This window comes from Streptomyces sp. NPDC037126 (assembly GCF_055605965.1).
In genome coordinates, this window is the sequence record NZ_JBVJTD010000004.1 from 281,987 (window position 1) to 391,025 (window position 109,039).

General features: G+C 72.2%; 113 protein-coding genes and 4 pseudogenes (2 of these 117 cut by a window edge). 55 read left to right on the top strand and 62 right to left on the bottom strand.

The window, feature by feature from the left end:
* Positions 1 to 802, bottom strand: partial view of an NAD(P)H-binding protein gene (locus tag ACZ7FF_RS12790; protein WP_470811859.1) — the 5' portion only. 17 nt of this gene lie to the left of the window's left edge; only the first 802 of its 819 coding nucleotides appear in the window; its start codon is at positions 800 to 802; its stop codon lies beyond the left edge, outside the window.
* 82 nt (positions 803 to 884) lie between these two features.
* On the opposite strand from ACZ7FF_RS12790, the gene ACZ7FF_RS12795 reads away from it, so the two are divergent.
* Positions 885 to 1,508 carry a TetR/AcrR family transcriptional regulator gene (locus ACZ7FF_RS12795; RefSeq protein WP_470811861.1) on the top strand — a complete coding sequence of 208 codons (624 nt, stop codon included), beginning with the start codon at positions 885 to 887 and terminating at the stop codon, positions 1,506 to 1,508.
* An 83-nt stretch (positions 1,509 to 1,591) separates the two neighbouring features.
* Here the strand turns inward: ACZ7FF_RS12795 and ACZ7FF_RS12800 are convergent, their stop codons facing one another.
* On the bottom strand, positions 1,592 to 2,473 hold the full coding sequence (locus ACZ7FF_RS12800) for a DMT family transporter (RefSeq protein WP_470811863.1): 882 nt from the start codon (positions 2,471 to 2,473) through the stop codon (positions 1,592 to 1,594).
* Between the two features lie 241 nt (positions 2,474 to 2,714).
* On the opposite strand from ACZ7FF_RS12800, the gene ACZ7FF_RS12805 reads away from it, so the two are divergent.
* A complete protein-coding gene (locus tag ACZ7FF_RS12805) occupies positions 2,715 to 3,134 on the top strand; it encodes a CBS domain-containing protein (protein WP_470811865.1) in 420 nt (139 codons plus the stop codon).
* A gap of 72 nt (positions 3,135 to 3,206) precedes the next feature.
* Here the strand turns inward: ACZ7FF_RS12805 and ACZ7FF_RS12810 are convergent, their stop codons facing one another.
* From ACZ7FF_RS12810 to ACZ7FF_RS12855, 10 genes are all read right to left on the bottom strand, one after another.
* Positions 3,207 to 4,955, bottom strand: coding sequence for a carbohydrate binding domain-containing protein (locus ACZ7FF_RS12810; protein WP_470811866.1), 1,749 nt, complete (start codon positions 4,953 to 4,955; stop codon positions 3,207 to 3,209).
* A gap of 181 nt (positions 4,956 to 5,136) precedes the next feature.
* The gene (locus tag ACZ7FF_RS12815; protein ID WP_470811868.1) at positions 5,137 to 5,775 is read right to left on the bottom strand and encodes a hypothetical protein; all 639 of its coding nucleotides are present in this window, start codon (positions 5,773 to 5,775) and stop codon (positions 5,137 to 5,139) included.
* A 73-nt stretch (positions 5,776 to 5,848) separates the two neighbouring features.
* A complete protein-coding gene (locus ACZ7FF_RS12820; RefSeq protein WP_470811870.1) occupies positions 5,849 to 6,604 on the bottom strand; it encodes a YqjF family protein in 756 nt (251 codons plus the stop codon).
* Positions 6,605 to 6,659: 55 nt separating this feature from the next.
* Entirely contained in the window at positions 6,660 to 6,935 is a 276-nt protein-coding gene (locus ACZ7FF_RS12825) for a DUF4190 domain-containing protein (protein ID WP_470812241.1), read from the bottom strand.
* Positions 6,936 to 6,937: 2 nt separating this feature from the next.
* On the bottom strand, positions 6,938 to 7,102 hold the full coding sequence (locus tag ACZ7FF_RS12830; protein WP_470811871.1) for a hypothetical protein: 165 nt from the start codon (positions 7,100 to 7,102) through the stop codon (positions 6,938 to 6,940).
* Positions 7,103 to 7,247: 145 nt separating this feature from the next.
* The gene (locus ACZ7FF_RS12835) at positions 7,248 to 7,529 is read right to left on the bottom strand and encodes a hypothetical protein (RefSeq protein WP_470811873.1); all 282 of its coding nucleotides are present in this window, start codon (positions 7,527 to 7,529) and stop codon (positions 7,248 to 7,250) included.
* An 83-nt stretch (positions 7,530 to 7,612) separates the two neighbouring features.
* Positions 7,613 to 8,428, bottom strand: coding sequence for an ABC transporter permease (locus tag ACZ7FF_RS12840; RefSeq protein ID WP_470811874.1), 816 nt, complete (start codon positions 8,426 to 8,428; stop codon positions 7,613 to 7,615).
* Between the two features lie 12 nt (positions 8,429 to 8,440).
* Positions 8,441 to 9,334, bottom strand: coding sequence for an ABC transporter permease (locus ACZ7FF_RS12845; protein WP_470811875.1), 894 nt, complete (start codon positions 9,332 to 9,334; stop codon positions 8,441 to 8,443).
* 3 nt (positions 9,335 to 9,337) lie between these two features.
* A complete protein-coding gene (locus tag ACZ7FF_RS12850) occupies positions 9,338 to 10,534 on the bottom strand; it encodes an ABC transporter substrate-binding protein (protein WP_470811877.1) in 1,197 nt (398 codons plus the stop codon).
* A 40-nt stretch (positions 10,535 to 10,574) separates the two neighbouring features.
* Positions 10,575 to 11,606: an ABC transporter ATP-binding protein gene (locus ACZ7FF_RS12855; protein WP_470811878.1), complete on the bottom strand. Its 1,032-nt coding sequence runs from the start codon at positions 11,604 to 11,606 to the stop codon at positions 10,575 to 10,577.
* 110 nt (positions 11,607 to 11,716) lie between these two features.
* Between ACZ7FF_RS12855 and ACZ7FF_RS12860 the strand changes: the two genes are divergently transcribed.
* Together ACZ7FF_RS12860 and ACZ7FF_RS12865 are read left to right on the top strand one after the other, a co-directional pair.
* Complete coding sequence (locus tag ACZ7FF_RS12860) at positions 11,717 to 12,457, top strand: FadR/GntR family transcriptional regulator (protein ID WP_470811879.1); 741 nt, start codon at positions 11,717 to 11,719, stop codon at positions 12,455 to 12,457.
* A 37-nt stretch (positions 12,458 to 12,494) separates the two neighbouring features.
* A complete protein-coding gene (locus tag ACZ7FF_RS12865) occupies positions 12,495 to 13,256 on the top strand; it encodes a cache domain-containing protein (RefSeq protein ID WP_470811881.1) in 762 nt (253 codons plus the stop codon).
* Between the two features lie 13 nt (positions 13,257 to 13,269).
* Here the strand turns inward: ACZ7FF_RS12865 and ACZ7FF_RS12870 are convergent, their stop codons facing one another.
* Both ACZ7FF_RS12870 and ACZ7FF_RS12875 read right to left on the bottom strand, forming a co-directional pair.
* On the bottom strand, positions 13,270 to 13,878 hold the full coding sequence (locus ACZ7FF_RS12870; RefSeq protein ID WP_470811882.1) for a flavin reductase family protein: 609 nt from the start codon (positions 13,876 to 13,878) through the stop codon (positions 13,270 to 13,272).
* A gap of 297 nt (positions 13,879 to 14,175) precedes the next feature.
* A complete protein-coding gene (locus ACZ7FF_RS12875) occupies positions 14,176 to 14,826 on the bottom strand; it encodes an FMN-dependent NADH-azoreductase (protein WP_470811883.1) in 651 nt (216 codons plus the stop codon).
* A 141-nt stretch (positions 14,827 to 14,967) separates the two neighbouring features.
* On the opposite strand from ACZ7FF_RS12875, the gene ACZ7FF_RS12880 reads away from it, so the two are divergent.
* The 3 genes from ACZ7FF_RS12880 to ACZ7FF_RS12890 all read left to right on the top strand — a co-directional run bounded on the left by ACZ7FF_RS12880 (position 14,968) and on the right by ACZ7FF_RS12890 (position 16,725).
* The gene (locus tag ACZ7FF_RS12880) at positions 14,968 to 15,360 is read left to right on the top strand and encodes a winged helix-turn-helix transcriptional regulator (RefSeq protein ID WP_470811885.1); all 393 of its coding nucleotides are present in this window, start codon (positions 14,968 to 14,970) and stop codon (positions 15,358 to 15,360) included.
* A 94-nt stretch (positions 15,361 to 15,454) separates the two neighbouring features.
* Positions 15,455 to 16,552 (top strand): hypothetical protein, encoded by a 1,098-nt coding sequence (locus ACZ7FF_RS12885; RefSeq protein WP_470811891.1) that lies wholly within the window; start codon positions 15,455 to 15,457, stop codon positions 16,550 to 16,552.
* A 2-nt stretch (positions 16,553 to 16,554) separates the two neighbouring features.
* Positions 16,555 to 16,725 (top strand): hypothetical protein, encoded by a 171-nt coding sequence (locus ACZ7FF_RS12890; RefSeq protein WP_470811893.1) that lies wholly within the window; start codon positions 16,555 to 16,557, stop codon positions 16,723 to 16,725.
* Positions 16,726 to 16,731: 6 nt separating this feature from the next.
* Here the strand turns inward: ACZ7FF_RS12890 and ACZ7FF_RS12895 are convergent, their stop codons facing one another.
* Positions 16,732 to 18,210, bottom strand: coding sequence for a glutamate-cysteine ligase family protein (locus ACZ7FF_RS12895; RefSeq protein WP_470811895.1), 1,479 nt, complete (start codon positions 18,208 to 18,210; stop codon positions 16,732 to 16,734).
* Between the two features lie 150 nt (positions 18,211 to 18,360).
* On the opposite strand from ACZ7FF_RS12895, the pseudogene ACZ7FF_RS12900 reads away from it, so the two are divergent.
* A pseudogene (locus ACZ7FF_RS12900) lies at positions 18,361 to 18,504 on the top strand (LacI family DNA-binding transcriptional regulator); the annotation flags it as partial.
* On the opposite strand, the pseudogene ACZ7FF_RS12905 reads toward ACZ7FF_RS12900, so the two are convergent.
* Positions 18,493 to 18,705 (bottom strand): annotated as a pseudogene (locus tag ACZ7FF_RS12905) (sulfite exporter TauE/SafE family protein); the annotation flags it as partial. The pseudogenes ACZ7FF_RS12900 and ACZ7FF_RS12905 sit on opposite strands and share 12 nt — an antisense overlap.
* Positions 18,706 to 18,801: 96 nt before the next feature.
* Positions 18,802 to 19,599 carry an SAM-dependent methyltransferase gene (locus ACZ7FF_RS12910; protein WP_470811897.1) on the bottom strand — a complete coding sequence of 266 codons (798 nt, stop codon included), beginning with the start codon at positions 19,597 to 19,599 and terminating at the stop codon, positions 18,802 to 18,804.
* A gap of 1,179 nt (positions 19,600 to 20,778) precedes the next feature.
* Here ACZ7FF_RS12910 and ACZ7FF_RS12915 point away from each other — a divergent pair.
* Entirely contained in the window at positions 20,779 to 21,639 is an 861-nt protein-coding gene (locus tag ACZ7FF_RS12915) for a GAF and ANTAR domain-containing protein (protein ID WP_470811899.1), read from the top strand.
* A 453-nt stretch (positions 21,640 to 22,092) separates the two neighbouring features.
* Here the strand turns inward: ACZ7FF_RS12915 and ACZ7FF_RS12920 are convergent, their stop codons facing one another.
* Positions 22,093 to 22,761 carry a TetR/AcrR family transcriptional regulator gene (locus ACZ7FF_RS12920; RefSeq protein ID WP_470811900.1) on the bottom strand — a complete coding sequence of 223 codons (669 nt, stop codon included), beginning with the start codon at positions 22,759 to 22,761 and terminating at the stop codon, positions 22,093 to 22,095.
* Positions 22,762 to 22,830: 69 nt separating this feature from the next.
* Here ACZ7FF_RS12920 and ACZ7FF_RS12925 point away from each other — a divergent pair, with 69 nt between their 5' ends.
* From ACZ7FF_RS12925 to ACZ7FF_RS12955, 7 genes are all read left to right on the top strand, one after another.
* The gene (locus ACZ7FF_RS12925) at positions 22,831 to 23,721 is read left to right on the top strand and encodes an SDR family NAD(P)-dependent oxidoreductase (protein WP_470811901.1); all 891 of its coding nucleotides are present in this window, start codon (positions 22,831 to 22,833) and stop codon (positions 23,719 to 23,721) included.
* Between the two features lie 107 nt (positions 23,722 to 23,828).
* The gene (locus ACZ7FF_RS12930) at positions 23,829 to 24,533 is read left to right on the top strand and encodes an SDR family oxidoreductase (RefSeq protein WP_470811903.1); all 705 of its coding nucleotides are present in this window, start codon (positions 23,829 to 23,831) and stop codon (positions 24,531 to 24,533) included.
* 287 nt (positions 24,534 to 24,820) lie between these two features.
* Positions 24,821 to 25,651 carry a tetratricopeptide repeat protein gene (locus tag ACZ7FF_RS12935; protein WP_470811905.1) on the top strand — a complete coding sequence of 277 codons (831 nt, stop codon included), beginning with the start codon at positions 24,821 to 24,823 and terminating at the stop codon, positions 25,649 to 25,651.
* 213 nt (positions 25,652 to 25,864) lie between these two features.
* A complete protein-coding gene (locus ACZ7FF_RS12940; RefSeq protein ID WP_470811906.1) occupies positions 25,865 to 26,068 on the top strand; it encodes a hypothetical protein in 204 nt (67 codons plus the stop codon).
* 22 nt (positions 26,069 to 26,090) lie between these two features.
* Positions 26,091 to 26,765: a helix-turn-helix transcriptional regulator gene (locus ACZ7FF_RS12945; protein WP_470811908.1), complete on the top strand. Its 675-nt coding sequence runs from the start codon at positions 26,091 to 26,093 to the stop codon at positions 26,763 to 26,765.
* A gap of 41 nt (positions 26,766 to 26,806) precedes the next feature.
* The gene (locus ACZ7FF_RS12950) at positions 26,807 to 27,775 is read left to right on the top strand and encodes a threo-3-hydroxy-L-aspartate ammonia-lyase (RefSeq protein ID WP_470811910.1); all 969 of its coding nucleotides are present in this window, start codon (positions 26,807 to 26,809) and stop codon (positions 27,773 to 27,775) included.
* Positions 27,776 to 27,835: 60 nt separating this feature from the next.
* Entirely contained in the window at positions 27,836 to 28,030 is a 195-nt protein-coding gene (locus ACZ7FF_RS12955; protein ID WP_470811911.1) for a hypothetical protein, read from the top strand.
* A gap of 108 nt (positions 28,031 to 28,138) precedes the next feature.
* On the opposite strand, the gene ACZ7FF_RS12960 is transcribed toward ACZ7FF_RS12955, so the two are convergent.
* On the bottom strand, positions 28,139 to 28,924 hold the full coding sequence (locus tag ACZ7FF_RS12960; protein WP_470811912.1) for an SDR family NAD(P)-dependent oxidoreductase: 786 nt from the start codon (positions 28,922 to 28,924) through the stop codon (positions 28,139 to 28,141).
* A 162-nt stretch (positions 28,925 to 29,086) separates the two neighbouring features.
* Between ACZ7FF_RS12960 and ACZ7FF_RS12965 the strand changes: the two genes are divergently transcribed.
* Both ACZ7FF_RS12965 and ACZ7FF_RS12970 read left to right on the top strand, forming a co-directional pair.
* Positions 29,087 to 29,722: a TetR/AcrR family transcriptional regulator gene (locus ACZ7FF_RS12965; protein WP_470811913.1), complete on the top strand. Its 636-nt coding sequence runs from the start codon at positions 29,087 to 29,089 to the stop codon at positions 29,720 to 29,722.
* A 131-nt stretch (positions 29,723 to 29,853) separates the two neighbouring features.
* Positions 29,854 to 31,305, top strand: a complete 1,452-nt coding sequence (locus ACZ7FF_RS12970) for a WGR domain-containing protein (RefSeq protein WP_470811915.1) — start codon at positions 29,854 to 29,856, stop codon at positions 31,303 to 31,305.
* Positions 31,306 to 31,315: 10 nt separating this feature from the next.
* Here ACZ7FF_RS12970 and ACZ7FF_RS12975 read toward each other — a convergent pair whose 3' ends face one another.
* Entirely contained in the window at positions 31,316 to 32,881 is a 1,566-nt protein-coding gene (locus ACZ7FF_RS12975; protein WP_470811917.1) for a glycerol-3-phosphate dehydrogenase/oxidase, read from the bottom strand.
* Positions 32,878 to 33,495, bottom strand: a complete 618-nt coding sequence (locus ACZ7FF_RS12980; protein ID WP_470811919.1) for a TetR/AcrR family transcriptional regulator — start codon at positions 33,493 to 33,495, stop codon at positions 32,878 to 32,880. The genes ACZ7FF_RS12975 and ACZ7FF_RS12980 overlap by 4 nt, the downstream gene beginning before the upstream one ends.
* Before the next feature lie 121 nt (positions 33,496 to 33,616).
* On the opposite strand from ACZ7FF_RS12980, the gene ACZ7FF_RS12985 reads away from it, so the two are divergent.
* The 3 genes from ACZ7FF_RS12985 (at position 33,617) to ACZ7FF_RS12995 (ending at position 36,684) form a co-directional block, all read left to right on the top strand.
* Positions 33,617 to 35,209, top strand: coding sequence for an FAD-binding oxidoreductase (locus tag ACZ7FF_RS12985; RefSeq protein WP_470811920.1), 1,593 nt, complete (start codon positions 33,617 to 33,619; stop codon positions 35,207 to 35,209).
* A gap of 31 nt (positions 35,210 to 35,240) precedes the next feature.
* Positions 35,241 to 36,140, top strand: coding sequence for a diacylglycerol kinase family protein (locus ACZ7FF_RS12990; RefSeq protein WP_470811921.1), 900 nt, complete (start codon positions 35,241 to 35,243; stop codon positions 36,138 to 36,140).
* A gap of 190 nt (positions 36,141 to 36,330) precedes the next feature.
* Positions 36,331 to 36,684: an NUDIX domain-containing protein gene (locus tag ACZ7FF_RS12995; protein WP_470811922.1), complete on the top strand. Its 354-nt coding sequence runs from the start codon at positions 36,331 to 36,333 to the stop codon at positions 36,682 to 36,684.
* 22 nt (positions 36,685 to 36,706) lie between these two features.
* Here ACZ7FF_RS12995 and ACZ7FF_RS13000 read toward each other — a convergent pair whose 3' ends face one another.
* Complete coding sequence (locus tag ACZ7FF_RS13000) at positions 36,707 to 37,078, bottom strand: thioesterase family protein (RefSeq protein ID WP_470811924.1); 372 nt, start codon at positions 37,076 to 37,078, stop codon at positions 36,707 to 36,709.
* 9 nt (positions 37,079 to 37,087) lie between these two features.
* Positions 37,088 to 38,254, bottom strand: coding sequence for an FAD-dependent oxidoreductase (locus ACZ7FF_RS13005; protein WP_470811925.1), 1,167 nt, complete (start codon positions 38,252 to 38,254; stop codon positions 37,088 to 37,090).
* Positions 38,255 to 38,354: 100 nt separating this feature from the next.
* Between ACZ7FF_RS13005 and ACZ7FF_RS13010 the strand changes: the two genes are divergently transcribed.
* From ACZ7FF_RS13010 to ACZ7FF_RS13020, 3 genes are all read left to right on the top strand, one after another.
* On the top strand, positions 38,355 to 39,095 hold the full coding sequence (locus ACZ7FF_RS13010) for a TetR/AcrR family transcriptional regulator (protein WP_470811926.1): 741 nt from the start codon (positions 38,355 to 38,357) through the stop codon (positions 39,093 to 39,095).
* 155 nt (positions 39,096 to 39,250) lie between these two features.
* On the top strand, positions 39,251 to 40,195 hold the full coding sequence (locus ACZ7FF_RS13015; protein ID WP_470811928.1) for a Dyp-type peroxidase: 945 nt from the start codon (positions 39,251 to 39,253) through the stop codon (positions 40,193 to 40,195).
* 47 nt (positions 40,196 to 40,242) lie between these two features.
* Positions 40,243 to 42,726 carry an ATP-dependent Clp protease ATP-binding subunit gene (locus tag ACZ7FF_RS13020; protein WP_470811930.1) on the top strand — a complete coding sequence of 828 codons (2,484 nt, stop codon included), beginning with the start codon at positions 40,243 to 40,245 and terminating at the stop codon, positions 42,724 to 42,726.
* Between the two features lie 2 nt (positions 42,727 to 42,728).
* Here ACZ7FF_RS13020 and ACZ7FF_RS13025 read toward each other — a convergent pair whose 3' ends face one another.
* The 4 genes and pseudogenes from ACZ7FF_RS13025 to ACZ7FF_RS13040 form a co-directional block, all read right to left on the bottom strand.
* On the bottom strand, positions 42,729 to 43,214 hold the full coding sequence (locus ACZ7FF_RS13025; RefSeq protein WP_470811931.1) for a GreA/GreB family elongation factor: 486 nt from the start codon (positions 43,212 to 43,214) through the stop codon (positions 42,729 to 42,731).
* Positions 43,215 to 43,530: 316 nt separating this feature from the next.
* Positions 43,531 to 43,624, bottom strand: a pseudogene (locus ACZ7FF_RS13030).
* A 117-nt stretch (positions 43,625 to 43,741) separates the two neighbouring features.
* Positions 43,742 to 44,341: a YdeI/OmpD-associated family protein gene (locus ACZ7FF_RS13035; protein WP_470811933.1), complete on the bottom strand. Its 600-nt coding sequence runs from the start codon at positions 44,339 to 44,341 to the stop codon at positions 43,742 to 43,744.
* Between the two features lie 67 nt (positions 44,342 to 44,408).
* On the bottom strand, positions 44,409 to 45,302 hold the full coding sequence (locus ACZ7FF_RS13040) for a phosphorothioated DNA-binding restriction endonuclease (protein ID WP_470811934.1): 894 nt from the start codon (positions 45,300 to 45,302) through the stop codon (positions 44,409 to 44,411).
* 119 nt (positions 45,303 to 45,421) lie between these two features.
* Between ACZ7FF_RS13040 and ACZ7FF_RS13045 the strand changes: the two genes are divergently transcribed.
* Positions 45,422 to 45,976 carry a YciI family protein gene (locus tag ACZ7FF_RS13045; protein WP_470811936.1) on the top strand — a complete coding sequence of 185 codons (555 nt, stop codon included), beginning with the start codon at positions 45,422 to 45,424 and terminating at the stop codon, positions 45,974 to 45,976.
* A 111-nt stretch (positions 45,977 to 46,087) separates the two neighbouring features.
* Here the strand turns inward: ACZ7FF_RS13045 and ACZ7FF_RS13050 are convergent, their stop codons facing one another.
* Positions 46,088 to 46,702: a hypothetical protein gene (locus ACZ7FF_RS13050; protein WP_470811938.1), complete on the bottom strand. Its 615-nt coding sequence runs from the start codon at positions 46,700 to 46,702 to the stop codon at positions 46,088 to 46,090.
* A gap of 146 nt (positions 46,703 to 46,848) precedes the next feature.
* Here ACZ7FF_RS13050 and proS point away from each other — a divergent pair, with 146 nt between their 5' ends.
* Positions 46,849 to 48,261 (top strand): proline--tRNA ligase, encoded by a 1,413-nt coding sequence (proS, locus tag ACZ7FF_RS13055; RefSeq protein ID WP_470811939.1) that lies wholly within the window; start codon positions 46,849 to 46,851, stop codon positions 48,259 to 48,261.
* A 44-nt stretch (positions 48,262 to 48,305) separates the two neighbouring features.
* On the opposite strand, the gene ACZ7FF_RS13060 is transcribed toward proS, so the two are convergent.
* Entirely contained in the window at positions 48,306 to 49,649 is a 1,344-nt protein-coding gene (locus tag ACZ7FF_RS13060; protein WP_470811940.1) for a chloride channel protein, read from the bottom strand.
* Positions 49,650 to 49,927: 278 nt separating this feature from the next.
* On the opposite strand from ACZ7FF_RS13060, the gene ACZ7FF_RS13065 reads away from it, so the two are divergent.
* The gene (locus ACZ7FF_RS13065) at positions 49,928 to 50,551 is read left to right on the top strand and encodes a class I SAM-dependent methyltransferase (protein WP_470812242.1); all 624 of its coding nucleotides are present in this window, start codon (positions 49,928 to 49,930) and stop codon (positions 50,549 to 50,551) included.
* Between the two features lie 25 nt (positions 50,552 to 50,576).
* On the opposite strand, the gene ACZ7FF_RS13070 is transcribed toward ACZ7FF_RS13065, so the two are convergent.
* The 11 genes from ACZ7FF_RS13070 to ACZ7FF_RS13120 form a co-directional block, all read right to left on the bottom strand.
* Positions 50,577 to 50,750, bottom strand: a complete 174-nt coding sequence (locus tag ACZ7FF_RS13070; RefSeq protein WP_470811942.1) for a hypothetical protein — start codon at positions 50,748 to 50,750, stop codon at positions 50,577 to 50,579.
* The gene (locus tag ACZ7FF_RS13075) at positions 50,728 to 52,593 is read right to left on the bottom strand and encodes a carbamoyltransferase family protein (RefSeq protein WP_470811943.1); all 1,866 of its coding nucleotides are present in this window, start codon (positions 52,591 to 52,593) and stop codon (positions 50,728 to 50,730) included. The genes ACZ7FF_RS13070 and ACZ7FF_RS13075 overlap by 23 nt, the downstream gene beginning before the upstream one ends.
* A gap of 1 nt (position 52,594) precedes the next feature.
* Positions 52,595 to 52,786, bottom strand: a complete 192-nt coding sequence (locus ACZ7FF_RS13080; RefSeq protein WP_470811944.1) for a hypothetical protein — start codon at positions 52,784 to 52,786, stop codon at positions 52,595 to 52,597.
* A gap of 11 nt (positions 52,787 to 52,797) precedes the next feature.
* Positions 52,798 to 53,715, bottom strand: coding sequence for an Inducer of phenazine A (locus ACZ7FF_RS13085; RefSeq protein WP_470811945.1), 918 nt, complete (start codon positions 53,713 to 53,715; stop codon positions 52,798 to 52,800).
* A gap of 43 nt (positions 53,716 to 53,758) precedes the next feature.
* The gene (locus ACZ7FF_RS13090) at positions 53,759 to 54,694 is read right to left on the bottom strand and encodes an NAD(P)/FAD-dependent oxidoreductase (protein ID WP_470811947.1); all 936 of its coding nucleotides are present in this window, start codon (positions 54,692 to 54,694) and stop codon (positions 53,759 to 53,761) included.
* Positions 54,695 to 54,697: 3 nt separating this feature from the next.
* A complete protein-coding gene (locus ACZ7FF_RS13095; protein ID WP_470811949.1) occupies positions 54,698 to 55,981 on the bottom strand; it encodes an MFS transporter in 1,284 nt (427 codons plus the stop codon).
* Complete coding sequence (locus ACZ7FF_RS13100; RefSeq protein WP_470811951.1) at positions 55,974 to 56,876, bottom strand: phytanoyl-CoA dioxygenase family protein; 903 nt, start codon at positions 56,874 to 56,876, stop codon at positions 55,974 to 55,976. The genes ACZ7FF_RS13095 and ACZ7FF_RS13100 overlap by 8 nt, the downstream gene beginning before the upstream one ends.
* A 34-nt stretch (positions 56,877 to 56,910) precedes the next feature.
* Positions 56,911 to 58,791, bottom strand: a complete 1,881-nt coding sequence (locus ACZ7FF_RS13105) for a carbamoyltransferase C-terminal domain-containing protein (protein WP_470811953.1) — start codon at positions 58,789 to 58,791, stop codon at positions 56,911 to 56,913.
* A gap of 109 nt (positions 58,792 to 58,900) precedes the next feature.
* Positions 58,901 to 60,484: a radical SAM protein gene (locus ACZ7FF_RS13110; RefSeq protein ID WP_470811954.1), complete on the bottom strand. Its 1,584-nt coding sequence runs from the start codon at positions 60,482 to 60,484 to the stop codon at positions 58,901 to 58,903.
* 195 nt (positions 60,485 to 60,679) lie between these two features.
* A complete protein-coding gene (locus tag ACZ7FF_RS13115; RefSeq protein ID WP_470811956.1) occupies positions 60,680 to 60,847 on the bottom strand; it encodes a hypothetical protein in 168 nt (55 codons plus the stop codon).
* Between the two features lie 277 nt (positions 60,848 to 61,124).
* Positions 61,125 to 61,643, bottom strand: a complete 519-nt coding sequence (locus tag ACZ7FF_RS13120; protein WP_470811957.1) for a GNAT family N-acetyltransferase — start codon at positions 61,641 to 61,643, stop codon at positions 61,125 to 61,127.
* Here ACZ7FF_RS13120 and ACZ7FF_RS13125 point away from each other — a divergent pair.
* Together ACZ7FF_RS13125 and ACZ7FF_RS13130 are read left to right on the top strand one after the other, a co-directional pair.
* A complete protein-coding gene (locus tag ACZ7FF_RS13125; RefSeq protein WP_470811959.1) occupies positions 61,642 to 62,247 on the top strand; it encodes a helix-turn-helix domain-containing protein in 606 nt (201 codons plus the stop codon). The genes ACZ7FF_RS13120 and ACZ7FF_RS13125 overlap by 2 nt on opposite strands.
* A complete protein-coding gene (locus tag ACZ7FF_RS13130) occupies positions 62,244 to 62,678 on the top strand; it encodes a hypothetical protein (protein WP_470811960.1) in 435 nt (144 codons plus the stop codon). Before ACZ7FF_RS13125 ends, ACZ7FF_RS13130 begins: the two co-directional genes overlap by 4 nt.
* A 16-nt stretch (positions 62,679 to 62,694) precedes the next feature.
* Here ACZ7FF_RS13130 and ACZ7FF_RS13135 read toward each other — a convergent pair whose 3' ends face one another.
* Both ACZ7FF_RS13135 and ACZ7FF_RS13140 read right to left on the bottom strand, forming a co-directional pair.
* A complete protein-coding gene (locus ACZ7FF_RS13135; protein WP_470811962.1) occupies positions 62,695 to 63,297 on the bottom strand; it encodes a GNAT family N-acetyltransferase in 603 nt (200 codons plus the stop codon).
* A gap of 52 nt (positions 63,298 to 63,349) precedes the next feature.
* A complete protein-coding gene (locus tag ACZ7FF_RS13140; protein WP_470811963.1) occupies positions 63,350 to 64,393 on the bottom strand; it encodes a cytochrome c oxidase assembly protein in 1,044 nt (347 codons plus the stop codon).
* A gap of 342 nt (positions 64,394 to 64,735) precedes the next feature.
* Here ACZ7FF_RS13140 and ACZ7FF_RS13145 point away from each other — a divergent pair, with 342 nt between their 5' ends.
* Complete coding sequence (locus ACZ7FF_RS13145; RefSeq protein ID WP_470811965.1) at positions 64,736 to 65,644, top strand: hypothetical protein; 909 nt, start codon at positions 64,736 to 64,738, stop codon at positions 65,642 to 65,644.
* A gap of 49 nt (positions 65,645 to 65,693) precedes the next feature.
* Here the strand turns inward: ACZ7FF_RS13145 and ACZ7FF_RS13150 are convergent, their stop codons facing one another.
* On the bottom strand, positions 65,694 to 66,257 hold the full coding sequence (locus tag ACZ7FF_RS13150; RefSeq protein WP_470811966.1) for a hypothetical protein: 564 nt from the start codon (positions 66,255 to 66,257) through the stop codon (positions 65,694 to 65,696).
* 292 nt (positions 66,258 to 66,549) lie between these two features.
* On the opposite strand from ACZ7FF_RS13150, the gene ACZ7FF_RS13155 reads away from it, so the two are divergent.
* Positions 66,550 to 67,437 (top strand): polysaccharide deacetylase family protein, encoded by an 888-nt coding sequence (locus ACZ7FF_RS13155; protein ID WP_470811967.1) that lies wholly within the window; start codon positions 66,550 to 66,552, stop codon positions 67,435 to 67,437.
* Here the strand turns inward: ACZ7FF_RS13155 and ACZ7FF_RS13160 are convergent.
* Positions 67,403 to 68,152, bottom strand: coding sequence for a TetR/AcrR family transcriptional regulator (locus ACZ7FF_RS13160; protein ID WP_470811969.1), 750 nt, complete (start codon positions 68,150 to 68,152; stop codon positions 67,403 to 67,405). The genes ACZ7FF_RS13155 and ACZ7FF_RS13160 overlap by 35 nt on opposite strands.
* Before the next feature lie 126 nt (positions 68,153 to 68,278).
* Between ACZ7FF_RS13160 and ACZ7FF_RS13165 the strand changes: the two genes are divergently transcribed.
* Positions 68,279 to 69,502 (top strand): saccharopine dehydrogenase family protein, encoded by a 1,224-nt coding sequence (locus tag ACZ7FF_RS13165; protein WP_470811970.1) that lies wholly within the window; start codon positions 68,279 to 68,281, stop codon positions 69,500 to 69,502.
* On the opposite strand, the gene ACZ7FF_RS13170 is transcribed toward ACZ7FF_RS13165, so the two are convergent.
* Positions 69,459 to 70,751 (bottom strand): hypothetical protein, encoded by a 1,293-nt coding sequence (locus ACZ7FF_RS13170; RefSeq protein ID WP_470811972.1) that lies wholly within the window; start codon positions 70,749 to 70,751, stop codon positions 69,459 to 69,461. The genes ACZ7FF_RS13165 and ACZ7FF_RS13170 overlap by 44 nt on opposite strands.
* Positions 70,752 to 71,749: 998 nt before the next feature.
* Here ACZ7FF_RS13170 and ACZ7FF_RS13175 point away from each other — a divergent pair.
* The 4 genes from ACZ7FF_RS13175 to ACZ7FF_RS13190 all read left to right on the top strand — a co-directional run bounded on the left by ACZ7FF_RS13175 (position 71,750) and on the right by ACZ7FF_RS13190 (position 75,710).
* Complete coding sequence (locus tag ACZ7FF_RS13175) at positions 71,750 to 72,688, top strand: quinone oxidoreductase family protein (RefSeq protein WP_470811973.1); 939 nt, start codon at positions 71,750 to 71,752, stop codon at positions 72,686 to 72,688.
* A gap of 89 nt (positions 72,689 to 72,777) precedes the next feature.
* Entirely contained in the window at positions 72,778 to 73,581 is an 804-nt protein-coding gene (locus tag ACZ7FF_RS13180) for an IclR family transcriptional regulator domain-containing protein (protein ID WP_470811975.1), read from the top strand.
* A 68-nt stretch (positions 73,582 to 73,649) separates the two neighbouring features.
* Positions 73,650 to 74,408, top strand: a complete 759-nt coding sequence (locus ACZ7FF_RS13185; RefSeq protein ID WP_470811976.1) for an IclR family transcriptional regulator — start codon at positions 73,650 to 73,652, stop codon at positions 74,406 to 74,408.
* A gap of 96 nt (positions 74,409 to 74,504) precedes the next feature.
* Complete coding sequence (locus tag ACZ7FF_RS13190) at positions 74,505 to 75,710, top strand: PP2C family protein-serine/threonine phosphatase (protein ID WP_470811978.1); 1,206 nt, start codon at positions 74,505 to 74,507, stop codon at positions 75,708 to 75,710.
* A gap of 40 nt (positions 75,711 to 75,750) precedes the next feature.
* Here the strand turns inward: ACZ7FF_RS13190 and ACZ7FF_RS13195 are convergent, their stop codons facing one another.
* Positions 75,751 to 76,173: an ATP-binding protein gene (locus tag ACZ7FF_RS13195; protein ID WP_470811980.1), complete on the bottom strand. Its 423-nt coding sequence runs from the start codon at positions 76,171 to 76,173 to the stop codon at positions 75,751 to 75,753.
* Positions 76,174 to 76,369: 196 nt separating this feature from the next.
* Here ACZ7FF_RS13195 and ACZ7FF_RS13200 point away from each other — a divergent pair, with 196 nt between their 5' ends.
* Positions 76,370 to 77,137 carry an IclR family transcriptional regulator gene (locus tag ACZ7FF_RS13200; RefSeq protein WP_470811982.1) on the top strand — a complete coding sequence of 256 codons (768 nt, stop codon included), beginning with the start codon at positions 76,370 to 76,372 and terminating at the stop codon, positions 77,135 to 77,137.
* A 60-nt stretch (positions 77,138 to 77,197) separates the two neighbouring features.
* Positions 77,198 to 78,685 (top strand): glycerol kinase GlpK, encoded by a 1,488-nt coding sequence (gene glpK, locus ACZ7FF_RS13205; RefSeq protein WP_470811984.1) that lies wholly within the window; start codon positions 77,198 to 77,200, stop codon positions 78,683 to 78,685.
* Between the two features lie 13 nt (positions 78,686 to 78,698).
* On the opposite strand, the gene ACZ7FF_RS13210 is transcribed toward glpK, so the two are convergent.
* Positions 78,699 to 78,980: a tetratricopeptide repeat protein gene (locus ACZ7FF_RS13210; RefSeq protein ID WP_470811986.1), complete on the bottom strand. Its 282-nt coding sequence runs from the start codon at positions 78,978 to 78,980 to the stop codon at positions 78,699 to 78,701.
* 298 nt (positions 78,981 to 79,278) lie between these two features.
* On the opposite strand from ACZ7FF_RS13210, the gene ACZ7FF_RS13215 reads away from it, so the two are divergent.
* The 3 genes from ACZ7FF_RS13215 (at position 79,279) to infA (ending at position 81,214) form a co-directional block, all read left to right on the top strand.
* Positions 79,279 to 79,896, top strand: a complete 618-nt coding sequence (locus ACZ7FF_RS13215; RefSeq protein WP_470811988.1) for a hypothetical protein — start codon at positions 79,279 to 79,281, stop codon at positions 79,894 to 79,896.
* A 232-nt stretch (positions 79,897 to 80,128) separates the two neighbouring features.
* On the top strand, positions 80,129 to 80,926 hold the full coding sequence (locus ACZ7FF_RS13220) for a GNAT family N-acetyltransferase (protein WP_470811989.1): 798 nt from the start codon (positions 80,129 to 80,131) through the stop codon (positions 80,924 to 80,926).
* 66 nt (positions 80,927 to 80,992) lie between these two features.
* Positions 80,993 to 81,214, top strand: a complete 222-nt coding sequence (gene infA, locus ACZ7FF_RS13225) for a translation initiation factor IF-1 (protein WP_470811991.1) — start codon at positions 80,993 to 80,995, stop codon at positions 81,212 to 81,214.
* 137 nt (positions 81,215 to 81,351) lie between these two features.
* On the opposite strand, the gene ACZ7FF_RS13230 is transcribed toward infA, so the two are convergent.
* Entirely contained in the window at positions 81,352 to 82,620 is a 1,269-nt protein-coding gene (locus ACZ7FF_RS13230) for an MFS transporter (RefSeq protein WP_470811993.1), read from the bottom strand.
* Between the two features lie 133 nt (positions 82,621 to 82,753).
* On the opposite strand from ACZ7FF_RS13230, the gene ACZ7FF_RS13235 reads away from it, so the two are divergent.
* From ACZ7FF_RS13235 to ACZ7FF_RS13270, 8 genes are all read left to right on the top strand, one after another.
* Positions 82,754 to 83,689 carry a LysR family transcriptional regulator gene (locus ACZ7FF_RS13235; protein WP_470811995.1) on the top strand — a complete coding sequence of 312 codons (936 nt, stop codon included), beginning with the start codon at positions 82,754 to 82,756 and terminating at the stop codon, positions 83,687 to 83,689.
* A gap of 221 nt (positions 83,690 to 83,910) precedes the next feature.
* Positions 83,911 to 84,897, top strand: a complete 987-nt coding sequence (locus ACZ7FF_RS13240; protein WP_470811997.1) for a L,D-transpeptidase — start codon at positions 83,911 to 83,913, stop codon at positions 84,895 to 84,897.
* A 437-nt stretch (positions 84,898 to 85,334) separates the two neighbouring features.
* The gene (locus ACZ7FF_RS13245; protein ID WP_470811999.1) at positions 85,335 to 86,375 is read left to right on the top strand and encodes a PP2C family protein-serine/threonine phosphatase; all 1,041 of its coding nucleotides are present in this window, start codon (positions 85,335 to 85,337) and stop codon (positions 86,373 to 86,375) included.
* 70 nt (positions 86,376 to 86,445) lie between these two features.
* Positions 86,446 to 87,357: a phosphotransferase gene (locus ACZ7FF_RS13250; RefSeq protein WP_470812001.1), complete on the top strand. Its 912-nt coding sequence runs from the start codon at positions 86,446 to 86,448 to the stop codon at positions 87,355 to 87,357.
* Between the two features lie 105 nt (positions 87,358 to 87,462).
* On the top strand, positions 87,463 to 87,819 hold the full coding sequence (locus ACZ7FF_RS13255; protein ID WP_470812002.1) for a hypothetical protein: 357 nt from the start codon (positions 87,463 to 87,465) through the stop codon (positions 87,817 to 87,819).
* Positions 87,820 to 87,910: 91 nt separating this feature from the next.
* Positions 87,911 to 88,477, top strand: coding sequence for a hypothetical protein (locus ACZ7FF_RS13260; protein ID WP_470812003.1), 567 nt, complete (start codon positions 87,911 to 87,913; stop codon positions 88,475 to 88,477).
* Positions 88,478 to 88,534: 57 nt separating this feature from the next.
* Positions 88,535 to 88,699 (top strand): hypothetical protein, encoded by a 165-nt coding sequence (locus tag ACZ7FF_RS13265; RefSeq protein WP_470812005.1) that lies wholly within the window; start codon positions 88,535 to 88,537, stop codon positions 88,697 to 88,699.
* Between the two features lie 20 nt (positions 88,700 to 88,719).
* Positions 88,720 to 89,262, top strand: a complete 543-nt coding sequence (locus ACZ7FF_RS13270; protein WP_470812007.1) for a winged helix-turn-helix transcriptional regulator — start codon at positions 88,720 to 88,722, stop codon at positions 89,260 to 89,262.
* A 38-nt stretch (positions 89,263 to 89,300) separates the two neighbouring features.
* Here ACZ7FF_RS13270 and ACZ7FF_RS13275 read toward each other — a convergent pair whose 3' ends face one another.
* The 6 genes from ACZ7FF_RS13275 to ACZ7FF_RS13300 all read right to left on the bottom strand — a co-directional run bounded on the left by ACZ7FF_RS13275 (position 89,301) and on the right by ACZ7FF_RS13300 (position 93,775).
* On the bottom strand, positions 89,301 to 90,359 hold the full coding sequence (locus ACZ7FF_RS13275; RefSeq protein WP_470812008.1) for an LLM class flavin-dependent oxidoreductase: 1,059 nt from the start codon (positions 90,357 to 90,359) through the stop codon (positions 89,301 to 89,303).
* Positions 90,359 to 90,865, bottom strand: coding sequence for an SRPBCC family protein (locus ACZ7FF_RS13280; protein WP_470812009.1), 507 nt, complete (start codon positions 90,863 to 90,865; stop codon positions 90,359 to 90,361). The genes ACZ7FF_RS13275 and ACZ7FF_RS13280 overlap by 1 nt, the downstream gene beginning before the upstream one ends.
* 85 nt (positions 90,866 to 90,950) lie before the next feature.
* A complete protein-coding gene (locus tag ACZ7FF_RS13285; RefSeq protein WP_470812010.1) occupies positions 90,951 to 91,355 on the bottom strand; it encodes a nuclear transport factor 2 family protein in 405 nt (134 codons plus the stop codon).
* A gap of 288 nt (positions 91,356 to 91,643) precedes the next feature.
* Positions 91,644 to 92,618, bottom strand: coding sequence for an alpha/beta hydrolase (locus ACZ7FF_RS13290; protein ID WP_470812012.1), 975 nt, complete (start codon positions 92,616 to 92,618; stop codon positions 91,644 to 91,646).
* 178 nt (positions 92,619 to 92,796) lie between these two features.
* Positions 92,797 to 93,126, bottom strand: coding sequence for a branched-chain amino acid transporter permease (locus tag ACZ7FF_RS13295; RefSeq protein WP_470812014.1), 330 nt, complete (start codon positions 93,124 to 93,126; stop codon positions 92,797 to 92,799).
* On the bottom strand, positions 93,119 to 93,775 hold the full coding sequence (locus ACZ7FF_RS13300) for an AzlC family ABC transporter permease (protein WP_470812243.1): 657 nt from the start codon (positions 93,773 to 93,775) through the stop codon (positions 93,119 to 93,121). The genes ACZ7FF_RS13295 and ACZ7FF_RS13300 overlap by 8 nt, the downstream gene beginning before the upstream one ends.
* Positions 93,776 to 93,942: 167 nt before the next feature.
* Here ACZ7FF_RS13300 and ACZ7FF_RS13305 point away from each other — a divergent pair, with 167 nt between their 5' ends.
* On the top strand, positions 93,943 to 94,401 hold the full coding sequence (locus ACZ7FF_RS13305; RefSeq protein WP_470812016.1) for an Lrp/AsnC family transcriptional regulator: 459 nt from the start codon (positions 93,943 to 93,945) through the stop codon (positions 94,399 to 94,401).
* Between the two features lie 55 nt (positions 94,402 to 94,456).
* On the opposite strand, the gene ACZ7FF_RS13310 is transcribed toward ACZ7FF_RS13305, so the two are convergent.
* From ACZ7FF_RS13310 to ACZ7FF_RS13320, 3 genes are all read right to left on the bottom strand, one after another.
* Positions 94,457 to 94,990, bottom strand: coding sequence for a GNAT family N-acetyltransferase (locus ACZ7FF_RS13310; protein ID WP_470812018.1), 534 nt, complete (start codon positions 94,988 to 94,990; stop codon positions 94,457 to 94,459).
* Positions 94,991 to 95,003: 13 nt separating this feature from the next.
* Entirely contained in the window at positions 95,004 to 95,918 is a 915-nt protein-coding gene (locus ACZ7FF_RS13315) for a GNAT family N-acetyltransferase (RefSeq protein WP_470812020.1), read from the bottom strand.
* Positions 95,919 to 96,026: 108 nt separating this feature from the next.
* Entirely contained in the window at positions 96,027 to 97,247 is a 1,221-nt protein-coding gene (locus tag ACZ7FF_RS13320) for a GNAT family N-acetyltransferase (protein WP_470812022.1), read from the bottom strand.
* Between the two features lie 441 nt (positions 97,248 to 97,688).
* Here ACZ7FF_RS13320 and ACZ7FF_RS13325 point away from each other — a divergent pair, with 441 nt between their 5' ends.
* Positions 97,689 to 98,333: a transglutaminase domain-containing protein gene (locus ACZ7FF_RS13325; protein WP_470812245.1), complete on the top strand. Its 645-nt coding sequence runs from the start codon at positions 97,689 to 97,691 to the stop codon at positions 98,331 to 98,333.
* A gap of 68 nt (positions 98,334 to 98,401) precedes the next feature.
* Here the strand turns inward: ACZ7FF_RS13325 and ACZ7FF_RS13330 are convergent, their stop codons facing one another.
* Entirely contained in the window at positions 98,402 to 99,058 is a 657-nt protein-coding gene (locus ACZ7FF_RS13330; protein WP_470812024.1) for a hypothetical protein, read from the bottom strand.
* A gap of 179 nt (positions 99,059 to 99,237) precedes the next feature.
* Positions 99,238 to 100,020, bottom strand: a complete 783-nt coding sequence (locus tag ACZ7FF_RS13335) for a DUF899 family protein (RefSeq protein WP_470812026.1) — start codon at positions 100,018 to 100,020, stop codon at positions 99,238 to 99,240.
* Between the two features lie 260 nt (positions 100,021 to 100,280).
* Here ACZ7FF_RS13335 and ACZ7FF_RS13340 point away from each other — a divergent pair, with 260 nt between their 5' ends.
* A complete protein-coding gene (locus tag ACZ7FF_RS13340; RefSeq protein WP_470812028.1) occupies positions 100,281 to 100,484 on the top strand; it encodes a hypothetical protein in 204 nt (67 codons plus the stop codon).
* A gap of 8 nt (positions 100,485 to 100,492) precedes the next feature.
* On the opposite strand, the gene ACZ7FF_RS13345 is transcribed toward ACZ7FF_RS13340, so the two are convergent.
* The 3 genes and pseudogenes from ACZ7FF_RS13345 to ACZ7FF_RS13355 form a co-directional block, all read right to left on the bottom strand.
* Positions 100,493 to 103,543, bottom strand: coding sequence for a SpoIIE family protein phosphatase (locus ACZ7FF_RS13345; RefSeq protein ID WP_470812029.1), 3,051 nt, complete (start codon positions 103,541 to 103,543; stop codon positions 100,493 to 100,495).
* A gap of 218 nt (positions 103,544 to 103,761) precedes the next feature.
* On the bottom strand, positions 103,762 to 105,252 hold the full coding sequence (locus tag ACZ7FF_RS13350; RefSeq protein WP_470812031.1) for a sialidase family protein: 1,491 nt from the start codon (positions 105,250 to 105,252) through the stop codon (positions 103,762 to 103,764).
* Positions 105,253 to 105,499: 247 nt separating this feature from the next.
* A pseudogene (locus ACZ7FF_RS13355) lies at positions 105,500 to 106,271 on the bottom strand (LacI family DNA-binding transcriptional regulator).
* Between the two features lie 138 nt (positions 106,272 to 106,409).
* On the opposite strand from ACZ7FF_RS13355, the gene ACZ7FF_RS13360 reads away from it, so the two are divergent.
* The 3 genes in view from ACZ7FF_RS13360 to ACZ7FF_RS13370 are tightly spaced (at most 7 nt apart) and all read left to right on the top strand, a layout consistent with a single transcriptional unit that may run on beyond the window.
* Complete coding sequence (locus ACZ7FF_RS13360) at positions 106,410 to 107,711, top strand: ABC transporter substrate-binding protein (protein WP_470812032.1); 1,302 nt, start codon at positions 106,410 to 106,412, stop codon at positions 107,709 to 107,711.
* A gap of 7 nt (positions 107,712 to 107,718) precedes the next feature.
* Positions 107,719 to 108,672, top strand: a complete 954-nt coding sequence (locus ACZ7FF_RS13365) for a carbohydrate ABC transporter permease (RefSeq protein ID WP_470812033.1) — start codon at positions 107,719 to 107,721, stop codon at positions 108,670 to 108,672.
* Positions 108,669 to 109,039 carry the 5' end (the start) of a carbohydrate ABC transporter permease gene (locus ACZ7FF_RS13370; protein ID WP_470812035.1) on the top strand. Its footprint extends 448 nt past the window's final position, so the window shows 371 of its 819 coding nt (coding positions 1-371); it begins with the start codon at positions 108,669 to 108,671; the stop codon falls past the right edge of the window. The genes ACZ7FF_RS13365 and ACZ7FF_RS13370 overlap by 4 nt, the downstream gene beginning before the upstream one ends.

Consider the following 109,039-nt stretch of genomic DNA (forward strand, 5'->3'; position numbering starts at 1 on the left):
CGTTGCGCTTCGCCCAGGCGGTGAAGGGTGCCGCCGGACGGCCGAGGAGGTGCCGCACGTCGGGGGAGACCGCCTGCTCCTCGGGTGTGGGTTCGCCGAGGATCGCGAGCGTGCCGTCGGCGACGGGCGCGGGCATGAAGCGGAGCATCTGGGCGCGGGCCTCCTCGCGGGACTGCTCCACGAACGCCACCGGCTCGCCCAGGGCCTCGGCCACGGCCGCGGCGCGCTGCCGGGGTGTCGTGGCCGCGGGGCCGGTCAGGGTGTAGGCCGCGCCGTCGTGTCCGTCCGTGCGCAGGACGGTCGCGGCGACGGCCGCGATGTCGGCGGGGTCCACGAACGGCAGGGCCACGTCGGCGAAGGGCGCCGCCGCGGTTCGGTGCAGGCGGACCGGTTCGGCCCAGGCCAGCGCGTTGGACGCCAGGCCGCCGGAGCGCAGGACGGTGAACGGCAGCCCCGACTCCGCCACGGCCGCCTCGAAGCCCGCCGCGTGCGCGTACGTCTTGGGCCGGGTGCCCACGCCCTGCGAGGAGAGCAGCACCACCTTGCCCACCCCGGCGGCGCCGGCCCGCCGCAGGATGCCGGCCGGATCCTCGCCCGCGACCAGCAGGAACAGCGCCTCGGCCCCTTCCAGGGCGACCGTCAGACTCTCCGGCTGCCCGAGATCGGCGGCCACGGCCCGCGCACCCGGAACGTCTCCGTCCCCGATGTGCCGCGCCACGGCCGTGACGGCCTCCCCGTGCCCGAGCAGCTCGGCGACCAGTGCGCGTCCGACGTTTCCCGTGGCGCCCGTGACAACGATCATGACAGTTCCTCCGTGTGAGTTAGTTGACTAACTAAGTCGAGACGTTAGCGCGCTCCCACGGCCGGTGTCTATCCTTAGTCAGGTGACTGACTCAGAAGCTGCCGCGTCGATCGGGACGAAGCGCCCCGGAAGGCCGGGCGCGTCCGGCCGGGGTGACAAGCGCCGACGCCTGGTGCGGGCGGCCGTCCAGGTCTTCCACGAGCAGGGCGTGGAGAAGACCACCCTCGGCGACGTCGCCCACGCGGCCGAGGTACCGCTCGGCAACGTCTACTACTACTTCAAGACCAAGGACCAGCTGGTCGAGGCGGCGGTGGACGCCCACTGTGAGCAACTGGCGGAACTCACGGACCGCTTGGACCGACTCCCGGACCCGGCCGACCGGCTCAAGGCGCTCATCGCCGGCTGGGTCGACCAGCGCGAGACCGCGGCCCGTTTCGGCTGCCCCTTCGGCACCCTCGCCACCGAACTCGACAAGCGCGACGACGGCCTGGACCTGGCCGCGGCGAAGGTCGTGCGGGCCCTGCTCGACTGGGTGGAGTCCCAGTTCGCCCAGCTGGGCCGCGCCGACGCCCCCGCACTCGCCGTCGAACTCGTCGCCGCCTACCAGGGCATGTCCGTCCTCACCAACGCCCTGCGCGACCCGAGCCTGATGGCCGGCCAGGGTGAACGCCTGCGCACCTGGATCGACACGCTCGCCGGTGCGTGACCGGGCTCCCACCAGGGTCGAAGGAGCTTGCGCCCTCACATCCGACCGGGTGAGCCCCGCCGGTCGCCGCGCCCTGAGCGGCCTCAGGTGGTGACGCCCTCCTCCTGGGCCGGAGCCGGTACGACGTGGATGTGCTGGACGGCCCGGCTCAGGACCAGCACGCCCACGACGATCAGCAGCGCCCCGCACGCCTCCGGCACGAGCCACCAGCCCGTGCGGATCCGCTCGTCGAACAGGGTGATGCCCAGGGCGAGACTGACCACCGCGTCACCGATGGTCAGCGCGGGCTGAGCCGCGGCCAGCGGGCCGGCCTGGAGCGAGTTCTCCAGCAGCAGCACGGCGGCGACGCCGGCGAGCGCGAAGCCGTACGTCTGCCACGACTGCAGGAACGCCACGAAGCCGCGATCGGCGAACGTGCCCGTCGCCGACTTGAGCATCGCGGCGGTCAGGGCGTTGCCCGTCGCGGAGGCCACGGCCAGCAGCGCGGCGCGCCGGGCCGGCGGGCGGCCGCGGCCGGCCAGCAGGACGGCGGCGGTCATGGCGCCGACGCCCAGGCACAGGGCCGGGATCCAGCGCGTGAGCGGGGCCTGGTCGAGCGCTCCGTGCGGCGCCGCCGCGACGAGCAGTGCGGCCAGCCCCGCCACACAGCCGCCGACCCCCCACCAGCCGTAGCGGGGCAGCCGCCGGTGCATCAGCGGCGCGGCGACGAGCAGCGCGAACGGCAGCTCCAGGATGAACAGCGGCTGGACCAGCGCGAGCGGGCCGTTGACCAGGGCCAGGCTCTGGAACAGCGCGGCGCAGATCACCCCGGCCATGCCGATCACCCAGAACGGCCGGTGCACCAGCTCCGCGAGCAGCCGGAGGCCACCGCGGCTACTGGCGGACGCGGCCCTGCGCTGGAACGCGGTGCCGACGGCGTTGCTCGCCGCTCCCGCGACGGCGAACACCGCGGCGAGTTCGATCACGACCGTCTCTCCTGCCTGCGGCACGTCTCCCGGAGGGGCCCCGGGCCTTTTCAGCCTACGGAAGGGTGCCGCTCACCGCGGTTCCGGCCGATGGCGGCACGGCTCCTCGCCGCTGCTCACGCCGCTGCGGTCGCGGCGGGTGTGGCTCGTTCCCGTCCTCGTCGGCCGAGGGCGCATCGCGGCGTGCGCGGGGTACCTGAGTGGCGAGGCCGGGCGGGCGAGGGGCGAGGAGGAGGACGGCATGGCGCAGGCGGTGCGCGAGATCATGACCGGCAACCCGGTGGCGGTGGCGCCGGAGACCCCGGTGTGCGAGGTGGCCGCCAGGATGCGGGACGAGGACATCGGCGCGGTGCTGGTCTGTTCCGGTCAGCGGCTGCGCGGGCTGGTCACGGACCGGGACCTGACCGTGCGGATACTCGCCGCGGGCGGGGACGTGACCGCGCGGACGGTGGCGGAGGCGTGCAGCAGCGAGCTGGTCACCGTGGCCCCGGACGACGACGTGGACCGGGCCGTGCAGCTCATGCGCGGCAAGGCGCTGCGCCGGCTGCCGGTCGTGGACGACGGGCGGGTGGTCGGGATCGTCGCCCTGGGCGATGTCGTCGTGGAGCGGGACCCCGAGTCGACGCTGGGGCACATCAGCGCGGCCGGGCCCACCCGGTGAACACGGGGTCGCGGACGTACCGCGGCCGGACCCGCCCGGTGAGCACCTGGCGGATCCGGCCCCGGGGGCGGGTCAGGAGAGGGCGAGGTCGTCCGCGTAGACGGCGCCCTGCCCGTACCAGCCGTGGACGTACACGGTGACCGTGCCGGAGGCCCCGGTGGTGAACGGCACCGTCAGCTTCGACCAGGACGAGGACGAGGCCCAGGTGCTGGCCGTCGCGCCGCCGCTGACCCCGAGGTAGGCGTAGGGGCCCTGCACCCAGCCGCTCAGCGTGTACGCCGTGTCGGGCTTCAGGGTGAGGGTCTGCGCGCACTGGCCGGTCTGCGTGGCGGACGGCGCGGTCTTCAGGGCGTGGCTGCCGCCGTGCACGGGAGAGGAGACCACCGCGGCACCGCTGTCACAGGTCCACGGCGCGAGCGAGCCGGTCTCGAAGTCGCCGTTGCCCAGCGCCGCCGTGCCACCGGATCCGTTCACGGTCAGGGTGAGCGTGGAGCTGTGCCGGGTCGAGCCGGCCGTCCCGGTGACGGTCAGGGAGTAGGTGCCCGGGGTCGCGGAGGCGCCGGCCTTCACGGTGAGCGTCGAGCTGCCCCCGGCGGTGACCGAGGCCGGGCTGAGGGTGGCCGTCACGCCGCTGGGCGCGCCGCTCACCGCCAGGTCGACGGACTGCGCGCTGCCCGAGGTCACCGACGTCTTCACGGTGGACGTCGCCGACCCGCCGGGGTCGACGGAGGCGGTGGCGGGGGAGAGGGAGACGGAGAAGTCGTTGGCGGGCGGTGTCGTCGTACCACCTGTGAAGGGCTCGAAGGTGTGGGAGAAGTACCAGGTGTCCTGGGCTATCCCGGAGCAGGTGTCGGAGGCGCCGGAGCCCGGGCAGCTGCCGTTGTCGCGCTGGAGGGCCCAGAAGGAGAGGGTGCTGATGCCCTTGGACACCGCCCAGTTGTAGACCGTGGTGGCGTCGGCGGTGGTGAAGGTCTCGGCCGGTCCGTAGTCGTCCACGCCCGGCATCTCGGTGACGCCGACCATGTTCCACAGCTGGGTGTCGGACAGGTTCGGGTACAGCGACGCCAGCTGGTCGTGCAGGCCGCTCGCCGCGGTCTCGGTGTCGGTGGCCATGTGGTGCGTCGCGCCGTCGTAGTAGTCGAACGTCATCAGGTTGACGACGTCCACCTTGGCGCCCGCGGTCCTGGCGCTGCGCAGGACGGCGAGACCGTTGTCGGCGAGGCCGGTCGTCGTGGTCGGCAGGGTGTACGAGAACTGCACGGAGCGCCCGTTGGCGGCGGCCCAGTCCTGGACCTTCTTGATGGCCTGGTTGCGGCGGTCGATGCCGGCCTGGTTCGTGAGGGAGTTGTCCTCGACGTCCATGTCGAGCCGCGAGACGTCGTAGGTGGTGATGATCTTCTCGTAGGCGGCGGCGATGGCGTTCACGTCGGTGCAGCTGTCGGCGATCTCGGTGCCGCCGTTGTCGGCGGCGTATCCGCCGAGGGAGGGGATGGCGTCGCCGCCGCGCGACCGCATGGTGGTGAAGTCGGCGCCGAACACGGAGGAGTTCACGGGTGTGCCGGTGTCGCCGTTCCAGTACGGCGTGCAGGAGCCCTTCTTCTCGGTCTGCAGGAACGCCATGGTCAGGTACTTGGATCCGGAGGACTGGGCGAGCGCGGCGGGGCTGTCGCCGTTGTAGGCCTCGAAGTAGGGCGCGAAGACGTGCGCGGGCAGCGGAGTCGCCGCCTGCGCGGTCCCCCCGAACCCCAGGGCGAGCCCTGCGGACGCGGCCAGCGTGGCCACGGCGGTGAGCAGGGCGCGTACGGATCTCGGACGTGTCATCGGGTACTCCCGGATAGCGAACGACGGTCGATCGAGCGGGGGTGTCGCACGGTGGGCCCGGCCGGGGCTATTGGTCTAGGCCATGATTGGTCTGGACCAAACGCCGGTCAAGGTGTGGGAGTAGCCTTTTGCGTGTTCATGGGGGTCAACCGCCGCACGCGGCGGATCGCCTGAGGGTGCGTCAGCGGACGCCCGTGGCGACCGTGGTCGTCACGCGGACGAGGCAGGGCGTGCGGGGAGTCGAGCCGAAGCCGAACCGCACGGGGGGCTCGACCGCGGTCGGGGCGCCCAGGTCCCGGCCCTCGTGGACGGCGGTCGCCGCGGTGATCGGCCGCAGATCGTGCGCGCCGTACCACTCGTACCGGCCGCCGCCGGCCGTTCCCCGGGTGCGCACGCCCAGCAGCAGGCGGGCGACCGGATCCGTCATCGCCGTCCAGAGGGCGCTGGTGGCCAGTGCCCGGGGTACCGCCCGCAGCAGGAGTCCGGTGAGGGTGGGCCCACCGACGGTGAACCGCAGGTCGAGCAGGGGATCCGCGGCCACCGACCACTGGTCGCCGGTGGTCCGTACCCGCACGGGGACGACCCGCACCTCGTCGAAGGTGTAGGTGCCGGCGACGAAATCCGCCACCTGGCGGGTCGGGGCCAGCAGCAGGCGGTGGCCGTCGGCCCGTTCCAGCATCACGTCGCTGAACGGCCCGAAGGGCGAGCGGGGCCAGTGGCCGAGCACCAGCCGCGTCCCGGACGTGGTCCCGACCCCGGCGATCCACCCGTCGAAACGGAGCCGGGCGGACCGGGTGGGGCCCCTCGCGGCCCGGCTCATCCGCACCCGCCGACCGGTCGCCGCGGCGAGCCGCCGTGCCGCAGGGCCGGGGGCCGGCATCCGGGCACCGGGCTCATGCCCGTGTCTCGCCGGGCACCCTCGCGCCCTCGCCCGCGGGGCGGACGCGGGACGAGCGTACCGGGCGGGAGACGCCCAGGCGCACTCTGTGGACCCCGTCGGAGAAGTGGGCGAGGGGCTCCGTGGTGGGCGGGGGCAGCCCCGCGGCCCGGGTGAGGGACTCCTGGGCGACCTCGACGCCCGCCTCACGGAGCGGCCAGGGCGCGTGCTCGACGGGCGTCTCCCACAGGGCGCCGCAACTCCGGGTGAAGGCCCGCCACCGCGAGGTCAGCCACACGTCCCGGCGGGTCGGCGTGACCGCCGGGCCCGGACGCACGGCCAGACGGTAGCCGGGCCCGCGGCCCCACCGGGCGCCGGTGTAGGTCAGGACACCCCGGCGGCGCGACGAGCCGAGGCGTCCGTAGTGGTAGGGGAACCCCACCGTGCGGGCCGCCAGCATCACGGGGCAGCCCACCTCGATGGACAGGAACCACAGGCCGTCCCTGCCGTCACGGCCCCGCACGTACGTCCGCAGATTGGTCTCCAGGAAGACGGGCAGGGCGGCGGGGAGCCCCGGTGGGCGCACACCGGCCATGACGAACGCCGTGAGGCTCACCCACGCCGACCCCTCGTACGTGTCCACGACCAGGCCCTCCGGCAGCAGGCGCTGCACCTGGCCGGGGGAGTAGGCCCAGTGCACGAACGCCTGGGTCACCCAGTCGGCCCGCAGCGCCGGAACGTACACACGCTGCTCCGGTCCATACGACACCACGCGCACCGACTCCCCCGGCCGCCACCCCCGAAACCCCGGGTCCGGTCCGGGCGGCTCACCTGTTCCAGACGGACCAGGACGCCGTCCCCTGCGCGGCCGCGAGGACGGCGAGGACGACGAGGTCCGCGATTCCCAGCCCGAGACCCAGCAGCGCGCGGGTCCTGCGGGGTGTGTCCCGGCGCAGGGCCAGCACGGCCAGCACGATGGCGATGGGCCCGAGGACGAGGTTGAGGACGAGCAGCCCGACGAGCCCGAGCACGAAGGAGGCCACGGCCATGCCCTCGGTGTCCCGTCGGCCCGTCCGGGGTGAGGGGGGAGCGGTCAGCCGCATCGTCATGCCCTCCCCGTCCGGTGCCGGCGCCGCCGCTCGCGTCCCGCGAAGACGAGCAGCCAGACGGCGATGAGCGAGCCGAGCACCAGGGTGACGGGCCACGGCAGGTAGGCGGCCGTTCCGACGACGATGCCCAGCAGGAGCAGGGCGACGACCAGGAAGAGCACGCCTACCTCCCCGGGGCGGTGACGGAGGCGGACGGCTGCGGACTGCTGAGCGGCTCGGACGGCCGCATGGTTAACGTGTTCATGCCATCACGGGTTGCCCGTGAAGCCGGTCTCACGCGGCCGTCCTGTGCTCCGTCCGCCCGCCCTAGGTGGCGCGGGTGCCGCCGCCCCTGCGGATGCGGCCCAGCAGGTCCCGGTGGTAGGCGGCGAGCCGGCCCGCGGGGACCGGGGCCGGACTGCCGGCCAGGGTGTACCAGGTGTCGCCGCCGAAGTGCTGGACGGCGACGCGCACGTTGTGGCCGTCGGACAGGAGGATGGTCGCGACGGTGAGGTCGCCGGTGATGACACCGATCTCGTCGGTCATCGCCCCGCCGGGGCCCGCGGTGACACGGTCGACGTAACTGTTGACGCTGGGAGGGTTGTTCATGGCCGCAGGTTTCCATCAACCCGACCGGCGCGCCCGCACCGGGCGGGTGTCGCGCGCGCGTGTCCCGAGGCGGGGAGGCCGCCTCACACCCGGCTCGACGTGGCCGTGTCCGCCGAGAGCCGCTGGGCCGCGTAGATCGGGAGCACCGACAGCAGGACGAGCACGGCGGCCACGACGTTCACCACCGGCGCCTGCTGGGGACGCGTCATGTTGTCGAAGATCCAGATCGGCAGGGTCTCGATGCCGGGCCCGGCGGTGAACGTCGTCACCACGATCTCGTCGAAGGAGAGCGCGAAGGCGAGCAGGCCGCCGGCCAGCAGCGCGGAGCGGACCAGCGGGAAGGTGACGTCCGCGAAGGCCCGGAAACCGGTCGCGCCGAGGTCCATGGCCGCCTCCTCGTACGAGACGGACGTCCGCCGCAGCCGCGCCACGACGTTGTTGAACACCACGACGATGCAGAACGTGGCGTGCCCGACGATCACCGTGAACAGCCCGAGACCCACGCCGAGCGGCTCCAGGACCGTGCTGAAGGCCGAGTTGAGCGCGATGCCCGTGACGATCCCCGGCAGCGCGATCGGCAGGACCACGACGAACGAGACCGAACCGCGGCCGAAGAAGCGGTACCTGGCCACCGCGAACGCGATGAGGGTGCCCAGGACCAGCGCGATCGCGGTGGCCCCGAGCCCCGCCTTCACCGACACCCATACGGCCGCACGGGCGCCGGAGTTGTGCAGCGCCACCGACCACCAGTGCCCGGTCAGTCCCGGCGGCGGCCAGCTCGCGCTGCGGTCGGGGTTGAGGGAGTTGACGAGGACGAGCAGCAGCGGCACGTAGATCACCGCGAAGCCGAGCCCGGCGCCGATGCGCAGGGCGATGCGCGCGGTGCGGCTGAGATGCATGGCGCTCTTCTCCTACAGGCTGTTCAGGGCACCCGTACGGCGGATCGCCAGCAGGTACAGGACGATCACGACCACGGGGACGGTGCCGAGCGCGGCGGCCATGGGCAGGTTGAGTTCGATGTTGGAGTAGACGAGATTGCCGATCAGCTGCGTCTTGCCGCCGACGATCTGCACGGTGATGTAGTCGCCGAGGCTGAGCGAGAAGGTGAACACCGAGCCCGCGGCGACCGAGGGCAGCACCATCGGCAGGACCACCGAGCGGAAGGTCCGCCCCGCGCGCGCCCCGAGGTCCGCCGACGCGTCCAGCAGGTTCGCCGGAAGCTGTTCGAGGGCCGTGTGGATCGGCAGGATCATGTACGGCAGCCAGAGGTAGGTCAGGGTGAGCACCGTGGCCGGCAGCCCGAACCCGGGACCGCTCAGCCCGAACGGGGCGAGCATCCAGTCGGCCGGGCCGCCCTGGGCGAGGATGAGCCGCCAGGCGTACACCTTCACCAGGTAACTCGCCCACAGCGGGGTCAGGATCGCCACCACGAGCAGCGGGCGCCGGCGGGGCCCGGCCACGCGCGCGGTGTAGAGGGCCAGCGGGAAGGCGATCAGCGCGCACAGCACGGTCACCGCCAGCGCCACGCCCACGCTGCGCAGGATCACCTGGCGGAAGACGGGGGTGGTCAGCACCTCGTGGAAGTTGTCCGTCGACCAGATCTTCACCACCTGCGAGGTGAAGGAGTTCGTCGTCCAGAAGGCGGAGACGAACAGCACGGCCAGCGAGCCGAGGTAGAGGACGGTCAGCCACAGCAGCGGGGCCGTGAGCAGCAGGGTCAGCCGCAGCTTGGGCCTGCGGTGCAGCGTCCCGGCGAGCCGCCGGACGGTTCCCGGGCCGGCGGCGGTGGTCGCGTCGGTCGTCACGGCTCAGCCCTTGATCTCGGTCCAGGCCTGCACCCACTTGGTGTACGGCACGCACTTGACGTCCGTGCGGCCGTCCAGGCACTGCTCGATGGGCGTGTTCCAGAAGGCGATCTTCTTCCAGTAGCTCTCGTCGGCCGCGTGGTAGACCGTGCAGAAGTTCTTGTCACTGGTCTCGGCGCAGGCCTTGGAGTTGGCCGGTGCCTCCCCGAAGTACTCGGCGACCTCCGCGTTGACCTTGGGGGAGACGATCCAGTTCAGCCACTTGTAGGCGCAGTTGGGGTGCTTGGCCTTGCTGGAGACCATCCAGGTGTCCGACCAGCCCGTCGAACCCTCCTTCGGGACCAGCGCCTTGACCTTGGCGCCCTCGGACGCGGCGAGGCTCGCGATGACCTGCCAGGTGGTCCCGACCACGGAGTCGCCGCTCTTGAAGGCGGAGACCTCCTTGAGGTAGTCGCTCCAGTACTCGCCCACGTCCGCGTTCTGCCGCTTCAGCAGTGCCACGGCGGCGTCGAACTGCTTCTGGTCCAGCGCGTAGGGGTCCTTGATCCTCAACTCGGGCCTGGTGGCCTTGAGGTAGAGGGCCGCGTCGGCGATGTAGATCGGCGAGTCGTACGCGGTGACATGGCCCTTGTACTTCGAGGCGCCGTCGAAGACCGCCGACCAGGAGGTGGGCGCGGGGCTCACCTTCGAGGTGTTGTACATCAGCAGGTTGGCGCCGCGGCCGTGCGGGATGCCGTACATCCGGCCCTTCACGGAGTTCCAGGCGCCGTTCTTCAGCCCGCTGAAGACGTCCTTGTAGTGGGGCACCAGGCCGGTGTTGACGGGAGCGGCGTCACCGGAGGCGATCAGGCGCAGGGAGGCGTCGCCGGAGGCGGAGACGGCGTCGTACTCGCCGGTCTTCATCAGCTTGACCATCTCGTCCGAACTGGCGGCGACCTTGGAGTGGACCTGGCACCCCGTCTGCTTCTCGAAGTCGCCGACCCAGTTCACCTTCGGGTCGTTGGAGCCGTCCTCGACATATCCGGCCCAGGCGACGAGATCGACCTCGCCCTCGGTCCTGCCCAGCTTCGTGGGGGCCTTGAGGTCGGGCGGGTTGAGACCGGTGGCCGAGGAGCCGCCGGAGCCGGAGGAGTCGCAGGCGGCGGCGAGCAGCAGCGCGGCGGCGCAGGCCGCGGTGCGCAGGGTACGGGTCAGACGCACGACGTTCTCCATGGGGACGGGGAAAGCGGGCAGGGGCGGGTCAGGAGGGCAGCCGGACGGCGTGCCGGTGGTGCCACCGCAGGCGGACCCGGGTGCCGCGGTAGGCGGCGACGTCCTCCGAGGAGGTCTCCAGGTTCTGCTGCACCGCGGTGAGCCGGCCGCCGCCGTCGAGGTCGACGAGGAAGCGGGTGGCGTCGCCGAGGTAGACGACCTCGGCCACGGTGCCGGTCGCCGTGGCGTGCGCCGGCTCGTCCGCCTCGGCGGACTCCTTCAGGACGCGGATCTTCTCCGGGCGGATGTTGTACGTGCCGGGAGCGCCGACGACCCGGTGGGCCACCTCGCCGTCGAGCAGGTTCGAGGTGCCGACGAAGGAAGCGACGAAGGCGGTCGCCGGGCGTTCGTAGATCTCCGCGGGCGTGCCGACCTGGGCGATGCGGCCCTGGTCGAAGACGGCGATCCGGTCGCTCATCGTCAGCGCCTCGTCCTGGTCGTGGGTCACGAACACGAAGGTGATGCCCACCTCTCGCTGGATCGCCTTGAGTTCGACCTGCATCTGCTCGCGCAGCTTCAGGTCGAGGGCGCCGAGTGGCTCGTCGAGCAGCAGGACGCGGGGCCGGCCCACGAGCGCGCGGGCGAGCGCGACGCGCTGGCGCTGACCGCCGGAGAGCTGCGCGGGGCGCCGCTGGCCGTAGCCCTCGAGCCGTACCTCGGCGAGCGCCTTGCGGGCGCGGACCAGGCGTTCGGCCTTGGGCACCTTCCGGACCCGCAGCCCGTACGCCACGTTCTGCTCCACCGTCATGTGCGGGAAGAGGGCGTAGTCCTGGAAGACGGTGTGCACGTCCCGTTCGAACGGGGCGAGCCCGGTGACCTCCTGTCCGGCGAGCTCGATCCGGCCCTGGTCGGGTGTCTCGAACCCGGCGACGAGCCGCAGGACCGTCGTCTTCCCGGAGCCGGACGGCCCGAGCATCGAGAAGAACTCCCCGTCCCGGATCTCCAGGTCGACCCCGGCCACCGCGTTCGTCCCGCCGAAGGACTTCCGCAGGTCCTGCAGCCGGATCGCAATTCCCCCCATACGGGAACCTTTCTGGCGCGCTGTACGTTGACAGTAAACATATGAAGTCATAGTTCAAAGCTCAAGAGCCCCTTAGGGTAAAGCTTGAGTCAACGCACGAGGTGGTGGCAGTGAGGCAGTACGAGATCGGGGGCGGCGCCCGCAGGGCCGTCTTCAGTCCGGTGGACAGCCGGGCCCGCGTGGACGCGGTCGTCCGCCGCATCGGCGACGCCATCGAGCTGGGCCTCCTCGCCGACGGCGAGCAACTCCCCGGTGAGACCGAGCTGGCCGGACAGCTCGGCGTCTCCACCGTCACCCTGCGCGAGGCGCTCATGGCCCTGCGGCAGCAGGGCCTGGTCACCACCCGCCGCGGTCGCGGCGGAGGCAGCTTCGTCGCCCTGCCCGAGGTCCCCGCCGACGACCGCCTCAGGGCCCGGCTGCTCGGCTGGAGCACCGAGGAACTGCGCGACCTCGGCGATCACTGGGCCGCCCTGTCCGGGGCGGCCGCCCGCCTCGCCGCCCAGCGCACCGAACCCGACGATCTTCACCAACTCCGCCGCACCGCAGACGAGTTGGCGCGGGCCGAGGACGTGCCGGCCCGTAGCCGCCTGTACGGCCGCTTCCACGTCGAACTCGCCGCCGCCGCCCAGTCGGCCCGGCTCACCCGCGAACAGGTCGCCCTGCAGAGCGAGGTGGGGGCGCTGCTCTGCCTCGTCCTGGCCGACGACGCATATCGTGAAGAAGTTGCGGACCGTCACCGCGCCGTGATCTCAGCCGTGCAGGATGGGGCCCACGAAACGGCCGGCACGCCGGCCGAGCGGTGCGTCAGGGAGTCGACGGCGCGTCTCGTCGCCGTACGCCTCACCCTCTGAACGCGCCGCGTCCGGTTCCCGTCCGCTGGAGGACACCATGGGCGTCAGCTCCGGGCTCGCCACCCTCGGCACGGAAGCGGAGCTGTGGGTGGCCGCGCAGGTGGGCCGAGCGCTGGAGGCGGTCTTCGACACGGTCGCCGCCACCCGCGCCGACACGGCCGCCCTGCTCGACCGGGTGGCCGGCGAGGGCCGCCGGCCCGCCAGCGCCGACCTCGCCGCGCTGCGGCCCGGCCTGCATCTGCGCCTCACCCGCGAGGAACTGGTCTCCGGCGTGGGCTTCGTCGCCGACCCCGGCCTGCTCGCCGATGTGCCCGCCTGGCTGGAGTGGTGGCAGTCCGGCGCCGACGGCGACGTCCGCCCGCTGCTCCTCGACCTCGACCCGGGCCACTCGGCGTACTCCGACTACACGCACTGGGACTGGTTCACGCTGCCCCGCGACACGGGGCGGCGGGCCGTGGCCGGACCGTACGTCGACTACCTCTGCTCCGACGAGTACAGCCTCACGCTGTCCGAACCGGTGCTGATCCAGGGGCGGTTCGCCGGGGTGGCCGCCGCCGACGTGTATCTGCGGCACTTCGAGGCCGCCGCCCTGCCGCTGCTGCGGCGCCTCGCCCGGCCCGCCCGTCTGGTGAACGCGCGCGGCCGGGTCGCCGCCTCCGCCGACCCCGCCCATCTGGCGGGCTCCCTCACCAAGGGGCCGGACTTCGGCGAGGTCCTCGCCGAGGCGAGGCCCGCCGTCCACGACGGCATGCGCCTGGTGCCGTGCCGGGGGATCCCCCTGGTGCTCGTCCTGGCGTGAGGCCCGTGGTGACTCAGTTCCGGGGGAGGTCCCGGTAGGCGACGCGGGCCAGCTCGTGCACCTCGCCGACCGTGCCCCACTCGTTCCCGCCCAGCCGGGACAGTGGCCGCAGCCGCCGGATGTCGGGCCGGCCGTCCACCAGGACGTCCTCGTGCACGGCGGCGTGCACGACCCGGCCGAAGACCACCGTGGAGTCGCCCAGCCGCAGCGTCGAGTGGAGGGTGCACTCCAGGGCGACCGGGGAGGCGGCCACGCGCGGCGGCTTCACCCGCAGGGAGGACTCCCGCTCGATGCCCACGGCGTCGAACTCCCCCTCGTCCCGGGGAAAGTCGGTCGAGGTCGCGTTGATCTGCGCGAAGAGCGGCTCCGGGGCGAAGTTGACGACGAACTCGCCCGTCGCCTCGACGTTGCGCAGCGAGTCCTTGCGTCCCACGGAGGTGAACTGCACGATCGGCGGGTCGGTGCAGGCGACGGTGAAGAACGAGTGCGGGGCAAGGTTGGCCGTCTCGCCGTCCGGTGTGAGGGTCGAGACCCAGGCGATGGGCCGGGGGACCACGACGGCCGTCAGCAGCCGGTAGAACGCCCCGGGCCCCAGTGACTCGGGTGAATGGTCGACACGCATGACACCACGCTAGTGCTGCGACCGGAAAGGTTCACCGGCTTGCGACGCCCGGCACGGCACTCCCCCAGCCTTCGGCCGGGGTACCCCCACGCCGCGTGGTCGCATCACCCGAGTACATCCGGTACGCGGGCGTTGCTCCGCCTTGCAGCTGCACGCACCACACCCCGCTCGGGTCGGCTGACAACGCACCGTGGGCCAGGCCGACCTGATCCGAACGACAGGCCCTTGGCGCCGGCCGGCCGGTGGTGTGCACCGGCCCCGCGAAGGTGGTCCCGGATCCTTCGCGGGGCCGCCGGCTCAGGCCGCCAGGCGCCGCGCGAGCTCCTTGGCCTTCACGGCCGCCTCGTCGAGGGCGCGCTGACGGGAGGCCTCGTACAGCGGGATCAGCTCGGCCATCGCCGGGTTGTGCGGGGCCATGGTCAGTTCGGGGACGATGAAGTCCAGGTCCATGCCGAGGGAGTCGGCAAGGATGGTCCCGAGGTAGTTCTGCACGTACTCGTACCCCTCGCGCGGGGTGCCCGGGCCGTACGCGCCGCCGCGGCTGGCGACGACGGTCACCGGGGTGCCCTTCGCGCTCTGGGTCCCGCCGGCGGTGCGGCCGATGAGTATCACGTTGTCCAGCCAGGCCTTCAGGGTCGAGGGAATCGAGAAGTTGTACATCGGGGCGCCGATCAGCACCGCGTCGGCCTGCTCGAGCTCCTCGATCAGCCGGACGCGCGCGGCGAAGGCGGCGGCCTGCTCCGGCGTGTGCGAGGCGGGATCGGTGAAACCGGCGGTGTGCGCGTCGGCGGTGATGTGCGGGACGGGCCGGGCCGCCAGGTCGTGGTGGACGACCGTGCCCTCGGGGTGCTGCTCCAGCCAGTGCGCTCGGAAGGCCTCGGTGACGGCGCGCGAGGCCGACGCCTCGGCCGGGAACACGGAAGAGTCGATGTGCAGCAGGGTGGCCATGGGGGCTCCAAGGAGTGAAGGGTCGGCCCGCACCGGTACCGGTGACCCGCTACCGGCGGGCTGACGTTTCGTACTCGACTATATCTAGCATAGGGACTTACTTTTTTTCATCCCCCTACCTCGGGGTAGTACCCTTGGCGCATGGCGGAGGAGCAGAACCACGACAGCGCGGCGTGCAAACGGGTGGACGAAGGCATCACCCGCGTCTTCCAGTTGCTCGGCAAGCGCTGGAGCGGACCGATCGTGTCCGTGCTGGTGGAGCACCCCGCCTATTTCGCCGACATCCGGCGGGCCGTGCCCGGCATCAGCGAGCGCATGCTCTCCGACCGGCTCGCGGAGCTCGGCGCGGCCGGTCTCGTCCTGCGCGAGGTGGACGAGGGCCCGCCGCTACGCGTCTCCTACCGCCTCACCGAGGCCGGGGCCGCGCTGGACCCCGCGCTCCAGGAACTCGCCCGGTGGGCCCGGCACCACCTGCCGGACGCGCCGCTGTGCCCCGGGGCGCCGGAGGAACGTCCGACCTGCGCGTCCGCGTAGCGGGCGCCCGGACCAAGCGCGTCCTCCCGGCCAGGCCGCCGGGGAGCCGGAAACACGGCTGCGGAAGCTCCGGGCGCGGTGGCAGGATGCCGGAGTGGATCTCTCCCTGCGCGTGGCCGGCGAACTGCTGGGCACCGATCTGTCCGACCCGGTCGACCTCGGCGGCAGCCGGCGCAGCACGGTCCTGCGCTGTCGTACGGCCGCCGGCGGCAGCGTGGTCGTCAAGTCGTACGCCCGCGAGCCGGAAGCGCTGCGCTCCTTCACGTCCGAGGCCGCCGGGCTCGCCCTCCACCGGACCCCCGCACTGCTCGCTGCGGACCCGGCCGTACCGCTGCTGGTGATGGAGGATCTCGGGGCGGCGCCGACGCTGGCGGACGTGCTGCTCGGAGCCGACCCGAAGGCCGCCGCGGAGGGGCTGCTCGCCTGGGCCCGCGCCCTCGGCCGGCTGGCCGCCGGATCGGTGGGCGGGCAGGGGGAGTTCAGCCGCCTGACGGCCCGGTACGACGCGGGCGCGTCGAGCTGGCAGGACGAGCCCTGGGCCGAGCGGAACGCCACCGCGCTGATCCCCCTGCTGGAGGGGGCGGGCGTCACCGCGCCGCCCGGCCTGGCCGCGGAACTGGCCCGGATCGGGACGGCCGGAGGGGAGCGGTACCCCGCCTTCACACCGGGGGACACCTGCCCCGACAACAACCTCCTGACCCCCGACGGGCTCCGGCTGATCGACTTCGAGGGATCCTGCTTCCAGTCGGTCTTCCTGACGGCCGCGTACTGCCGGATGCCCTTCTCCACCTGCTGGTGCGTCTTCACACTGCCCGAGGAACTGGCACGGGAGACCGAGCAGGCGTACCGCGCCGAGGTCGTGCGGGCGTATCCGGCGCTGGCGGACGACCTCGTCTGGGAGGCCGGGATGCGCCGGGCGGTCGCCGTGTGGACGGTCGACGTGACCGTGCGCCTGCTCCCGCACACGGCGGCCGCCGACAAGCCCCTGCACCGGACCCGGCGGGCGCCCCTGGTGCGTCAGGTCCTGCGCCACCGCTGGGAGATGGGCCGGACCCTGGACGACTGCCCGGCCCTCGCCGAGACGGCGGACCTGCTGCTGCGGAAGCTCGCCGACGACTGGGAGGCCGCGCCCCTGCCCCCGTATCCCGTCTTCGGCGGCCGAACCGGCCCGTGCGTCGTCGCGCAGCGCTGAGCATGGTGTCCACCCTGCCGAGGGAGCAGCACCCGACCCGCACCGGCCGCACCTACGACGGCACCGGCATCCCACCGCAGCCGACCGAACCGGTCCTCGCGAAGGAGGAGTTCGCCGGGATGCGCGACTCGGCCTCCGACCGGGCCGTGCACACACGGCGAACCCGCCCCTGACCGGGCTCAGTCGACCGGCCAGGTGTGCACCGGGGCGTTGAGGTGCATGTAGTCGATGTACACCTGCGTCATCCGCCGCAGCGCCTCGTGCCGGCCCGCCCGCGTGGTGTCGGCGATGTGGTGGAACATCTCCTTCTGCCACACCGCCCCGTTGCGACCCGCCACACAGCGCTGCTCGATGATCCCCAGCAGGGGCTCCCGCCACGCCTCGTCCATCCCGGAGAGTTCGAGACCGCGGTGGGCGAGCGGCAGCAGGCGGCGCAGCACCAGTTCCGGCACGGGCACCTCGCCCATCCCGGGCCAGTACAGCCGCGCCTCGATGCCGTGCCGGGCGGCGGTGTGCAGGTTCTCCTCGGCGGCCTTGAAGGACATCCGCGACCACACCGGCCGGTCCTCCTCGACCAGGGCGCGCGTCAGGCCGTAGTAGAAGGCGCCGTTGGCCAGGGTGTCGGCGACGGTCGGCCCCGCGGGCAGCACCCGGTTCTCCACCCGGATGTGCGGACGGTCGTTGGCGACGGCGTAGACGGGTCGGTTCCAGCGGTAGATCGTGCCGTTGTGCAGGGTGAGTTCACCGAGGTCGGGTATGTCACCGCGGTCCAGCGTCTCCGCGGGCTGCTGCTCGTCGCACAGCGGCAGGAGGGCCGGGAAGTACCGCAGGTTCTCCTCGAACAGGTCGAAGACGCTGTTGATCCACCGCTCCCCGAACCACACCCGGGGCCGTACGCCCTGCACCTTGATCTCCTGTGGACGGGTGTCCGTGGCCTGCTCGAACAGCGGGATCCGGGTCTCGTGCCACAGCTCCTTGTCGAACAGGAAGGGCGAGTTCGCCGCAAGGCCCACCTGGACACCGGCGATCGCCTGCGCGGCGTTCCAGTACCCCGCGAACTCCTCCGGGGAGACCTGAAGATGGAACTGCGTGCTGGTGCACGCGGCCTCCGGGGTGATGGTGTCCGCGTAGGTGCGCAGCCGGTCGTCGCCGTCCACCTCGATGTGCAGGTCCTCGCCCCGGGCCGCGAAGACCTGGTCGTTGAGCAGCCGGTAGCGGGGGTTCTCCGACAGCGAGTCCTCGCCGATGTCCTCCTGGCGCAGGGTGGGCAGGATGCCGACCATGATCAGCCGGGCGCCCACCGACCGCGCCCGCTCGTCGGCGTGGTTGAGCGCGGCACGGATCTCGGACTCCCAGGCGTCCGGACCGCCCGCGATCAGCCGCCGCGGCGGCACGTTGATCTCCAGGTTGAACCGGCCCAGCTCGGTGGACCAGGCCGGATCGGAGATGGCCTCCAGCACATCGTTGTTGCGCATCGCCGGCTCGGCGCCGTCGTCGACGAGATTCAGCTCTATCTCCAGGCCGACCTGCGGCCGCTCGGACTCGAACCGTGCCTCGCGCAGCATCTTGGCGAACGCGTCGAGACACTCCTGCATCTTGACCCGGTACCGGCGGCGGTCCTCGCGGGTGAAGACGAGCGCCGGGACGTCACGCCCCATCGGCCCTCCAGGGTTCCCCTCGTCGGGCAGCTCTCCACCTAGAGTCGCACCATCGCGCGAACCTCACCAAGCGGATGCCCCGGGCCCCGCCGTTCCCAAGGCACGAGGGGGGTGCTGGTCCGCCTCGGCGGAGGTTGGGAAGATGGGCGCATGACGATGTCCCGCGGCGCCCGCGGGCCCACCATCGCCGACGTCGCCGAGGCGGCGTCGGTGTCCCGGACCACGGTGTCCCACGCCCTCAACGGCATCGGCAAGGTCGACCCGCGCACCCGTGAACGCATCCGCGAGGTCGCCGACCAGGAAGCACACGGCGACCGTGGCGCGCAGCTCACCGGGTGGCCGGTGCTGGTAGACGAGGGCGAGGGGCGGGCCGCCCACCCCGGTCGCCGTCTCGGTCCGGCCGGTGACGACCCCCGCGCCCACGTACGCGCCGCGCCCGGGCACGAAGGACGGCACGGCCAGGCTCACCGCCGCCGCCAGCACCGTCGCCGCGCCGGGCTGGTGCCCGGAGCGCGGCGCGGCGAGAGTGCGTGCATGGCGTGGCGCGGCAGACGGGAATCGTCAGACAGGCCCTAGGAGCCGTGCGGTGCCTCAGGCGGTCCTGCGGGCCACGCCGCCGTAGAAGCCGATCTCGGCGGACCGGGGCGGCGGTGTGGCGTCCGGGCGCCAGAACGGCACCTGGGCCAGGCCGGGTTCGACCAGTTCGAAGCCGTCGAAGAACCGTTCCACCTCGGCGCGGGACCGCAGGTTGAGGCTCGCGGTGGCGTTGTTGTACACGGCCTGGGCCGCGCTGCGGTCGGCGAAGTCGCCCGTGGCGTGCGAGAGCACCAGGAAACTGCCCACGGGCAGCGCGTCCCGCAGGGCGGCGACGATCTGCTCGGGCCGCTCCGCGTCGGTGAGGAAGTGCAGGATGGCGACGAGGAGCAGGGCGACCGGCTGCTCGAAGTCGATGACCTTGCGGACGTCGGGGTGGTCGACGATGGACCTCGGGTCCCGCAGGTCGCCGAGCACGATGCTGGTCGTACCGGAACGGCTCAGCAGCGCGTTGCCGTGGGCGGCCACGATCGGGTCGTTGTCCACGTAGGCGACCCGCACGTCCGGCGCCGCCTGCTGGGCGACCTCGTGCACGTTCGGCGAGGTGGGCAGCCCCGCGCCGACGTCCAGGAGCTGGCGGACCCCGCTGTCGACGACGTACCGGACGGCCCGGTGCAGGAAGGCGCGGTTCGCCCGTACGCCGATCCGCGCCTCGGGCGCCGCGGCCGCGAGCCGGTCGCCCGCCTGCTGGTCCACCTCGTAGTTGTCCTTGCCGCCCAGCAGGTAGTCGTAGATCCGCGCGGGATGCGGCTTGCTGGTGTCGATGTGCACGGCCTGGAAGCCGTCCTGTGTCACGCTGGGCTCCTCTCGACGACCGTCACGGCCTCGGACCCGCAAACGGTTGGCCAAAGCTTCCCATATCAACTAAGGCCCCACTGCCGTCAGTTCCTGAAGCCGCCTCCGGCACCCGCCCCACCGGCGGAAACCGCCGCCGCACAGAGTTGGGCCGGGGCGCCGGTGGTCACTCCGGACCGCATGGACGAGGACAGGCCGCTCGCCCTGGTGACCGCGCCCCGGAGTGCCATCGGGCACGCACCGGCCAGGCAGTTCGCGGAGCACGGCTACGACGTGCCGAGCAACACCGAGGACGGCCGCCTGGAGCACGCCGCGCGGGAACTGCGCGAGACGGGTGCCCGGGTCCGGCCGTACGGGCCGACCTCCGGAAGGCGGCGGGCGTGGAACGGCTGGTGCCGCCACGACCGGTCCGGAGATCGACGTCGCCGTGCTCGACGCCGGAGTGGGGCAGTGCGATGCCTTGGCGGACACCGACTTGTTCGACGACCTGTCGGTGGTCGATCCGAACGTGACCGACTTCTTCAGGCGGGCGGACACGGGGGCACCAAGGTCGGCGCCGCGGACAAGGATGGCGCGGACGACGGCGCCCGGCAGGCCTTCGAGGTGGTTACGCACGACCGGCGCAAGCAGGTCACCGGCTCCCTGAAGACCAGGGTCCAGGGCCGGGCGAACAAGGTGCCGCCGGACGGTGCCAAGGCCGCCGCGCACCGGTCGACGGCCGACCCGGGCACGGCCGAGGACACGGACAAGGGCTGGGACTCCGCCCGGGCCGCCGCTTCACCCGGTCGGCCCGGCTCCGCTGGCCCGCGGGTGAACGGCGTCGGAGGGTCTGAACAGGATCTTCCACCACCACGCGCAGCGAAAGGCCCGGTATCGAGGCCGCAGCCCCCAGACCGGCCCGCCGCCGCACCGCCGACGTCCGGCGGCGGGCCGACCCGGCGGGGCGGGGAACGCAATCCACGCGCTCGGTCCGTTCCCCGTCCCGTCCGGCAACGGCACAGCCCCACAGGCGACTTGACCGCGCGGGCCGCCGGCCTGCGCCGCACGCGCGCACGGGCCGGTTCCGCTTCCGGGCCGACGCGCTAAAATCACCGGCAGTGCTTGGGACGTAGGCATCACACGGTCTGTGCATGTCACAGACGCAGCGAATCCTCTTGGTCAAGGGAAAGAGTCGACTCCGTGAGCCTGGAATCCGAAAGCCACGTGGCGCCCGTGCCGGAACCCTCCGCCGTGCAGGACCCGGACGAACTCCAGCTGCTGCGCCGGCACTACACCGAGCTGCGCAACCGCACCATCGCCCGTTCGGCCGTCGCGGCGGCGGAGGGCATCCTCAAGGAGCGGTACCGGCTGGCCGGCTTCCGGGAGGCCTTCGCGCTGCTGCGCACCGCCTCCCAGCAGCACAACATAAAGATCCACACCATCGCCGACGCACTGGTCCGCGTCCCCGGTCCGAACCCGGGCGCCCCCCTCTGGTTCCCCGGCCGGACCCGTCCCGGGCCGCCCGCGCTCACCGCACTGCGCTGGACGGACGGCGCCGACCCCACCTCGCAGGGCGCCGTCCTGGACGCCGCTCTGCACCGGGTGCTGGACATCACCGGAACCGACATGGGCAATGTGCAGCTCGCCGAGAACCAGCTCCTTCGGATGGCCAGGCACACCGGGCTGAACCGCCAGTTCACCGATCACTTCACCTTCGTCGACCATTCCGGTACCGCCTGTTCCGAGGCGGCCCGCACCACGGAACAGATCACCGTCGCCGACGTGGCCACCGCTCCCGTCTTCGACGAGGAGTCCCGCCGGGTGATCCTCCACGCCGGCAGCCGCAGCTGCCACAGTGTGCCGGTGCTGAGCGAGGAGAAGATCCTGCTGGGCGTGATGTCCTCCCACCACGTGCGCCCGATGACCGGCCTCACCCGGGTCCAGCTCGACGCGCTGCAGTCCTGCGCCGCCGCCACGGGCCGCTGGCTGTCCTGGTACCGCCGCACGAGGGTCCTCGACGCCCTCGAACACCTCCACGCGACCGCCCGCCGCTCGCGCTGAACGCGGCGTCAGCCTCGGACTCGCCGCCTTTTCCGGCGCCGGCTCACGCCGAGGCCGCCGGGTCGGTGCCGGGGGATCGCCTGTGGGGTCGCCGGCGCAGACGCCCGGGCCACGGGGGAGTTAGAAGGCGCGCCGGGCCCTGCGGACGTGAGCCCGGCCACCCACGTCGACATCGGGGAGCCGGACGGTACGGCGCTGGCCCCGGCCTGGTCTCGCGGTCGTGAGCCCGGCCACCTGGGGTGGCGCCCGGGAGCCGGACCGTGCGGCGGTCGCCGCGCCGGGCCCTGCGGTCGTGAGCCCGGCCACCCACGTCGACATCGGGGAGCCGGATGGTACGGCGCTGGCCCCGGCCTGGTCTCGCGGTCGTGAGCCCGGCCACCTCGGGTGGCGCGGGTAGCCGAGGGCGCCCAGGGACAGACGGGCGTCCCCCCGACAAGAACGCGGCGAGTCCCCTCAGGTCGTGGCCGTGGACCGCACGCCAAGACCCGTGAGGAAGGCGGCGAGGACGCGGGTGAGCCGGGGTTCCACCTCGACCACGGCATGGGCGAGCCGGGGGTCGCTCGTGTACAGCTCGCGCAGGAGCGGGCCGGGCGTGGCCATCTGCCACAGGGCCCCCGCCATGCCGGTCGCCGTCGCGATGGTGTCGACGGTCTGCGACTCGGTCAGGCCCAGCAGCCGGTGCAGCTCCGCACCCATCAGCTGGATCTCGTGGAGCGTCGTCAGCTTGAAGGAGCGGACCGCGTCGATCGACACGTTCCGTTCGAGGTTCAGGGGCGCCTGGGCGAGCAGGTCGCAGAACACGGGCCGCGCCGCCAGCGTGCCGGCGACGGCGGCGGCGACCTCGGCGGGGGTGGCCCGCTCCCTGCCTCCCAGATCGTCGCGCAGGTCGGCGGACCACTGCCGCCAGCCCTCCGCGGTCAGCTCCAGGAAGATCTGCTCCCTCGTCTCGAAGTAGCGCAGCAGCGCCGACTTGTGCATGCCCACCTGCGCGGCGATGTCGGTGAGGGTCACGTCCCGCACGCCGTCCCGGCGGGCGAGCGCCCGCGCCGCGTCCAGGATGGCTTGCTCTCGCGCCTGTTTGGCCTCGGCACTGCGCGCACGTTGAAAGGCGGGCTCACTCATGCAGGTCATCATAGGAAGCCGTAAGAGAACGCCGTTGCATTATTAAGAGAACGGTGTTTCACTAATGACATGACTCGACAGGATTCACAGGTCTGGTTCATCACCGGTTCTTCACGCGGCCTCGGTCGCGCCCTGGTCGCCGCCGCTCTTGAGGCGGGTGATCGCGTCGTGGCCACCGCCCGCCGCCCCGAGGTGCTGGCGGAGGCGTTCGGCGAGCACGGCGACCGCATCCTCCCGCTCGCCCTCGACGTCACCGACGTGGATGCGGCGCGCGAGGCCGTGGAGGCGGCCGTCGCGCACTTCGGGCGCATCGACGTGATCGTGAACAACGCGGGCTACGCGAACGTGTCGCCCGTCGAGACGGCGGAAGACAAGGACTTCCGCGCCCAGTTCGAGACCAACTTCTGGGGCGTCTACAACGTCACGAAGGCCGCGCTGCCCGTCCTGCGCGGGCAAGGAGGGGGCACCGTGGTGCAGTTCTCCTCGGTCGGCGGCCGGGTCGGCGGATCGCCCGGCATCGCCTCGTACCAGGCGGCGAAGTTCGCGGTCGACGGCTTCAGCCGCGTCCTGGCCGCGGAGACCGCGCCGTTCGGCGTCCGTGTCATGGTCGTCGAGCCGAGCGGCTTCGCCACCGACTGGGCCGGTGCGTCCATGACGGTCCACGACATTCCCGAGGCCTACGACGAGACCGTGGGCGCGATGAACCGGCGCGTGCGCCAGAGCGCGGCGGGCGCGGCGGGGGACCCCGATCGCGCGGCCGAGATCATCGTGCGGACCGTCCACCGCGACGAGATCCCGGGCCACCTCCTGCTGGGCGTGAATGCCGTGAACATGGCGCTCGACCACTCCCGGCGCCAGTTGGCTGAGGCGACCGCCTGGGAGAAGGTGAGCCGCTCGGCCGACTTCGGCGAGCCCTTTCCCGTAGAACTCCCCGCCGAGGGCGACGGCGCCCGGGTCTGAGCCGGAGTGCGGGGCCCGCGGGCACAGCGTCGCGAGCGCCCTTGCGATGTGAAACCGATCGGTTTACCTTGATGGAAACCGATCGGTTTTCACGTGTGGAGGCGGGCATGACTTCGATCAAGGACTCCGTGGTTCTGGTCACCGGCGGTAGCCGCGGCCTGGGCAAGGCTCTGGTGGAGGGCCTGTACGGGCGCGGCGCCGCCAAGGTGTACGCCACGGCCCGCGACCCGCGCACGGTGACGCATCCCGACGCCGTGCCCCTCGCCCTGGAGGTCACCGACCCCGGCTCGGTCGAGGCCGCGGCCGCGCAGGCGCGGGACGTCACCGTTCTGATCAACAACGCAGGTGTCTCGCTCGGCGCGACCTCGTTCCTCGACGCGCCGGTCGAGGACGTGCGCCGGGAGTTCGAGACCAACTTCTACGGGCCGCTGCTGGTCACCCGGGCCTTCGTGCCGGTCATCGAGCACAACGGCGGCGGGCACCTCCTCAACGTGCACTCCGTGCTCTCGTGGATCGGGCTCGCCGGGTCCTACAGCGCCACCAAGGCGGCCCTGTGGCAGCAGACCAACTCCCTGCGCCTGGAGCTCGCTCCCCGGGGCATCGCGGTCACCGGGCTGCACGTCGGCTACATCGACACGGACATGACCACGCACGTCGACGCACCCAAGTCCGCCCCCGGCGACGTGGCCGCCCTGGCGCTCGACGGCATCGAGTCCGGAGCGTACGAGGTCCTCGCCGACGACATCTCCCGGAGCGTCAAGGCGGGACTCTCCGCCGACCTGGCCGAGCTCTACCCGCAACTGGCCGGCTAGGGCCTGTCTGACCATTCCCGTCTGCCGCGCGACGCCATGCACGCACTCTCTCCGCGTCAGACCCGAGTACGTCCGGTACGAGGGCCTGGGGCCGGCACGCCGAGAGCGCGCACCTGACGCCGCGCGGCCGCCCTTCGGGCGACGACGCGCATGGTCAGACAGGCCCTCGTGCCCGGTCGGCCGCCGCCCGTCATGGCGTGCCCCGCTGCGCGTCACGGCGGCAGCGCGGTCGGCGCCGGGCGTTCACCCTTCTCGAAGAAGTGCCGCCCCGTCCGTATGCTCCGCGCATGAAAATCTTCCGGTCACGCGGCCGAAAAGACGTTGCGCAGACGGCGAGATCCCCCCTGGCCAAGGCCATGGAGCTGTACAAGGCGGGGCGCTACGCGGAGGCGGAGGCCGAGGCCCGCTCCCTGGCGGAGGCGCCGATCCGGCTGGGCGACGGCCGGTTCGCGCTGCTCGCGTCGAGCATGGCGGCCGTCGCGACGAGCGCCCAGGGCCGTCACGCCGAGGCCCTCGTCGCATACGACGCCCTGCTACCGGACTTCGGCAGGACCTTCGGCGCGGAACACCTGCAGACGCTCAAACTGCGCTCGGACCGCGCCCAGACGCTCTCCGCCCTCGACCGGCACGCCGAGTGCGAGGCGGAGTGCGCGGCCGTCGCCCGGATCGCCGGCCGGGGCACCGAGCCCCAGATGCCGGTCATAGAGGCGGCCGCCCGCAACGGGCAGATATTCGCCCTCAACGCGCTGGGCCGTCAGCCGGAGGCCGAGGCGCTGGCCCGCGCGGCACTCGCCGCCCGTCCCGCGTCGGACCGGATCGCCCTGGTCCTGCGGCTCGGACTGGCCCGCAGCCTCAACGGCCAGGCCCGTCACGAGGAAGCCCTCGCCGAGGCGGAACGCGCAGAGGAACTGTGCCACGGCATGTCGCAGGAGTGGCGCAGCCCGGAGACGGGAGCCGTCGAACTGGTGGTGGCCACCGCCCTGTCGGGGCTGGGCCGCGCCACCGAGGCCCGCGCCCGCGCCGAGGCCGCGCACGAGGCCTGCTCGGCCGCCTTCGGGCCGGACCATCACCGCACGGTCGAAGCCCGGGCGCTCCTCGACCGGATCGACGCCGTCTGACCCGGCCGCCGGCACTCGGCGCCGGCAGCAACGGCGAGCCTCACCTGCCTCGCCGGCCCCGAGTGTCGGCGTATCGGCGGGGTGCGGTCGACCGCCTGTGGGTCCGGACCGCGCTCGTGTCGCAGGACTTCGCGTGCCGGCCACTGCGCACGCGGGAGAACGTCACCCTCGGCCATCCTCCGAGGTACGACGACAGCCCGGCCCGGGAGGGCTGTGGCGGCCAAAGGCGTGCGGGAGGCGGTCGAGCGGCTTCCGCGACGGCTCGACGAGGGCCACTACGACGAACTCGCTTATCCCGGTGGCCTGTTCGCCGGGCTCGTCGCCCTCGGCGAGGACCGCCGCACCCCGCTCCCCTCCCGGGCCCTGACACCGCACGGCACTTGGGCACCCCTGGACAGCGGCGCACCGCCCCCTTAGTCTCATCGTCCAGAATTAGAAAATGAAGCCAAGAAGGGCGGGGCGGGTGGCGGACTCGGTCGCGGACGAGCACCTGATCCGGGAGGCGGAGAAGATCGCCGTCGCCCTCGGCCGGATGTTCCCGGGCCTGTGCGAGGTGGTGCTGCACGACCTGCGCGATCCCCGGCACGCGATCCGGGCGATCGAGAACAACCTGTCGGGCCGTCAGGTGGGCGAACCGGCAACCGAGTTGGGGCTCGTGCGCATCGCGGACCCCGCGTACCCCGGCGTCGTCCAGAACTACCCCAACAGGTTCCCCGACGGCCGACCCGCGAAGAGCACGTCCATCGGCATCAAGAACGCCGCGGGGGAGTACGTCGCGGCGCTCTGCCTGAACCTCGACATCTCCGTCCTGTCGCCCGTGACGCTCGCCCTGACGAACCTCGTGGCCACGGACACCGAGCACCGCCCCGGGGCCCTGGAGACCCTGCGGGACCGCAGCGCACGCGAGTTGCGCCAGGCGGTGGAGACGCTGTGCGCCCAGCGCGCCGCGACCCCGCGCACGCTCGGTCGGGAGGACAAGAGGACGCTCGTACGACAGCTGTACCGGGACGGCTACTTCGACTCGCGCGACGCGGCGCAGACCATCGCGGACCTCCTCGGTGTGTCCCGGGCGACTGTCTACAACTACGCGAAACCACCGTCCACGCCTGCGTGAGGCGAGGACGCGAACCCGAAGGACGAAAAGAGGATTCAGCCATGGCCGCCGCCCTGCCCGTGACCTTCGACGACGTCCGTGCGGCCGCCGCACGCCTCGAAGGCGTCGCCCACCGCACCCCCGTCCTCACCTCGCGCACCCTGAACGCCCTCGTCGGCGCCGAGGTGTTCATCAAGTGCGAGAACTTCCAGCGCATCGGCGCCTTCAAGATCCGCGGCGCCTACAACGCCGCAGCCCAGCTCGCACCGGACCGCCTCGCCAAGGGCATCGCCGCCTACTCCTCCGGCAACCACGCCCAGGCCACCGCCCTCGCCGCCCGCGAACTGGGCACCAGCGCCGTCGTCCTCATGCCCGAGGACGCCCCCCTCGCCAAGCGGGAGGCCACCGCGGGCTACGGCGCCGAGATCGTCACCTACGACCGCTACACCCAGGACCGCGCCGCGCTCTGCCAGGCGCTCGCGGAGGACCGGGGCCTGGCCCTCATTCCGCCCTACGACCACCCGCACGTCATCGCCGGCCAGGGCACCGCCGCCCTCGAACTCCTCGAGGAGACCGGCCCGCTCGACGCCCTCGTGGTGCCCGTCGGGGGCGGCGGCCTCATCGCCGGCAGCGCCGTCACCGCCAAGGCGCTGCACCACGGCATCCGGGTCATCGGCGTCGAACCCGAGGCGAGCGACGACACGAAGCGCTCACTGGAGAGCGGCACACGCGTCACCCTGCCCGTGCCCCACACCATCGCCGACGGCCAGGCCCTGCCCACCCCCGGCGAGATCACCTTCGCCGTCAACCGGCGCCTGGTGGACGGCATCGCCCTCGTCAGCGACGCGGAGATCATCACCGCCATGCGCTTCGCCTTCGAGCGCCTGAAGATCGTCCTCGAACCGAGCGGCGCCACGGGCCTGGCCGCGCTCCTGGCCGGGCACGTCGACGACCTCCCGCCCCGCATCGGCGTCATCGCCTCCGGCGGCAACATCGACACATCGAGGTTCACCGAACTGCTGAGCGCCTGAGCGGCGAAGAGCCGCCGGGCATGCGCCTGTTGGGGGCGAGGCCCCTCGTACGGTCGGGCCGTGATCACCGCATTCGGCGACGCGTTCCTGGTGACGGCCGACCGGCACGCCGCCTGGGGCGCGACCCAACTCCAGGCCCTGACCGCGTTCCTGCCCGAGGAGCGGTGGGCGCCGTGGGTGCCTGCCCCGGCGCCGTCGTGTTGGTCACCCATGACGAGGGTGCGCTGGACGCCCCGCGTCCGGATCGCGTCCTGATCCTGCCGGACCCGGACCCGGACCCGGACGAGGGTGCGGGCGAGGGCCTGTGGGGCGAGGGCCGCCGTGAACTGGGCGCCCGCGCCTGCGCCGATGCCGGGCCCGCCCTCAGAAGTGTGTACCGCCGTCGATGCGGATCTCCGTGCCGGTGATGAACCTGCCGTCCTCGGAGCCCAGCATCGCGACGACGGACGCCACGGTCTCGGGTCCCGCGAAGCCCCGGCCGAGCGCCGGTGCGAGCTTGGCGAACAGGCTCAGGTCGGCGTCCTCGGGCAGTCCCGGGCCCGCGCTCTGCCCGCTGGCGCCGCTGCCGTCGGTCATGCCGGAGGAGATGGAGCCGGGCTGCACGGCGGTGAAGCGAACGCCCCGCCCGGCGTACTCGGCGGCCAGGGCGTGCGTCATCGACTGGATGCCGCCCTTGCTCGCCGCGTAGGCCGCCATGTACGGGTGCGCGAACGCGGCCGACGTGGAACTGAAGTTGACGACCGCCGCGTCCCGGCCCGTCAGCAGGGCCGGGAGGGCCTCGCGGATGACGAGGAACGTGCCGACGAGGTTGACCTGCAGGATCCGGGTGAACTCCGCGAGGCTCGTCTCGTGCGTGTGCGAGGAACGCAGGATCCCGGCCGCGTTGACCAGCACGTCCAGGCCGCCCAGCGCGGCGGTGGCGGCGGCGACGCCTTCGCGCACGGAGGTCTCGTCGGCGATGTCCACGACGAGCGTCGTGAGCCGGTCCGCGTGGGCGCCGGCCTTCTGCGCGGTGTCCTCCAGGCCCCGTTCGCTCACGTCCGCGGCCACCACCGTGCCGCCCTCCGCGAGGATGCGCAGCACGGTGGCCTGGCCGATGCCCGAGCCGCCTCCGGTGATCAGTACCCGGCGGCCGTCGTAGCGGTTCATGTCTTCTCCTGCCCGGCCCCGCCCGATGTCCCGCGGGGCCCCTGTGACGCCGGTTCTCCTGCCGACGGCGTCCTCGATGCGCTTCACGTTACGCCTAAGTGACACGTTTTGTCATCGGGGCACGACGTGCCACCAGTGGGTCGCCGGCCGTACCCTTCTGGGGTGAGCACCAAGCCACCGTCCTCCCTGAACGAGCGCCGCAAGGCCGCCACCCAGCTCGAGATCGCGCACGCGGCGGCCGATCTCTTCGCCGCGCAGGGGCCGCACGCGACGACGGCCGAGGAGATCTCCCTGCGGGCCGGCGTGGCGCTGCGGACCTTCTACCGCTACTTCCGCTCGAAGCAGGACGCGGTGAGCCCGCTGCTCGCCGACGGCGCCGACCGGTGGCGGGCGCTGCTGGAGGCGGTGGAGCCGGGGACCGAACTGCCCCGGGCGCTGGAGGTAGCGGTGGAGCAGTCGCTGGCGGCACCGGACGAGGACGCCGCGCGCGCCCTGCTGAGGACGCGCGGGCTGCTGCGCGCGGCCGCCGACGACCCCGCGCTGCGCGCGGTCTGGTACCGCGTCAACCAGGAGTCGGAGGAACGCCTCGTCCCGGTCGTCGCGCGGCTCGCGGACGGCCGCCTGGAGGAGGTGCAGGTCCGTCTCGTCGCCGCGGCGGCCACGGACGCGATCCGCATCGCCCTGGAGACCTGGGCCGGTACGGAGGCGGACGTCCGGGGAGAGGGCTCCCCGGCCGCGCTCGCGATCCACTGCCTGCGCCAACTCCTCGGCGGGATGGAGGCGTCGGCGCGCGGCTAGAGCCGCGCCGACGCGGCGACCGGCCGGGCCCGGCGGCTCGGCCCGGCCGATTGTCAGTGCCCCCGCCTACGGTGTGATCAGTGAGGGCCGGCGGGAACAACCGCAGGTCCGGCCTTGGGGAGGGGTGTGCCATGTCTGCGGGGTCCGCGCTGTCGAGGACGTATCTGGAGCTGTCCCAGGAGGGCGGCGGCGCCCACAAGTTCTACGAGGTGACGGTGGACGGCCAGGTGGTGACCGTGCGGTACGGCCGGATCGGCGCCGCCGGACAGATTCAGACGACGACGTTCCCCACCACGGAGAAGGCACAGGCCGCCGCCGCGAAGAAGGTCGGCGAGAAGGTCCGCAAGGGGTACGCCCCGGCGGTCCAGGGCCGGCGTGCCCCACGCTCGGTGACCCGGCGTCAGGTCAGCTCGGCCCCGTCCACCGCGCGCGGGGTCGCGCCCGTGCTGTGGCGGTTCCGTACCGGCTCCCCGGCGTTCGGCATCCACGTCGACGACGACCACTGCTGGGTGGGCAACGAGGCGGGGGACGTGTACACCCTGGACCACGAGGGCGCCGTCCTGGCCCGCTTCGGGCTGCCGGACGGCGTGAAGTGCCTGGTCGCCGACGACTTCTGGATCTACGCGGGCTGCGACGACGGCAAGGTCTACGACCTCTCCTCCAAACTGCCCTTCGCCGCCTACGACATCGCCGCCGACGTCGACATCTTCTGGCTGGACATCCACGAGGGCGTGCTGAACGTCTCGGACCGCGACGGCCGGCTCACCGTCATCGACCACGAGGACGAACACCAGTGGGCCCGCCGCAGCCAGGGCGAGCACGCCTGGATGGTCCGTGCCGACGACCGGGCCGTCTACCACGGTCACCAGCGGGGAGTCACCGCCTACGCCCCGGACGGCGGCGGCGGGTTGTGGCACACGCCCACTCATGGCGAGGTGCTGTTCGGCTGGCAGGAGGACGCCGCCGTGTACGCGGGCACCGCGCGCCGCGTCGTCCAGCGCCTGTCGAAGGCGAGCGGCGCGATCGAGGCGACCTACGCCTGCGACGGCGCGGTGTACTCGTGCGCCACCTCGCCGGGCGGCCGGTTCGTCTTCGCCGGGGACGCGGCCTCGTCCGTGTACTGCTTCGACCGGGACGGCACCCGGCTGTGGAAGCTCGGTACGGGCGGCGGCTCGGCACTGTCGATGCAGTACCGCGACGAGCGGCTGTACCTGGTGACCACGGACGGCTCGCTCGTGTGCGTGGACGCGAGCGAGGCCGCCGTCACCGCGGCCCAGCAGGGCACCGTGCCGGTGGCGCGGGACGTCAAGCTCGCCGCCGCCCTGCCGACCTACGCACCGGCCACGGCCGTCGGCGCGGTGGCCACCGTGGTCCAGGCCCCCGCCGGAGCGGTCGTCGTCGAGTGCGTCCAGGAGGCCGGCCGGGTCCGGGTCCACGTGGTGTCCCACGGCTACGACCCGGGCTGGAACGTCCAGTTTCCGCGCGCCATACGCGAGCCGGGCGCGCGCTATGTCGTGGACGCCCTGCACCCGGCGGCGGGCGGCTTCTACCGGGTGCGCGGCGACATCCGTCGCCTGGTGTGAGGCGCCCCCGTCAGCGGCGGGCCACCTCCGCCAGGACCTCCCGGGCGGTCGCGAGCACCTGCTCGCGGTCCTCGGGGACCAGGCCGATGCGGGTGCGCCGGTCCAGCAGGTCGGACTCGTCCAGGGCGCCCTCGTGGCGGACCGCCCAGAGGAGTTCGGCGCGGGTGACGGGATGGCCGGGCAGCACCGGCGCGGACAGCGACGGGTCCTCGGCCGCGAGTGCGTGCACGGCGAGGGCCTCGGTGCCGTACCGGCGGACCAGCCGGCGCGGTACGGGCAGTCCGCGCAACCGCTCGGGTCCGGCGGCGCCGACCAGGGGCAGCGCGGCGGTGCGGGAGGGGGCCGCCGACAGACCCCGGGCCTCGGCCGCGGCGTCCACGGCGTCCTGCGCCATCCGCCGGTAGGTGGTGAGCTTCCCGCCGACCACGGTGGTCACACCGTCGGGCGAGGTCAGCACCGCGTGCCGGCGCGAGATGTCCGAGGTGCGGGCCGGGGCGCCGCCCGGCGAGGTGTCGAGCAGCGGCCGCAGCCCGGCGAAGGCGCCGACCACCTCGTCCCGTCCCACGGGCGTGTCCAGCACCGATCCGAGGACGTCCAGCAGGAAGCCGATGTCGGTCTCGGGCACCTCGGGGACGTCGGGGATCCCGCCCTCGACCGGCTCGTCGGTGAGGCCGACGTAGACCCGGCCGTCACCCTGGGGCAGGACCAGGACGAAGCGGTTGGTCTCGCCGGGGATCGGGATGTGCAGGCCGGCCGGCAGGGTCCCGAGCCGTTCGGAGCGCAGGACCAGATGGGTGCCGCGCGAGGGCCGGATCCGGATGCCGTCGACGAGTCCGCCCGCCCACACCCCGGCGGCGTTGATCACGGCGCGGGCCCTGATCTCGCCCGCCTCGCCGGTGAGTTCGTCGCGGACCCGGGCGCCGCCGCCGGTCAGCTCCAGCACCCTCACCCGGGTCAGGACGCGTGCGCCGTGCGCGGCGGCGGTCCGGGCCAGGGCGGTCACCAGGCGGGCGTCGTCGGTCACCCGGCCGTCCCAGGACAGCAGCCCGCCGCGCAGCCCGGCCGCCCGCACCGAGGGTGCGAGATGCCGGGCCTCCGTGGCCGTGAGGCGGCGCGGGGCGGGCAGCACCTGGCGCGGGGTGCGGGCGGCCAGCCGCAGCATGTCGCCGGCCCTGAACCCCGCCCAGGCCAGGGAGGCCTGCGCCCTCGACACCAGCGGGGTCAGCGGCAGCACGAACGGCTGGGCGGCCACGAGGTGCGGGGCGGTCCGGGTCATCAGCACCCCCCGCTCGACCGCGCTCTCGTGCGCCACGTCGAACTGCGCGGACGCCAGGTAGCGCAGCCCGCCGTGGATGAGCTTCGAGCTCCAGCGGGACGTGCCGAAGGCCAGGTCGTGGGCGTCCACCGCGACGACGTCCAGACCGCGGGCGGCGGCGTCCAGGGCGGCTCCGGCCCCGGTCGCGCCGAGCCCGACGACCAGGACGTCGGCCACCCTGCCGTCCGCGGCCTCAGCCAGTTCCCGGGAGCGCCGGGCCGCGCTGAGGGACGAGCCGGGTATCGCCTCGGGGTTGCTCATGGCGTGAGGGTCCTCTCCAGGAGGGTGCACAGCTCGGCGAGGAAGGCGGCGGAGTCCAGCTCCGGATCGTCCTCGTCGGTCATGGTGCGCAGGGACAGGGTGAAGGACTGCACCGTCAGCAGCAGGGCGCGGGCCTGCCGCTCGGTGTGGCCGGGACGCACGGAGCCGTCCGCGTGCCCCTCGCGCAGGGCCTCGGCCAGCAGCGCGAGGAGCGCCTCCTGGCTCGCCCCGCGCCGGTCGAGCACATAGGGGAGCAGCAGTTCCGGATCGACATCGACGATCTTGTGGAAGAGGGGGTGCGCCCGGAACGCCTCGACCCCCGCCACCAGCCCGGTCACGATCCGGGTTCGCGTGTCCGTGCCGGGGGTGGGGGCGGGGATCGAGCGGGTGGCCACGCCGATCCACTCCCGGGTCATCAGATCGCCCACGAGGGTCCGCAGGTCCGGCCAGCGCCGGTACAGGGTCATCCGGGACACGCCGGCGCGCCGTGCCACGTCGGCGAGGGTGGTGCGGCGGACCCCGACGGCCAGCACGCAGTCGCGCACCGCGTCGAGCACGGGATCGCTGTCCGCGCCGTTCTGACCGTCCGAACCGTTGTGACGAATAGGCGTCATGTGTCACAGTGTAACGCCCCGGGGGCCGGACGGAAGCAGCAGACCGTCGCCGTCGCCCGGTGCGCGGCCGAAGAACCGCCGCGCGAACCGAGCACACCGACCTTGTGAGGACGACCGTTCAATGGACATGCTGTGGAACGGCTGGGGCGACCCGGCCAAGGCGGCACCGCTGCCCGAGACGGTGACCGGACTGCTGCGCGACCTGCTCGGCGTCAAGCCGCGCACCACCCCCGCGCTCGCTCTTGAGGACATCCGCCTGCCCGGCACCACGGCCGACCCCGCCGCCCTGAAGGCGCTCGCCGAGGCCGTGGGCGACGACGAACACGTCCGCACCGACGCGGAGAGCCGCGTCCGGCACACCCGCGGCAAGTCCACCCCCGACCTGCTGCGCCTGCGCGCCGGCGATGTCACCGACGTCCCCCAGGCCGTGGTCCTGCCCGCCTCCCACGACGAGGTCCTCGCCGTGCTGCGCGCCTGCGCCGCACACGGTCTGGCAGTCGTCCCCTTCGGCGGCGGCACCTCCGTCGTGGGCGGACTCGCCCCCGAGCGCCGCGCCTTCGTCGCCCTGGACCTGCGCCGCATGGACGGCCTGCTGGACCTGGACCCCGTCTCGCGCACCGCCGTCCTCCAGCCCGGACTGCGCGCCCCCGAGGCCGAAGCACTGCTCGCCGAACGGGGCTTCACCCTCGGCCACTTCCCGCAGTCCTTCGAATGGGCCACCATCGGCGGTTTCGCCGCAGCCCGCTCCAGCGGACAGGCCTCCGCCGGCTACGGCCGCTTCGACGAGATGGTGCTCGGCATCACCCTGGCCACCCCCGAGGGCACCGTCGAGTCGGGCCGCGCCCCGCGCTCCGCCGCCGGGCCGGACCTGCGCCAGCTGATCCTCGGCTCGGAGGGCGCCTTCGGCGTCATCACCTCCGTCACCGTACGCATCCGCCCCCTGCCCGAGATGCGGGTCTACGAGGGCTGGCGGTTCGCCTCCTTCGCGGAGGGCGCCGCCGCACTGCGCAGGCTCGCCCAGGACGGCCCCCGGCCGACCGTGCTGCGGCTGTCCGACGAGACCGAGACGCTCATCGGCCTGGCCTCACCCGACGCCATCGGCGGAGGCCTGGCGCAGAGCGACGCCGGATGCCTGGCGATCACCGGCTACGAGGGCACGGCCGAGGACACCGCGCGGCGCCGCGAGCAGGCGGCGGCCGTCCTCACGGCCTGCGGCGGCACCCCGCTGGGCACCGAGCCGGGGGAGCGCTGGGCCCACGGCCGCTACTCCGCGCCCTACCTGCGCGACTCCCTGCTCGACGTCGGCGCCTTCGCCGAGACGCTGGAGACCGCGGCCTTCTGGTCCCGCGTCCCCGACCTCTACGCGGCCGTCCGCACCGCGCTGACCGACACCCTCACCCAGGCCGGCACCCCGCCCCTGGTGATGTGCCACATCTCCCACGTGTACGAGAACGGCGCCTCGCTGTACTTCACCGTGGTCAGCGCCCAGGGCGAGGACCCGGTGGCCCACTGGACGCCCGCCAAGCAGGCGGCCAACGAGGCGGTCCTCGCCGCGGGCGGCACGATCTCACACCACCACGGGGTGGGCACCGACCACCGCGACTGGTACGTCAGGGAAGCCGGGGAACTGGCCGTCGAGGCACTGCGCGCCGTCAAGCGCCGACTGGACCCCGACGGACTGCTCAACCCCGGCGTCCTGCTGCCCACCGACTGACCCCAGACCCGCCTGCCCCGGAGGCACACCGATGCGACAGTTCACCGCCGTCGTCAACCCGACCGCGGGCGGCTCCACCGCGGCGGCCACGCTGCTCCAGGTGGCCCGCCTGCTCCGGGAGGCCGGGGCCGGGCTGGAGACCGAGTACAGCCACAGCCTGGCCAACGCCCAGGACATCGCCCGCCGGGCCGGCGAGCAGGGCCGGATCGTGCTTGCCGTGGGCGGCGACGGCATCGCCGGCGGTATCGGCGGCGCGCTGAGCGGTACCGGAACCGTCCTCGGCCTGGTACCCGCGGGGCGTGGCAACGACTTCGCCCGCGCCCTGGACCTGCCCGCCGACCCCGCCGCGCTCGCGGACATCCTGCTGCACGCCGAGCCGCGGCCCGTCGACACCATCGAGGTGGAGTCGGCCGTCCATCGGGGCACGGTCGTCCTCGGCAGCGTGTACGCCGGTGTCGACGCGCTCGCCAACCGGCACGCCAATCACGCCCGGCTGCTGCGCGGCGCCGCCTCGTACTACGCGGGCGGCCTGCGTGCCGTCACCACCTGGCGGCCGGCCGACTACCGCGTCACGGTCGACGGGGAGGAGTACGCCCACCGCGGCTACACGGTCGTCGCCGCCAACTCGCCCTACTACGGCTCCGGTCGGCTGATCGCCCCCGGCGCACGGGTCGACGACGGCCTGCTGCACGTCGTGATGATCCGGGAGGCACCGCGCCGGCTGTTCTTCGCCATGATGAACGAGCTGAAGACGGGCGCCCATGTGCGCCGCCCGGAGGTGCGCGTCCTGCGCGGCAAGGAGCTGCGCATCGAGGCCGCCCGCCCCGTCCCCTACGGCGCCGACGGCGAGGTGGAGGCCACCCTGCCCGTGACCGTACGGGTACGGCCCGGAGACCTGCCGGTGCTGTACCGGCCGGCGGCCCTGTCCTGACCGTCCCCGTCGCTGCGCACGGAGAACGCCGGACCCCTCGCCGCGCCGGGCGACGAGGGCCGGCGGCCCGACGCCCACCCGGTCACGGGAATTCCCCACCACATCCCCCATGCTTCACGCCCCGGCGCCTGGGTAGGGAAGCAGCACCCGGCCGGACGGCCGGAAGTGGAGCGGGGGAGAGGTGTCATCCATGGTGCCGGAGCAGACCGAGGGCGTGGTGCTCGCGGTCGTCGTGTACGACGGACGGGTGCTGCTGGTCCGGTCCGGGGACGGTTGGGGCCTGCCGTCGGGCGGTCCGGAACCGGCCGAGACGGCGGAGGCGACCGCGGCGCGCGTCGTCTACGAACTCACCGGCTACCTCGTCGACGGCTCCTCGGCGCTGGACGGAGCCCCGGCCGTGGTGTGCCAGCTGCTGAGCGAGGACCCCTCGGGCGGCGCCCGCCTGGCGCCGGACCAGATCCACTGGGCACCGATCGCCGAGACCGCACGGACGGCGTTGCCCACCGTCGTGCGCGACTACCTGCAGGGGCACACGCCCGTGTGAGCCGGCTCCGGGCCGCTCCCGGTCAGTGGTCCGCCGCCGGATCCGGCGCCTCCGCCAGGAAGTGGTGCCGGTCGACGATCGCCCGGTCGATCTCGCCCTCCGCCACCAGCCGGCCCGCACCGTCGACCGCCCACACCGGAAAGGTCAGCCGCCGGCCCGCGGGTTCGGCCGGTGGCTCGACGATCACCTCGATCCGGCCGCCCACCCGCGTCGCGCACAGGTGCCGGAGGCGGACCGCGGTGCCCACCGTGGTCTCGCCCGTCCCCGCGAACTCAGCCGCTGCCCGCAACGTCGCCTCCTCCATCCACGCGATCAGCCGCGGGGTGGCGAGCACGGGCACATCACCGCTGCCCACCGTCAGCGCGGTGTCGGCATCCGTCACTTCGTGGCGCATCACCCCACGCTAGCGCCGGAAAGCCCCCAGGGAACCTTGAACCTGTGCCGGCTCGGGTCGTTCCGGGTGCGGGACGAAGGCGGGTAGCGCGGCGAGGCTGTGGCGCACGGCCTCGCCGCCGTACTCGAACATCTGCCGCTCGTAGTCGCCGACCGCGCCGATGAGGTCTTGGCGGCGCTCGACGGCGCCGATCAGGCAGCGGCGCAGCAGGTCGGCGTCGCGCAGGGCGGTGTTCGCACCGTTGCCGCCGGTCGGGGAGGTGGCGTGGATGGCGTCTCCGAGCAGCATGACCGGACCGGGCGCCCAGCGCTCGCGGGGCTCGACGACCCGGATGGACAGCAGGGCGCTGTTGTCCGGGTCCGCCTGCTCGACGAGCGCCCGCAGCTCCGGGTGCCAGCCTTCCATCCTGGACAGCACGGCCTCCCGCGCGGTCGGGTCCTCCAGCGAGCCGTCCGGCGGAAGGATCATGGCCCAGCGTACGTAGTCGCCGATGTCGGGCAGCGTGACTTCGGGGGCCAGTCGTTCGGCGGCTCGCCTCGGCGGGGTACGGAAGCGCATCGCGCCGAGCAGCAGGCTGACGCCGTCGCCCGCGATCTTCGAGCCATAGGCCCTGGACAGGCCGGCGAACTCGTCGGTCAGCGGGGTGCGGCCGATGACGAACCGGACGCCGGTGTCGGTCGGGGTGGTCTGCGGCGACAGCACCCCGCGGACCGCGGAGGCGACGCCGTCCGCGCCGACGAGCAGATCGGCGGTGGCCGGGTCCCGGCGGGCGAACTGGGCTCGGACCCTGCCGTCGTCCAGCACGTCGTAGCCGGTCAGCGCGGCATCGGTGTGCACGGTCAGGCCGGTCAGCAGCAGGTGTCGCAGCACCTGCCGGTCGACCACGATGCCGGTCCGGCCCGCGCCGAGCCTGCCGATCGCGTTCAGCTGCGGGTCCAGGACCAGTTGCTCGGCCGAGGCGTCCATGACGATCTCGTCCAGCAGCGGGTGCCAGCGCGTCGGCAGGCAGTCGCGCACGGCCTGGAAGCCGGTCGGGTTCAGCACGAGCCGGTAGCCCTGGAACCGCGCGGTGATCCCCGGGTCGCGCTCGTACACGTCGGCCTCGATCCCGGCACCCCGCAGACCCTGCGCGAGAGCCAGACCTCCCAGACCGGCTCCGACCACGGAAACTCGCATCACACACCTCCTGGACAGACATCCGAACGAACTTAGTTCTGCATATACGATCTAAGTTCTAAGAGGCGAACTTAGATCGTGTCAAGCTATGGTGACGGGTATGCCCGCTGATCCCCGACGACGCCGAGCAGCTCGCCATGCCCAGCCCGCTGGGGAGCCCGCAGCGGCGCCCCCGCGCAAGAAGCCCATCACGGTCGACCGGATCACCGACGCCGCCCTGCAGGTCGTGGCCACCGAGGGCTACGAGGCGCTGACCATCCGGCGAGTCGCCGCGGTGCTCGGCACCGGGCCGTCGTCGCTGTACGCACACATCGTCGGCAAGGAGGACATCGACGATCTGCTCGTCGGCCGGCTCTGCTCCGAGGTCGTGCTGCCCGAACCGGACCCGGCCGTGTGGCGCGAGCAGATCCGCGACGTGTACGCGCAGATCCGCGACCAGTACCTGAAATACCCCGGAGTCTCCCGTGCCGCGCTGGGCGTGGTCCCCACCAACCTCTCCACGTTGCGGGTCAGGGAAGGGCTTCTGGCGATCCTGCTCGCCGGCGGAATCGAACCGCAGAGGGCCGCCTGGGTGCTCGATGCCCTGTCCCTCTACGTCAGCGCCTACGCCCTGGAGCAGTCGCTGGTCCAGCAGCGGCGCAGACACCCGGACCAGGAGTGGGTCCTCGGCCGCGAAGAGCTGATCCACCGGTTCACCGCACTGCCGGCCGACACGTTTCCACAGACCCGACGCCATGCCGCCGAGCTGACCTCCGGGACCGGACACGACCGGTTCGACTTCACCCTCGGCCTGATCACGGACAACCTCACGCAGCCGACACCGGCATCCGACATCGGGTGAACCCCGCGGCCCGAGGCGGCTCCGTACCGGCGTGACAGGGTTCCTGCCGGCACCCGGACCTGCCGAGCCGCCGATGCCGGGCCATGCTGGAACGGACCCGCTTCGCCCGTGCGCGCGGCACGTCCGGTGCGCACCTCACGAGGAGGCTGGCTCCCGTGCCCGAGTCGCAACCTGTCATCGTCCCGCCGGCCAGGGCCGCCGTGTTCCTCGTCTGCACCGTCGAACAGGGCGGTGAGGAGACGGTCCGGGACCTGCTCGAGGACGTGTCGGCGCTGCGCCGGTCGGTCGCCTTCCGCGCGCCCCCCGAGGAACTCAGCTGTGTCGTCGGCATCGGGTCGGCGGCGTGGGACCGCCTGTTCAGCGGGCCGCGGCCACGGGAACTGCACCCCTTCGTCGACCTCGACGGCCCGGCCCACCAGGCCCTGGGCACCCCCGGCGACCTCCTCTTCCACGTCCGCTCCCAGCGCATGGACCTCTGCTTCGAACTGGCCCGGCTGCTCAGCGAGCGACTCGGCGCGGCGGCCACCGTGGTCGACGAGGTGCACGGGTTCAAGTTCTTCGACGAACGCGACCTGCTCGGATTCGTGGACGGCAGCGAGAACCCCGAGGGGCGGATCGCGGCCGACGCGGTGTTCGTCGGGGACGAGGACGCGGAATTCAGCGGCGGCAGCTATGTGATCGTCCAGAAGTACCTGCACGACATGACCGCCTGGAACACCCTGTCGGCCGAGGAACAGCAGAACGTCATCGGGCGCACCAAGCTCGCCAACATCGAACTCGACGACGACGTGAAGCCCGCCGACTCCCACGTGGCGCTCAACACCATCACCGACGAGCACGGCAACGAACGCAAGATCGTGCGCGAGAACATGCCCTTCGGAAACATCGCCCAGGGCGAGTTCGGCACCTACTTCATCGGTTACGCCCGCACCCCCGACGTCACGGAGGAAATGCTGAGGAACATGTTCCTCGGCAGGAAGCCGGGACAGCACGACCGGATCCTGGACTTCTCCGTCGCCGTCACGGGCTGCCTCTTCCACGTGCCGACCATCGGCTTCCTCGACGACCTCCCGGCCCCGCCTCCGCTTGCGGGGCACTGACCCTCGGGTTTCAGTGAATACCGACCCCTTGCGCACCAGGAGCAGTCATGTCGATGTCGTTCGGCGCACCGTTCGGTTCACAGGACCCGTTCAGTGAGTTGTTCAACCGGTTCTTCGGTATGTCACCGGCGTCGTCACCACCCGCGGTGCAGCGGGTGCCGATCGGACGGCTGCTGACGGAGTCGTCGCAGGAACTCCTCAACCTGGCCGCGCAGAAGGCGGTCGAGGACGGAACGTCCGACCTCGACACCGAGCACCTGCTCTGGGCGGCGACGAGGGTCGACCCGTCGCGCAGGCTCCTGGCGCAGGTCGGAGTCGATCCCGACACGCTCGCCGACGAACTCGCCAAGGTCCTGCCGCACGAGGCCGGCGAGCCCTCCGCGCAACCGGGGCTCACCCCGGCGGCCAAGCGCACCCTCGGCGCCGCCTACGCCCGGTCCCAGGCGGCCGGTGTGTCCTACATCGGCCCCGAGCACATCCTGAGCGCACTGCTGGGCGACAGCGACACCGGAGCCGCCCGGATGCTGCGCGCCGAGGGCCTGGACACCAAGAAGCTGACGGGCCTGTCCGAGCAGGCCGGCCGAAGCGAGGGCCAGCCGGCCGAACGCAAGCAGCCGGCCACCACCCTCGACGAGTTCGGCCGGGACCTGACCGAGGAGGCCAGGGCCGGCAGGCTCGACCCGGTGGTGGGGCGTGCCGAGGAGATCGAGCAGACGGTCGAGATCCTCTCCCGGCGCTCGAAGAACAACCCCGTGCTCATCGGCGAACCCGGCGTCGGCAAGACCGCCATCGTCGAGGGACTGGCCCAGCGCATCGTGGCCGGAGAGGTCCCCGACACCCTGAAGGACAAGCGGGTCGTGGTGCTCGACATGTCGGGGCTGGTGGCCGGTGCGCAGTACCGCGGCCAGTTCGAGGAGCGGCTGAAGAAGGTCATCGAGGACGTCCAGGCGGCCAGCGGCGACATCATCCTGTTCATCGACGAACTGCACACGGTCGTCGGCGCCGGTGCGACCGGCGAGGGCGCCATGGACGCGGGCAACATGCTCAAGCCCGCGCTGGCGCGCGGGGAACTCCATGTCGTCGGCGCCACCACCATCGACGAGTACCGCAAGTACGTGGAGAAGGACGCCGCCCTGGAACGCCGCTTCCAGCCGGTGATGGTCCCGGAACCGACCGTCGAGGAGACGGTCCAGATCCTCGAGGGCCTGCGGGACGCCTACGAGGCGCACCACCAGGTCCGCTTCGACGACGGGGCCCTGGCGGCCGCCGCCGAACTGTCGGACCGCTACATCACCGACCGGTTCCTGCCCGACAAGGCCATCGACGTGATGGACCAGGCCGGTGCCCGGGTGCGGCTGCGCGGCGTCGGCCGCTCCACCGAGATCGTCAGCCGCGAGGACCGGATCGCCAAGCTCCGCCGGGAGCTCGAACAGGCCGTGTCCGCCGAGGACTTCGAGAAGGCCTCGGAGCTGAAGCGGGAGGTCGCCGAGGTGGAGGGCGAACTCGCCGGGATCGAGGAGCGCCGCGAGGGCGTCGTCTCCGTCAAGGCCTCGGACATCGCCGACGTCGTCTCCCGGCGCACCGGCATCCCGGTCTCCCAGCTCACCGCCAGCGAGAAGGAGAAGCTCCTGAAGCTGGAGGAGGAGATGCACGACCGGATCGTCGGCCAGGACGAGGCGGTCACCGCGGTCTCCCAGGCCGTGCGACGCAACCGCGCCGGCATGGGCGACCCGAACCGCCCCGTGGGGTCGTTCCTGTTCCTCGGCCCCACCGGTGTCGGCAAGACCGAACTCGCCAAGACCCTCGCCGCCCTGCTGTTCGGCGAGGAGGACCGCATGATCCGCTTCGACATGAGCGAGTTCCAGGAGAAGCACACCGTCGCCCGGCTCGTCGGCGCACCTCCCGGGTACGTCGGCTACGAGGAGGCGGGCCAGCTGACCGAGAAGGTGCGCCGCCGGCCGTACAGCGTGGTGCTGTTCGACGAGGTGGAGAAGGCCCACCCGGACGTCTTCAACACACTGCTGCAGATCCTCGACGACGGACGTCTGACCGACGCCCAGGGCCGCACCGTCGACTTCCGGCACTGCGTCGTCATCATGACGTCCAACATCGGCGCGCACCGCATCCTCGACCACAAGGGCGATGTGTCCGACCTCAAGGACGAGTTGATGGACGACCTGCGGGGCCGGTTCCTGCCGGAGTTCCTCAACCGCATCGACGACATCATCATCTTCCACGCGCTCACCGAGACGGATCTGTCGCAGATCGTCGACCACCTGCTGGACCAGAGCAAGCACCGGGTGCGCGCCCAGGGCATGCAGCTGGAGGTCACGGAGTCCGCCAAGAAGCTGCTGATCGCGCACGGCCACCAGCCGGAGTTCGGCGCCCGTCCGCTGCGCCGCACGATCCAGGCGGAACTCGACAACCGCATCGCCACGCTCCTGCTCAGCGGCGACGCCGAGCCCGGGGACACGATCATCGCGGACGTGGTCGACGACTCCCTGCACTGCTCGGTGCGGAAGAACGACTGAACCTAAGGCCCTTCCGGCGCGCCGCCCGGCTCACCGATCGACACCACGACCGCGCGGGTGTGCCCGTCCGGTGTGTCGTACTGCACGGTGTCACCCGGTCGGCGTCCGAGCAGCGCACGGCCGAGCGGGCTGTCGGCCGTGACCAGGTTCTGGTCCAGCGCCTCGGCGACCTCGCCGAGCTGCAGGGTCTCCAGCGAGCCGTCCTCGAAGCGAACGGTGACCGTGCTGCCCACGCCGACCTCGTCGGTGCGCGCGGGGCCCGCCAGATCTGCCTGCCGCAGCCGGTCGGTGATGTCCGCGATACGACGGTCCAGGCGATCGAGCTGGTCGGCCCGCTGCAACTCGTCGGCCTGATCGGCCTGGTCGCCCACCTGCGTGGCGTCCTTCAGTGTTCCGGCGACCAGCCCGCGCTCGTCGCGCAGATCGGCCAGTTCTTGCTCCAGCGCGCGACGGGCCTCGGCGCTGATCGGCTCGGGGGCACCGGTCATTCCTGCTCCTCTGTGCCGGCGGGGGCTTTCCTTCGGCATCGTAAGCGGTGGAGAGGTGGAAGATCCGGAGATATCGTGATCGTGCGTGTTTTCCTGATTCGCCCCTCTTCGACCCCTCACCAGGAGGTTCGCATGTCCTCGAAGCGACGTCGCAAGAAGAAGTCCCGCGCCAAGCACGCGGCGAACCACGGCCGCCGTCCCCAGTCCTGACGTCTGCGGGATTCAGGGACCAAGGCAGCCGTCAGGCGCTTCGCCGACGCCCGCTGACCACCAGCCGAGCGGCGTCGCCCGTGACCTGCCGACTGCCTTGGCCCAGCGGAGAGGGCAGGATTCGAACCTGCGTGGACCTCATGGATCCGACCTCGAGACTTGCTCGCGGGTCCCCGATGAACCGCTCCGGGCACCTCTCCTCGCTCCCGGCCTCGCGGTCTCCCGCTCCGCCGTTCACATGGACAAGAGTGCCCGCGGCCGCTGACCCCACGCTGACGCGCCGCTGACAGCACCGGTTCCGGCCCCGGCCGGGTGCGTCAGGGATGGATCTTCCGCTGGTCGGCGAGCATGGCGACGAACTTGGCGATGCGGGCCGCCCGCGTCTCCGGCTTCCTCGCGTCCTGGACGCGGTGCAGGATCGAGTACCGGTTGCGGCCGTCCAGCGTGGCGAAGAAGGCGGCCGCCTCGGGTACGGCGTCCAGGGCCGCACGGAGGTCGTCGGGCACCGTCGCCCTGCTCTGACCGGCGTACGCCGCCGCCCAGCGGCCGTCCGCCCGGGCCTTCTCCACCTCCCGCAGGCCGGCCGGCCGCATCCGGCCCCGCTCGATGAGCCCGACGGCCTTCTCCCGGTTCACCTGGGACCACCTGCTGCCCGGTCGCCGCGGGGTGAAGCGCTGCAGCCAGTGCAGCTCGTCGAGCTTCTTCTTCTGCCCGTCGATCCAGCCGTGGCAGAGCGCCGACTCCAGTGCCTCCGCGTAGGAGACACCGCCCAGTCCGGAGTCCTTGCGGGGGATCTTCAGCCACACGCCCGTGACGTCCGCGTGGTGCTCCTCCAGCCACTCCTCCCACGCGTCCTGCGTGGGGAAGGCGAGCACCGGATCCGTCGTGTCCCGCGGTCCACCAGACATGGCCCTCATGAAATCCCAGCCCGGCGGCGCGGTCAATCCGGGCACCGTGCGCCGCTGACGTGGTGCCCGGAGCGGGTCAGGCCGAGGCGGCCGGGCGTGGTACGCCGTGGAAGACCTGCCGGGCGTGCCAGTCCCGGTGGGCGGCCGCGACGGGGCGCGCGCCCGGCTGGGGCCCGACGACCGGGCGGCCCGAGAGAGCCGTGACGTGCTCGCGGGCCGCGGCGCTGTGACCGACGAACTCCTGCGAGACCAGGATGCGGTGACCGTCACCGACACCGAGGACACCCTTGTCGAACAGCTTGTGGTGCAGCGAGCACAGACACAGGCCGTTGTCGACGTCGTCGGGTCCGCCGAACGCCCACCAGCGCACGTGCGCGGCCTCCAGCCCGACCGGAACCGCCCCGATCCTGCCGTCGTAACCGCAGAAGGCGCACCGGTACTCGTACGCGGTCAGCACGGACTCCCGCATGCGGCGGTCCCGTTGGCGCCGGGCGGCCGAGAGCGTTGTGGCCTCCGCGGGCTCCGGTTCCAGACCGACCGCCTCGCACAACTCGCCGTGGAGCGAGGGCGGGAAGTGCAGATCGAGCAGCAACCGCGAGAGCCGGCCGAGGAGCTGGGGCTCGTGCCTCAGCGCTGTCCTCAGTTCCGGCACCAGACGCCCCGTGGCGCCCGTCGCGCGCAGATCGCGCACACCGGTCCCGGGACTGCCGGGCCCGCGCTCGGTGCGCACCTCCCACACGCCGTCGCCGACCAGGTGGTGGAACGGATAGGCGGGCGTGGTCCGGTGGGGCGGCCCGTACTCGGTGAGCAGCCTGCGCAGGTCCTCCTCCACGGCGCTGTACCGCAGTTCGTCCTCGGCGTCGCGCTGGAACCGGCCGAGCGCGTACAGGAACAGCAGCGGCTTGTGCGGCGCCCGCGTCCCGCTCCTGGTCCACTGCCTGAGTGTCGCCGCCCGCTCCATCCAGTCCATGGCCGGTGATCGTACCGACGCACCCGCGCACGACCGCGCGTGCCCGGACACTTCCCGGCCGGACCGGTGTCCGGGAAAACGACGTGAGGGCGCGGCGGGCGGTGGGGGAGAGTGGGCACATGGAGTACTTCTGTTACCACCGCGACCGGCCCGGAGCCCTGGCACTGCGCGACGACCTGCTCGAGGAGCACTGGTCCTACATGGACCGGTTCGGTAAGGAGATGATCGCCCGGGGCCCGACGCTCGCCGGTGACGGGGACACACCCACCGGCAGCGTGCACATCCTCGGCCTGCCGGATCCCGCCGCGGCACGCGCGTTCGCGTTCGAGGAGCCGGGCTACCAGGCGGGCGTGTACCGCGACGTGCTGCTGCGCCGGTGGCGCAACACACTGGGGCGCACCATGTGGGAGTTCCCCGGCGGCCGGACCGGTGGCCGCCGGTACCTGGTGCTCGGACTGGGCTCGGGGGAGCCCGCCGACCTCACCGTGCCGTCCGGACGGCGGGACGAGCTGATCGCCTACGGGCCCCTGCTGTCCGACGACGGCACCGCCTGGCTCGGAACGGCGGCCCTGCTGCGCGCGCCCGACCCGGACTCCGCGCGCACCGTACTGACCGGCGACCGGTATGACGGTATCGAGGTCCACGACTGGCAGTTCGGCGGGCGTCAGACATGACGACGGTCAGGCCGGCGTCCTGCCCGGCACCCGGCCGGGGCCCGTCCCGCCGCGCCCGCGGGACGGCCTCACCGGGCGGTCACGGCCCCCGTACACCGGCCCGCGGCGGTGTCACGCCGTCTCCGGCCCGTCCTCGCCCGCGGCCTTCGCCTCCGGCGTGGGGGGAACGGTGTAGTAGACGGAGCTGCCCTGCTTGACGCGCTGGGCGTGGTTCCTGGCCACCAGGTTCTCCAGGGTGGTGCGTACGACCTTGGTCTGGACGCCCCGGTCGGCGTGTGCGCGTTCCAGCGACTCGGTGACCTCCGCCGCCGACCGGGGCTCGCTCTGCTCCGAGAGGTGCGTGCGGACGAGTTCGACCAGGGTGGGCCGGGACGCCTTGGGGGCCTCCTTCTTGGCGGACTTGGCGGACTTGACGGACCGCTTCACTGGGCCGGTCGCCTCCTTGGTGTCCTTCCTCGCCGCCCGGCGGCCGCCGGGCACGGTCGCCGTCTTCTTCCGCGGCGCGGGCACCGCCGCCGTGCCGGTCGCCGGGGCCGTGACACCGAGAGCCTGCCGCATGCTCACCAGGACCGCGTGGTTGCGCTGCAGGGTGGCCAACTGCTCCTGCAGGGAGGCGATTTCGGTGCCGATGCGCTCCTGCTCCTTGAGGTTGTGCTCGAGGTCGGTGGTCACCTGGCTGACGTACTGGGAGGTCAACTCGGTGACATGTACGGAGTTCTCAGGCATGTGCTCTCCGTTCGGAGGTGTGGGGCGTGCCGGGCACCTGGATGATACGGGTGGCTCGCCCTTTTTCCACCGAGACCGAGGGGAAGCATCCGAACCGGGCGTAAACGACTGGCGTGCGCGAAGGTCCGGGACCTACTCTGCGCGACATGGCGAAAGCACCCGTGCTCACACCCCGGGCGGACGACTTCCCGCGCTGGTACCAGGACCTGGTCGGCAAGGCCGAACTGGCCGAGAACGGGCCGGTGCGCGGCACCATGGTCATCCGACCGTACGGCTACGGCCTGTGGGAGCGGATGCAGCAGGAGCTGGACGCCCGCATCAAGGCGGCCGGGGCGCAGAACGCGTACTTCCCGCTCTTCATCCCGCAGTCGTACCTGACGAGGGAGGCCGAGCACGTCGAGGGCTTCGCGCCCGAGCTCGCCGTGGTCACGCACGGCGGCGGCAAGGAGCTGGAGGAGCCCGTCGTCGTACGGCCCACCTCCGAGACGATCGTCAACGAGTACTTCTCCAAGTGGGTGCAGAGCTACCGCGACCTTCCCCTGCTGATCAACCAGTGGGCGAACGTGGTGCGTTGGGAGCTGCGCCCGCGTGTGTTCCTGCGGACGACCGAGTTCCTCTGGCAGGAGGGCCACACCGCACACGCCCGCTACGAGGACGCCCGGGACTACGCCGCGCACATTCACCGGAACGTGTACGCCGACTTCATGGAGAACGTCCTCGCCATGGACGTCGTACCGGGACGCAAGACCGCCCGGGAGCGGTTCGCGGGCGCCGTCAACACCCTCACCCTGGAGGGCATGATGGGCGACGGCAAGGCGCTCCAGCTGGGCACGAGCCATGAGCTCGGACAGAACTTCGCCAAGGCCTTCGACACGCGGTACCTGTCGAAGGACGGCCGGCAGGAACACGTCTGGCAGACGTCATGGGGCTCCACCACACGGATGGTCGGCGCGCTGGTGATGATGCACGGGGACGACGACGGTCTGTGCGTCCCGCCGCGTCTGGCCCCGGTCCAGGCGGTCGTCCTCGCCGTCAAGGACGACGCGGGCGTGCGGGCCAAGGCCCACGAGATCGGCGACCGGCTGACCGCGGCGGGCGTGCGCGTCCGCGTCGACGACCGCACGGACCTGCCGTTCGGCCGCCGGTCCGTCGACTGGGAACTCAAGGGCGTGCCGGTACGGATCGAGGTGGGGCCGCGCGGCCTGGAGAGCGGCACCGCCGTGCTGGTCCGCCGCATCGCGGGCGGCAAGCAGCCGATGGCCCTGGAAGCGCTCGCCGCCCGCCTGCCCGAGGTGCTGGAGGAGGACCAGGCGCTGCTGCTGGCCCGCTCCCGCGAGCGCCGCGAGCAGCGCACCGTCGAGGTCACCACGGTGGAGGAGGCCGTGGAGGCGGCGGGCACCGGCTGGGCACGCATCCCCTGGGCCGCGCTGGGCCCCGGGGGCGAGGCGAGGCTCGCCGAGCGGGGAGTGACCGTGCGCTGCCTGGTCGCCCCCGACGGGTCGGTCCCCGGGAGCGACGACCAGCCGGGCAACATCGCCGTGGTGGCGCGCGCCTACTGACTCGCCACCGGTCCCGCGGCCGTGGCGAGCCGTCCGTGTCCACCTCAGGCGCGGCTCTGTCCGGGCTCCTCCGGCTTCGGCCGGCGCGGGGCCAGGAGCCGGCTGGTGAGCAGGGCGACGACGGCCGACAGGACGATGAGGGGCATCTGGTCGTAGGCGTCCTGGCCGAGCAGCAGGACGGCCAGGACGGAGCTGGTGAGCGGCAGCCCGGTGACGACCGTGGCCGCCGCGGCGACGCCCAGCGCGAACCCGGCCGTGACCCCCAGCCCGGGCAGGCCCGAGCAGGCCACTCCCGTCGCCACGCCGATCAGCACGGACGGGAAGATCGGCCCGCCGCGCAGGCTGCCCAGGCTGATGCCCCACGCGAGCGCCTTGCAGACGACCAGCGCCACCAGCGCGAGCACGGACCACGCGTGGGGCGTCTTGGCCAGCTGGCCGAGCGTCACCTGCCCGGACAGCGCGGCCTCCGCGGGCGAGCGGCCGGTGAGCAGGGCGTACGCCGCCACGCACACACCGACGGCCATGGCGCACAGCACGGTGCGGACGGCCGTGCTCCTGGCGGAGGTCCATCTGTTGGTCCGTTCGCCCAGGCGGTGTGCCGCGGTGACGATCGCGGCGATCAGCACGGCCGCGGGCAGGCCCCACAGGAAGTCGCCCGCGTCCGGCTTGGTGTCCGGCGGCACCGTCGGCAGGGCGAGGGCGCCGATCGACAGTCCGGTCCAGTGGCCGAAGCCGGTGAAGACGAGCGCCCCGGCTCCGCTCGCGGCCAGGCAGGGCAGCAACAGGACGGCGAGCCGGGGCCCGGCGAGCCCCGCGGCCTCGACGACCATGATGGAGGCCACGACCGGTCCGCCGAGGATGGTGGAGATCGCCGCCGTGGAGCCCGCGGTGGCCACCACCGACGTCGAGGGGGGATCCACCGTGTGCCGCACGGTGTGCAGGCCGAACAGGGCCAGCGCCGAGCCGACCGCCATCAGCGGCGCCTCGGGACCGAGGGTCACACCCAGCGGCAGGGTCAGCACGGCGGCCAGCACCACGCCCGGCAGGGCCCGCGGCCCCACGGGCTTCCCGCCCAGCCCCCGCACCGGGATGTGCCCGCCGCCCCCGGGCATGCGGGTGACGATCGGGGCGAGGATCAGCCCCGCCAGCGTCAGCGCGGGCAGCGGCCACCACCACGGGGCCTGCCCGAACCCGAGCGCGTGCGGCAGCTCTTCCCACACCTTGTCCTGCAGCCAGCGCTGGAAGGAGACGAAGAAGAAACAGGCGACCGCGATGGGCACGCCGAGGCACAACGACAGCAGCAGGAGCCGGAGGTAGCCGGGGCCGAGCAGGATCCGCCCCGGGTCGGCCGAGTCCGAGGTGGGGGGCTGGGTGGCCGGGCGGCTCACGCGCGCTCCTCGGGGGTCGGTCGGCTCGGCACGCGGACGCCTCCCTCCGGCGGGCGGGACGCGGCACGTCCGAAGTGGCCGGTCCCGCGCCAGGTGGGCTTCAGTGAACGGCCTTCAGTTAACGGCCGCCCGGCGACCGCCGCATCTCGGAGTCGCCCGGGCCGCCCAACACGTCCCGAAACAGCGCCCCAACGGCGTAACACGCGGGGCACGCCCGGGCGCACGCCGGCAGCGGCGCGTCCGCCCGCAACTTCCGCCTGGCCTACGATCGGACGGTGATGGAGAGTGCAACGCTGGCCGGGGCGTTCGACGAACTGGCCGAGAGCTACGACCACCCGCACCACGAGGAGATCGCCCGGGCGCTGATCGAGTGGGTGGCCCCCGGCACGGCGGAGGCGATCGCGGACGTGGCGTGCGGGGCGGGCGCGGTCGCCCTGCAACTCGCCCGGACCCGACCCACAGGCGCCCGCGCCGTCCTGGCCGTCGACCTGTCTCCCGGGATGGTGGCGGCGGGCCAGGACCGCGCCGCGGCCCTGGGACTGGGTACGGCGATCGACTGGCGGGTCGCCGACGCCGTACCGCTGCCGGTCGCCGATCACTCCCTGGACGCCGTGTTCTGCGCCTCCTCGCTGCACTTCCTGGGACGCCGGGCGCCGGCCGACTGGCTGCGCGCCCTGCGGCCCGGCGGCCGCGTGGGATTCACGCTGCCGCTCGCCACCCACTTCCGCCCGTCCGGCCGCTTCGCGACGCACGTCGCCCGTGACGTGCCACTGCCCCGCACCGCCGAGGAGGCGAGTGCGTGGGCGACGGAGTGCGGCTTCACCGAAGCCGACTCACGCGTCCTCGTCCTCGGCACCCGGCGCGTCGCGGTGACCTCGGCGACGAGCCCGGGCGGACGGTGATCCGGTACCGCCCGGGGCGGCCCCGTCACCGCCGGGAACGCGCCGGGCGGGTCAGATAGCTCGTACGACGGCTGTCCCAGGAGCGGCGGAGCGGGTCCCGTACGGCCCGTACGCACAGCCCGGCCGGGGTGACCACCGCGAAGTACAGCGCGGCGAGCCCCAGACGGCCCAGCCGCTCAGTCCACCGGGATCGCGGCACGCCAGTCACCCTCCTCCCGCCACTCGGGCTGGTCCCGCTTGTCCAGCAGGAAGCCGCCGAGGACCAGCAGGTCGATCCGCGTGCGCATGAAGCAGGCGTAGGCCTCCGCCGCGTCGCGCACGATCGGCTCCCCGCGCACGTTGAACGACGTGTTCACGAGCACCGGGCATCCCGTGCGTTCCTTGAAGGCGGTGAGCAGCGCGTGGAAGCGCGCGTTGTGTCCGGCCGTGACCGTCTGCACCCGGGACGAGCCGTCGACATGGGTGACCGCGGGGATCGTCGAGCGCGGCACCCGCAGCAGATCCAGACCGGTCGCGCCCTCGGCCGCGGCCCCGCACTCGCGCCGCCGGGCGGCGGCGACCTGCGCGGTCAGCAGCATGTACGGGCTCTCCTGCGGCAGGTCGAACCAGTCCTTGGCGTCCTCGGCGAGGACAGCGGGGGCGAACGGCCTGAAGGACTCGCGGAACTTGGTCTTGAGGTTGAGCGTGGACTGCATGGCCGGGTCGCGCGGGTCCGCGAGGATCGACCGGTTGCCCAGCGCGCGCGGCCCGAACTCCATACGGCCCTGGAACCAGCCCACCACCCGCCCGGTCGCCAGCTCCGCCGAGACACGTGCCACCAGCTCGCGCTCCGGCAATCGCACGGCGGGGTACCCGCCCCGGGTCAGGAAGTCCTCGATCTCCTGGTCGGAGCAGGAGGGGCCGAGCAGCGCCCCCGCCATCGCGTCCGTACCCCGTCCCACATGGGCGCGGGGCGCTCCCCGGCGGTGCGACTCGGCCAGCGCCGCGCCCAGTGCCCCGCCCGCGTCCCCGGCCGCCGGCTGGATCCACAGCTCCTCGGTGACCCCGTCCGCCAGGAGCCGGCCGTTGGCCACGCAGTTGAGCGCCACTCCGCCGGCCAGGCAGAGCCGCCGCTCCCCGGTGCGGTCCAGTGCCGTCCGGGCCAGCCGCAGCATCACCTCCTCGGTCACCTGCTGCACCGAGGCCGCCAGATCGAACTCCCGCTCGGTGAGCGGGCCTTCGGGTGTCCTGCGCGCTCCTCCGAACAGCTCCTCGAAGGCCCGGCCGACCATGGTCCGCCCGTACTGGAAGGTGAAGTGGCGCAGATCGAGCCGGAACGAGCCGTCAGGCTTGACGTCGATCAGCCGCTCCCGGATGAGCGGCGCGTAGCGAGGCGTCCCGTACGGCGCGAGCCCCATCAGCTTGTACTCGCCCGAGTCGACCTTGAAGCCGCAGAAGTACGTGAAAGCCGAGTACAGCATGCCGAGCGAGTGCGGGAAGCGCAGTTGCGCGAGCGGGACCAGCTCGGTGCCCCGGCCGTGCCACAAGGTCGTCGTCTCCCACTCGCCCACGCCGTCGACGCACAGCACCGCGGCCGACGGGAAGGGGCTGGGGAAGAACGCCGAGGCGGCGTGCGAGGCGTGGTGGCGGTGCGCCACCACCGGTGGCAGCGGCCGCCCCGGCGCCAGGGCGCCGAGCCGCGCCCGCACGTCGTCCAGGGCGCGCCGCTTCCAGCCGGCCCACTCGGGGAACGCCCGGCGGAACACCGGGAAGCCGTGCGGGGCCGTCGCCAGCCAGGTCGCCAGCACCCGGCGGAACTTCAGCGCCGGGTCCTCGTAGAACGCCACGGCCGCCAGGTCGTCGAGCCGCAGCCCGGCCTCGCGCAGGCAGAAGTCCACCGCACGGTGGGGGAACCCGGGGTCGTGGCGGCGCCGGGTGAACCGCTCCTCCTGCGCCGCCGCGAGCGGGGTGCCACCGGCCACCAGGGCCGCGGCGCTGTCGTGGTAGTAGGCGGAGACGCCCAGGACCGGGCCGTCCGGCCCGCCGCCCGTGCCGGTCCCCATGTCAGAACAGGGGGTAGACGGAGGCGTCGTCCTCGGGCTGCGGCCGCAGCCGGGACGGCGGGGCGGCGGGCGGATCCGGCGGGGCGCTGGGGGAGGACCCGGGCCCGCCCCGGTGCCGCAGCCAGGAGGCCAGGCGGCGGACCGCCGACGCGGGCGACGGGCCGCGGTCGTCGTCGTGTTGCGGGTCGCGCATGGAGGGGCTCCTCACGCCAGGTCGAGGCGGTCCGCCAGCTGCCGGGCCACGAGGTCGTAGCCCAGATCGGTGCAGTGCACGCGGTCGATGAACAGCCAGTCCTCCGGCCCGGCGGCCTCGCCCAGCGCCACGTTCATGTCCAGGAACGGCACGTCCAGGCCGGCGCATCCGGCGGCCAGCCGGTCCGCGTAGGCGCGGCCCACCGCCATGGTGGAGATGTCGTTGTGGAACCGGCGGAAGTTGGACACCTCGTCCAGTTCCTCGAACAGCAGCCGCTCGCGCGGCAGCGGCTCCTCGCGCACCCAGGGCGCGAGCGGCTGGAGCACGAAGGTCAGCCGGGCGCCGAGCCCGTCCGCGAGGGTCTTCCACGCGCCGAGGTGCCGCAGGGTCAGCTCGGTGGCGTGCGCGACCCGCTGGTCCGGCGGCGGCACCACGTCGGGGGCGGGGCCGCAGTCGAAGAAGGCGCCGTGCCGGCCCTGTTTCTCCTCCGGCAGCCGGCTGAGCACCAGGTTGTTGACCCCGGACAGCAGCACGATGTCCTCGACCGGCGGGAGTTCGTGCAGGAACAGGGTGAACAGCAGCAGTTCCTGCGCCGAGTTGTGGCTCTGTCCGGCGATGTTCAGCCAGGGCAGCCGGGGCGCGTGGCCGTTCCACAGCCGTGCGGTGACGGTGGCCGTGTCGTCGGTGGCGCCGACGCCGAAGACCGCGGAACTCCCCGCGAGCACCCGGGCCGGTCCGTCGGGGCGGTCGTCGCCGACCGTCGCCCGGAGCCCGCCGGGGCCGGGCGTGACCCGGAAGCCGTGCCGGTCGGTGGTGTAGACGGGTGTCTTCTCGTTGCCGTACTGGAAGTACCCCAGGTAGGGCTGGTCCTCCAGGAAGAAGGTGTAGTGCTCCATGTGCGGGGTGAACTCGGCGCGGGGTGAGGTCATCGCGAAGGGGCTCCCGTGGCGTGGGTGGGCGGGCGTCGTGCGCTCAGCGGGCCGGGGCCGGGGGCGGCGGCTCGGGCAGGGATCCGGGACGGTCCTCCCGGATCAGGTCGGCGTTGATGGCCATGCCCGCGAGCCCGCCGCTGGCGGCGGCCATCGCGGCCTGCTGCATGTTGCGGCCGAGGTCGCCGGCCACGTACAGCCGGGGCAGGCTGGTGCGGCCGCGCTCGTCGCTCTGCACGGACTCCAGGTCCGGGGCCTGCAGCCAGGGGCGCAGCGGGGCGACCCGGGGCTCGGTGTCCAGGTGCAGGAACATCGCTCCGTAGCTCGCGGACCGGCCGTCCCCGAACACCACCTCGACCCCCTCGGGATGCGGCTTCAGCTCGCGGACCTGTTCGGCGACGACGGGCACCCCGGCCGCCGTGAGCCGGTCCCGCTCGTCCTGGGGCAGCTCGCGCCGGTCGGTCAGGTAGGTGATGGTGTCCGACCACACCGTCAGGGTCGCGGCCAGGCACTCGCTGGGGACCGTACCCCCGTACACGGCGAAGCTGCGTTCGCGCACCTCCCAGGCGTGGCAGTACGGGCACTCGAAGACCGACCTGCCCCACAGGTCCGCGAGTCCCGGGACGGGCGGCAGCACCGAGCGCACTCCTGCCGCGTACAGCAGGGTGCGGGCGCGAAAGGTGCCGGACTCCTTGGTGCCGACCACCACATGGTCGCCGTCGGGCTCGGCGGAGACCACCTGGTCGTCGCGGAACGTCACGTCGTACGAGGAGAGTTGGGCGCGCGAGCGGGCCCGGAAGTCCGCGATCGTCGACCCGTCGTTGGTGAGGACGTTGTGCATGACCCCGGCCGCCATGTTGCGGGCGTCGCCCGAGTCGATCAGCAGCACCCGGCGGCGCGAACGCCCCAGGTAAAGAGCCCCGTTGAGGCCGGCCGGGCCGCCCCCGACGATCACCGTGTCATAGAGCTGCGTTTCCAATGGTCACCCCTTGTCGAGTAGGTCGCCGTTCGCGGGCCCGCCGGCGGGCAGGGACGGGTCCTCGCGCAGCGGCGCGAGCAGCAGCAGCGCGCCGACGGCCAGGACGGTCCCGCACACCTCGAACACCGCGGGCACGGAGAGGGTCTCGGCGAGCAGGCCGCCGAGCGTGGCGCCGATCGGCATGGAGCCCCACGAGCACAGCCGGGACACGCTCATCACGCGGCCCTGCAGGTCCTCCGGTGTCAGCCGCTGGCGCAGCGACATCACGGGGATGTTCCAGCCCATCATGAAGACGCCGTTGGCGGCCAGCGCCAGCGCGGCCAGTACCGGTTGACGGCCCAGGCCCAGCGCGACGTACGCGGCCCCGGACGCCACCAGGGACCACCGGGCCAGCCGTACGGTGGGCAGCCGGTCCGCGGCCCGGGGCGCCAGCCAGCTGCCGGCGACGGCGCCGACCGACCCGGCGGCGAGCAGCAGCCCGTACCCGGTCCCGCTCAGCCCCAGGTCGCGGTCGCTCAGCAGCACCAGCATCGAGAAGGTAGCCGAGAACACCAGGCCGTACAGGGCGCTCGCGGCCAGTGTGAGCCGCAGGGTGCGGTGGCCGAGGACGAAGCGCAGGCCCTGCCGGATGTCGCGCAGCACCCCGCCGCGTGCCCCGCCCGGGGCGCTCTCCCGGCGGGTGCGGGCGAGCGGGGAGAGGCCCACCAGCAGCAGCGCGGCCAGCGCGTACAGCACCCCGCCGGTGGCCAGTGCCGCCGCGGCGGCCAGACCGGCCAGCAGGCCCGCCACGGGCGGCCCGATCATCTCGTTGAGCAGGATCTGCGCCGCCGACAGCCGCCCGTTGGCGCGCTCCAGCTGCCGCTCGTCCACCAGACGCGGCAGCATCGCGGGCGCCGCGGTGTCGGCGAGGGTCTCGGCGATGCCCAGCACGAACGCCAGCGCGTACAGCAGCGGGAGGGGGCGGCTGCCGGCGAGCACCACCATCGCGCCGAGCAGCGCCCCCGCGCGCACCAGGTTGCTGCCCAGGACGATCCGGCGCCGGTCCACCCGGTCCACCAGGACGCCGGCGGGAAGCGCGAACAGCAGCCAGGGCAGCATGTTGACGGTGGTCAGCCCCGCGACCGCCGCCGGATCGGGATGGTGCGCGACCACCAACAGGGGTAGCAGGGTACGGGTGATGCCGTCGCCCGCGTTGGAGGCGGCGGTCGAGGCCCACAGCCACCGGAACGGACCGCCGAGGTCCGCCCGGCGGTCGTGGCCGGTTCCCCGTCTGGCGGTGTCAGCCAACAACGCTCCCCTCGGACCACGTCCGCAGTCCCAGCAGCCGCTCGCCCAGCTCGCTCAGCGCCGCCGGGCCGTACAGCTCGGACTCCTCCTTGCGCCTCCCGCCCTCGGGCGGATGCGGCGGGACGCGGTCCCGCCAGAACCGCACCCGGGCCTCGCGCAGTTCGGCGTTCTCCTCCCAGGCGGGCGCCATGGTCAGGTACTGGGCCATGCGCACCCGGGACTCGGAGACGTTGGGGTGCACCCCGTGCGGCAGCAGGCTGTTGAAGATGATCAGGTCACCGGGGGCGACCCGGGGCGTGGTGATCGGGTAGCCGGTGATGTCCGGAGTGAACGGGTCGCGGTCGGCGGGCTGGCCGCCCACCCACTTCTCCCACTCCTCGAAGATCTCCGGCACACACTGGAAGCCGCCGATCTCCTCGTCCCCGTGGGTGAGGGACAGCACCGCCTGGCAGCTCACCGGCAGTGGATCGGCCGAGGTGTCCACGTCCCAGTGGACGAACCCGTCGAAGGCGCGCGGTCCCCGGTTCGGCGGGTTGACGTTCGCGTAGTCGATGGTCACCCACAGGTCCGTACGGTCCCAGACGTCGACGAAGGCCTCGTAGACCCGCGGAGTCTGCCGGATGTCCCACTGCGCCTGGTGGTTGTACATCTCGACCAGTCCGCTGTGGCCCGGCAGCCGGTCGTTGCCCGTGTGCGGCGAGGTCCAGGTCGAGGGGTCCTCGGGACGCATGTCGAGGAAGGAGGCGAGCCCCTCCGCCAGCGCGGCCACCGTCTCCGGCGGTACCGCCTGACGGACGATCACATGGCCCTGGGTGGTCCACTGTTCCCAGTCCGCGCGGGACAGGACGCGCAGCGGCTCCTTCTTGTGGATGTCTCGCAGTTGTGTGGCGGCCACAGACACTCTCCAGGGTGCTGTACGGGGGCGGGTTTCACTCGGCGATCAGGCGGTGTTCGGGCAGCACCACGGCGTCCAGCTCGGTCTCCAGGAGCAACTCCACGGCCTCGTCGAGCCGGTTGAGGATGGGCCGGCCTCCGCCGTTGGCGCTGGTGTTGATCAGCACCGGCAGCTCGGTGCGGGCGCCGACCGCGTGGCACAGCCGGTGCAGCAGGGGCTGCTCGTCGGGCCGTACGGTCTGCAGCCGGGCCGTGCCGTCGATGTGCCGGGCCTCGGCGAGCTGCCGGGCCCGGTCGGGCCGCACCCGTACCGCGAACAGCATGGTCTCGGTGTGGTCCAGCGGCCCGGTGAAGTACTGGTCGGCCACCTCCTCCGGGCAGATCGGCGCGACCGGCCGGAACCACTCCCGCTGCTTGATCGTCTGGGACACGTACTTGCGGGCGCCGCTCCAGTGGGCCGAGACCAGCAGCGAGCGATGACCGAGCGCCCGCGGCCCGGTCTCCATGCCGCCCTCCAGCCAGGCCACACAGCGCCGGCCGGCCAGCAGCTCGGCGACGCTCTCGATGAACTCCTCGTCGTCCGGGCGGCGCACGGACAGCCCGAGTCCGCTCAGCCGCCGCGCGAGGTCGCCGGCCGGGTCCGTGCCCTCGCCGTCGGCCTTGCCGAGGCCCTCCAGCGGCGGTCCGGCGTAGGCCAGCGGCGCCCATCCCGAACGGCCGAGCAGGGCCGGCCGGTCGGCCGGCTCGGCGACGGCCAGCGCCGCGCCCAGCGCGATCCCCGAGTCGTCGCAGCAGGTCGGGATGGACACCCGGGTGAACTGGCCCGACTCCGCGAGCAGGCTGTTGGCGGTGATGTTGAGCGCGCAGCCGCCCGCGTAGCAGAGCGTGGCGTAGCTGGGGAAGCGGCGGCTGATGCCGGTGACCAGCCGGGTCAGGTCCCGCTCCACTGCGCTCTGCAGGGTGGCCGCCAGGTCCCGGCACACGCGGTCGTCGGGGGAGGTGCCGACCGGGACGGCGAGGCCGTCCGCGGTGCGGATCTCGTCGGGGAAGACCGAACCGAAGGAGTGCACGACGTCGTCGTCCGAGGAGTCGGCCAGGCCCGCGTCCAGGTAGCCGCCGCTGACCGGGTCGTACTCCCACCAGGTGTCGGCGTAGCGCAGCGCGGTGCCGGTCAGCGCGTCCTCGTCGAGCCGTTCGTACAGGTCCGACGAGGCACGCCGGGTGGACTGCGGGACGAGCATGGCGCGCAGCACCGGCAGCAGCGCGGGGTCGGCGTCCCCGGTGGCCGTGAGTCCGAGCAGCTTGCCGGTGTCGAACTGACTGCCGTGGACGCGCCGGGCGAGCGCCTCGTAGACCAGGCCGAAGCGCGGGCCGGTGCGGTTGGTGAAGGACATCACCGGGGTCAGCTGGTCGCCGTCGCCGAGGCAGACCATGCCGCACTCGGCGTAGTTGCCCGTGCCGTCGAGGGCCAGCACCAGCGCTTTGCGGGCCCCGGAGGTGTAGTACGCGAGGGCGGCGTGCGCGTAGTGGTGGCGCACCGCGGTCAGGGTGACGTCGTCGAACCCCTTGGCCAGCGGCCAGTCCAGGGGCTTGATCACCCGGGTCACCGCGTCGGCGAGCCCCGCGCCGCCGGTGGCCGTCCAGCGGGCGTCCTCGTTGACCAGCTCGACCAGGCCCGGGGGCAGCACCGCGCACCTCGGCGTGTACCAGTCGGCCACGGCGATCCGGGTCACCGGGCCCGCCGCCCGCTCCCGCAGCTCGGCCAGCCACTCGGCGGCGGCCCGCGGGAAGTCGCCGTTGCCGCCGCACACATGGCGGAAGCCCAGGCGGCGTTCGGCCTCGATGACGCGGTATCCGCCCTCGTCGGTGAGCGCGGCACCGGCGTCGTGGCCGAAGTGCATTCCGATCGTTGCCATGGAACCAGTCACCCTTCCTCGGCCCGGACCGAGGTCGCGGGGGCCGGGTCGTGGCTCGGCGGGCCGCCGCGCGCGGGGCGGCCCGTTGCGGGGGTCGTCGGGGCCGGGGTCAGGACAGGGTGGCGAGACTCTGCGTGTGATGGCGTTCCAGGAGGCCCTGGACCACCTCCCGCATGTAGGCGCAGTAGCCGGGCGACATCACCTGGATGGAGCCGTTCTCCTCCTCCAGCGCCCCGGCGGAGCCGCCCGAGCAGGTGCCCTGCAGCTCACAGCCCTGACAGCCGGGGCCGTTGGTGTACGCCCGCATGCCGTAGTCCTGGTAGGCGGGCGAGGAGAAGATGCCGCGCCAGTCCTCGATCGTGCCGAGCTTGCGGGCCGTGGCCTTGCAGGCGAAGACGCTGCCGTTGGGCTCGATGGACAACTGGCGGCCGACCGCCGGGCAGGTCTTGTAGTCCGCCTGCTCGGCCCACTTGGCCTCGTCGATGATCATCTGGAAGGTCTGGTACCAGTAGCCGCTGAGCTGTACGCCGCGCTCGCGCCCGTAGTCCACGGCGGCCAGCAGCCGCTGCGCCACGTCGTGCGGACTGTGCTGTTGGAAGAACTCCTTGGCCTGGAACGACACGATGACGTCCAGGCTGTCCAGGCCGGCCTCGGCGACGAAGTCGATGAGCGGGGTGCCCCACTTGTCCCAGGTGTACTGGGAGAGCACCGAGGTGATGCTCACCGGGACGCCCGCGGCCTTCATGTCCAGGATCGCCTTGCGGACCACGGGCCACGCGGTGCGCTGCTGCTGCCCGCCGCGGAACTCGCCGGTCTCCGGGACCAGATAGTCGATGGAGACGGTGGTGTCGACGCGGTGCTCGGCGAGCGCGGCCAGCAGTTCGTCGTCGATGCGGGAGCCGTTGCTGGTCAGGTCGTACGAGAGGGTGACGCCGTCGTAGGCGTCGCCGAAGGTGCGCAGCACGTGCAGGATGGTGCCGCGCGCGAGGGTCGGCTCGCCGCCGAAGAACGACACCGTCAGGTGGCCGCCACCGTTGGCCTTGCGCAGTTCGACGGCCTCCTTGACGGTCTTCTCGGCCACCTCGCGGGACATGTGCATCGAGGGGTTGCGGCCCTCGTCCGAGCCGTGGTTCCAGTCGCCCTTGGCTAGGGTCGGGCCCGAGTCCTGGTGGACGGGCGCCGAGTCCTCGCGGGAGCGGCGCAGTTCGACGAGGACGGGACCGGGTTTCACCGACTCGCCGGAGGTGTTGCGCTCCTCGACGCCGCCGTCGAAGTTGTACGCGAAACAGCCCTGACAGGAGAAGTTGCAGGCGTTGGTGAGCACCAGCTGGATGGAGGAGTGGAACACGCCGCTGCTGAGCGCGCTCTGCCGGCTCTCCAGCAGCGTGTCGATCTCCTTCGCCTCGTCGTGCCCCGCCTCGACGAGGAACCGCGACTCGACGAGGTCGCGCAGCGAGGCCTCGTCGACCTTCTCACGCAGCCGGTCCCAGCTCATGCCCTGGGAGGCCTCCCTGAGGAGTTCCACGATGTCCCGGTCGATCAGCCGCGCATTTCCGAAGAGTGAATGAAAGGCCATGGTTCGCTCGTCGTCCGCGTAGGAATCGAGCCGGCCTCCGAATGACGAGAAATCCCGGTCGTCCGCGGCGCGCAGGGTGCGGACGTAGCGCGAGGACTGGTACACCGAATTCTGCATGGCTGAAGACTTCTCCCTGCGAGTCACGAATTCCGGCGCGGCGCACACCACGGCTCGGCACGCGGTGCACGGCACGGCGTCGGTGAAAGGCACCCCGGCGCGCAGCCGTTGGACACGGACCGCTCCCGGCTGCCGGTCGGCCCGCGCGTCAGACCGGGGCCCGGCCTGCGGGCGGGGCCCCGGGTACCTCAGCCCTTAGGCCGGTTCACACTCTTTGCGCTGCTCGGCGGGGGCCGTGACGGCCTCCACCTGCTTGCGGGCGGGAGTGATGGTCGGGGCGTTGCCCTTGTCCGGCGAGACGAACGCGCACGGGCGGGACGACGCGGTGACCGCAGGGCGGACCACCTTCTTGACTTCGGCCATGTGACCTCCTCAGTGGGTGTGATTCACAATGCGCTCCACTGAAGCAGATGCAGGCAACACCCAATAAGGCTTCAACCGGTCAGGGTTGGGAAACCGTTTCCGCTGCTCGATCCGACGGAATCGATCTTTCGGTGTTCGGTGTGCGCCGCACTTGTGCGCCGATTCACCTGCATTCCCTCCGTGGCCAGGCGTGTTCGGGCGCATCTCCATGCGCCCGGGTATTCCGCTCGCGCCGGATGTATTCCGGCCACGGGCGCCGGACCGCGCTCCGCACCGGTCAGTCGAGAGCCAGGCGCATGATCGTCAGGTCGAGCCAACGGTCGAACTTGAGTCCGACCTCGCGCACCGTTCCGGCGTGCTGGAACCCGAACCGCTCGTGCAGCCGGACCGACGCGGCGTTGTCCGCTTCGATGCCGGCGATCATGACGTGATGGCCGGCCTCGCGAGCCGCGGTGACGAGGGCGGTCAGCAGGGCGGAGCCGATGCCGAGCCCGTGCCGGCCCTCGCGGACGTAGACGGAGTCCTCGACCGTGTGCCGGTACCCCTCCAGCGCCCGCCACGGGCCGTAGACGGCGAACCCCGCCACCTCGCCGTCCGCCTCGGCCACGAACGCCGAGCCGCGGGCCAGGTGGGCGGCCAGCCAGTCCACCGCCTCGGCGGGGGACTGCGGGGTGTCCGTCCACAGGGCCGTCGAGTGCTCGATCGCGTGGTTCCGGATGGCGCGCACGGCCTCCACATCGCCGGGGTGGGCCCGGCGCACGGTCACGGCCCGCTCCCTCTCGTATATTGGATTCATGTCCAACATAGTAGATCCCCTGGTGGGGCAGATCGCGGCGCGCATCCGCACCGAACGGGAACGGCGCCGCTGGACACTCACCCAGCTCGCGGACGCCTCCGGCGTCTCCCGCGCCATGATCAACCGGATCGAGCGCGGCGAGAGCAGCCCCACCGCCGTCGTCCTCGGCAAGCTTTCCGCCGCCTTCCAGCTGAGCGTCGCCTCCTTGCTCGCCCTCGCGGAAGGGACCGCGCCGGAGGGGACCACGGAGGGCACGACCGGGGGAGCGGACGTACGCCGCCGGACCGACACGGCCGAGTGGCAGGACCCCGGCACCGGCTACCGGCGCCGCCAGATCACCGGCCCGCACTTCCCCGCCGAGGTCGCCGAGATCAGCCTGCCCGCCGGCGCCCGGGTGCCGTACCCGGCCGCCGCCTTCGCCTTCGTACGGCAGGTCGTCTGGGTCCTCGACGGCCGGCTGACCTTCCACGACGGCGACGGCGTCCACGAACTCGACGCGGGCGACACCGTCGAACTCGGCGGGCCCGCCCCCCGCGTCTTCGCCAACACCACCGGCGCCGAATGCCGTTACGTCGTCGTCCTCAGCCGCGGCGCGCAGCCGTGACCGCGGCGCTCTCGCGGGGCGGGACGTTCCTCCTCGCCTGCGTCGCCGGCACGGCGATCGCCGACAACTACGCCCTCCAGCCCGCGCTCACCACGGTCGCCGCCGACCTGCGCGTCCCGCTGTCCGTGATCGGCCTCGTGCCGACCGCCGCACTGGCCGGCTTCGCCCTCCCGCTGCCCCTCACCGACCATCTTCTGGACCCGGGGCGCTCCGGCAGCCTCAGCAGCGTCTACCGCGTGCTGTACTTCACGGTCGGCGCCGTCGGCACCGCCCTCGCCGCGTCCCTGCTCGCCACCCTCGGCTGGCAGGGCAGCGCCCTCACCGCCCTCACGGCACTGCTCCTCGCCGCCGCCCTCGCCCACGCGGGCTCCTGGCGCACTCGCCGTGAGCCGGACGACGACGGCGCCGCGCGGGGGCCGAGCGAGGCGTAGGCGACCGGCTGTCCGGTCACCACAGCATGTCGATCGTCCCCGGATACAGGGCGATGCGACTGCCGTGGAACGACGCCTCGGCCCGCCGGGCGGCGGGGGAGAAGAAGGCGGCCATGGTGACCTTGTGGAAGCCGGGCCGGTCGCTGGGGAACGGATCCTGCGGTGTCCCGCCGACCAGGACCGCACCGGGCAGCATCCGCCAGCCCGCGCCCTCGTAGAACGGCCGGAGCGTGCGGTCACAGGTGAACAGCCCCAGGTCCAGCCCCCGTCCGGGCATCGCTTCCCGGGCCGCCGTCACCAGCCGCCGCCCGTGCCCCCGGCCACGGGCCTCCCGCCGGGTCACCACCGTGCTCAGCCCACCGGTCGCGAAGCGCCCGCCGGCGTGCTCGATCTCCTTGGTCAGGACGTCCAGCGCGGCCAGCACGACGCCGTCCTGAACGGCCAGCATCGACTGCGGCCGCAGCGCGGGATCGTGCACGGGGGCCTCCGCCGGGACGATCGGCCCGTCCGAGGACGGCCAGGCCTGGTCCTGCAGCTCCCGCACCTGCACACGCAGCACGGACGGGGTGGCCGCTTCGGGGAACGTCAGGATCCGCACCCGCTCATCCCGATCACCCACCGCGCGGACGCAACCGGACCTCGACCGCCCCGGCCCGCTGGGGGCGCCCCGGTCAGTCGTCACCGTGCTGGCGGCGGATCCTCGCCGCCACCTCGTTCTGCTCGGTCTCCCACCAGGGGCGTACGCGCTCGGAGTCGGGCCCGGGCTCGGTCCGGCCGGGCCCGGGGACGGCGGACGCGGTGGACGCGCGGGGCGCGACCGGCGTGAGGTCCCGGTCCAGGCGCCGGTCCAGGGCCGCGGCCTGGACACGATCGGCACGCGCCCACTGCACGAGGATCGCCAGCAGGAAGGGCAGCGCGACCAGTTCGGCGATGCTGAGCATCGCACCGCCGCCGAGCTGCTGGTCCCGCTGGACGTCCGGGGACCAGGACGGGGCGTGGTGCAGATACCAGGCACCCGCGATCAACGTGCCGTGCGTCATCACCACGATGCCGGGGACCGCGTCCACGATGCCGTCCAGGAACACGAGCGCCGCGCGCACCGGATGAGTGCACCAGCCGGGCAGCGCCTCCTCGCGGGTGAGCACCGGTACGACGAAGAGGCAGCCGGCCGCCAGCAGGTGCAGGTACATCAGCTCGTGCAGCCAGCCGACACGCAGCGCCGTGGCGAAGTAGGGCGTGAAGTAGACCGTCAGCTCGGTCGCCAGCACCAGCGCCGTACTCACCAGCGGGAAGGTGAGCAGCCGTACGAGCCGCCCGGTCATCGCGTTCCGCACCCGCCGCGAGGCGCCGTCGGGAAGCGCCTCGATCGCGAGCCGCAGCGGATCGCCGAGGGCGAGGCCGAGCGGCGCGACGAGATCCAGCAGCACGTTCTGCACCGCTGCCGGCCAGAACAGCACATGGTCGTACACGGCGAGGCCCGACATCGTGGCCACCGCCAGCCCGCCGAGGCCCAGCCCCGCGAAGGCCGCGGTGCGCCCGGGCGACCAGGCCCGGCCCGCCCGGCGCAGCCTGAGCAGGCCCCAGCCGTACAGTGCGCCCAGCAGGAGGATCAGCAACAGCGCGGGCACGTCCAGCTGCCACGACCCCAGAAGCCGCCCGGGTGTCAGCTCCGGCAGGCTCCCGGCCGACACGACGGCCCTCGCACGACCAGACATGGAAAAGCTGCCTCCTCCTGCATATAGGGAGCACTCCGGACGAGAGGTGACAGTAGCGGCCTGCGGTGCCGCCCCGCTCGGCAGGGTCCGCCGATGCCCGAAGGCGCGGCGTTTCGCCGGGCGCGCCGTGGCCGGTCCCAGGGCGAGCGGCGGTCGCGGCCGTCACGGGGCGCGTGTTACGCCCCTGTGACACCGAACGGACGGTTCCAAGATCGTGCCCTGTCAGGCTCTGTCCTTGTACAGAGCGGCAGGCGGTCGCGTGGCCCTGATCGGCCCGGGGAACGACGGAGCGGCTCTGGTGCCGACCACTCGACATGTCGACGTTTCCTGGGGGATCCACACATGACCACGCCCACCCGCTCCATCGCCGCCGCGATCGCCGTGGCCGCCGCAGTGACCGGCACGGCACTGCTGGGCGCCTCCGGCGCCGCGTCGGCCGCCACCGCCGCCTCGCACGGGACGCTGACCGTCAGCAACGGCACCAAGTACGTGCTGATCAACGGCCACAAGGTCGACTTCGGCGTGCCGGTCCGGGACCTCGCCTGGTCCCCCGACGGCAAGAAGGCCGCCTTCGTCGACGGTTCCGGGAACCTGGACATCGCCAACCCCGACGGCGGCGGGCGCGTCGTCGTCGCGAAGAACCCCGGCAACCAGAACTGGTCGCACCCGACCTGGCAGGTCACCGCGAAGGACACCCAGTACAACATCCCCGCGAAGGACAACCTCATCTTCGCGGCCCGCGCGGGCAACGTCTCCCGGCTGAAGTACATCTCCGCCAAGGCCGTGCACGGCACGCCCAAGACGCTCAGCCTGTACGGCGACCCGGGCCCGGGCGGCGCCCTGCCGCAGACCGGCAACGTCTGGCCGAACGCGGCCGGCCACTACGGCACCTCGGTCTACGCCAACGTCAACACGGGCGACGTGTTCATCCGCGACGACTACCTGCGCCAGCAGGGCGGCAAGCTCGCCAAGGGCTCGCAGCCGGCCCTGTCCCCGAACGAGGAGGAGGTCGTCTTCGTGCGCTCGGTCGCCGGCCACGACCACCTCCTCGTCGAGGACTTCATGCACGGCAACCACGTCAAGGACCTCACCCCGCACGCCACCACCGACTACACCGAGCCGGCCTGGTCGCCCGACGGCAAGACGATCGCGGCGCGCACCCCCTCCGGCACGGTGACCCTGCCGTCCAACGGCACGGGCCACCCGACGAAGGTCACGTCGACGACGGGTCTGGCGGCCTACCGCCCCTGACCTCCGCCGGCACCACGGGCCGGGCACGCCCGGGCGGCCGGAGCGCGCGTCACTCCGGCCGCCGGGCGAGCTCGGCCCGCAGTTCGTCCAGGTGCGCGTCGGCCGTGTCGTGCGGCAGGAACTCGACCACCTCGAGGAACCGGAACAGCACCTGGCTGCTGGTGACGGCGTACTCGTACTCGCCGAACCCCACCACCGCGCCCATCGAGCCCCGGACCGCGCCCCGCACCACATGAGCGGTCATCTCGTCCGGCTCGGCCGCCGAGAGACCGCGCCGCGCGTTGGGCCGGGCCAGGTACGGGCAGACCATCGAGGCGTACAGCATGCACGCCCGGTGCCCCGGCCCCTCCAGGGTCGGCGCGAGATTCCGGTACGGGCGCCCGGCGGCCAGCGCCTCCCCGATCGCCGCGCTCTCCGCCGCCCCCACCACACGCCACACCGGCCCCTTCGGCATGCCCCGGTTGCACACCGAGCACAACCGCCTGCGGGCGCACTCGGCGCTGCGGTCGTGGTCGGTCAGCGCGAACTGCGGCTGGTCGTCCTCCCACGGAGTGATCGCCGGAACCGGATACCCGCGCACGTCCCGGGGCCGCGCCCGCACACCGGCCGGCATGGGAACACTCTCAAACCGCACGGCCCACCCCCGCGAGCGACCGGCTCCACCACACCACCACGAACATCGAACCCCCGTTCACGCCCGGTACTTCCCGCCGTTCTACCAGGCCTTCCATGGTCCACCACAATCGCGGGCACCGACCGGCACCGGCAGCGGTGCGGTGCATACGCCGCGTTTCTGGATGATCTCTTACCCCTGTCTTCACGGCCGCGGCAGGTTCGATGCGTACGGTTGCCGACGTGGGCGGCCGTCGGCCCTCGGCGCCCTTCGACCAGGTCGGGAGGGGCAGATGGCAGCCGGTCGCCGGGCAGTGCTGGCCGCGATGGCGGGAGGTCTGCTCGCCGGGTGCGCGGGACCCGGGAGCGGCGGCGACGCCTCCGGCCCCTCCGGTCCACCGGAGCAGGGCGGGGTCACGAGGACGCCCACCGCCCTCCCGTCCGGCGCGGGCCGCACCCCCGGACCCCTCGTCACGCGCGCCGAGATCGTGGCCCGCTACGGGCGCAGAGTGCCGCACTCCTGGGGCTTCGACGCCCCGGGCGTGGTGCACTCCCTGCCGCACACGGAACGCGCGATCGCGCTGACCTTCGACGCGTGCGGCGGACCGGGCGGCAGCGGTTACGACCAGGCGCTGATCGACTTCCTCCGCGCACACCGCGTACCGGCGACGCTGTTCATCAACTCCCGCTGGATCGACGCCAATCCGGCCCTGTTCCACCAACTGGCCGCGGATCCGCTCTTCGAGATCGCCAACCACGGCACCCGGCACCGCCCCCTGTCGGTCACCGGCCGCTCGGCCTACGGCATTCCCGGCACGCGCAGCGCGGGCGAGGTGTACGACGAGATCGCCGGCAACCGCGCCAAGCTCACCCGGCTGCTGGGTGCCCCGCCGCGCTTCTTCCGGTCCGGTACCGCCTACTGCGACGACGTCGCGGCACGCATCGTCGGCGACCTCGGTGAGCGTTTCGTCAGCTTCTCCGTCAACGGCGACGGCGGCGCCACGTTCACCCCGGCACAGGTGCACGCCACGGTCGCGGCCGCTCCCGCCGGCTCCATCGTGCTGTGCCACATGAACCACCCCGAGGGCGGCACGGCCAGGGGCATCGCCGCCGCGGTCCCGCGCCTGCTGGCCGCGGGCCACACCTTCACCCGCCTCTCGGACGGCCTTCACCGCCGTTGACGGGAGCGCACGCCCCGGCCTGGGACAGCTGCGCGGCGGTGTGCTCCAGCAGCATCTCCAGGGCGGCCGGATAGGCGCTGTGGGGCATGCGCCGGGCGAGGAGCTGCGCGGTGGCGGCGATGTTCGGGTGCGACTCGGCGGGCAGGTGCGCGTAGGTCGAGTGCCACATCCCCTCGTCCTCGGTACGAGCCTCGTCCGCCAGCGCCAGGGAGCCCGCGTCGAGCGCGGCGAAGGCGAGGCTCTGGTCGATGAACGCGTGGTACACGCGCACCGCCGCGGGATCGGGCAGCCCGGCGCCGCGCAGGATGCCGAGGATGGTCTCGTCCACCGCGATCTCGCGAGGCCGCCCGGTCACCCGGCTCGCGGTGAGCACGGCGGCCTGCGGGTGGGCGAGGTAGGCCGCGTGCACGGCCAGGCCCAGGGCGCGCAGATCGGCGCGCCATTCCCCGGTGGCCGTCCAGCTGTCCAGGGCCCGCCCCATCAGCTCGTCCCCGATGGCCCGGGCCAGATCGTCCATCCCGGCGAAGTAGCGGTACAGCGTGCTGGGATCGGCGCCGAGCGCCGCGCCCAGCCGGCGTGCCGTCAGCCCCGTACTGCCGTGCTCGCGCAGCACGCGCAGCGCGGTCGCCACGATGATCTCCTCGGACAGTACGGTGCCGGTGCGCGTGGGCCGACGCCGCCGACGTGCCGCCTCGGGCACCACTTGTTTCGCCATGCCGGTCGTCTCCCGGTGAGAGGTCCGCGGGCTCCCTTATGCCAACGGGGTTGACCTTACATCGCGGCATCGCGTTGCATCGAGCCCGTCCGGAGGCGCCCGCCTCCCGGAAGAAAGGTGCGTGACATGCGAGTACTCCTCGTGGGCGCGGGCGGCGTCGGCACGGCCGTCACCCGGATCGCGGCTCGCCGTGACTTCCTGACCCACATGGTCGTCAGCGACTACGACCTCTCCCGAGCCGAGGCCGCGGTCGCGGCACTGGGGGAGCGGGGCGCGCGGTTCAGCGCGCGGCGGCTGGACGCCTCCGACCAGGACGCGGTCCGCCGGCTGCTCGTCGACGAGCGGTGCGACGTGCTGCTCAACGCCACCGACCCGCGGTTCGTCATGCCCCTGTTCCAGGCGGCACTGGAAGCCGGCGCGCACTACGTCGACATGGCGATGTCACTGTCCGCGCCGCACGCGTCACGTCCGTACGAGGAGTGCGGAGTGAAGCTCGGGGACGAGCAGTTCGCGCTCGCCCCGCGCTGGGAGGAGGCCGGCAGGCTGGCACTGGTCGGCATGGGCGTCGAGCCCGGCCTGTCCGACGTCTTCGCCCGGTACGCGGCCGACGAACTCTTCGACGACATCGAGGAGATCGGCGTCCGGGACGGCGCCAACCTCACGGTCGAGGGCTACGACTTCGCACCCTCCTTCAGCATCTGGACGACCATCGAGGAATGCCTCAACCCGCCGGTCGTCTACGAGAAGGACCGCGGCTGGTTCACCACCGCTCCGTTCAGCGAGCCCGAGGTCTTCGACTTCCCCGAGGGCATCGGCCCGGTGGAGTGCGTCAACGTGGAGCACGAAGAGGTCCTGCTGATGCCCCGCTGGGTGGACGCGCGCCGGGTCACCTTCAAGTACGGCCTGGGCGACGACTTCATCGCCAAGCTGAAGACCCTCCACGAACTGGGCCTCGACTCCACGGCCAGGGTGGCCGTGCCCGGGAAGGACGGGGCCGTGCAGGTCTCCCCGCGCGACGTGGTCGCCGCCTGTCTGCCCGACCCGGCCGGCCTGGGGGACCGGATGAAGGGCAAGACCTGCGCCGGCACCTGGGTCAAGGGCACCAAGGACGGGGCGCCGCGCGAGGTGTACCTCTACCACGTGGTCGACAACCAGTGGTCGATGGGCGAGTACGGCTCGCAGGCCGTCGTCTGGCAGACCGCCGTCAACCCGGTGGTCGCCCTGGAACTCCTCGCCACCGGCGCCTGGTCCGGCAAGGGCGTCCTGGGTCCTGAGGCCCTGCCCCCGCGCCCCTTCCTGGACCTGCTCACGGAGTACGGCTCCCCCTGGGGCCTGCGCGAAGAGAGCTGACGCCGTACCCGCCCACGCGCTCCAGCGCGCGGACGATCCGGTGGTCCGCCTCGACGGCCTCGGGATCGGTGCCACCGAGGACGACCTCGGGGCACCGGCCCGTGCCGCCGGCCGGAGCGTGCGCCTGGTGGTCCTCGCCGACCGCGACGAACGTCGGCAGCCGGCGCAGGGCGCGTCCGAACTCCGGGTCCACGGCGCCGCTGCCGGGGCGCAGGTGCACCCTGACGATGCGGTGACCGGCCGCGGCGGGAAGGTGCCGGAGGGGCGAGGGCGGGTCCCAGTTGTCCAGCGGGTCGGGCAGGCGGTCGTGGACCGCCGCCCGGCGCAGCGCCTCGTCGGCCGGTGACAGCCCGGGCACCGCGAGCGCCGAGAGGAGCAGCGGGCCCCGGCCCTCCTCGTGGGAGAGGCGTGCGGTGACCGGACCGCGCAGCACCCCCAGGGCGCCGAGCACACGCACCATGTACCCCGACAGCTCCGCCGTCAGTGGATCATGACGGCCCAGCAGGTCGGTGCGGAGGAGGGACCCGTCGCCGGCACGGGTCTCGGCCCACACATCGGTGATCACGTGCTCCGTCCCCCCGTCCGCACCGGGGCGGCTGAAGCTGTTGACGACGAACCGGCCGGGGGAGAGCGGCTCGGTGAGGACCAGGTGGCCGTCCCCGCTGTGCCGCTCGGCCGCACGCCTCATCCGGGCCCAGGCGGCGCTGATCTGTGCCTCGCCGTCGCAGAGCATGGGCTCGACCGGCAGGCCGGCCGCGGCCGGGGCCAGCAGGTGGCCGGGCAGGTGGCTGGTCCCGGCCCAGGCCAGTGCCTCGGCGAGGTCCGAGGTGCGGATGCCGCGCGGTGCCGGGATCCCGGCCCGGCGCAGGGCGGCTGCCTGTGCGCCCCGGTCGTAGCGCAGCCGGGACGCCTCGGGATCTCCCTGGGGGACTCCCAGGTGCCAGGCGATCCGCTCGGTCAGTTCGACGCCCGTCGCGCTCCCGGCGACCACGGCCGACACGTCCAGTGCCCGCAGCGCCTTGACCGTGCGCCGCAGGGAGTCGCGATGCTCCACCGTGTCCGCGTAGGCACGCGTCACGCCGGCCGCCGCGGGCGCCGGCCCACCGGGTTGCACCGCCACGCTCCGCCAGCCCTGCCGGGCGAAGGTCTCCGCGAAGGGGGACCTGCCATCGGGAGCGACGATCGCCACGGTCCCTGCGGTGGCTTCGAAGCAGTGGGCGGCCACGAGCGTGGCGGAGGTGACGGCCATGGGAACCAGCTCCATTACGGATGGTGTGTGGGGGGATCGGGCCGGCGGACGCGGTCGCCCCGGAACGGGGGAGGGACCGGTTCCGGGTCTCCCGGCCGGGCATCGACCGTCTACGAGGACCAGATGCGCGCCTTTCCCTGGCAGCCGGCCGGAGGCCGCACCGGCACGGCGGGTGGTCTGGGGGTGGGCAGGGTCATGGGCATGGGTCTCCTGGCAGGCGGGACTGGCCACGGCGACGTCGGCGTGGCGGGGAATGTGGTCGGGACGTCGTGACGGGATCCGTCCGCGGGGATCGCCTCGTACGGGAAAGGCCCGTCACGACGCGGCGGCACGGCACACGACTTGACGCACGGCGGGGGCGACCGGTTGCCGCCGGGACGGACACGGGCGGCACGGCCGGTGCGCGATGCGCCCGCTCAGGTGCCGTTCCGGGTGCTCAGCGAGTGGGCCGTGCCGCGTTCCGGCGAGTGGAGGCGGGCGCCCACCAGGTCATCGGGGCTCTGCCCGGCGGTGACATCACAGGGGTGGAAGAGCGGGCGGTCCCCTCGTGGACGCGGCTCGACGGCACCTGTGTCACATGGTCGTTCAACGGTCCTCCACCCGTCCCCCGTACGCACCCTGGAGCACTCGAATCTTCGCCCCGAGCCGGTTCACTCAGCTCGAAGCTGGTTCCGGCCCGGGCCGAAGAGTCGCCCTCCTCCCCCGTTGCTGCCGCCCGTCCCCGTATCGCACTTGGCGGGGGGACGAGGCCCGGCACTAGGAGGGCGGCATCACTATGTCTCTTTGAATCGGCAATTGCAAGCGGCTGATTTCCCTTCTCATCTCGCGAGAAGTTCTACGTTGAACCTTCTCGTGAGATGAGAAATGAGGCGCGTTTCTCACCTCGTGAGAAATGTGTATGACGCAAGATGCCCAGGTCGGAGCCGTTGCCTGCATGCCATAGCCTGTCGGGGTACACATCCCGCCCCGTCGATAGGAGTACTGTGCGCGCCATTGTCATGAGGGAATTCGGAGGCCCGGAGATTCTGCGGCTGGAAGAGGTTCCCGACCCGGAGCCCGCGCGCGGACAAATTCTGCTGGACGTGCGCCTGGCAGGTGTCAATTACGCAGATGTGCACGTTCGCGGAAATACCTACCTCGCGCCGGTCGAACTGCCGTACATCCCCGGCAACGAGGTCGTCGGCACCACGCCGGACGGAAAGCGCGTCGTGGCGCTGACCCGGGGCGGCGGCTACGCGGAGAGGACGGCGGCCCACCGCAGGCTGCAGTGGGAGATCCCGGACGAGCTCTCGGACGAACAGGCCGTACCGCTGGCCCTGCAGGGGAACAGCGCCTACCACCTCCTCTTCACGGTCGCCCAGATCACCAAGGGGGAGACGGTCGTCATCCCCGCCGCGGCCGGCGGCGTGGGCTCGCTGGCCGTCCAGCTGGCACACCGGGCGGGTGCCAGGGTCATCGCCCTGGCGAGCACGAGCGAGAAGCGTCAACTGGCCCTGGAGCTCGGGGCGGCGGCGGCCGTGGACTCCTCCGACGAGGACGGCCTGGCGGAGCGGATCCTCGACGCCGCGGGAGGGCCCGTCCAGGCGGCGCTGGAGATGACCGGCGGCGCGACGCTGCACCAGACCCTCGCGACGCTGGGCCCCCGGGGCAGGCTCGCCGTGTACGGCTTCGCCGGCGGACAGCTCACGGACGTCCCCGTGCACACGCTGATGCAGAAGTCCATCACCGTCGCGGGCTTCTGGCTGCCGAACCTGTACACCGACCGGACGCTCCCGCTGGCGGCCTCCATGAGGCAGCTCTTCGACGCCGTCGCCAACGGCACACTCAAGATCGTCAACGGCGGGACCTTCCCGCTCGCCGACGCGGCCAAGGCGCACGACGCGCTCAACAACCGTAGCGGCGTGGGCAAGTTCAGTCTCGATACCGTCACGCAATAATCTTGGTCGCACAACGCGCGCGGTGGGACCAGCACCGGGCACGGCCGCGCTCCGGCGGAGGGGCGCGGAGGACCAAGGGGGTACGGCTGATGAGTGGGCAGCGCGGAACCGGGACCAGCTACGCCGAGCGCTTCATGCGGGTGCAACAGGCGTTCATCACTCTGGGACCCGGTGCCCACCGGCTGTCCGAGATCGCCAAGACCGCGGATCTCGACGACTCCACCACCGGCCGCATGCTGACCGCCGGCACCTACAACAGCACCTTCGTCCGGGTCGACCGAGGCCTCTACCAGCTCGGCAGCACCGTCGCCGACCTGGGACTGCACGCGCTCGCCGAGGACAACCTCTCCGGCAGCGAGGCCACGGCCGTACTCCAGGGGCTGCGCACGGCGACCGACAACGGCCTGGTCTTCCTGTACATGAGAGCCCCCTTCGGCATAGCGGGACGGCAGTGCCTGGACATGGCGGTGGGGGACTCCGACCTCGTCGAACTCGGCATGACGCCGCGAGACGTCCTCTCCGTCACCCGCTCGCTGCGCACTGGCGCCTCGGGCCGGACGATCCTCGCCTACCTGCCCGCGCAGATCCAGGAGCGGGTCGCCGCCGAGCCGGTCCCGGACGAAGCCGGACCCGGCGTCATCACGGACGGCGACGAGCTGCTCGCCTCGCTCGCCGACATCCGTGACCAGGGATACGCGCTGGGACACCAGGAATGCATGGCGAAGTGGAACTCCGTCGCCGCCCCCGTCATCTGGGACGGCGCGATCTGGGGCGCGGTCCTGCTGCTCAAGCCCATGGACATCATGCCGGAAGCCCCCCAGCACTACATCTACGCCACCATCACCGCCGCCGCCCGGCTCAGCCGGCTCGGCGGAGCCTGGCCCGCCGACTGACCACCCAACCGGGACCGCCGCCGACGGCGCGCCTTGCCACCGCGGGACGCGCGACGCACGCTGGTTCCATGGGCGGTCACGACGGCCCCACGCTCATCACCTCCGTACAGCGGGCCCTGCGCCTGCTGGAGGCGGTGAGCGCGCACGAGAACGGCGCGCCGGCCAAGCAGCTGGCTCGTGAGACGGGGCTGCCCCTGGCCACCGCCTACCACCTGCTGCGGACCCTGGTGCACGACGGCTACGTGCGGAAACTGGACGACGGCGGCTTCGTCCTCGGCGACAAGTTGCAGGCCCTGCACACCACGGGCCGCGACCAGGTGCTGCTCAGCCGTGTCCGCCCGACCCTCGCCGGGCTGCGCGACGAGCTGGGCGCCGCCGCCTACCTCACGTTCTACGAGGAGGGCGAGATCAGGGTCGCCGAGATCGTCGACGGCCCCCGCACACCCCGGGTCGACCTCTGGGTGGGCTTCGAGGACGCCGGGCACGCCACCGCACTCGGCAAGTGCGTGCTGCGGGAGATGGACGACGACGACCGCCGGGACTACCTGTCCCGGCACCACCTCGAGGACCTCACGCCCAGGACCGTCACCCATCTCCCGGATCTGCTCCGCAGGCTCGCCGACGTGAGGATGGCACCGGCCGTCACCGACCTGGAGGAGTACGCCCTCGGCACGGTGTGCATCGCCGTACCCGTCCGGTACCGGGACACGCTCGGCTCGCTCGGTGTCTCCCTGCCCGTCGAGCAGCACTCCCGGCTGCAGGAACTGCGGTCACGACTGATTCCGACCGCAAACCGCGTGACCAGAAGCCTCTCGCTCACTATCTGAAAACCCGCTCCTTGTGAACGCCTGAGCGAACCCCGTTTCCTTGTGGGCACGGACACACCGGGGGTGCCCCCGCACAGGTGAGGACTGCGGAGACAGATGAGACAGGCCCGAGACCATGGTCACGAGCATCGCCCCGGGCGGCTGCTCGCCAACCTGGTGACCCGCCTGCGTGCCTCGGCCCGTGGACGGGTCGGCACCCGCAGGACGGTCGGACTGCACGTGCTCCCGATACTGCTCGTCGCCGTCGTCGGGCTCGTCGACGGCGTCGGCGCGGACGGGAGGATCTGGCTGCCGCTGCTGGCGGCCGGGCCCGCACTGGCCGCCGCCACCAGCGGACCACGGGGTGTGGCCGGCGTCGGTCTGCTCGCCGCCGCCGTCATGGGCGCGGCGCTGGCCAGGGACGGACTTCCCGGCCGCGAACTGACGGCCGTGCTGGCGGCACTGCTGGCCGTCACTCTGGCCAGCGGCCTGGTCAGCGCGCTGCACGGCCGCAGGGAACGGGTGCTCGCCGCCGTCCGCTCGGTCGCCGAGGCCGCCCAGCAGGCGCTGCTGCTGCCCGTCCCGGAGACCGTCGGGCCCTTCCAGGTGGCCGTCCGCTACAGCGCCGCGGCGGCGGAGGCACGTATCGGCGGGGACCTCTACGCCCTGGTGCCCACCCCGCACGGGGTCAGGCTGATCGTCGGCGACGTACGCGGCAAGGGGCTGCCGGCCGTGGGCACCGCCGCACTCGTACTCGGTGTCTTCCGCGAGGCCGCCTACGACGAGCCCGACCTCCTCGACGTCGTCAGCAGGATCGAGCGGAGCCTCGCGCGCAACCTCGGCCCCGACGACTTCGTCACCGCCGTCGTCGCCGGATACCCGCGCCCCGGGCAGCTGGAGGTCGTCAACTGCGGACACGGACCCCCGCTGCTGATATCCGCCTCAGGAGACGTGGTCGCGGTGAACCCGACCCACCCCGCTCCGCCCCTGGGTCTGCGCGCCCTCTCCGGCGAGATACCCCGCCTGCAGAGCCTGTCCTTCACCGACGGCGACCAGCTGCTGCTCTACACCGACGGCGTCACCGAGGCCCGCGACCACCTGCGCGAGTTCTACCCCCTCGCCAAGGGGGTGGCCCGGCACGTCTGCGACGATCCGGCCCGCACGCTCACCGCGCTCCACAACGAACTGCTCGCCCACGTGGGCGGCCGGCTGCACGACGACGCGGCCCTGCTCCTGCTCCGCAAGCAGCACGACCGGGAACCGGAACCCTCTGCGCGCGCGGAGCCGACCGCTCCGGCGCGGACTGTCACGAAAACGCTGTGACGACATTGTCCCCAGCCTGACCTGGACCCGGCCGCAGGGCTCAGCTCGCCACCATGTCGGCCCACCAGCTGACGCCGTTCGCATGGACCCGTATCCCGTGCCGGGTCGCCAGCGCCCGCACGATCTCCATACCGCGGCCGTGCTCGTCGGGGTCGATCCCCAGGCGGGTCCGCTGCGCCGGAAGGGCCGGTCCCGCGTCGGTGACCTCGACACGCAGTGTGCCCGTCCCGTCGCGCCGGACCCACGACAGCCTCAGGACCGCGGGCGGCAGCGCGTGGATCACCGCGTTGGTGACCAGCTCCGACACCACGAGCATCGCGTCGTCGACGATCTCCGGGGACACCTTCCAGTCGGCGAGGACCGCGCCCACGCGCCGGCGGACGGCCGAGACAGCCCCGGCGACCGGCGGCAGCGGACACACGTGTTCGCACGCCTGCCGAACCAGCGTATTGAGAACCGCCATCATGTCTCCTGGGGATGAACACCGCCCTGCGGGGGCGCCTGGCCTCGGCACATCACCGGGCATGCAGCAACGTAGGCAGCCCGAACGGGGCGGTCAATGAACGTCGGTCGGCATTACCGAACACCGCAGCTCGCCCGGGACACACTGGCCGCCTCTACGAACAGCGAACCGCCCCCGGCGGTAATAGGCTCGCCTCATGGCCGGCCCAGTCCAGTCGATCGAACGGGCAGCGGCGATCCTGCGCCTGCTCGCCGGGGGGCCCCGCCGACTCGGACTCGGCGAGGTGGCGGCCTCCCTCGGGCTGGCGAAGGGCACCGCCTACGGCATCCTGCGCACGCTCCAGCACGTCGACTTCGTCGAGCGGGACGCGGCGACCGGAAAGTACCAGCTCGGAGCCGCCCTCCTGCACCTCGGAACCAGCTACCTGGACGTCAACGAGCTGCGGTCGCGCTCCATCAACTGGGCCGACGCCCTCGCCGCCCGCAGCGGGGAGGCCGTACGCCTGGGCACCCCGCTGGAAGGCAAGGTCCTCGTCGTCCACCACGTCTTCCGGCCCGACGACACGCTCCAGACCCTCGACGTCGGCTCCCTGCTGCCCCTGCACGCCTCCTCGCTCGGCAAGGTACTGCTGGCCTACGGGGCCGCCGCCCTGGAGACGGCCCCGGAACCGGAGCTGGAGGCGTACACCCGGCACACCCTCGTCGTCCCGGAGCAGCTCGACCGGGCACTCGCCGAGGTCCGGGAGCTGGGCTGGGCCGCCGAGATCCAGGAGATGAGCATGGGGGAGGCCGGGCTGGCCGCGCCGATCCGCGGGCACGGCGGCCTCGTCGTCGGCGCCATCGGCCTGTCCGGCCCGGTCGAGAGGATCTGCGACGGCCAGGGACACCCGCGGCCCAGTCTCATCACCCTGCTCCGTGAGGCCGCGCGGGCGGTCTCCAGAGAACTGGGCGCCGGCCGCTGGTAGGCCCGGCCCGCTCCTCCGCAACGCGTGGGAAGGCAGACCGATCAGGTGGAACGGTACGTAATGTCCATCGATCAGGGCACCAATTCCACCCGATGCATTCTCTTCGACCACCGGGGGCGGCTGGTGTCGGTCGCCCAGCAGGAACACCAGCAGCACTTTCCCCGGCCCGGATGGGTCGAGCACGACGCCGTCGAGATCTGGCAGAACCTCCAGCGCGTGGTGCCGGAAGCCCTGTCCGTCGCCCGTGTCGACGCCGACCGGATCGCCGCCGTCGGCCTGGCGAACCAGCGGGAGACGACCGTGCTCTGGGACCGGCGGACGGGCGCCCCCGTGGGCCGGGCGATCGTCTGGCAGGACACCCGCACGGCGCCCCTCGTCGACGAGCTCAGACGGCATCCCGGTGACGAGTTCTTCCTGGAGCGCTGCAGCCTGGTGCCCTCGACCTACTTCTCCGCGCTGCGGCTGCGCTGGCTGTTCGACAACGTCAAGGGCCTGGAGCAGCGGGCCGAGGACGGCGAGGTGCTGTTCGGGACGATCGAGAGCTGGCTGATCTGGAACCTCACCGGGGGCACCGACGGCGGCCTGCACATCACCGACGCCACCAACGCCAGCCGCACCATGCTGATGAACATCCGCACCCTCACCTGGGACGACGACCTGCTGACCCTCTTCGGCGTGCCCCGCCCGATGCTCCCGGAGATCAGGTCCTCCGCCGAGACGTACGGCGAGGCCGGGCCGCTGCTCCCCGGCGTGTGCATCACCGCCGCCGTCGGCGACCAGCAGGCCGCCCTCTTCGGCCAGACCTGCTTCTCCCCGGGCGAGGCGAAGTGCACCTACGGCACGGGCAGCTTCCTGCTGCTCAACACCGGCACCGAGCTCGTACGCTCCCGGCACGGACTGCTCACGACCGTGGCCTACAAGATCGGGGACCATGCGCCCGTCTACGCCCTGGAGGGCTCGATCGCCGTCACCGGCTCGCTCGTGCAGTGGTTCCGCGACCGCCTCGGACTGATCAGCAGCGCCCCCGAGATCGAGACCCTCGCCCGGACGGTCGAGGACAACGGCGGCTGCTACATCGTCCCCGCCTTCTCCGGCCTGTTCGCGCCCCGGTGGCGCAGCGACGCGCGCGGGGTCATCGTCGGCCTCACCTCGTACATCACCAAAGGACACCTGGCCCGTGCCGTCCTGGAGGCCACCGGCTGGCAGACCCGCGAGGTCGTCGACGCCATGAACGCCGACTCCTCGGTCCCGCTGAAGCAGCTCAAGGTGGACGGCGGCATGACGGCGGACAACCTGCTCATGCAGTTCGTGGCCGACGTGCTCGACGTCCCCGTCGTACGGCCCATGGTCGCCGAGACGGTGTCGCTCGGTGCCGCCTACGCGGCCGGCCTCGCCGCGGGCTACTGGTCCGACCTCGAAGTCCTTCGCCGCAACTGGCACCGGGCCGCCCAGTGGCTCCCCGCCATGGACCCCGCCCGCCGTGACACGGAGTACGAGAACTGGCAGCGAGCCGTGGAACGCTCCCTGGGCTGGGCACGCTCCACCTGACCGGGCCCCTGCCTCAGCGGTCGTTCCGGGTGTCCGCCGCACGGCGGAGCCACCGGGTGGCCTCGGGGGCGCGACCGGTGCGCTCCAGGAGGGCGCCGAGGTTGCGCATCGCGTCGGGGACTCCCTGTTCGGCGGCACGGCGGTACCACTGCTCGGCCTCCGGGACACGGCCGTCGGTCTCGATGACGGTGGCGAGGTCGTTCATCGCGTGGGGCACGCCCGCGTCGGCGGCGCGGTGGAACCAGCGCTCGGCCTCCGGGACGCGTCCCGTGGCCTCCATGACACGGCCCAGCACGTGGGCTGAGTTCCACGGGCCGGCGCGGCCGGCTGAGCAGGGGCGGGGCGGTGTGGCCCGCGGGCTGCCGCCACCACCTGGCCGTGCCGTCCGTGCTCGCGGACACCGCGGTCCGGCCGCGGTTCCACCGAGGCTGACGACCCTGATCGACGGAGTCCTCGCGAACGACGCCCCGAGCGACGGCGTCACGCCCTCGGCGGAGGAGTTCGCCCGCGCGCTGGGGGAGACGGTGTGACACCGTGCCAGGGTCTACCCTGAGGTCGCCGCGTTCCGCGGTGCCGATCAGGGGGAGGAACCGATGGCGCTCCGTGCGAACGACCTGCTGCCGGGCGAGGTCGCGCAGGTCACCAAGAACGCGAACGCGGTCGTCAAGGTGGACGAGGTCGGGCTGAGCCGTTTCGCCTTCGACCAGTTGATGTGGACGGTCGGCATGGAGGGCAAGGAGGCGATCGGCGGCCGCCTGCACGTGACGAACCACCGGCTCGTCTTCAACTCGCATCCCGTCAACCGCCTGCGGGGCCGGTTCAGCGTCTTCCTGCCCGTCATCACGGACGTCCGCGACGCCTCACGGGGCATCAAGAGACAGATACAGATCTCCACGCCCGCCCAGCAGTTCACCTTCGTCGTCTGGGGGGTCCCGGCGCTGATCGCCACCATCGACCGTCTCAGACACGCCGTGACCCCCGACCAGGCCGAGTGGCTGGCCGGAGCGGCGATCGCCGAGTACGCGAAGGTGGGCGAGGGGCTGAAGATCGCCCGGCAGATCGAGGCCGCGAACATCGCGCTCCGTACGACCGTGGAGGCGTCCAAAGCACTGCGCTCGGCTCTCGTACCGGGCCTCGACCCGATCGAACTGGCGGGTGTCCTGGGACTCGTGGAACTGCTCGAACGCAACGGCCGGCGAGGGAACGCGTAGCCGAGCAGCGGCGGGGCGGCGCGGGGCCGACGAGGGAAGTGGGGCCGGCTTTAAATCGGTTGGGCCGCCGGGCCCCCGCTGGTACCGTCTGGGCAGCCGTGAGAGAACGCGAGGAGGTGGGACCCATGAAGGCTGTATCCACGTGGGTGCTCCCCCTCTTCGTCACGGTGGGCGGTTGACACAGCAGTCGCCGGGAGCGCCTCAGAAACGGCACTCCTGAGAGGCAACACCTGTGAAATCCCCGCATTCCACCTCAAGCCCGAGCGGCCACGCGATCGTTGTCGCGCGGGTCTCGGACGCGCAGTGGCACGCCGTGGAGGACGACCGCACGGTCGGCCGCGGCCACGCCTCGCGCCGACCCGACGGGCGGCTCTTCATCAGCGTCGACGCGTGGCACGGCGCGGTCTTCGACCGCATCGCGGACGCGATGCTGACGGACCTCCCTGCACCCCTGCACACCGTCGTCGACGAGGCCGACCACGACTCGCGGTCCGCCTGGGAGCGGGCCGGCTTCGCCGTCGTACGCCGCGAATGGGGCTACCTCGTGCCCACCGACCCCGAGGTCACCGGACTCGGCTCGGCGCGTCCCCCGTCGGGCGTGACGATCGTGCCGGCCGGCGAGGCGGAGGAGGAGCCGCTGCGCGCCCTGGATCGCGTCATCCGCGACGAGGTCGAGTCCGCCGCCGGATGGCGGACGATGCCGGCCGAGACCCTGCCCCGCCCGGCGGGGACCACCGTGGTCGACCCGTCGAAGTACGCGGTGGCGCTCCACGTCGACCAGTACGTGGGACTCGTCCGCGTCGCGCCGCTGACCCGGCAGCCACGGATCGGGCTGATCGCCGTCCGGGCCGACCGGCACCGCCGCGGCATCGCCCGGGCGCTGCTGGCCCACGCACTGGGTTCGCTGCACCGCTCCGGGACCGCTACGGCATGGGCCGAGGTCAACGAGGCCAACACGGCGGCCACCGCACTGTTCGAGAGCGTCGGCGCCCGGCGCGCCGCCGCCGGCCTGGAACTCGTCCGCGGCTGACGCTCCACCACCAGACTCGTTTCCCACCGAACACCCCGTGACACAGCACGGGAGAAGTGAGACACCATGACGAAAACAGGGGGCATAGAAGTCGAAGGCACCGTCGTCGAGTGCCTGCGCAACGCCACCTTCAAGGTAGAACTCCAGACCGGGCACACGGTGCTCGCCCACATCAGCGGGAAGATCCGGAAGAACTACATCAGGATCCTCCCGTACGACCGGGTGCTCGTGGAGCTCAGCCCCTACGACCTCACCCGCGGCCGGATCCGCTACCGCTACCGGTCGTGACGCGGGGAACCGCACAAGGCGGGCCGCCGAGGTTCCCCGGAGCCGTCGGCGGCGCGGCCGGTGCACCGCCCGGCCGCGCCCGCTCCCGGCCCCAGGCGCGCGCCGAACACTCGGGGCCTGTCGCGATCCGCCCCCCGTCAGGCGCGGCTCGCCGCCGGCTCCGGCTCGGGGAGCGGCGCCGCCGAGCGGCGGGGGAGGAGCAGCGGGGTCGCCAGCAGGAGCACACCGGCGAGGCCGATGGCCGTACGGGGCCCGATGAGGCTGCCCAGCACACCCCAGACGGCCGTCAGGAGCGCGCTCGAGGCCTTGGTGGTCACGGTCCAGGCGGACAGGGTGCGGGCGACCCGGTCGGGCGCGGTGCGCTCCAGCCGGTAGGTGGCGTAGACGGGGTTGAAGACCCCGCAGCAGAAGATGAGCCCGAGCTCGACGCCCATCACCAGCAGCAGCCCTCCGGTGCCCGGCCCCAGGAAGGCCAGGCCGACGGGCCAGATCACGCGCAGCCCCCCGAACACGAACAGGACCCGGTGCTGTCCGAACCGGGTGACGAGCGGCCGGGCCAGCCGTGAGCCGAGCAGCCCGCCGATCGAGGGGGCGGCGAAGGCGAGGCCGTACTGCCACGGTGCGAACCCGAGCCGGCCGAGCATCAGGACGGCCAGCAGCGGTTGGGCGGCCATCACCAGGCCGTTGAACAAGGCGGTGTTGAAGAACAGGGGGCGCAGCGTCGGTTCGGCGAGGATGTACCGCCAGCCGTCGAGCAGGTCCCCGGGCCGCATGCGCGCGGCCTCGCGCGGCTCGGGCCGCGGCTCGTGGCCGCCCATCGCGCGGATGCCCAGGGCGGAGAGCAGATAGCTGGCCGCGTCCGCCACCACCGTCGCCACCGGACCGAGGAGCCCGATCGCCGCACCGCCCAGCGGCGGCCCGACGATCGTGGTCGTCCAGGAAGTGGACTCGAACCGGGCGTTGGCGACGAGCAGGTCCCCGGCGGGCAGCAGCGTCTTCAGGTACGCGCCGGAGGCGGCCCGGAAGGTGATGTCGGCCGCCGCCACGAGGATCGAGACCAGCAGCAGCTGAACGAAGGTGAGCGCGCCGAACGCGAACGCGACGGGAATCGTCAGCAGCGCCGCGAACCGCGCCAGGTCCATCGCGATCAGCACCGGCCTCTTGCGGCGGAACTCCATCCAGGGGCCGAGCGGCACCGCCACGGCGGCGCCGACCGCAGCCCCCACGGAGGAGAGCGCGGCGACCTCGGCCGGTCCGGCGTGCAGCACCCGGATGGCGATCAGCGGGAACGCGCCGAAGGCGAGCCACGTGCCGAGCGCGCTGGTCCCGTACGCTCCCCAGAGCCACCCGAAGGGCCGCCCCAGCCGGCGTCCGGGCAGATGTCCCAGCCGGTGCCCGCTCCTCATGCCCGACGCCTCTCGTCACTCACCCGTACAACCCAACCGCGATCGGTCACATCAAAGCGAGCACCATAACCGGGGATCAAACAACCGCAGGGTCGCCCACCACAACCAGCGGTTGTGGCCATACGCTCTCGCCATGGATCTCGACACCGTCCGGACCTTCGTCGCCGCCGCCGACGCGGGGCAGTTCCAGGAGGCCGCCGCCGAGCTGGCGGTCACCCAGCAGGCCGTCTCCAAGCGCATCGCCGCGCTGGAGCGCAACCTCGGCGTGCGGCTGTTCACCCGCACCGCGCGCGGCGCCGAGCTCACGATCGACGGACAGGCGTTCCTGCCCCACGCGCGCGACCTGCTGCGCGTCGCAGACCGGGCCGTCGCGTCCGTGCGCACCGGACACCGCCCGCTGCGCGTCGACGTGATCGCCTCACGCCTTGCGACGTCGGGCCTGATGCGCGCCTTCCACCGCGCGCATCCCGGGATCGACCTCGACGTGGTGATGCTGTTCGACGTCGACACGGCCGTCGCCGCCATCCGCTCCGGCACGATCGACGCCTCCTTCCGGGCCGTCGGCATGCCCGGACGGCCGCTTCCCGACGACATCGAGTCCGCCCGGGTGCTCGACGAGCCGCTGCAGCTCCTCACCGGCCCCGCCCACGCGCTCGCGGGCGCCCGGTCGGTGACCGTCGCTCAGCTCGTAGGACACCGGATCTGGATGCCCGGCATCGTCCCCGGTACCGAGTGGGCCGCGTACTACGACGACCTCGTCGCCGAGTTCGGCCTCACCATCGAGGCGACCGGCCCCAACTTCGGCTCCGACGCTCTCCTCGACACGGTCGCCGACACCCCGGCCCTGGCCACCTTCATGGGCGAGCACACCCGCCTCGTCTGGCCCGCGGACCACGGCCTGCGCCGCATCCCGGTGACCGACCCGACGCCCGTCTACCCGCACTCGCTCCTGTGGCACCGCGACAACCCCCACCCGGCGCTCGCCACCCTCCGCGCCCACCTCGCCGCCACGGCGACCGGCCGCGACGCCGCCGGAACCTGGCTACCGGGCTGGGTGCTCCCGCAGTGAACGCCGCCGCATCGCCCGACGCGCCGGCCGACGGGCCGCGGCACCCGCGGTCACGACCGGGCGAGATGCCGCGTTCCCCGAAGTCCGGTCTCGATACGCCGGAATGCCCGCCGTTATTTTGGACACGCTTTACGCAACGCACGCAACTGTGCCCCGGGTGCCCGTTGTCTGACAGGGAGTCGGGCCCGTCGGGGCCGAAGAACGAGAGAGCGGGGCAGGTCGTGGGACGGCGCAAGGGCGGCATAGGGATCGCACTGGTCACGGGTGCGGTGCTGTTGGGTGCGAGTGCCTGCGGCGGGGGCAGCAGCGACAAGGCGGGCGGGGACGACGCGAAGGCGCCGGGCAAGTCGGGCGCGAGCGCCTCCCCGTCGCCCACGAAGCCCGCGGGCCCTCCCATGCTGCTGGACACGATCACCCCGCAGGCGGGAACGACGGTCGGCGTGGCCATGCCGATCTCGGTGGTCTTCACGAACCCGGTGGCGGCGAAGGCCCGGGCCACGGTGGAGAAGCACATGAAGGTGAGCACCTCGCAGCCGGTGGTCGGTGCCTGGCACTGGTTCGGCGACAGGCGCGCCGACTGGCGACCGCAGACGTACTGGCCCTCCGGCACGAAGGTGAAGATCGACGCCGACATGCAGGGCGTCAGCAACGGCAGCGGACGCTACGGCGTCCGCGACTACACGCACAGCTTCACCGTCGGTGACGACGTGCGCGCGGACGTCTCGGTGACCGGTCACACCATGAAGGTGACCCGGAACGGCACGGTGCTGCGCACCCTGTCGATCAACGCGGGCAGCCCCCAGTACCCGACGTGGAACGGCACGATGGCCGTCATCGACAAGGAGGAGAAGGTCCACATGACCTCCTGCAGCGTCGGCATCAGCTGTGACAAGGGCAGCCCCAACTACTACGACCTGACGCTGCCCTGGGACGTCCACCTGACCCAGTCCGGCACGTACGTGCACTACTCGACCGGCGACCCCAACCCGGGCAGCGGCAGCGCCCGCGGCTCGCACGGCTGCGTCCACCTGTCCATGTCGGACGCCAAGTGGTTCTACGGCCAGGTCAAGCAGGGCGACCCCGTGACCATCACCGGCTCCATCCGTGCCAAGGCCTCGCCCGACAACGGCTACGCCGACTTCAACCTGGCGTGGAGCGAGTGGCTCGCGGGCAGCGCGTCCGGGAAGGAAACGACCTCGGCGCTGTGACGCGCCGCAAGCGGTCGACCCATACGCCGTGGCCCTGACCGACCGTAACGGTCGATCCGGGCAGGCGCGGGTGGGAGGGCCGCATGCAACGCGCCGTTCCGGGCCGCTCCCGAGTGGCCGGACGGTATCGCCGCTCCGGCCCGGGCACCACGTCCCCCCGGGGCCAAGGATCCAGGTGTGACGAGACCGGCCGACGGATCGGCACCGACGCCATGCGGCCGCTCCAGGCGGTGACGCCGGGGCGTGGTCCTGTGGAGCCGGGCGGCTGGGCGCTCGGAACATGGGGTCCTGATCCGCCGGACGCGAAGCCGAAGCCGCTCACCCTTAAGAAATTATGTCCGGTATGTGCCGATATGCTGTGGTTCATGATCTGGACTGGGTGGATGCGGACGAGTCGCCCTCTCGGCCGACGGTGGAGCTTCGCCCTGCTCTCACCCGTGATCTTGACCGTGATCGTGACGGCCCTGGCGTTCTCCACTCCCAGGAGGATCGCCTTCAGCCGCCTGCTGACGGCCGCACCCGCCCTCGCGGCCTCCATCTGGCCCGTGCTGCCCACCATCCTGCTGGGAGCGGCGTGTGTCGTGATCATGATCGGGTTGAGCCTTGTCTACCCCGATCTCGGCACGTGGTTCACCGCAGGTGCCATCGCCGCGGTCACCGTGGCCGCCGCCTACGCGTGCCGTGTCCGGATCCAGCGGGAACAGGCCTTCATCCAGCTACGCCTCGTCGCGGACGCGGCACAGAAAGTGCTCCTGCGCCCGCTGCCCCGCCGGGTCGGTCGCCTCGATGTCGAGTCGATGTACCTCGCGGCCGCCGCGCAGGCGCACATCGGCGGGGACTTCTACGAGATCGTCACCACGTCTTTCGGGGTACGCCTGATCATCGGCGATGTGCGGGGCAAGGGCCTGCCCGCGGTGGGCGCCGCCGCGGCGGTGGTCAACTGCTTCCGGGAGGCCGCGTACGACGAGCCGAACCTGGAGGGCATCGTCCGCCGCCTGGACGCCAGCAGCACCCGGCACAGCTGTACGTTCCCCACCGGGGACCTGCTGGAGCAGTTCACCACGGTCGTGCTCGCCGAGTTCCCGGACCGCGGCGGCGACCTCAGGCTCCTGAACTGCGGGCATCCTCCCCCACTCCTCCTGCACGACGGCAAGCTGCAGGTCCTGGATCCCACCGCCACCTCGCCGATCCTCAACCTCGCCGCGCTCATCGGCCCCCAGTACACGATCGACACGATCTCCTGCGCCCCCGGTGACCAGCTGCTCTTCTACACCGACGGCGTCATCGAGTGCCGGAACCGCAAGGGCGAGTTCTTCCCCCTGCAGGACTGGATGCGCCAGCAGGCCCCGAGCGAGCCCGGGGCGCTGCTCGACATGCTCCACCAGGACCTCCTCCAGCACAGCGGCGGCGGCCTCGACGACGACATCGCAGCCCTAGCGGTCCGCGTCTCCGACCGCCCGACGGGCTACGTGGAGTGACCCGTCCTCCCCGTAGAAGACCGCTGACCACCGGCTTCGCGGCGCTTGCGTCCGCTGTCGTCGCCCCGCGATGACCCACCCCGAGATCGAGGTCACCGCGGAGTTGGTCCGCGATCTGCTGCGCGACCGGCATCCCGGCCTTGCCGACCGCCCGCTGAGTTTCGGTGCGAGGGGCTGGGACAGTCAGATGTGGCGGCTCGGCGACGACCTCGCCGGGTTGCCCTGGGCGACGCGGTCCGCCGACCTGCTTCTGCGCAAGGAGCACGCCTGGCTCCCCGTCCTCGCCCCACACCTCCCTCTGCCGGTCCCCGTACCGCAGCACCTCGGTGAGCCCTCCGAGCGGTTTCCCCGCACCTGGATCGTCACCACCTGGGTTCCGGGTACGCCCGCCGACCACGCCCCCGCCACGCGCGCCGAGGCGGCGGCCGACGCCCTGGCCGCGTTCCTGACGGCTCTTCACCGCCCCGCTCCCGACGGGGCGCCCCTCGGACGGGGCCGCGGGGGGTCGCTGGCCGACTGCGCCGAGCAGTTCGCCGAGCGGCTCACCTCGGCCACCGAGCTGGGGCTGATCCCCGCCCCGGACGCCGTCCGAGCGGTCTGGGAAGACGCCCTCGCCGCGCCCGACCGGCCGGGCCCGGCACTGTGGCTCCACGGAGATCTGCATCCGGCCGACGTCCTCACCGCGTGCGGCACCTTCTGCGGTGTGATCGACTTCGGCGACCTCTGCGCGGCAGATCCGGCCTGCGACCTTGCCGCCCCCTGGATTCTGCTGCCGGACGGCGCTGTCGACCGCTTCCACGACGCCTATCGGCCGGCCGTGGACACCGCCACCCTGCGCGGTGCCCGCGGCTGGGCGGTGCTACGCGCGCTCGGCGGCATCCTCATCGGAGAAGCCGGCGTCCGCGGCCGCCCCGGCGGCAAGCCCACCTGGGGCCCACCCGCCCACGCCGCCCTACGACGCCTCGTCGCCACGGTCCGCTGAACGACCGGACCGGGCAAGGCGGTCCCCCGCCACGGGGAGCGCAGGTCGGCAGGTGGTCGTCTTCGGGTGCGGTGAAGTTCGCCTCCGAACCGAACGGGGCCCGCCGTGGCTCTCTCCCGCATCCGGCACCGGCCGACCGCCTCCGCGCGCGTGACCGGAGCCGTCGTCGTCCTGCTCGGCCTCGCCGGTTGGTACGTGTTCTCCGGGCGGGGCGCCGGGCTGTTGCCGCAGGACAGCTGGGGGCCGTGGCGGGAGAGACAGGTGAACGACTGGTCGGTGAGGACACGGGTCAACTCCCGGAGCGACGCCGCCGAAGCCCGCGTGCACATGGGCAAGGCGGAGGACTTCACGATGAAGGCGTACGGCGGGCAGGCCACGTCCACCGCGGAGATGGACGGCACCCGTTTCACCCTGTCGCCCGACGGCAGGGTCACCGGACGGCCGGAGCACGGTCCGGGGTGACCCACCCGTCCCGGCGCGGCCCGCTTCCGCTGTCGGCGGACACCACCCACGGACTCTTGCATCCGGTCCGCTGCGGAGTAATGGTGATTACATGATTACGACAGAGGAGCGAGAGAAGCTGCGCGGCTGGTTCGCCGGCCGTGTGCCGGACGACCTGTTCGAGGAACTGGTCGACGTGGCGGTCGACCGCGAGGAGATCACCGTCGTCGGCCGCATCGCCGCACCTCGGCTCTCCGACGACGCCTCGCCCACCGAACGTGAGGCGGCCGTCCAGGGCCGGGTCCAGGAGTTCCGCGAGCGGACCAGGGAGACGCGGATCGGGGTCGCCCGCGAGGCCGAGCACCGCTTCCGCCGGAAGGTCTCCTGGGGCGTGGAGTGCGCCGGGGAACGCGCCCTGTTCACGCATGTGGCGGCGCCCGTCATGACCCGGCTGCGCCAGCCCGAGCGCCAGGTCCTCGACACCCTGATCGCGGGTGGCGTCGCCCGCAGCCGCAGTGACGCCCTGGCGTGGTGCGTGCGCCTGGTCCAGCGCCACACGGACGACTGGCTCACCGAACTGCGCGAGTCCCTCGAACACGTCCAGCGGGTCCGCGCCCAGGGCCCCGACGCCGAACTCGCGGAAACCCACGAAAAGGGCCACGACGCCGCAGGGGAGTGAGCGGCAGGGGAGGGAAGCACTCCCGAAGTCCAGCCACCGTGCGTTCCGCGTCTCACCGTGACCGCCAAGGGCGACGGGCGTTCTGTCGTCACCGATGACACCGCGGGCATGTTCGCCGCAGTCCCCGGTGATGTCATCATCGCCCCGGCCGACGCACGGATCGCCCCGACCCACTACACCGACTGGCTCGCGCAACGGATCCGACGTGCTGAGTCTCACTAGAAGACTCGTATCATCGCCGTATGAGACGCACGTCGTTCGCGAACTGGCCGTGCTCGGTGGCGAGGACCATGGACCTGCTGGGCGACTGGTGGACGCCCCTGGTGCTGAGGGAGGCGTTCTACGGGATCCGCCGGTTCGACGAGTTCCAGCAGGAACTGGGCATCGCACGCAACACCCTCGCGGAGCGGCTGCGCAGACTGGTGGAGGCGGGCCTCCTCGAGAAGCGGTTGTACGAGACGCAGCCGATCCGCCATGAGTACGTGCTGACCGAGTCGGGCCGTGACTTCTACGGCGTGATCCTCGCCATGACGCGGTGGGGCGACCGGTGGCTCGCGGACGAGGACGGGCCGCCGGTCGTCACCCACCACGAGACCTGCGGTCACGATGCCCACGGCGAGGTGGTGTGCTCCCACTGCAGGGAGCCGCTGGCCTGGGAGGACGTCACCGCACGCCCCGGCCCCGGCTACCCGGCGAGGCTCCTCGACCGTCCTGACGTCCGACGACGGTTCCACCTGGACGACGAACCGGACGACGAAGGGGAGCCGACGCGGAGCGCCGACTGAGCCCCACCCAGGTGGTCCCGGCAGCCGCGCACGAGTGGTCAGGACGCCCCGTCGACCTCGTGGACCAGCTCGATCGCCCTGGCCAGCGTGGCGAGCCGGGCCTCCAGGGTCTCCCCGGCCGGATAGAGGCGGACCGTGGTGACACCGGCGTCGCGCCATACCGCCAGCCGCTCGCGCACCATGGCCTCCGTACCGATCAGTGTCGTGCCCAGCACCATCTCGTCGGTCACGAGGCCGGTCGCGCCGTCCCGGTCCCCGGCCTGCCACCGTTCGCGCACCTCGGCGGCGACCGCGGCCCAACCCTGACGGCTGTAGGCGTTGTTGTAGAAGTTGGTGGACGACGAGCCCATGCCGCCCAGGCTGAAGGCGAGTTCCTTCTTGCGCCCGGCGACCATCGCGCCGAGCGCTTCCTCGTCGGTGGCGATGGCGACCTCGGCGCCCTGGCAGACGTCGAGGTCCGCCCGGGTGCGGTCGCTGCGGGCCAGACCGTCGTCGAGGTGCGCGAAGTAGGCCTCGCCCGCGCCCTCGGGCACGAAGCTGGTGCCCAGCCAGCCGTCGGCGACCTCGCCGGTCAGCCGGAGCATGGCGGGGGACAGCGCCGCCAGGTAGACCGGCACCGGGTGCTCCGCGCGCATCGACAGCCGCATCGGGACGGCCTCGCTGCCGGCCAGCGGGATGGTGAACTCCGCGCCGGAGTAGGAGAGTCGGCCGCCGTCGAGAACCCGTCGCACGATCTCCACGGTCTCGCGCATCCGTCGTAGAGGCCGGGCGAAGGGTACTCCGTGGAGCCCCTCGATCACCTGCGGGCCGGACGCGCCGAGGCCGAGCAGGAAGCGCCCGCCCGACAGGTTGGAGAGGGTGACGGCGGTCTGCGCGATGGCCGTCGGGGTCCGTGTGCCCAGCTGCATCACACCGGATCCCAGCAGCAGCCGGTCGGTGAGCGCCGCGAGGTAGCCGAGGGCGGTGGGCGCGTCCGAGCCCCAGGCCTCGGCGACCCAGCAGACGTCCAGGCCCAGCTTCTCCGCCTCGACGACGAAGTCCGCGTGCTGGGACCAGTGTTCGCCGCCGGAGGCCTCGATCGTGGTCGCCGTCCGCATCACGCCTCCGCCAGCTTCTTGATCTGCGTAAGCGTGTGCGTCATGCCACGCTCGAACTCCCGCAGACGAACGAAGACGATCTTCTGTTCCTTCTCCGGCATCCGGTCGATCGCCACGGACAACCCGGAGCGCCCCGGGCCGAGTTGCATCCACTGCGAGAGTTCGGTTCCGCCGTCCCTGGGCAGCAGCCGGAAGCGCCAGACCGCGGAGGGGTCGGACGGGTCCTCCACCGCCCAGGCGAGGACCGACTCCGTCTCGCACTCCACGACATGGGAGGTCGTCTCCCATGTGCCGAACGCCTCGTGCTCACTGCGGCCGACGAACCTGGCCCCCACGGCCGGGCCCGGTGCGCCGTCGAGCCATTCGACGGACCGTAGTTCCTCGCTCATGCCCGGCATCAGCTCGATGTCGCTGACGACGGCCCACACCCTCTTGGGTGAGGCGTCGATCCATGTGTGCACCTCGATCGTGGGTTTGTCCGCGTAGCGCACGCCTGTCCATTCCAAGGCCGCCGGCCCCCTTGCCATAGAGCGGTTCTGACCTCCAAAGTTGCTTTATGAGACTCACCATGTCAAGGGGCGCTTCCCCGCCTCATCGGTCCTCGGGGAACGTGTCGCCGTACATGGGCAGGCCACTCAGGGACTCGGCCCTGGACGCCTCGACCTCGATCACGTCCCAGTGCTCCACCATGACGCCGTCCTCCAGACGGAGGAAGTCGACGGCGATCCACGGGGCCGACCGGCCCTCTCCCGAGAAGCGTCCTCGCACCATGACCATGTCCCCCTCCGCCATGATGAGTTCGGTTTCGTGCCCCAGGTCCGGCGGGAGGCTCTTGACCAGGTCGAACAGGCCCTCCCGTCCGGGCGCGATGTGGGCGCTGTGCTGGATGTAGCCGGGGGACCAGAACCGCTCGGCTGCGCCGTAGTCCCGCTTGTTGAACAGGGTGTCGAAACCCTCGCGGACGATGGCCTTGTTCCTGTCCTCAACGGTGCTCATGGGGTGTTCACCTCGTGTGTCCGACGCTTGGCGGAGAGGGGCCGTCTCCCGGGCGGGGTCCCGGGCATCCACGCGGTCCGTGGCCGGACGCCATACGAGGTGGATGTGCGCGCGTACGTCCGCGACTTCCGCGGCCGCTCCTGAGCCCCTCTCCGGAAACCGGTCGGAGTACGACACTTCGGAGCCTGGCGCCGTACGGCGGTGCCGAACCCGGCCGCGCCACAGCGGCCGATGGGTTGCCGGACCGGGCCCCGAGGTGGTCGGGCTCGTCGGGCCCGCCATGAGCCTTCAGCTGCCGTGCAGGGCGTCCTTGAGGGCGGCGACGGCGATCCGTCGGGCCACGTCGGTGGCGTGGCAGTCGCGGAGGCTGTCGAGCATGAGGAAGTCGTGCACCATGCCCTGGACACGTACGGCGGTGACCGGGACTCCGGCCTCCCGCAGGCGGGCCGCGTACGCCTCACCCTCGTCGCGCAGCACGTCGGCCTCGTCGGTGATCACCACGGCCGGCGGCAGACCCTTGAGATCGTCGAGCGAGGCGCGCAACGGGGCCGCGTAGCGTTCCTTGCGCTGGACCTCGTCGGTCGTGTACTGGTCCCAGAACCAGAGCATGCCGTCCCGGGTGAGGTAGTAGCCCTCGGCGAACTGCAGATACGAGGCGTTGTCGAAGTTCGCGTCGGTGACCGGGTAGAGCAGCACCTGTGCGGCGAGGCGGATGCCGCCTCGGTCCTTGGCCATCTGCGTGAGGACCGCGGACATGTTGCCGCCGACGGAGTCGCCGCAGATCGCCATGCGGGAGGGGTCGAGCCCGTGACCGGCGCCCTGCTCGACGACCCACCGGGCGACGGCGAAGTTCTGCTCGATCTGGGTGGGGTAACGGGCCTCGGGGGCCCGGTCGTAGACGGGGAACACGGCGGCCGCGCCCGCGCCGACGGCCAGTTCCCGCACGAGACGGTCATGGGTGTTCTCGTCCCCGAACACCCAGCCGGCGCCGTGGATGTAGAAGATCACGGGCAGGGGGCCGTCGGCGTTCTTGGGCTTGACGATGCGGGCCCGCACCGTGCCCCACTCGCCGGCGTCGACGCTGATCCACTCCTCGTCGATCTCCGGCTTGGCCACGCCCTCTCCGGTCTGCAGTCCCGCGAGGATGTCACGCCCCTGCTCGGGCGGGACCTCGTAGATACGGGGATGGGCGGCGGTCGCGTCGGCGAGTTCCCTGGCCGCGGGCTCCAGCGTCGGATTGGGGGGCGGGGGCAGATCCTTCATGACGAACCTCCACTGGTTGTCGCTCGCCGGGTTCGGTCAGCCGATCGACCGGGCCTTCGGCATCGCCTTCCAGACTCGGGGGTTCACCTGCTGCCCGCATCACGGGCGGTCGGCGGCGCAGCACGAACCGGTCACGCCGGGGCCGCGCCGGTCGTTCGACCCCGGCATGTGCCGCGCGTCAGCCCGCGAAGAGGCCGCTGGCCAGGGCCACGCTGGCGACGGTGCCGCCGATGATGCTCAGCAGGGCGTTGCGGCGCCACAGGTGGAGCCCGACGGTCACGGCCAGCGCGGCCAGCGGTGCGGCGGCGCGTGGCTGGGGGAGTGGAAGGTCGCGCAGGCAGTAGACGAAGAGGATCACCATGACGCCGGCCGGCATGCGCGCGCCGAGGTACCGCACGGTCCTGCTGGCCCGCAACGAGGCGAGGACGGTGAAGGGCAGGGCGCGCAGCGCCCATGTGACGGCGGCCGAGACGGCGACGGCCAGGAGCAGGTAGCGGGTGTCAGGCATCGGACATCCTCTCGCCGGTCCGCTCGCGGGCGGTGGGGTACCGGGCCAGGAGCGCGGCGGTGAACAGGGCGAAGGCGGCCAGCAGCATCTGACCGGGACAGATCAGGCGGGCGACCAGGGCGCTGAGCAGCGCGAGAAGGGGGGTGGGCAGGTCGCCGCGCCGCTCGCGCACGGCGTCGAGGGCCAGGACGGCGAACAGCGCGGTCATGGCGAAGTCCAGGCCCCTGACGCCGTCGGGTACGACCGACCCGAGCAGGGCGCCCGCGGTGGCGCCGCCGACCCAGTACAGCTGCATGAACGACTGCAGCCACACGATGCGCGCGCCGGACCAGGACCGGGCCCGCTCGCCGGTCGTCAGCGCGTAGGCCTCGTCGGTCAGGGCGAAGGTGCTGTAGGTCCTCGCGAGCCGCCCCCGCACGCGGTCGAGGGGGAAGGACAGTGCGTAGAACACGTGCCGGACGTTGACCAGGAAGGCGGTCAGCGCGACCGTCGCCAGCGGCGTGACCGCAAGGGCGAGGTTCACGAGCAGGAACTCGAACGAGCCGGCGTAGACGACGGCGGTGAACAGGCTCGCGCACCACCAGGGCAGACCGGCATGGGTGATGAGCACCCCGAACGCGAGGCCGAGCGGCAACAGCCCCAGGCCCACGGAGGTGGAGTCCTTCAGAGCCGCCAGGGCCTCGGACCGCGGAGGCTGCGAGGAGGTCGGAGCAGGACGAGGGGGGTGGGTCACGGCGACCGGGGACGTTCGCATGCTGAAATTTTAGAAGAATGTCCACCACATATGGTTTCCCATTGTTCCTCTATGCTGGCGTCATGGGTAATCAAATCAGCCTCGACGCGATCGACAGGGAAATTTTGTTTCACCTGCGTCAGGACGGGCGGCTGACCAACGTCGAACTGGCGAAGCGGGTCGGGCTCACCCCGCCGCCCTGCCTGCGTCGCCTCAAACGCCTCGAGGACGCCGGGGCCATCAGCGGCTACCGCGCCGTCATCAACCCCGAAGCCGTCGGCCGCGCGCTGGAAGTCATGATCGACATCGAGGTCTACGCCAACGACCTGAAGACCATCGAGACCCTGGAGGAGACATTGGCCTCCTACGAGGAAGTCGTCGAGTTCCGCAGGATGTTCGGCCGCCCCGACTACTTCCTCCGCGTCGCCGTCGCCGACCACGCCGCCTACAACGCCTTCCTCACCGGCAAGCTCACCGGTCTGCCCGGTATCCTGCGCGTCGAGTCCCACCTGACCATGAAGAAGATCAAGACCGACGACTGACCGTTTCGCCCCCGCCGCGCGTTCACGCGGACGCCCGGTGCCGCCGGCCGGCGGATCAGTCCTTCGCCGCGGGGCTCGCCCCCGGCGGGCGCACCATGAAGACGTCGATCGGGTCCTGGGACTCCACCACGAAGCCATGGCGCTCGTAGAGCCGACGTGCGGCACTGCCCCGCAGAACATCCAGCCGTACGACCGTCCCCTGAGCGTCCGCCCGGTCCAGCACCGTCCTCAGGACAGCGGATCCAAGTCCTCGGTTCTGACAGCGTGGCGCAAGGTAGAAGTGCTCCAGCCACTGTCCGCCCACGGCGGGCCGGACCGTGACGCAACCCCCGAGTTCGCCGTCGACCATGACGACCGACATGTGCCGTGCGGAGAAGGAGTCCCTCAGCCGCTGCCGCACCCGGTGCTCGTCGTAGCGCCCGAGGCGGACCAGATCCGCACGCATCACCGTGGCCCGCAACTCAGCGATCACCTCGATGTCCTCCGCCGTCGCGGACCGCAGCGCCCAGCCCGAGCCGTCCGCCAACACGCCCTGCGCACGCGACCCTTCGCCCGCGCGCGTACCGCTCCCCATCAGCCCGGCATCCATGGGCCGGAGTATCTCAGCAGGCGCTGCCGTCCTTCGGCGCGGTTCTGGTCCGGCCGCGTTCCCAACCGTCCACTGGGGCGCCGTGGGACAAGTCGTACCCGGTGAAGCAGGCGACCGGGACGTATCCGATCCGCTGGTACAGGGCGTTGCTGGTGGGGTTGGCCGGGTCCGTGAACAGGACGACGTCCGTCGCGCCCGCGGCCAGCGCGGCCCTGCTCACCTCGACCGTCACGGCGCCCGCGTAGCCGCGACCACGGAGGTGGGCCGGGGTGTAGACGGGGTCCACCCGGATCATGCCGCCGACCATCGAGGTCGAGCCTGCCATGGAGACGGGAGTGCCGTCCGGGGTCTCCCAGAACGTGAAGTGCTTGTCGCCGAACCGCGAGCCGGCCCAGGCGTCGGCATCGACGGAGGGAGTCTCTCCGACGGCGGTGGCGAACTCGTCGCACCACTGGATGATGTGCTCGCGGTCCGCCGTGCCCAGGACGCGACCCCGGCCGTCCGGGAGCGGATCCGGCGGGGTGAGCGTGCCGAGGCGATGGAGACGGCCCCGCCAGTAGGGCAGTGGCGCCGCGCCGCCCGAGCGCCGCGGCCATGCCTCGGCGAACGCCGTGGCAGTGTCGTGGTCCGAGACGACGCCCGTGAGGGAGAGCCCGAAGTCCGTCAGGTGGACGGCGAGGGCGCCGGCCTGGTCGGCGGAGAGGGTGGTGAGGGTCAGCCGCTGGGACGCGAGGCGGTAGCAGACGGCGCGGACCTCGCCTCCCGTCACCAGCAGACCGAAGAGCGCACCGTCCGCGCCGCGTGTGCGCAGCCTCTCGATCGTCGTCAGCGGTGTGTTGTGCAGGGCCGGCCGTGAGCGCAGGAAGTCCCCGGCCCGGGCGAGGAAGTCGTCGACGTCTTCGGTGAGGTGCCAGCCGTCCGAGCGCATGCTTCATGATTGCCGATGCGTTCGATCGACGCTCGGCGGACCCTCCACATCGGCCTCGACGCCATGAGGACAGTGTCGAAAGGGAGTTGTGGAGGGTCGCGAGCGCGGTCAGAACCAGTGCAGGCAGTGCGGGGTGCGCTCGGCGCGGAAGAGGGCGTCGGCGAGGGCGGCCGCGCCGGGGTGGTGTGCCCGTACGTGTCCGGCGCGCACGAGCGTGCTCGGGGTGGTGCCGCCGAGGTAGATCGAGCCCAGGTCGCTCACGTCCAGGGACAGGTCGGGCTCGCGCTCCGTCGGGACGCAGCCGGCCTTGCCGTCCCGGACGGTCAGCAGATGCCGGCCGCGCTCGCCGAGGAACGGGTCGTCGACGTCGAGGACGAGTTCGCCGTCCGTGAACCAGCCGCGCGAGGTCAGCGCGCGCGGGATGTCCAGCAGTCGCACCCAGAGCCAGTCGGTGTCGCCGCTCACCTGGCCGGCGCGGAAGTCCGCGAGCTGCCAGCGCAACGGGTGCTCGCGCGGGAGGTGCTTGAACACGACCTGGCCGACCAGGTCGTGGCCGAGCACGAACCGGGCCAGGGCCGCGAAGACCGCGTCATCGGCGGCGATGGTCTCGTCGACCGTCAAGGTGTCGGGGTCGCCGATCGAATAACTGGCGTACCCGTCCGGGACGCCGTCGGCGTCCCGGTGTACGGCGACGTAGCGCGGCGCCGAGGAGACCGGGGGCTGCCCCGCGCCCGAGGCCCACCAGTGGTGCGGCCGGGACAGTGCTCCGGGCTGAGCGCGGCGGTAGCGGTCGTAGACCTCCTCCAGGATCTCGCCGCACTCGGCCCGCCGCAGCACCTCGATCGTGCCGGTGTCCGGGGCGTCGGCCGCTCCGTGTGCCCGGGGGAGGGCAAGGCCGGCCTTGTGCCGCGGCACCGTCAGCCGCTGCGTGTACGTCGCCGGTCCGTAGCCGAACCTGCGGTAGATCAGTGCCTCGGAGGCCAGCAGCACGGAGAGGAACTCACCTCGGGTCCGAAGCTCGGTCAGCTGGTGGCGCATCATCGCGCTGAGCACGCCCTGGCGCCGGTGCGAGGGCACTACGCCGACGGCCGTCACCCCGGCGGCCGGGACGAGGATCTCACCGGGCAGGGTGAGCTCGAAGGAGTACGCACCGGCGGTCCCGACGGGCCGCCCGTCCGCCGACATGGCGAACAGGTTGCGGTCCATCTCGAACGCCGACCACCACACCCCGCCGCCCCCGGCGGGGGTTTCGGGGAAGCGCCCGAACGCGGCATGGAGTGTGTCGACGAAGACGTCGAGGTCCTGGTCGGACGTGGAACGGATCTCCATGTGTTGCCGCTGCCTCTCCGGGTTGTCGGCACCACGATTCGTGGTGTCTGCACACAATGCAGCGCCGGCCCGCGTGCAAGTCAAGTGATTTGCGACCGGGCCCGCGGCCGCCGCCTCACAGGGGGTGTGGAACCGACTCGCGCGGCATCGACGGGTCCGAGTCGACGAGTGGAGGAGTCCACCGTCCACCGGCGGCGTCCTTCGGAGTTGAACGTGTTCAAATTTCCTGTCACGATGCGACTGGACACCAGAGGATGCCGGGCGGGGAGGACCACGGTCATGACGAGTTCGCTTCTGACGCCGCGAGGCCGTGAACGCACGCGCACGGCCGGCGGGGAAACCGCTGCGGGGAGTACGGCCCCCACGCGGATCCTCGACTGGCGGCACCCGAGAGTCTCCGCTCTGCTCCGACAGCTCGGCACCCCGGTGGACGCGGGTGACATGGGCGACGCCTCGGAGCCCGGCCGCCAGACAGCCGCCCTGCGCCGGGCCCACCGATGGATCGCCGCAACTGTCCGGCCGGTGTACTCGGTTCAGGACGAGCGTCCCGTCTCCGAAGTGCTTCGCCGCGGCCGCGGCTCGTGCAGTCAGCGCATGGCGGTACTGGAGTCCGTGGCGCGGGCATCCGGGGTGGCCACGCGGGTGCGTGGACTGGTGGTCGACGGGAGGTTCTGGTATCCGCGCTTCCCCAGGCTCCATGGCGTCGTCCCGGACCAAGTCGTGCTTGCATGGCCGGAGTTCCGCCTGGGCGGACTGACGCGGGGCGACCGTCCCTCACCTCCTTGGCTGACCATCTCCGAACTCTTCGGTGATCTCAGTGAGTTGAGAGAACACGGCGGTGGTGGCTTCACCAACTCCGGGGCGGAGACGCTCTTCGAGGCGTTGTCCAGGACGGCGATCGACTGGGACGGCGCGACGGTCTGCCCGGCCGACGGCGCCGCCTGCGATCTCTCGGCCTACGTCCTGGCGGACCTCGGCCACTTCGACTCGCGCGACGAACTCTTCGCCCGGCACGGCCAGACCCTCTGTGGGATGGCAAGACTGCTCGCCGAGCCCGTCCTGAGCCGCCGTTCGGCCGGCGCCTGAGGGAGCGTCGCCGACCCGGAGACCTGGCGCCGCGGCTGAGCGGACTCGCGGAGGAGTGTGCCCGGACCCTATCCGGCGACGGTCTCGGAGATCATGAACCTGGTCCCGCACTCCGGGCACGTCGCGAGTCCGAAGAGGCGTGTCACCCAGTCGCAGACCTGGTCCTGACCGGCGTCGCGCGCCATGGCGTGGATCCGGGCGCCGACGCCCGTCAGCTCGTCAGGGTCCGCCGGGTGCAGCTCGGCTTCACACTCGTCCGCGGATGCGCCCGGCTGGACGCAGGTGAGGGCCTCGCACTCCGGGCATTCCGCCTCGAATTCATCGAGGAGCAGTTCGAGCTGCCGGGACCAGACCGGTACGTTCTCGAACGCCAGCAGGCTCTGGGCCAGGTAGACGAAGGTCTCCGGTTCGTCGGCCGGGACCCCGGTCAGGCAGGCGCGCGTCACTGGCGTCAACTGGGCGATCTGGGCTTCGTACAGGCCACGCTCGGCCGGGCCGGCTTCGGCGACGACGAGCCCCGACATGAGAACCGCTTGCCGCGGCTCGCCCGGCGCGCGACCGGCCGCGATGTCCGCGAGGACCGGCAACGCGGCGTAGCTCGCCTCGTACACGGTGCCCTGGTGGCACAGCGCCGACCACAGGTCGCGCCACACTTCCTCGTCCTCCCGGCCACCGGTCAGGCGGCCGAAGATGGGCGGGTATGTCGTCCGCCGGCCCGTACGCATGCCTGAGCCGGGACCAGTCCGTCGCGTGATGTGTCATGCGACCGCATTCTGTCCGGCCGTCCGCCGGCGCATGTCACGGGGAGGCGGCCCAGATCGCCCGCAGGCGCCGGGTGGCGACGGTCTGCCGCCCGCGCACGGAGTGCCGCGAGGGTCACCTGGCCACGGGCGACGCCCGCACGTCAGTGGTAGTGACCCTGCCGGCCGAGGGTCTCCACGGGGGTTGCGTCCGGGCGGGTCCACTGCGGCACGGGGCGGCTGGTCGGGCCCCAGGTGGCGTGGCCGTCCGCGTCGGAGCGCCAGGACCAGCACGGGCTTTGGCCCTCGGGCCGGCCTTCAGGTTGGTCCTCCCACGCTTCGCCGCGGCCGTACGGCGTCATGTCGAGCAGGCCGAGGGACCCGTTGACCCGCTCGTTGCCGCGGCCCGTCGTGGAGTAGGTGAGGAACACGCGGTCGCCGTCGCGCAGGAAGCAGGTGAGGTGACCCATGTCGCCGCCGATCGGTGCGTCCACGTCACGTACCGAGTACCACGGCTGGGTGTAGCCCATGAACTCGACGTAGGAGGCGACCTCGTCCCACCGGCCCGTGGTCAGGACGGCGAACGAGACGCCGCGGGCGTTCAGATAGACGGCGTCCTTCAGGTGCCAGGCCGTGGTCGTGCAGCCCTCGCACTGCCCCTGGTGCGGCGCGCCGTCGTACCACATGTGCTTGTAGACCACGAGCTCGTCCCGCCCCTGGAACAGGTCCAGGAACGGGACCCTGCCGTCGGGTCCGACGACCTCGACCGTTCCGTCGAACTCCACCATCGGCAGTCGGCGGCGGGCCGCCGCGATGGCGTCGCCCTCGTGTGTGTGCGCCTTCTCGCGGAGCAGCAGCTCGTCACGGGCCGCCTGCCAGGTGGCCAGGTCGACGACGGCCGGCCGGCCGGGCAGCGTGGTGTTCGGGTCGTCCGGCGTGCTCGTCATGTGTCCTCCGTGGTGTCTCGTGCCGGTCGGCGTCGTACGGCGTCCTACGACGGTCACCAGGACAGACTCGCGACCCGGCCGGAACTCATCGCGGCGGACGGCACCCGGCCGAGGCGCACGGACCACATGAGGCTGACGGGTCCACGGTCGCGCTCCGATCAGACACCATGCGGGCCTTCTCGACGCGGATGGCGACAGCGTGTCCGGGGTTCTCGGGCACCCAGGGGCAAGGCGAGGCGGACAGGGGGGTACGCGGGCTGGTGGTGGAACGAGAAGGCGGCCTCGGAGCGGACGCGCCCCGAGGGCTGAGCAGCAGCGGGGGCACATCGGCGTCCGGCACATCGGGGCTGTGCGGCCACGCGACCGCCGTGGTCTGGCTGGCGAGCGAGGAATCGACCTTCGTCCACGGGACCGTGGTGGACGTCGACGGGGGGAGGACGGGGGTCGCCGTCATCGCCGCGTAGCGTGAGCGTCAGGCCCGCTGGACCGGCTTGTGCCGCCGGTCGGACGCGGTGGGGAGGGGCTGTTCGGTCCAGATGGACTTGCCGGTACGGGTGTGGCGGGTGCCCCAGCGCTGGCAGAGCGCGGAGATGAGCTGCAGGCCGCGGCCGCCCTCGTCGGTGGCGGAGGTGTGGCGGATGTGCGGCGTGGTGAGACTGGCGTCGGAGACCTCACAGATCAGTGCGCGGCTGCGGAGCATGCGGAGCCGGATGGGGCCGCAGGCGTGCCGGACGACGTTCCCGACCAGCTCGCTGACCAGCAGCTCGGTGGTCATGATCATGTCCTCATCGGCCAGGTCCCAGTCGGTGAGCTGGGCGCGGACCAGCTCACGGGCCCGGCTCGCCGCCACGGGGTCCTCCGGCAGTGGCCACTCGGCGACGTTCTCCGCGTCCAGCGGGTGGGTGCGGGCCAGGAGCAGGGCCGCGTCGTCGGTCAGCGCGCCGTGGGCCGGGAGGAGGGCGGAGGTGAGGGAGGCGCAGAGGGCGTCCAGGTCCGACGCGTCCGCCGGTGAGGTCGGCATGGCGTTCACGGACTGGAAGAGGAGTTCGGCCAGGTGGTTCATGCCGGTGGTGACATCCCTGTCCTTGCTCTCGACCAGGCCGTCGCTGTAGAGGGCGAGCAGGCTGCCGTCGGGCAGTGGCGTCTCCAGTGCTTCGAAGGGCGGAGCGGCCACCCCCAGTGGCGGGTCCGGGGTCATGGACAGGAAGGTGACGGTGCCGTCGGGGTGGGCCACCGCCGGGGGCGGCTGACCGGCGCTGGCGTACGACAGACACCGGCTCACCGGGTCGTAGATGCCGTAGAGGCAGGTGGCGAAGGCGTCGTTGCCCAGCTCGCCGACGATGTCGTTGAGGTGGCCGAGGATTTCGTCGGGCGGCAGCTCCAGCTCCGAGAGGGTTCGGACCGCTGTGCGGAGCCTGCCCATGGTGGCGGCCTCGGCCATGCCGTGGCCCATGACGTCGCCGATCACCAGCGCCACCCGGGCGCCGGAGAGGGGGATCACGTCGTACCAGTCGCCGCCGACGTCCGCTCCCTGTTTGGCCGGCTGGTAGCGCGCGGCGGTCGTCACCTCGGGCAGTGTGGGCAGTGCCTGTGGCAGCAGGCTGCGCTGGAGGGTGCGGGCGCGGGTCGTCGCCTCGTCGTAGAGCCCGGCTCGCTCCAGGGCCTGCGCGATCAGCCCGCTGAGCGCGGTGAGCAGGGTTCGTTCGTCGTCGTCCAGTACCCGCGGCCGGTCGAAGGAGATCACCGCTGCGCCGATCTCGCGCCCGGACACCGCCAGCGGCAGAAAGGCCCACGCCTGCTTGTCGCTCTCCCGGATCAGGGTCTCGGCGCCCGGGTAACGGCTCAGGAACTCCTCCGAGGAGGAGATGCAGAGGGGCGTGCGTGTGTGCAGGGCGTCCCCCACCGGGTTCATGACGTCCGGCACTTTCCAATGCCCGTCCAGCAGTCGGGTGAAGTGCTCGGCATAGCCCCGGGAGCCGACCACGTCGAGTCGGTCGCCGACCGCGCCGAGCATGATGAGTCCCGAGGCCCCGAGGGGTGTCATCACCCCGTCGGCCATCGCCGCCATCACATCCTGCGCCGTGACGGCCTCGGCCAGTTCCCGCGTGATCCGCTGCACCACGGACGCCCGTTCCGCGGACGCCCGTTCGGCGGCGGCCCGCTCGGCCTCGCGCAGATGCCGCTCGGTGGTGTCGGTGATGTAGAGCGTGAGGCCTTCCGGCACCGGTACCAGCCGCAGGTGGTACCAGGACGTCCCGTCCGCTCCCGGTACGTCGAATCCGGCCGGCCGGCCCTCGGCCGCCGTCGCCTGGCACCGCTCCTTCAGCCCGGGCACGGCGCGTACCGCGGGGATGTCCCAGAGCAGGGTTCCGGCCACGTCTCCCGCGGCACCGAGGAGCCGCTCGGCGGCCTCGTTGAGGAATCCGATGCGCCAGTCCGTGTCCAGGGAGACGAAGCCGTCACTCATGTGTTGCAGCGCCCGCCCCACCGACTCGGCGGCAGCGTGAGTCTCGCTGCTGTCCCGGAGGGTGCCGATCACCTTCACCGGCGTCCCCTCCTCGTCCGTGAGCGTCCGGGCACGAGCCTCGATCCAGAGGTACGTGCCGTCCTGGCGCCTGATCCGGTACTCGTTCTGGAAGCCGCCGCGGAGCTGGATACCCGTGTCGAAACCGGCTACCGCCCCGGGCAGGTCGTCCGGGTGGATCAGCGCGGCCCACGCCTCGATGCCACCGTTCATCACGTTCGGATCGATGCCGGCGAGTACCTCCTGGACGGGTCCGTCGGACGTCAGCTCGCCGGTGCGCAGGTCCCAGGTGTACGTGACGGACGGCGCCCCTTCCACGTCGTCCCACGGAGGGGTGGCCTCCCGCGGTCCAGGCTCGCTCTCCAGGGCGCGCAGCAGGGTGAGGGACGGATTGAGGATCCCGGACGACGCGAGTCTCCCGGACATCCAGGCCGCCACCTCGTCCAGGAACGCGCACTCCGCCGCTCCGGGCTCGTCGCCCGGGGCGAAGAGGACGGAGAGGGCGCCGCGTCGCCGGCCACCGCCTGGAACGGGGACGGCCAGGTGGCCGATGCCGACAGGGAGCCGGGAAGGCCACAGGGCGGCGGGGTCCCGGCCGGGCACGGGGTCGGGCGGGGCCAGGACGGGCTGCCAGGTGGTGGTGTCGTTGTGTGCCGCCCTGCTGGGCGGCGACGTGCCCCGTGCCGGGATGATCAGCCAGGGCCGGGTCATCGACTCGGGCAGGCCGCTTTCGGCGACCAGGTAGAGGATCCCGCTCATTCCCCCGCCCGGGAGATGCACCATGCCGCCCAGGCCGTGCACTTCGGCCACCGCCTGCTGGAGTGCGGTCAGCAGCACTTCGACATCGCGCCGGTCCTCGTCCACGGCGTCGAGCAGCCGCATCCGCATGCGGTGCCGCTCCGAGGGCCGTACGCCCTGAAGGGTCCGCAGGCTCTGCGGGTGGGGGAAACGGGGTATGGACGGGCCGGTGTTGTCCGCATCGCCGCTTCTGGTATCCATCACTGCCGACTGTCGCCTCCGTTCCCCGCTCCGTACCCGCTGGACCACCTGCGATCGGATGTGGACCTGCAGCGATCTGCATGCACCAGATCAATCCTTATCGGAACAACTTAGGCGATTTCATCCGTTCCGGGGAACCCTCGTATCCGATCCACTGTGTGTGGCGTGGACTCACCCTGCGTCACCGACAGGGGCTCCCGCCGCACGCTCCTGCTCCGTCAGCCGGTGCGAAAGCTGCCGCTGTACACGTCCGTGCGGTTCCGCGGGGCGCTGGAGTTGGTCTCCGTCAGTACTGCGCGTACCCCGTCGCCGGCGACCGCCAGGCCCTGGTAGTCGCCGAGGAAGTAGCCCCCGGAGTCGGGCGCCCGAAGCCAGTCGAAGGCCCGGGAGACGCGTCGCTCGGAGCGCAGGCGCGGGTCACCGTTCGGGAGAGTGGCCAGCTGGTAGGCGGTGGGCAGTGTGGTGGTGTCGCCGGGCTTGAGGAAGCGCAGGTCGTAGTAGGTGAGGGCGACCGTCCCCCGCCGGTCGACGGCGATCGACGGTGAGAAGGCAGGCACACCCTTGGGACTGATGAGTGCCGGGGTACGACTCCAGGTGCGCCCGCCGTCGGTGGAGCGCACCAGTTGGACGGAGTCGTACGCGCCGGCGGAGAAGTCCGATCCCTCGTAGGCCATGTACAGCGCGCCGGTCCTCGGATCGATGGCCGGGCTGGGCAGGGTGGATCCCGCGCGCAGCGCCTTGGCGGGGTCGTTCGGGTCGACCTCCGGCACTGAGGTGTCCCGTGCCACGGTGGTCGGAGTGCTCCAGGTCTCACCGCCGTCGGTGGAGGTCACCACGGCGTAGTGGGCCTCGGTGACGGTGCTGAGGTCGCCGGAGTAGGTGATCCGGTCGAAGAAGTCGTACAGGGTGCCGGTGCGCGGGTCGACGACGATCACATGGCCGATCGTCTGCGTGTCGGGCACGCTGCTGGTGTCGACGAACCGGCGTGCCGCGCTCCAGGTGCGGCCCCCGTCCCGGGTGAGGGAGATGTAGCCCGGACCGTCGAGCGAGCTCGGGCCCGGAGGGTTGTTGTCGAGGCGGTCCCAGACCTGGTAGGCCGTGCCCCTGCGGATCGGGTCGGCGGTGATCGAGGGCTTGTCGTTGAAGAACGGCTCCTCGTCGACATGCGTGGTGGTGAGGTTCTCCCAGCTCCTGCCGCCGTCATGGGAGGTGGCGGTCAGGAGGGCGCTGCGCGTGCTCCTCGTGAAGTCGACGCCCTCCCCGCCGGCGTAGACGGTGCCGTCCGGCCCGGTGCTCACCCAGGGGTCGGACGCCCGCTCGAAGTCCGCGCCGCCCGGGGCGCACGCGCTGAAGGGCAGCGTGCTCTCGTGGAAGGTGCGGCCGTCCTTGGTCCAGCCGGCCGCGAGTCCGCGCGCGGCGCCGTCGGACCAGCGGTCCTGCTGGAACACGGTGACGACGCGCTTGGGATCGTGCGGATCGACGGAGAGGTACGGCTCGACCTCGGTGCCCGGGTGGACGACGCTGTCGGCGGACCGCGCGCCGATGGTGCAGCCGGCGTACGGGTCGCCGAAGGTCACCCTGTCCAGCGGTGCACCGCCGCCGCGAGCGTGGTCGGCCGCGGCGGGAGCCGCGCCGATGACCGCGGTGAGCAGGAGCGCGGCGGCAGCGGCAGCGGCAGCGGTGCCGGTGACGGGCAGGCGTACGGGCATGCGAGAACTCCTCTGGGCCTCGGCCACCGAGGGACGGCACCGCGGGCATCGGGGCTGCGGGAGCGCAATGTCATGCCGGAAAGCCGGAAGGACGGCTCCGCTCGATCTCCTTCGGCGTGACGGCCGGTGCTCTTGATGGGCCGGACGGCGGAGTCGTGGGCGTGGCGTCGGTCTCGGGTGCGGCGCCACACATGCCGGACGAGCGGCCGTTCGGGACATGCCGGCCGCCGTCACCAGGCTTGTACGGTCAGCGCGTTCGGCCTCGCGCGGGCGGCGCCGTGCTGTGGCGGGTCACCAGGTGCGTGGCCGGCTCGATGCGCAGCGCGGTCTTGGCCGCGTCCGCGTGTTGCAGCGGCATCCGGGCCGCCTCCTCGGCCATGTGCTGCAGCGGCTGGTGAACGGTGGTCAGCGGCGGGCTCGACCACCGGGCCGGTGGCACGTCGTCGGGGCCCACCACCGAGAGGTCCTCGGGCACGCTCAGGCCCAGTACCCGTGCGGCCTCGAGGACGCCCAGGGCCCGGAGGTCGCTCCCGGCGAAGATCGCGGCGGGCCGGTCGCGGTGCCGCGGCAGGTCCATGGCATGCTCGAAGCCGCCCTGGACGTGGAAGTCGCCGAAACGCACCGAGTCCGGGGTCCGCGTCCAGGCCGGCCATCGAGAGCGCCGAGCGGTATCCGTCCAGCCGGGCCCGTGAGCACTTCAGGTCCTCGGGGCCGGTGATGACGGCAACCCGCCTGCGCCCGAGGTCGGTGGGGTGGCGCGTGGCGGCCGGCCCGGTTGGGCGAGCCGACGGACGGGACGTCGGGGTCGGGGCCGCCGGCCGGGTCCACGATGACGAACGGACCGGCCCGCGCCTGCGGCAGCCGTGGGCCTCCGGAAGGTGCTCGATCTTGGCTCGCGTTGCACGAGGGACATCCGAACGACCGTTGATCACTTTCGAAACAGTCGGAGGCGAGACTCCGGCTTCCCTTTCCACTGCCGCCAGCGTCACTTTGCGGTTCACCTCGTCTTCTGCACGCATGGCCGCAGCATGGGTCACGGGTGAGCGGTAACGGTTTGGCCGCGCGGATGCACGGCCATTGACCGCTTCTTCTCCCTACCCCTACTGTCCAGCCGCAGGACTTTCGGCAACATCAACGAAACTTTCGAAAAGGGCTGGATGATCATGCGTACACGGATGTCCCGGGTGCTCGTCTGCGCCACGACGCTCGCCCTCGCCGCGGGCCTGGCGGCCTGCGGGAACGGCAGCGGCGGCGGCTCGGACGACGGCAAGATCCACGTGCTGGTGTACGGCGACGCCAGCAACAAGGTCGAGAGGCAGATCGTCAGCACCTTCAACAGGACCTCGGACGTCAAGGCGGTCCTGGACACCATCCCCGGCGCCGACTACCAGCAGAAGCTGCAGACGATCATCAACACCCCCAAGGCCCCGGACGTCTTCTTCAACTGGGGCGGCGGCAGCATCCAGCCCTTCGTCAAGGCCGGCCTGCTGATGCCGCTGGACGACTTCATCAAGAAGGACCCCGGCCTGAAGGACGAGTTCCTCCCCGCCGTCTTCGACAGCGCCGTCATCGACGGCAAGGCCTACGGCGTCCCCATGCGCGGCACCCAGCCCGTCCTGCTGTTCGACAACAAGACCGTGCTCGACCAGGCGGGCGTACAGCCGCCGCAGACCTGGGACCAACTGCTCGACGCGGTGAAGAGGCTGAAGGCCAAGGGCGTCACACCGATAGCCCTCGGCGGTGGCGACCAGTGGCCGACCCTGATGTGGTTCGAGTACGTCTACGACCGCGTCGCCGGGCCGGAGTTGTTCCAGAAGGCCCTCGACGGCGACAAGGACGCCTGGGCGAGCCCGGACAGCAAGAAGGCGCTCGGCATGCTCAGGCAACTGGTCGACGCCGGGGCCTTCGGCAAGAACTACGACTCGGTGAAGTACACGACCGGCGCCTCGCCGGCCCTGGTGGCCTCCGGCAAGGCCGGTTTCGAGCTGATGGGCTCCTGGTACTACGCGCAACAGCAGCAGGACGCGAAGGACTTCGCCGCCAAGGGCCTGGGCTACAGCACCTTCCCGACCGTCCCCGACGGCAAGGGCGACGACTCCGACGTGGTCGGCAACACCAACAACTTCTACTCCGTGCTGAAGCGGACCCAGCACCCCGATGCCGTCGCGAAGTTCCTGAAGCTCATGTACTCCGACGAGTTCGTCAAGGCGCAGATGGCCATCGGCAACCTGCCCACGACGACCAACACCCCCCGGTTCCTGGACCAGTCGGCGAGCCCGGCGTACTCGCGCTTCCAGTACGACCTCGTCGCCAAGGCCAAGTCCTTCCAGCTGTCGTGGGACCAGGCCTACCCGCCGTCGGCCGGCACCCCTATCCACCAGGCCGTCCAGCAGTTCTTCAACGGCCGGCTCGACGCGGACGGCTTCATCAAGGCCATGCAGGCCCTGCCGTCCAAGTGAACCGGCCATGACCACCGAGACCACCAGCGCGCCCTCCGCCGCCACGGTCCGCAAGGCCGGGCGGCGGCCGGAGGACGCCCACGCCGCCCGTGGCACGCGCCCGAGTTTCCTCTGGACGCTGCCCGCCACCGTCTTCTTCGCCCTCTTCGCCCTCGTGCCGCTCGTCGCGGTCGCGGTGCTGTCCTTCATGAGCTGGAACGGCCTGGGATCACCGCAGTTCGTCGGCATGGACAACTGGAACCGCGTCCTCGACGACCCCGTGATGACGAAGAGCATCTGGCTCACCCTGCTGCTCACCGCCCTGGGCGTGGGCCTGCAGACACCGCTGAGCATCGTGCTCGGGGTGTGGGCCGCCGGGCACCAGCGCAACCGCGCCGTGCTGTCGGCGATCTACTTCGTGCCGCTGCTGCTGTCCTCCACCGCCGTGTCGGTGCTCTGGCGGGCGCTGCTGGACCCGAACTTCGGCATCCCCGCACGGATGACCTGGCTGTTCGGCGACGGCAACCTGTTCGGCAGGCAGGCCACGGCGATCGGAGTGCTGGCCTTCGTCAGCACCTGGCAGTTCACCCCGTTCCACACCCTGATCTACCAGGGCGCCGCCCGCGCCGTCCCGCAAGTGCTGTACCAGGCGGCCGAGATCGACGGCGCCGGCCGGTACCGCCAGTTCTTCCACATCACCCTGCCGCAGCTGCGCAACTCGGTCATCACCTCGATGATCCTGATGACCGTCGGAGGGCTCACCACCTTCGAGACGGTGCTCATCCTCACCCAGGGCGGACCGGGCAGCGACACCACGATCAGCGCCTACTACATGTACCAGAAGGCCTTCCAGGGCTTCGACTTCGGCGCCGCCTCCGCCATCGCTCTCTGCCTGGTCGTCGCGGCCACGATCATCTCGCTGGTCGTCGTCCGAATCTCCGGCTACGACAGGATGCGCAGCGAGATGGAGGGTGTCTCGTGAGGCGACGCCCCAACTACCTCGCCGGAACAGGGTCGATCCTCTGGCTGGTCCTCGTCGGCCTGCCGCTGTACGTCATGCTGGCGGCGACCCTGCGCACCCGGCAGGACTACGCGAAGAACGGACCGCTGTCCTTCCCCCACGACTTCACCCTGCACAACTACACGAGCGCCTTCGACTCGGGCTTCGGCCGGTACTTCCTGAACACCGTCATCGTCACCGTCTGCGTCGTAGGCGTGGTGCTGCTGCTCGTGCCGCCGCTGGCCTACGCGATCGTCCGCGGCCGCAGCCGGATCACCTCGCAGGTCTTCCGTCTGTTCCTGCTGGGCCTCGCCATCCCCGCCCAGGCCGTCATCGTCCCGATGTTCTA

Excerpts from the sequence above, each read along its gene's own strand:
- ACZ7FF_RS12805 (WP_470811865.1), top strand. The coding sequence starts at position 2,715 with ATGGCGCAGGCGGTGCGCGAGATCATGACCGGCAACCCGGTGGCGGTG.
- ACZ7FF_RS12810 (WP_470811866.1), bottom strand. The coding sequence starts at position 4,955 with ATGACACGTCCGAGATCCGTACGCGCCCTGCTCACCGCCGTGGCCACG.
- ACZ7FF_RS12815 (WP_470811868.1), bottom strand. The coding sequence starts at position 5,775 with ATGAGCCGGGCCGCGAGGGGCCCCACCCGGTCCGCCCGGCTCCGTTTC.
- ACZ7FF_RS12825 (WP_470812241.1), bottom strand. The coding sequence starts at position 6,935 with ATGCGGCTGACCGCTCCCCCCTCACCCCGGACGGGCCGACGGGACACC.
- ACZ7FF_RS12835 (WP_470811873.1), bottom strand. The coding sequence starts at position 7,529 with ATGAACAACCCTCCCAGCGTCAACAGTTACGTCGACCGTGTCACCGCG.
- ACZ7FF_RS12840 (WP_470811874.1), bottom strand. The coding sequence starts at position 8,428 with ATGCATCTCAGCCGCACCGCGCGCATCGCCCTGCGCATCGGCGCCGGG.
- ACZ7FF_RS12855 (WP_470811878.1), bottom strand. The coding sequence starts at position 11,606 with ATGGGGGGAATTGCGATCCGGCTGCAGGACCTGCGGAAGTCCTTCGGC.
- ACZ7FF_RS12865 (WP_470811881.1), top strand. The coding sequence starts at position 12,495 with ATGGGCGTCAGCTCCGGGCTCGCCACCCTCGGCACGGAAGCGGAGCTG.
- ACZ7FF_RS12870 (WP_470811882.1), bottom strand. The coding sequence starts at position 13,878 with ATGCGTGTCGACCATTCACCCGAGTCACTGGGGCCCGGGGCGTTCTAC.
- ACZ7FF_RS12875 (WP_470811883.1), bottom strand. The coding sequence starts at position 14,826 with ATGGCCACCCTGCTGCACATCGACTCTTCCGTGTTCCCGGCCGAGGCG.
- ACZ7FF_RS12880 (WP_470811885.1), top strand. The coding sequence starts at position 14,968 with ATGGCGGAGGAGCAGAACCACGACAGCGCGGCGTGCAAACGGGTGGAC.
- ACZ7FF_RS12890 (WP_470811893.1), top strand. The coding sequence starts at position 16,555 with ATGGTGTCCACCCTGCCGAGGGAGCAGCACCCGACCCGCACCGGCCGC.
- ACZ7FF_RS12895 (WP_470811895.1), bottom strand. The coding sequence starts at position 18,210 with ATGGGGCGTGACGTCCCGGCGCTCGTCTTCACCCGCGAGGACCGCCGC.
- ACZ7FF_RS12920 (WP_470811900.1), bottom strand. The coding sequence starts at position 22,761 with ATGAGTGAGCCCGCCTTTCAACGTGCGCGCAGTGCCGAGGCCAAACAG.
- ACZ7FF_RS12925 (WP_470811901.1), top strand. The coding sequence starts at position 22,831 with ATGACTCGACAGGATTCACAGGTCTGGTTCATCACCGGTTCTTCACGC.
- ACZ7FF_RS12930 (WP_470811903.1), top strand. The coding sequence starts at position 23,829 with ATGACTTCGATCAAGGACTCCGTGGTTCTGGTCACCGGCGGTAGCCGC.
- ACZ7FF_RS12935 (WP_470811905.1), top strand. The coding sequence starts at position 24,821 with ATGAAAATCTTCCGGTCACGCGGCCGAAAAGACGTTGCGCAGACGGCG.
- ACZ7FF_RS12945 (WP_470811908.1), top strand. The coding sequence starts at position 26,091 with ATGAAGCCAAGAAGGGCGGGGCGGGTGGCGGACTCGGTCGCGGACGAG.
- ACZ7FF_RS12950 (WP_470811910.1), top strand. The coding sequence starts at position 26,807 with ATGGCCGCCGCCCTGCCCGTGACCTTCGACGACGTCCGTGCGGCCGCC.
- ACZ7FF_RS12960 (WP_470811912.1), bottom strand. The coding sequence starts at position 28,924 with ATGAACCGCTACGACGGCCGCCGGGTACTGATCACCGGAGGCGGCTCG.
- ACZ7FF_RS12970 (WP_470811915.1), top strand. The coding sequence starts at position 29,854 with ATGTCTGCGGGGTCCGCGCTGTCGAGGACGTATCTGGAGCTGTCCCAG.
- ACZ7FF_RS12975 (WP_470811917.1), bottom strand. The coding sequence starts at position 32,881 with ATGAGCAACCCCGAGGCGATACCCGGCTCGTCCCTCAGCGCGGCCCGG.
- ACZ7FF_RS12980 (WP_470811919.1), bottom strand. The coding sequence starts at position 33,495 with ATGACGCCTATTCGTCACAACGGTTCGGACGGTCAGAACGGCGCGGAC.
- ACZ7FF_RS12985 (WP_470811920.1), top strand. The coding sequence starts at position 33,617 with ATGGACATGCTGTGGAACGGCTGGGGCGACCCGGCCAAGGCGGCACCG.
- ACZ7FF_RS12990 (WP_470811921.1), top strand. The coding sequence starts at position 35,241 with ATGCGACAGTTCACCGCCGTCGTCAACCCGACCGCGGGCGGCTCCACC.
- ACZ7FF_RS12995 (WP_470811922.1), top strand. The coding sequence starts at position 36,331 with ATGGTGCCGGAGCAGACCGAGGGCGTGGTGCTCGCGGTCGTCGTGTAC.
- ACZ7FF_RS13000 (WP_470811924.1), bottom strand. The coding sequence starts at position 37,078 with ATGCGCCACGAAGTGACGGATGCCGACACCGCGCTGACGGTGGGCAGC.
- ACZ7FF_RS13005 (WP_470811925.1), bottom strand. The coding sequence starts at position 38,254 with ATGCGAGTTTCCGTGGTCGGAGCCGGTCTGGGAGGTCTGGCTCTCGCG.
- ACZ7FF_RS13010 (WP_470811926.1), top strand. The coding sequence starts at position 38,355 with ATGCCCGCTGATCCCCGACGACGCCGAGCAGCTCGCCATGCCCAGCCC.
- ACZ7FF_RS13020 (WP_470811930.1), top strand. The coding sequence starts at position 40,243 with ATGTCGATGTCGTTCGGCGCACCGTTCGGTTCACAGGACCCGTTCAGT.
- ACZ7FF_RS13025 (WP_470811931.1), bottom strand. The coding sequence starts at position 43,214 with ATGACCGGTGCCCCCGAGCCGATCAGCGCCGAGGCCCGTCGCGCGCTG.
- ACZ7FF_RS13035 (WP_470811933.1), bottom strand. The coding sequence starts at position 44,341 with ATGAGGGCCATGTCTGGTGGACCGCGGGACACGACGGATCCGGTGCTC.
- ACZ7FF_RS13040 (WP_470811934.1), bottom strand. The coding sequence starts at position 45,302 with ATGGACTGGATGGAGCGGGCGGCGACACTCAGGCAGTGGACCAGGAGC.
- ACZ7FF_RS13045 (WP_470811936.1), top strand. The coding sequence starts at position 45,422 with ATGGAGTACTTCTGTTACCACCGCGACCGGCCCGGAGCCCTGGCACTG.
- ACZ7FF_RS13050 (WP_470811938.1), bottom strand. The coding sequence starts at position 46,702 with ATGCCTGAGAACTCCGTACATGTCACCGAGTTGACCTCCCAGTACGTC.
- proS (WP_470811939.1), top strand. The coding sequence starts at position 46,849 with ATGGCGAAAGCACCCGTGCTCACACCCCGGGCGGACGACTTCCCGCGC.
- ACZ7FF_RS13065 (WP_470812242.1), top strand. The coding sequence starts at position 49,928 with ATGGAGAGTGCAACGCTGGCCGGGGCGTTCGACGAACTGGCCGAGAGC.
- ACZ7FF_RS13075 (WP_470811943.1), bottom strand. The coding sequence starts at position 52,593 with ATGGGGACCGGCACGGGCGGCGGGCCGGACGGCCCGGTCCTGGGCGTC.
- ACZ7FF_RS13080 (WP_470811944.1), bottom strand. The coding sequence starts at position 52,786 with ATGCGCGACCCGCAACACGACGACGACCGCGGCCCGTCGCCCGCGTCG.
- ACZ7FF_RS13085 (WP_470811945.1), bottom strand. The coding sequence starts at position 53,715 with ATGACCTCACCCCGCGCCGAGTTCACCCCGCACATGGAGCACTACACC.
- ACZ7FF_RS13105 (WP_470811953.1), bottom strand. The coding sequence starts at position 58,791 with ATGGCAACGATCGGAATGCACTTCGGCCACGACGCCGGTGCCGCGCTC.
- ACZ7FF_RS13110 (WP_470811954.1), bottom strand. The coding sequence starts at position 60,484 with ATGCAGAATTCGGTGTACCAGTCCTCGCGCTACGTCCGCACCCTGCGC.
- ACZ7FF_RS13115 (WP_470811956.1), bottom strand. The coding sequence starts at position 60,847 with ATGGCCGAAGTCAAGAAGGTGGTCCGCCCTGCGGTCACCGCGTCGTCC.
- ACZ7FF_RS13125 (WP_470811959.1), top strand. The coding sequence starts at position 61,642 with ATGTCCAACATAGTAGATCCCCTGGTGGGGCAGATCGCGGCGCGCATC.
- ACZ7FF_RS13120 (WP_470811957.1), bottom strand. The coding sequence starts at position 61,643 with ATGAATCCAATATACGAGAGGGAGCGGGCCGTGACCGTGCGCCGGGCC.
- ACZ7FF_RS13140 (WP_470811963.1), bottom strand. The coding sequence starts at position 64,393 with ATGTCTGGTCGTGCGAGGGCCGTCGTGTCGGCCGGGAGCCTGCCGGAG.
- ACZ7FF_RS13145 (WP_470811965.1), top strand. The coding sequence starts at position 64,736 with ATGACCACGCCCACCCGCTCCATCGCCGCCGCGATCGCCGTGGCCGCC.
- ACZ7FF_RS13150 (WP_470811966.1), bottom strand. The coding sequence starts at position 66,257 with ATGCCGGCCGGTGTGCGGGCGCGGCCCCGGGACGTGCGCGGGTATCCG.
- ACZ7FF_RS13155 (WP_470811967.1), top strand. The coding sequence starts at position 66,550 with ATGGCAGCCGGTCGCCGGGCAGTGCTGGCCGCGATGGCGGGAGGTCTG.
- ACZ7FF_RS13160 (WP_470811969.1), bottom strand. The coding sequence starts at position 68,152 with ATGGCGAAACAAGTGGTGCCCGAGGCGGCACGTCGGCGGCGTCGGCCC.
- ACZ7FF_RS13165 (WP_470811970.1), top strand. The coding sequence starts at position 68,279 with ATGCGAGTACTCCTCGTGGGCGCGGGCGGCGTCGGCACGGCCGTCACC.
- ACZ7FF_RS13170 (WP_470811972.1), bottom strand. The coding sequence starts at position 70,751 with ATGGCCGTCACCTCCGCCACGCTCGTGGCCGCCCACTGCTTCGAAGCC.
- ACZ7FF_RS13175 (WP_470811973.1), top strand. The coding sequence starts at position 71,750 with ATGAGGGAATTCGGAGGCCCGGAGATTCTGCGGCTGGAAGAGGTTCCC.
- ACZ7FF_RS13180 (WP_470811975.1), top strand. The coding sequence starts at position 72,778 with ATGAGTGGGCAGCGCGGAACCGGGACCAGCTACGCCGAGCGCTTCATG.
- ACZ7FF_RS13185 (WP_470811976.1), top strand. The coding sequence starts at position 73,650 with ATGGGCGGTCACGACGGCCCCACGCTCATCACCTCCGTACAGCGGGCC.
- ACZ7FF_RS13190 (WP_470811978.1), top strand. The coding sequence starts at position 74,505 with ATGAGACAGGCCCGAGACCATGGTCACGAGCATCGCCCCGGGCGGCTG.
- ACZ7FF_RS13195 (WP_470811980.1), bottom strand. The coding sequence starts at position 76,173 with ATGGCGGTTCTCAATACGCTGGTTCGGCAGGCGTGCGAACACGTGTGT.
- ACZ7FF_RS13200 (WP_470811982.1), top strand. The coding sequence starts at position 76,370 with ATGGCCGGCCCAGTCCAGTCGATCGAACGGGCAGCGGCGATCCTGCGC.
- glpK (WP_470811984.1), top strand. The coding sequence starts at position 77,198 with ATGTCCATCGATCAGGGCACCAATTCCACCCGATGCATTCTCTTCGAC.
- ACZ7FF_RS13215 (WP_470811988.1), top strand. The coding sequence starts at position 79,279 with ATGGCGCTCCGTGCGAACGACCTGCTGCCGGGCGAGGTCGCGCAGGTC.
- infA (WP_470811991.1), top strand. The coding sequence starts at position 80,993 with ATGACGAAAACAGGGGGCATAGAAGTCGAAGGCACCGTCGTCGAGTGC.
- ACZ7FF_RS13230 (WP_470811993.1), bottom strand. The coding sequence starts at position 82,620 with ATGAGGAGCGGGCACCGGCTGGGACATCTGCCCGGACGCCGGCTGGGG.
- ACZ7FF_RS13235 (WP_470811995.1), top strand. The coding sequence starts at position 82,754 with ATGGATCTCGACACCGTCCGGACCTTCGTCGCCGCCGCCGACGCGGGG.
- ACZ7FF_RS13250 (WP_470812001.1), top strand. The coding sequence starts at position 86,446 with ATGACCCACCCCGAGATCGAGGTCACCGCGGAGTTGGTCCGCGATCTG.
- ACZ7FF_RS13260 (WP_470812003.1), top strand. The coding sequence starts at position 87,911 with ATGATTACGACAGAGGAGCGAGAGAAGCTGCGCGGCTGGTTCGCCGGC.
- ACZ7FF_RS13270 (WP_470812007.1), top strand. The coding sequence starts at position 88,720 with ATGAGACGCACGTCGTTCGCGAACTGGCCGTGCTCGGTGGCGAGGACC.
- ACZ7FF_RS13275 (WP_470812008.1), bottom strand. The coding sequence starts at position 90,359 with ATGCGGACGGCGACCACGATCGAGGCCTCCGGCGGCGAACACTGGTCC.
- ACZ7FF_RS13285 (WP_470812010.1), bottom strand. The coding sequence starts at position 91,355 with ATGAGCACCGTTGAGGACAGGAACAAGGCCATCGTCCGCGAGGGTTTC.
- ACZ7FF_RS13290 (WP_470812012.1), bottom strand. The coding sequence starts at position 92,618 with ATGAAGGATCTGCCCCCGCCCCCCAATCCGACGCTGGAGCCCGCGGCC.
- ACZ7FF_RS13295 (WP_470812014.1), bottom strand. The coding sequence starts at position 93,126 with ATGCCTGACACCCGCTACCTGCTCCTGGCCGTCGCCGTCTCGGCCGCC.
- ACZ7FF_RS13305 (WP_470812016.1), top strand. The coding sequence starts at position 93,943 with ATGGGTAATCAAATCAGCCTCGACGCGATCGACAGGGAAATTTTGTTT.
- ACZ7FF_RS13310 (WP_470812018.1), bottom strand. The coding sequence starts at position 94,990 with ATGGATGCCGGGCTGATGGGGAGCGGTACGCGCGCGGGCGAAGGGTCG.
- ACZ7FF_RS13315 (WP_470812020.1), bottom strand. The coding sequence starts at position 95,918 with ATGCGCTCGGACGGCTGGCACCTCACCGAAGACGTCGACGACTTCCTC.
- ACZ7FF_RS13320 (WP_470812022.1), bottom strand. The coding sequence starts at position 97,247 with ATGGAGATCCGTTCCACGTCCGACCAGGACCTCGACGTCTTCGTCGAC.
- ACZ7FF_RS13325 (WP_470812245.1), top strand. The coding sequence starts at position 97,689 with ATGGGCGACGCCTCGGAGCCCGGCCGCCAGACAGCCGCCCTGCGCCGG.
- ACZ7FF_RS13330 (WP_470812024.1), bottom strand. The coding sequence starts at position 99,058 with ATGCGTACGGGCCGGCGGACGACATACCCGCCCATCTTCGGCCGCCTG.
- ACZ7FF_RS13335 (WP_470812026.1), bottom strand. The coding sequence starts at position 100,020 with ATGACGAGCACGCCGGACGACCCGAACACCACGCTGCCCGGCCGGCCG.
- ACZ7FF_RS13345 (WP_470812029.1), bottom strand. The coding sequence starts at position 103,543 with ATGGATACCAGAAGCGGCGATGCGGACAACACCGGCCCGTCCATACCC.
- ACZ7FF_RS13350 (WP_470812031.1), bottom strand. The coding sequence starts at position 105,252 with ATGCCCGTACGCCTGCCCGTCACCGGCACCGCTGCCGCTGCCGCTGCC.
- ACZ7FF_RS13360 (WP_470812032.1), top strand. The coding sequence starts at position 106,410 with ATGATCATGCGTACACGGATGTCCCGGGTGCTCGTCTGCGCCACGACG.
- ACZ7FF_RS13365 (WP_470812033.1), top strand. The coding sequence starts at position 107,719 with ATGACCACCGAGACCACCAGCGCGCCCTCCGCCGCCACGGTCCGCAAG.